The organism is Mesorhizobium sp. M0998, from assembly GCF_040318885.1.
Lineage (GTDB): Bacteria > Pseudomonadota > Alphaproteobacteria > Rhizobiales > Rhizobiaceae > Mesorhizobium.
The window spans coordinates 1-115343 of the sequence record NZ_JAMYND010000021.1 but is presented as its reverse complement, the minus strand read 5'-3'; the positions used below and the strand labels follow the sequence as shown (position 1 = coordinate 115343).

99 protein-coding genes, 2 tRNA genes, 1 other RNA gene and 1 pseudogene (1 of these 103 running past the window's edge) are annotated in these 115343 nt (G+C 63.7%); 50 read left to right on the top strand and 53 right to left on the bottom strand.

The window, feature by feature from the left end; all coding sequences use genetic code 11:
* From nikC to ffs, 9 genes are all read right to left on the bottom strand, one after another.
* Positions 1-573 carry the 5' portion of a nickel transporter permease gene (nikC, locus tag NKH59_RS20540; RefSeq protein WP_353022891.1) on the bottom strand. It extends 348 nt beyond the left edge of the window, so the window shows 573 of its 921 coding nt (coding positions 1-573); the start codon lies at positions 571-573; its stop codon lies beyond the left edge, outside the window.
* Between the two features lie 13 nt (positions 574-586).
* Complete coding sequence (locus NKH59_RS20535) at positions 587-1654, bottom strand: ABC transporter permease (RefSeq protein ID WP_352681264.1); 1068 nt, start codon at positions 1652-1654, stop codon at positions 587-589.
* Positions 1655-1685: 31 nt separating this feature from the next.
* A complete protein-coding gene (locus NKH59_RS20530) occupies positions 1686-3329 on the bottom strand; it encodes an ABC transporter substrate-binding protein (protein ID WP_352681266.1) in 1644 nt (547 codons plus the stop codon).
* 201 nt (positions 3330-3530) lie between these two features.
* Positions 3531-4808 carry a lytic murein transglycosylase gene (locus tag NKH59_RS20525; RefSeq protein WP_353022889.1) on the bottom strand — a complete coding sequence of 426 codons (1278 nt, stop codon included), beginning with the start codon at positions 4806-4808 and terminating at the stop codon, positions 3531-3533.
* Positions 4809-4946: 138 nt separating this feature from the next.
* Positions 4947-5552, bottom strand: a complete 606-nt coding sequence (gene recR, locus NKH59_RS20520) for a recombination mediator RecR (protein ID WP_023676872.1) — start codon at positions 5550-5552, stop codon at positions 4947-4949.
* Between the two features lie 241 nt (positions 5553-5793).
* Entirely contained in the window at positions 5794-6732 is a 939-nt protein-coding gene (locus tag NKH59_RS20515; protein WP_352470045.1) for a cell wall hydrolase, read from the bottom strand.
* A 289-nt stretch (positions 6733-7021) separates the two neighbouring features.
* Positions 7022-7345, bottom strand: coding sequence for a YbaB/EbfC family nucleoid-associated protein (locus NKH59_RS20510; protein WP_352470044.1), 324 nt, complete (start codon positions 7343-7345; stop codon positions 7022-7024).
* A 31-nt stretch (positions 7346-7376) separates the two neighbouring features.
* On the bottom strand, positions 7377-9215 hold the full coding sequence (locus NKH59_RS20505) for a DNA polymerase III subunit gamma/tau (protein WP_352681270.1): 1839 nt from the start codon (positions 9213-9215) through the stop codon (positions 7377-7379).
* A gap of 104 nt (positions 9216-9319) precedes the next feature.
* An RNA gene (ffs, locus tag NKH59_RS20500) (signal recognition particle sRNA small type) lies at positions 9320-9416 on the bottom strand.
* A gap of 359 nt (positions 9417-9775) precedes the next feature.
* Here ffs and NKH59_RS20495 point away from each other — a divergent pair.
* Genes NKH59_RS20495 through NKH59_RS20485 form a run of 3 tightly spaced genes read left to right on the top strand, consistent with a single transcriptional unit; the run spans position 9776 to position 11503 of the window.
* The gene (locus NKH59_RS20495) at positions 9776-10195 is read left to right on the top strand and encodes an HIT family protein (RefSeq protein ID WP_023676868.1); all 420 of its coding nucleotides are present in this window, start codon (positions 9776-9778) and stop codon (positions 10193-10195) included.
* A gap of 38 nt (positions 10196-10233) precedes the next feature.
* Positions 10234-11175, top strand: a complete 942-nt coding sequence (nudC, locus tag NKH59_RS20490; protein WP_352470042.1) for an NAD(+) diphosphatase — start codon at positions 10234-10236, stop codon at positions 11173-11175.
* A gap of 25 nt (positions 11176-11200) precedes the next feature.
* Positions 11201-11503 (top strand): Dabb family protein, encoded by a 303-nt coding sequence (locus NKH59_RS20485; protein WP_292662251.1) that lies wholly within the window; start codon positions 11201-11203, stop codon positions 11501-11503.
* 17 nt (positions 11504-11520) lie between these two features.
* Here NKH59_RS20485 and NKH59_RS20480 read toward each other — a convergent pair whose 3' ends face one another.
* The 7 genes from NKH59_RS20480 to NKH59_RS20450 form a co-directional block, all read right to left on the bottom strand.
* On the bottom strand, positions 11521-12462 hold the full coding sequence (locus tag NKH59_RS20480; RefSeq protein ID WP_353022887.1) for a 2-hydroxyacid dehydrogenase: 942 nt from the start codon (positions 12460-12462) through the stop codon (positions 11521-11523).
* 95 nt (positions 12463-12557) lie between these two features.
* Complete coding sequence (locus NKH59_RS20475) at positions 12558-14189, bottom strand: ABC transporter ATP-binding protein (protein ID WP_352770731.1); 1632 nt, start codon at positions 14187-14189, stop codon at positions 12558-12560.
* Positions 14186-15325, bottom strand: a complete 1140-nt coding sequence (locus tag NKH59_RS20470) for an ABC transporter permease (RefSeq protein ID WP_353022885.1) — start codon at positions 15323-15325, stop codon at positions 14186-14188. Before NKH59_RS20470 ends, NKH59_RS20475 begins: the two co-directional genes overlap by 4 nt.
* Entirely contained in the window at positions 15325-16419 is a 1095-nt protein-coding gene (locus tag NKH59_RS20465; protein ID WP_352448571.1) for a microcin C ABC transporter permease YejB, read from the bottom strand. Before NKH59_RS20465 ends, NKH59_RS20470 begins: the two co-directional genes overlap by 1 nt.
* A 279-nt stretch (positions 16420-16698) precedes the next feature.
* A complete protein-coding gene (locus NKH59_RS20460) occupies positions 16699-18567 on the bottom strand; it encodes an extracellular solute-binding protein (RefSeq protein ID WP_353022884.1) in 1869 nt (622 codons plus the stop codon).
* A complete protein-coding gene (locus NKH59_RS20455; RefSeq protein WP_352921844.1) occupies positions 18567-20450 on the bottom strand; it encodes an extracellular solute-binding protein in 1884 nt (627 codons plus the stop codon). The genes NKH59_RS20460 and NKH59_RS20455 overlap by 1 nt, the downstream gene beginning before the upstream one ends.
* Positions 20451-20623: 173 nt before the next feature.
* Positions 20624-21277, bottom strand: a complete 654-nt coding sequence (locus NKH59_RS20450; RefSeq protein ID WP_352540486.1) for a c-type cytochrome — start codon at positions 21275-21277, stop codon at positions 20624-20626.
* Positions 21278-21469: 192 nt separating this feature from the next.
* Between NKH59_RS20450 and NKH59_RS20445 the strand changes: the two genes are divergently transcribed.
* Both NKH59_RS20445 and NKH59_RS20440 read left to right on the top strand, forming a co-directional pair.
* Positions 21470-22198 carry a 3-deoxy-manno-octulosonate cytidylyltransferase gene (locus tag NKH59_RS20445; protein ID WP_352767098.1) on the top strand — a complete coding sequence of 243 codons (729 nt, stop codon included), beginning with the start codon at positions 21470-21472 and terminating at the stop codon, positions 22196-22198.
* A 33-nt stretch (positions 22199-22231) separates the two neighbouring features.
* On the top strand, positions 22232-23095 hold the full coding sequence (locus tag NKH59_RS20440; RefSeq protein WP_023717847.1) for a prephenate dehydratase: 864 nt from the start codon (positions 22232-22234) through the stop codon (positions 23093-23095).
* A gap of 7 nt (positions 23096-23102) precedes the next feature.
* Here the strand turns inward: NKH59_RS20440 and NKH59_RS20435 are convergent, their stop codons facing one another.
* Both NKH59_RS20435 and NKH59_RS20430 read right to left on the bottom strand, forming a co-directional pair.
* The gene (locus NKH59_RS20435; protein ID WP_352770717.1) at positions 23103-23459 is read right to left on the bottom strand and encodes a hypothetical protein; all 357 of its coding nucleotides are present in this window, start codon (positions 23457-23459) and stop codon (positions 23103-23105) included.
* 55 nt (positions 23460-23514) lie between these two features.
* On the bottom strand, positions 23515-24459 hold the full coding sequence (locus NKH59_RS20430; RefSeq protein WP_353022882.1) for a methyltransferase domain-containing protein: 945 nt from the start codon (positions 24457-24459) through the stop codon (positions 23515-23517).
* 107 nt (positions 24460-24566) lie between these two features.
* Here NKH59_RS20430 and NKH59_RS20425 point away from each other — a divergent pair, with 107 nt between their 5' ends.
* Both NKH59_RS20425 and NKH59_RS20420 read left to right on the top strand, forming a co-directional pair.
* Positions 24567-25577, top strand: a complete 1011-nt coding sequence (locus NKH59_RS20425; protein ID WP_353022880.1) for a ligase-associated DNA damage response exonuclease — start codon at positions 24567-24569, stop codon at positions 25575-25577.
* Between the two features lie 73 nt (positions 25578-25650).
* Positions 25651-27252, top strand: coding sequence for a cisplatin damage response ATP-dependent DNA ligase (locus NKH59_RS20420; protein ID WP_352540485.1), 1602 nt, complete (start codon positions 25651-25653; stop codon positions 27250-27252).
* A gap of 99 nt (positions 27253-27351) precedes the next feature.
* On the opposite strand, the gene NKH59_RS20415 is transcribed toward NKH59_RS20420, so the two are convergent.
* Complete coding sequence (locus tag NKH59_RS20415; RefSeq protein ID WP_353022878.1) at positions 27352-28503, bottom strand: hypothetical protein; 1152 nt, start codon at positions 28501-28503, stop codon at positions 27352-27354.
* A 341-nt stretch (positions 28504-28844) separates the two neighbouring features.
* Between NKH59_RS20415 and NKH59_RS20410 the strand changes: the two genes are divergently transcribed.
* Positions 28845-28920, top strand: a tRNA-Thr gene (locus NKH59_RS20410).
* Positions 28921-28955: 35 nt separating this feature from the next.
* On the opposite strand, the gene NKH59_RS20405 is transcribed toward NKH59_RS20410, so the two are convergent.
* From NKH59_RS20405 to NKH59_RS20395, 3 genes are all read right to left on the bottom strand, one after another.
* Positions 28956-29576 (bottom strand): LysE family translocator, encoded by a 621-nt coding sequence (locus NKH59_RS20405; RefSeq protein ID WP_352767109.1) that lies wholly within the window; start codon positions 29574-29576, stop codon positions 28956-28958.
* Positions 29577-29685: 109 nt separating this feature from the next.
* Positions 29686-30363, bottom strand: a complete 678-nt coding sequence (locus NKH59_RS20400) for a hypothetical protein (RefSeq protein ID WP_353022877.1) — start codon at positions 30361-30363, stop codon at positions 29686-29688.
* Between the two features lie 268 nt (positions 30364-30631).
* Positions 30632-33316 carry an ATP-binding protein gene (locus NKH59_RS20395; protein ID WP_353022875.1) on the bottom strand — a complete coding sequence of 895 codons (2685 nt, stop codon included), beginning with the start codon at positions 33314-33316 and terminating at the stop codon, positions 30632-30634.
* Positions 33317-33444: 128 nt separating this feature from the next.
* On the opposite strand from NKH59_RS20395, the gene NKH59_RS20390 reads away from it, so the two are divergent.
* On the top strand, positions 33445-33819 hold the full coding sequence (locus NKH59_RS20390) for a hypothetical protein (RefSeq protein WP_353011971.1): 375 nt from the start codon (positions 33445-33447) through the stop codon (positions 33817-33819).
* A 26-nt stretch (positions 33820-33845) separates the two neighbouring features.
* Here NKH59_RS20390 and NKH59_RS20385 read toward each other — a convergent pair whose 3' ends face one another.
* The 5 genes from NKH59_RS20385 to NKH59_RS20365 form a co-directional block, all read right to left on the bottom strand.
* Positions 33846-35435, bottom strand: coding sequence for an indolepyruvate oxidoreductase subunit beta family protein (locus NKH59_RS20385; protein WP_353022874.1), 1590 nt, complete (start codon positions 35433-35435; stop codon positions 33846-33848).
* Positions 35428-37581 carry a thiamine pyrophosphate-dependent enzyme gene (locus tag NKH59_RS20380; protein WP_353022872.1) on the bottom strand — a complete coding sequence of 718 codons (2154 nt, stop codon included), beginning with the start codon at positions 37579-37581 and terminating at the stop codon, positions 35428-35430. The genes NKH59_RS20385 and NKH59_RS20380 overlap by 8 nt, the downstream gene beginning before the upstream one ends.
* A gap of 42 nt (positions 37582-37623) precedes the next feature.
* Positions 37624-38103 carry a MarR family winged helix-turn-helix transcriptional regulator gene (locus NKH59_RS20375; RefSeq protein WP_353022871.1) on the bottom strand — a complete coding sequence of 160 codons (480 nt, stop codon included), beginning with the start codon at positions 38101-38103 and terminating at the stop codon, positions 37624-37626.
* Positions 38103-39674, bottom strand: coding sequence for a phytoene desaturase family protein (locus NKH59_RS20370; protein WP_352501691.1), 1572 nt, complete (start codon positions 39672-39674; stop codon positions 38103-38105). Before NKH59_RS20370 ends, NKH59_RS20375 begins: the two co-directional genes overlap by 1 nt.
* Before the next feature lie 131 nt (positions 39675-39805).
* On the bottom strand, positions 39806-40597 hold the full coding sequence (locus NKH59_RS20365) for a cyclase family protein (RefSeq protein WP_352540480.1): 792 nt from the start codon (positions 40595-40597) through the stop codon (positions 39806-39808).
* Between the two features lie 117 nt (positions 40598-40714).
* On the opposite strand from NKH59_RS20365, the gene NKH59_RS20360 reads away from it, so the two are divergent.
* From NKH59_RS20360 to NKH59_RS20285, 16 genes are all read left to right on the top strand, one after another.
* The gene (locus NKH59_RS20360) at positions 40715-42289 is read left to right on the top strand and encodes a phytoene desaturase family protein (RefSeq protein ID WP_353022869.1); all 1575 of its coding nucleotides are present in this window, start codon (positions 40715-40717) and stop codon (positions 42287-42289) included.
* A gap of 107 nt (positions 42290-42396) precedes the next feature.
* Positions 42397-43923 (top strand): ABC transporter substrate-binding protein, encoded by a 1527-nt coding sequence (locus tag NKH59_RS20355; RefSeq protein WP_353022868.1) that lies wholly within the window; start codon positions 42397-42399, stop codon positions 43921-43923.
* A 70-nt stretch (positions 43924-43993) separates the two neighbouring features.
* Positions 43994-45001 carry an ABC transporter permease gene (locus tag NKH59_RS20350; protein ID WP_352470014.1) on the top strand — a complete coding sequence of 336 codons (1008 nt, stop codon included), beginning with the start codon at positions 43994-43996 and terminating at the stop codon, positions 44999-45001.
* A complete protein-coding gene (locus NKH59_RS20345) occupies positions 44994-45842 on the top strand; it encodes an ABC transporter permease (RefSeq protein ID WP_352540476.1) in 849 nt (282 codons plus the stop codon). The genes NKH59_RS20350 and NKH59_RS20345 overlap by 8 nt, the downstream gene beginning before the upstream one ends.
* Positions 45839-46729: an ABC transporter ATP-binding protein gene (locus NKH59_RS20340; protein ID WP_353022867.1), complete on the top strand. Its 891-nt coding sequence runs from the start codon at positions 45839-45841 to the stop codon at positions 46727-46729. Before NKH59_RS20345 ends, NKH59_RS20340 begins: the two co-directional genes overlap by 4 nt.
* Entirely contained in the window at positions 46722-47552 is an 831-nt protein-coding gene (locus NKH59_RS20335) for an ATP-binding cassette domain-containing protein (RefSeq protein ID WP_353022865.1), read from the top strand. The genes NKH59_RS20340 and NKH59_RS20335 overlap by 8 nt, the downstream gene beginning before the upstream one ends.
* Before the next feature lie 80 nt (positions 47553-47632).
* Entirely contained in the window at positions 47633-48232 is a 600-nt protein-coding gene (locus tag NKH59_RS20330) for a VOC family protein (protein WP_353022863.1), read from the top strand.
* A 143-nt stretch (positions 48233-48375) separates the two neighbouring features.
* Entirely contained in the window at positions 48376-50670 is a 2295-nt protein-coding gene (locus tag NKH59_RS20325) for a bifunctional salicylyl-CoA 5-hydroxylase/oxidoreductase (protein ID WP_353022861.1), read from the top strand.
* Positions 50667-51440, top strand: a complete 774-nt coding sequence (locus tag NKH59_RS20320; RefSeq protein ID WP_353022859.1) for an SDR family NAD(P)-dependent oxidoreductase — start codon at positions 50667-50669, stop codon at positions 51438-51440. The genes NKH59_RS20325 and NKH59_RS20320 overlap by 4 nt, the downstream gene beginning before the upstream one ends.
* Entirely contained in the window at positions 51434-51904 is a 471-nt protein-coding gene (locus tag NKH59_RS20315) for a MarR family winged helix-turn-helix transcriptional regulator (RefSeq protein ID WP_023676834.1), read from the top strand. The genes NKH59_RS20320 and NKH59_RS20315 overlap by 7 nt, the downstream gene beginning before the upstream one ends.
* Positions 51901-52713 carry an enoyl-CoA hydratase family protein gene (locus NKH59_RS20310; protein WP_353022857.1) on the top strand — a complete coding sequence of 271 codons (813 nt, stop codon included), beginning with the start codon at positions 51901-51903 and terminating at the stop codon, positions 52711-52713. The genes NKH59_RS20315 and NKH59_RS20310 overlap by 4 nt, the downstream gene beginning before the upstream one ends.
* Before the next feature lie 218 nt (positions 52714-52931).
* Positions 52932-54080 (top strand): acyl-CoA dehydrogenase family protein, encoded by a 1149-nt coding sequence (locus NKH59_RS20305; protein WP_353022855.1) that lies wholly within the window; start codon positions 52932-52934, stop codon positions 54078-54080.
* A 71-nt stretch (positions 54081-54151) separates the two neighbouring features.
* The gene (locus NKH59_RS20300) at positions 54152-54547 is read left to right on the top strand and encodes a RidA family protein (protein WP_023676831.1); all 396 of its coding nucleotides are present in this window, start codon (positions 54152-54154) and stop codon (positions 54545-54547) included.
* A 178-nt stretch (positions 54548-54725) separates the two neighbouring features.
* A complete protein-coding gene (locus tag NKH59_RS20295) occupies positions 54726-55517 on the top strand; it encodes an ABC transporter substrate-binding protein (RefSeq protein WP_352448543.1) in 792 nt (263 codons plus the stop codon).
* Between the two features lie 108 nt (positions 55518-55625).
* Positions 55626-56300: an amino acid ABC transporter permease gene (locus NKH59_RS20290; RefSeq protein ID WP_353022853.1), complete on the top strand. Its 675-nt coding sequence runs from the start codon at positions 55626-55628 to the stop codon at positions 56298-56300.
* A gap of 29 nt (positions 56301-56329) precedes the next feature.
* A complete protein-coding gene (locus tag NKH59_RS20285) occupies positions 56330-57622 on the top strand; it encodes a cysteine desulfurase-like protein (protein ID WP_352540468.1) in 1293 nt (430 codons plus the stop codon).
* Here NKH59_RS20285 and NKH59_RS20280 read toward each other — a convergent pair.
* Positions 57553-58425, bottom strand: coding sequence for an NAD(P)H-dependent oxidoreductase (locus NKH59_RS20280; RefSeq protein WP_352540503.1), 873 nt, complete (start codon positions 58423-58425; stop codon positions 57553-57555). The two genes, NKH59_RS20285 and NKH59_RS20280, sit on opposite strands and share 70 nt — an antisense overlap.
* A gap of 93 nt (positions 58426-58518) precedes the next feature.
* On the opposite strand from NKH59_RS20280, the gene NKH59_RS20275 reads away from it, so the two are divergent.
* A complete protein-coding gene (locus NKH59_RS20275; protein WP_353022851.1) occupies positions 58519-59439 on the top strand; it encodes a LysR family transcriptional regulator in 921 nt (306 codons plus the stop codon).
* A gap of 22 nt (positions 59440-59461) precedes the next feature.
* On the opposite strand, the gene NKH59_RS20270 is transcribed toward NKH59_RS20275, so the two are convergent.
* The 6 genes from NKH59_RS20270 to NKH59_RS20245 form a co-directional block, all read right to left on the bottom strand.
* Positions 59462-60292 carry a dipeptide ABC transporter ATP-binding protein gene (locus NKH59_RS20270; RefSeq protein ID WP_353012018.1) on the bottom strand — a complete coding sequence of 277 codons (831 nt, stop codon included), beginning with the start codon at positions 60290-60292 and terminating at the stop codon, positions 59462-59464.
* Positions 60289-61164: an ABC transporter ATP-binding protein gene (locus NKH59_RS20265; protein WP_023676824.1), complete on the bottom strand. Its 876-nt coding sequence runs from the start codon at positions 61162-61164 to the stop codon at positions 60289-60291. The genes NKH59_RS20270 and NKH59_RS20265 overlap by 4 nt, the downstream gene beginning before the upstream one ends.
* A gap of 4 nt (positions 61165-61168) precedes the next feature.
* On the bottom strand, positions 61169-62086 hold the full coding sequence (locus NKH59_RS20260; protein WP_023676823.1) for an ABC transporter permease subunit: 918 nt from the start codon (positions 62084-62086) through the stop codon (positions 61169-61171).
* Position 62087: 1 nt separating this feature from the next.
* Entirely contained in the window at positions 62088-63095 is a 1008-nt protein-coding gene (locus NKH59_RS20255; RefSeq protein WP_023676822.1) for an ABC transporter permease subunit, read from the bottom strand.
* Positions 63096-63153: 58 nt separating this feature from the next.
* Positions 63154-64746, bottom strand: coding sequence for an ABC transporter substrate-binding protein (locus tag NKH59_RS20250; RefSeq protein ID WP_352448537.1), 1593 nt, complete (start codon positions 64744-64746; stop codon positions 63154-63156).
* Between the two features lie 94 nt (positions 64747-64840).
* The gene (locus NKH59_RS20245; protein ID WP_352836842.1) at positions 64841-65536 is read right to left on the bottom strand and encodes a hypothetical protein; all 696 of its coding nucleotides are present in this window, start codon (positions 65534-65536) and stop codon (positions 64841-64843) included.
* Positions 65537-65552: 16 nt separating this feature from the next.
* Here NKH59_RS20245 and NKH59_RS20240 point away from each other — a divergent pair, with 16 nt between their 5' ends.
* Together NKH59_RS20240 and NKH59_RS20235 are read left to right on the top strand one after the other, a co-directional pair.
* A complete protein-coding gene (locus NKH59_RS20240; RefSeq protein WP_353022849.1) occupies positions 65553-67184 on the top strand; it encodes a long-chain-fatty-acid--CoA ligase in 1632 nt (543 codons plus the stop codon).
* Between the two features lie 7 nt (positions 67185-67191).
* Positions 67192-67926: a class I SAM-dependent methyltransferase gene (locus tag NKH59_RS20235; RefSeq protein ID WP_353022847.1), complete on the top strand. Its 735-nt coding sequence runs from the start codon at positions 67192-67194 to the stop codon at positions 67924-67926.
* Here NKH59_RS20235 and NKH59_RS20230 read toward each other — a convergent pair.
* Together NKH59_RS20230 and pgi are read right to left on the bottom strand one after the other, a co-directional pair.
* Positions 67910-68632, bottom strand: coding sequence for an HAD family hydrolase (locus NKH59_RS20230; protein ID WP_352448533.1), 723 nt, complete (start codon positions 68630-68632; stop codon positions 67910-67912). The two genes, NKH59_RS20235 and NKH59_RS20230, sit on opposite strands and share 17 nt — an antisense overlap.
* 5 nt (positions 68633-68637) lie before the next feature.
* A complete protein-coding gene (gene pgi / locus NKH59_RS20225; protein WP_353022846.1) occupies positions 68638-70281 on the bottom strand; it encodes a glucose-6-phosphate isomerase in 1644 nt (547 codons plus the stop codon).
* 255 nt (positions 70282-70536) lie between these two features.
* Here pgi and pdxR point away from each other — a divergent pair, with 255 nt between their 5' ends.
* The 3 genes from pdxR to NKH59_RS20210 all read left to right on the top strand — a co-directional run bounded on the left by pdxR (position 70537) and on the right by NKH59_RS20210 (position 75157).
* Positions 70537-72030 carry a MocR-like pyridoxine biosynthesis transcription factor PdxR gene (gene pdxR, locus NKH59_RS20220; RefSeq protein WP_023676815.1) on the top strand — a complete coding sequence of 498 codons (1494 nt, stop codon included), beginning with the start codon at positions 70537-70539 and terminating at the stop codon, positions 72028-72030.
* Positions 72031-72222: 192 nt separating this feature from the next.
* Entirely contained in the window at positions 72223-73812 is a 1590-nt protein-coding gene (locus tag NKH59_RS20215) for a trimethylamine methyltransferase family protein (RefSeq protein ID WP_352540460.1), read from the top strand.
* Between the two features lie 115 nt (positions 73813-73927).
* A complete protein-coding gene (locus tag NKH59_RS20210) occupies positions 73928-75157 on the top strand; it encodes an aromatic ring-hydroxylating oxygenase subunit alpha (protein WP_352540459.1) in 1230 nt (409 codons plus the stop codon).
* 46 nt (positions 75158-75203) lie between these two features.
* On the opposite strand, the gene NKH59_RS20205 is transcribed toward NKH59_RS20210, so the two are convergent.
* From NKH59_RS20205 to NKH59_RS20185, 5 genes are all read right to left on the bottom strand, one after another.
* Positions 75204-75602, bottom strand: a complete 399-nt coding sequence (locus NKH59_RS20205) for a hypothetical protein (protein ID WP_352469996.1) — start codon at positions 75600-75602, stop codon at positions 75204-75206.
* A gap of 117 nt (positions 75603-75719) precedes the next feature.
* Entirely contained in the window at positions 75720-77108 is a 1389-nt protein-coding gene (chrA, locus tag NKH59_RS20200; protein ID WP_352813763.1) for a chromate efflux transporter, read from the bottom strand.
* On the bottom strand, positions 77105-77938 hold the full coding sequence (locus tag NKH59_RS20195) for a chromate resistance protein ChrB domain-containing protein (protein WP_353022843.1): 834 nt from the start codon (positions 77936-77938) through the stop codon (positions 77105-77107). Before NKH59_RS20195 ends, chrA begins: the two co-directional genes overlap by 4 nt.
* A 318-nt stretch (positions 77939-78256) precedes the next feature.
* On the bottom strand, positions 78257-80062 hold the full coding sequence (locus tag NKH59_RS20190; protein ID WP_352613838.1) for an IlvD/Edd family dehydratase: 1806 nt from the start codon (positions 80060-80062) through the stop codon (positions 78257-78259).
* Between the two features lie 237 nt (positions 80063-80299).
* Positions 80300-81484 (bottom strand): Mrp/NBP35 family ATP-binding protein, encoded by a 1185-nt coding sequence (locus NKH59_RS20185; protein WP_353022842.1) that lies wholly within the window; start codon positions 81482-81484, stop codon positions 80300-80302.
* 194 nt (positions 81485-81678) lie between these two features.
* Between NKH59_RS20185 and NKH59_RS20180 the strand changes: the two genes are divergently transcribed.
* Positions 81679-82056: a VOC family protein gene (locus tag NKH59_RS20180; RefSeq protein WP_352469991.1), complete on the top strand. Its 378-nt coding sequence runs from the start codon at positions 81679-81681 to the stop codon at positions 82054-82056.
* 41 nt (positions 82057-82097) lie between these two features.
* On the opposite strand, the gene NKH59_RS20175 is transcribed toward NKH59_RS20180, so the two are convergent.
* Positions 82098-83105 (bottom strand): inorganic phosphate transporter, encoded by a 1008-nt coding sequence (locus NKH59_RS20175; protein ID WP_352469990.1) that lies wholly within the window; start codon positions 83103-83105, stop codon positions 82098-82100.
* Positions 83105-83746: a DUF47 family protein gene (locus NKH59_RS20170; RefSeq protein ID WP_353022840.1), complete on the bottom strand. Its 642-nt coding sequence runs from the start codon at positions 83744-83746 to the stop codon at positions 83105-83107. The genes NKH59_RS20175 and NKH59_RS20170 overlap by 1 nt, the downstream gene beginning before the upstream one ends.
* A 192-nt stretch (positions 83747-83938) precedes the next feature.
* On the opposite strand from NKH59_RS20170, the gene NKH59_RS20165 reads away from it, so the two are divergent.
* The 9 genes from NKH59_RS20165 to NKH59_RS20125 all read left to right on the top strand — a co-directional run bounded on the left by NKH59_RS20165 (position 83939) and on the right by NKH59_RS20125 (position 93754).
* Complete coding sequence (locus NKH59_RS20165) at positions 83939-84838, top strand: LysR family transcriptional regulator (protein WP_352635838.1); 900 nt, start codon at positions 83939-83941, stop codon at positions 84836-84838.
* Between the two features lie 133 nt (positions 84839-84971).
* Entirely contained in the window at positions 84972-85451 is a 480-nt protein-coding gene (locus NKH59_RS20160) for a formate dehydrogenase subunit gamma (protein ID WP_353022838.1), read from the top strand.
* Complete coding sequence (locus tag NKH59_RS20155) at positions 85448-87004, top strand: formate dehydrogenase beta subunit (RefSeq protein ID WP_353022837.1); 1557 nt, start codon at positions 85448-85450, stop codon at positions 87002-87004. Before NKH59_RS20160 ends, NKH59_RS20155 begins: the two co-directional genes overlap by 4 nt.
* 12 nt (positions 87005-87016) lie before the next feature.
* Positions 87017-89929 carry a formate dehydrogenase subunit alpha gene (gene fdhF / locus NKH59_RS20150; protein ID WP_353022835.1) on the top strand — a complete coding sequence of 971 codons (2913 nt, stop codon included), beginning with the start codon at positions 87017-87019 and terminating at the stop codon, positions 89927-89929.
* A 3-nt stretch (positions 89930-89932) separates the two neighbouring features.
* Positions 89933-90763 (top strand): formate dehydrogenase accessory sulfurtransferase FdhD, encoded by an 831-nt coding sequence (gene fdhD / locus NKH59_RS20145; RefSeq protein WP_353022834.1) that lies wholly within the window; start codon positions 89933-89935, stop codon positions 90761-90763.
* Positions 90753-91061 carry a formate dehydrogenase subunit delta gene (locus NKH59_RS20140; RefSeq protein ID WP_352469984.1) on the top strand — a complete coding sequence of 103 codons (309 nt, stop codon included), beginning with the start codon at positions 90753-90755 and terminating at the stop codon, positions 91059-91061. The genes fdhD and NKH59_RS20140 overlap by 11 nt, the downstream gene beginning before the upstream one ends.
* 105 nt (positions 91062-91166) lie before the next feature.
* Positions 91167-92720, top strand: coding sequence for an alpha/beta fold hydrolase (locus NKH59_RS20135; RefSeq protein WP_352613831.1), 1554 nt, complete (start codon positions 91167-91169; stop codon positions 92718-92720).
* A gap of 111 nt (positions 92721-92831) precedes the next feature.
* Positions 92832-93305: a carboxymuconolactone decarboxylase family protein gene (locus tag NKH59_RS20130; protein ID WP_352448517.1), complete on the top strand. Its 474-nt coding sequence runs from the start codon at positions 92832-92834 to the stop codon at positions 93303-93305.
* 86 nt (positions 93306-93391) lie between these two features.
* Positions 93392-93754, top strand: coding sequence for a nuclear transport factor 2 family protein (locus NKH59_RS20125; RefSeq protein WP_352448516.1), 363 nt, complete (start codon positions 93392-93394; stop codon positions 93752-93754).
* A gap of 434 nt (positions 93755-94188) precedes the next feature.
* Here NKH59_RS20125 and NKH59_RS20120 read toward each other — a convergent pair whose 3' ends face one another.
* Positions 94189-94689: an MmcB family DNA repair protein gene (locus tag NKH59_RS20120; RefSeq protein ID WP_352818486.1), complete on the bottom strand. Its 501-nt coding sequence runs from the start codon at positions 94687-94689 to the stop codon at positions 94189-94191.
* Positions 94690-94903: 214 nt separating this feature from the next.
* On the opposite strand from NKH59_RS20120, the gene NKH59_RS20115 reads away from it, so the two are divergent.
* Positions 94904-95149, top strand: a complete 246-nt coding sequence (locus tag NKH59_RS20115) for a hypothetical protein (protein ID WP_352681357.1) — start codon at positions 94904-94906, stop codon at positions 95147-95149.
* Positions 95150-95754: 605 nt separating this feature from the next.
* Here NKH59_RS20115 and NKH59_RS20110 read toward each other — a convergent pair.
* A tRNA-Cys gene (locus NKH59_RS20110) sits at positions 95755-95828 on the bottom strand.
* Positions 95829-95992: 164 nt separating this feature from the next.
* Entirely contained in the window at positions 95993-96292 is a 300-nt protein-coding gene (locus NKH59_RS20105) for a DUF1330 domain-containing protein (RefSeq protein WP_352613829.1), read from the bottom strand.
* A 154-nt stretch (positions 96293-96446) separates the two neighbouring features.
* Here NKH59_RS20105 and NKH59_RS20100 point away from each other — a divergent pair, with 154 nt between their 5' ends.
* The 4 genes from NKH59_RS20100 (at position 96447) to NKH59_RS20085 (ending at position 98096) form a co-directional block, all read left to right on the top strand.
* Complete coding sequence (locus tag NKH59_RS20100) at positions 96447-96773, top strand: GYD domain-containing protein (RefSeq protein WP_023717906.1); 327 nt, start codon at positions 96447-96449, stop codon at positions 96771-96773.
* A gap of 112 nt (positions 96774-96885) precedes the next feature.
* Entirely contained in the window at positions 96886-97014 is a 129-nt protein-coding gene (locus NKH59_RS20095) for a hypothetical protein (protein WP_352506923.1), read from the top strand.
* Positions 97015-97140 (top strand): hypothetical protein, encoded by a 126-nt coding sequence (locus tag NKH59_RS20090; RefSeq protein ID WP_353022832.1) that lies wholly within the window; start codon positions 97015-97017, stop codon positions 97138-97140. It begins immediately after the preceding gene.
* Between the two features lie 338 nt (positions 97141-97478).
* Entirely contained in the window at positions 97479-98096 is a 618-nt protein-coding gene (locus tag NKH59_RS20085; RefSeq protein ID WP_353022830.1) for a L,D-transpeptidase, read from the top strand.
* 108 nt (positions 98097-98204) lie between these two features.
* On the opposite strand, the gene NKH59_RS20080 is transcribed toward NKH59_RS20085, so the two are convergent.
* From NKH59_RS20080 to NKH59_RS20060, 5 genes are all read right to left on the bottom strand, one after another.
* The gene (locus tag NKH59_RS20080) at positions 98205-98774 is read right to left on the bottom strand and encodes a NifU family protein (protein ID WP_023676386.1); all 570 of its coding nucleotides are present in this window, start codon (positions 98772-98774) and stop codon (positions 98205-98207) included.
* 275 nt (positions 98775-99049) lie between these two features.
* Positions 99050-99541, bottom strand: a complete 492-nt coding sequence (locus tag NKH59_RS20075) for a universal stress protein (protein ID WP_352469977.1) — start codon at positions 99539-99541, stop codon at positions 99050-99052.
* A gap of 185 nt (positions 99542-99726) precedes the next feature.
* A complete protein-coding gene (gene trpS, locus NKH59_RS20070; protein ID WP_352748948.1) occupies positions 99727-100803 on the bottom strand; it encodes a tryptophan--tRNA ligase in 1077 nt (358 codons plus the stop codon).
* A 281-nt stretch (positions 100804-101084) separates the two neighbouring features.
* Positions 101085-102683: a murein biosynthesis integral membrane protein MurJ gene (gene murJ / locus NKH59_RS20065; RefSeq protein ID WP_352767183.1), complete on the bottom strand. Its 1599-nt coding sequence runs from the start codon at positions 102681-102683 to the stop codon at positions 101085-101087.
* A gap of 46 nt (positions 102684-102729) precedes the next feature.
* On the bottom strand, positions 102730-105528 hold the full coding sequence (locus tag NKH59_RS20060) for a [protein-PII] uridylyltransferase (protein WP_352681365.1): 2799 nt from the start codon (positions 105526-105528) through the stop codon (positions 102730-102732).
* 228 nt (positions 105529-105756) lie between these two features.
* On the opposite strand from NKH59_RS20060, the gene NKH59_RS20055 reads away from it, so the two are divergent.
* From NKH59_RS20055 to NKH59_RS20045, 3 genes are all read left to right on the top strand, one after another.
* On the top strand, positions 105757-108261 hold the full coding sequence (locus NKH59_RS20055) for a heavy metal translocating P-type ATPase (RefSeq protein WP_353022828.1): 2505 nt from the start codon (positions 105757-105759) through the stop codon (positions 108259-108261).
* A gap of 43 nt (positions 108262-108304) precedes the next feature.
* Complete coding sequence (gene copM / locus NKH59_RS20050) at positions 108305-108691, top strand: CopM family metallochaperone (protein ID WP_352540444.1); 387 nt, start codon at positions 108305-108307, stop codon at positions 108689-108691.
* 109 nt (positions 108692-108800) lie between these two features.
* Positions 108801-109646, top strand: a complete 846-nt coding sequence (locus tag NKH59_RS20045; protein ID WP_353022827.1) for an aldo/keto reductase — start codon at positions 108801-108803, stop codon at positions 109644-109646.
* 232 nt (positions 109647-109878) lie between these two features.
* Here NKH59_RS20045 and mutS read toward each other — a convergent pair whose 3' ends face one another.
* Positions 109879-112569, bottom strand: coding sequence for a DNA mismatch repair protein MutS (gene mutS / locus NKH59_RS20040; RefSeq protein WP_353022895.1), 2691 nt, complete (start codon positions 112567-112569; stop codon positions 109879-109881).
* 203 nt (positions 112570-112772) lie between these two features.
* Here mutS and NKH59_RS20035 point away from each other — a divergent pair, with 203 nt between their 5' ends.
* Positions 112773-115052: an NADP-dependent malic enzyme gene (locus NKH59_RS20035; RefSeq protein WP_352898969.1), complete on the top strand. Its 2280-nt coding sequence runs from the start codon at positions 112773-112775 to the stop codon at positions 115050-115052.
* A 184-nt stretch (positions 115053-115236) separates the two neighbouring features.
* On the opposite strand, the pseudogene NKH59_RS20030 reads toward NKH59_RS20035, so the two are convergent.
* Positions 115237-115343: pseudogene (locus tag NKH59_RS20030) on the bottom strand (adenosine kinase); the annotation flags it as partial.

The window sequence follows — 115343 nt, the reverse complement described above, 5'->3', positions numbered from 1 at the left end:
CGTCAGCGTTTCGGCGCGGGCAATGCGGGCATAGGGCGGCCACGAGGTGATGGCGATGGCAAGCACGGCATTTTCGATGCCGGGGCCGAGCGCGGCGACAAAGGCCAGCGCCAGGATCAGCTTCGGAAAGGCGAGAAAGATGTCGGTGATGCGCATCAGGATCGCATCGGTCCAGCCGCCGGCATAGCCGGCGACGGTGCCGGCCAGCAAGCCGATGGGCGCGGCGATAATGGCAACCAGAATGACGACGTAGAGTGTCCAGCGCGAGCCGAAGATGATGCGCGAATAGATATCGCGGCCGAGATCGTCGGTGCCGAACCAGTGCGCCGCACTCGGCGCCAGCAGCCGCGAGCCCTTGAGGTCGCCGAACGTCGGCGAATAGGGCGCCAGCACATCGGCGAAGGCTGCGACCAACAACAAGGCGATGATGATGAGCAGGCCGGCAAACGCCAGCCGGTTGGCGGAAAAGCGCCGCCAGGCCACATAGGCGCGGCCGAGCCTCGCCTGCACGCGCGACGCCGGCCGCTCGCTGAGCAGCCAGTCGCGGCGGGTTTGAATCGCTTCCGTGCTCATCCTGCCTTGGTCCTCATCCTGCCTTGGTCCTTGGATCGAGCAGCCGGTAGAGCAGGTCGGAGAATAGATTGATGGCGATGAAGACCGAGCCGATGATGATCGTGCCGCCAAGCACGGCATTCATATCGGCGTTCTGCAGCGAGTTGGTGATGTAGAGGCCGATGCCCGGCCACGAAAACACTGTCTCGGTCAGCACCGAGCCTTCGAGCAGCCCGGCATAGGACAGAGCGATCACCGTGACCATCGGCACCGCGGCGTTGCGCAGCGCGTGACCCCAGATGATGCGCGTTTCCGACAGGCCCTTGGCGCGCGCTGCGACGATGTATTCCTGGGTGAGTTCGTTCAGCATGAACGAGCGCGTCATGCGGCTGATGTAGGCGAGCGAGAAATAGCCGAGTAGCGAGGCCGGCAGGATGATGTGGCGGAAGGCATCGGCAAATACGTCCCACTGCCGCTGCCAGAGCGCATCCAGCAGGTAAAAGCCGGTAATCGGCGTGAAGGTGTATTCGTAGACGACGTCGAGCCGGCCGGGAAAGGCGACCCATTGCAGCTTGGCGTAGAACAGCACCAGCGCCAGCAGCCCCAGCCAGAAGATCGGCACGGAATAGCCGACAAGGCCGATGATGCGCACGATCTGGTCGATGACGCTGCCGCGCCGCACGGCGGCCAGCACGCCAAGCGGCACGCCGATCACCGAACCGATCAATGTTCCTAACGTCGCCAGTTCGAGCGTCGCCGGAAAGGCGCGGCGGATATCGGTCATCACCGGATTGGTGGTCAGCACCGAGGTGCCGAAATCACCGTTCAGGGCATGCTTGACATAGATGTAGAACTGCTCGACCAGCGGCAGGTCGAGGCCCATCTCGCGGCGCGTTCGCTCGACGACGTTGGCCGGCGCCCGGTCGCCGAGCACCGCCAGCACCGGGTCGATTGGGATCACGCGGCCGATGAAGAAGGTCACCGCGAGCAGACCGAGATAAGTCGTTATCGCGATGACCAGGAACCGGGCGATCGATGAGGTCACGGCAACGGCGCGGGCGCCGCCGCGCCCTGCCGTCACTTCGCTTTCAACTACGCTCATACGGCGCGTCCGCCGGCGTCACTCCCCGGCATCACTCTTTCGAGACGGGGCCGACGAAGTTGGTGTCGAAGCTCGGGCCGAGCGCAAAACCCTTGAGGTTCTTGCGCAGGCCGGCCACTTCCAGCTGCTGGTGGATGATGACGAAGGGGCTGGTATCGAGGATCTTCTTCTCGAGATCCTGGTACATTGCGGCGCGCTTGGCCGCGTCCTTCTCGAGCAGGGCGGCTTCGGTCTGCTTGGTCAGGTCCGGAATGTCCCAGGCGTTGCGCCAGGCCAGCGTCTTGGTCTTGCCTTCATCCGAATTGTCCGGGTTGCTGGCAAAGGTCTGGGCATTGGAGTTCGGATCGAAATAATCCTGGCCCCACTGGCCGATATAGATGTCGTGGTTGCGGGCGCGGTATTTGGTCAGCGTCTGCTTGCCGTCGCCGGGGATGATCTCCAGCTTGATGCCGGCCTGTCCCAGCGTCTGCTGGATCGATTCCGCCATGCCCGTCGTCGGCTGCCCGGTACGCACGTCCATGGTGACGGTGAAGCCGTCGGCGAGGCCGGCCTTGGCGAGCAGTTCCTTGGCCTTGGCGACGTCGAGCTTGAACGGATTCTCGTCCAGCTCGCCAAGCACGCCTTTCGGCAGGAAGGTCTGATGGATCTCGCCGATGCCCTTGAGGATGGTCGAGCTCAAGGCGTCGTAGTCGACCAGATATTTGAACGCCTGGCGAACCTCGGGCTTGGCCAGGTTGGCGTTCTTCTGGTTGAGGCTGATGTAATAGACCGTGCCCTTCGGCGCGCTGGTGGTGGTGAGGTCGGCATTCTTGGCGATCGCATCGAGGTCGTTCGGTTCGAGATTGCGGGCAACGTCGATGTCGCCGGCCTCCAGCGCCAGGCGCTGGCCAGAGCTTTCCTTCATGTTGCGATAGATGACGCGGGCAAGCTTGGCCTTCTCGCCGTAGTAATTGTCGTTGCGCTCCAGCACGACGGCCTCGTTGGCGCGCCATTCGCGCAGTTTGAAGGCACCGGAGCCGGCATAGCCGGTCTTTAGCCAGGCATTGCCGAAATCATTGTCCCATTTGTAGTCGGCGCTCGGCGTGACCGCCGCGACATGCTCCTTGACCAGCTTGGCGTCGACGACCGAGGCGACCGTCGCCGACAGGCAGTTCAGCACGAAGCTCGGCGCATAGGCCTTGTCGACCGTGAACTGGAACGTGGTGTCATCAACGGCCTTGGCCTTCTCGGTGACGTTGCCGCCATCGATACCGAACTGGCCGATAATAAAGGCCGGGCTCTTGTCGAGCTTGATGGCGCGCTCGAACGAATAGGCGACGTCCGCCGCTGTGATCGGATTGCCGGAGGCGAATTTGAGGCCGGGCTTGAGCTTGAACGTGTAGGTCAGGCCGTCGTCGGAGACGCTCCAGCTTTCGGCGAGATCGCCCTTGACCTTGGATGTGTCGCTGAGGTCGAGGCGTACCAGAAGATCATAGGTGTTGCCGGTGACCTCTGCGGTCGACAATTCGAATGCTTCGCCCGGATCCATGGTGATGATGTCGTCGATGGCGAAACCCTCGACCAGCGTGTCGGCGGGCGTGACCGCGAAGGCAGGCGCACCGGCCAGAAGCAGCGCGGACATGGCCGCGCCCGCGAGCAAGAAGCGGGAGCGTAGAGCAAACTTTTCCATCATCATTTTAACTGTTCCCTGTTTTTATTGACCTGAGTTCCCGGCTCAGAGTTGTGGCATTTCTTGCCGCGTCGAACGGTGATCCCCGGACCGTTGTCTTGGCAATTTTTTGTGCGGTTCCGGTTCACCATATCCGGCGGTTTCGAGCGCGGCAACGAGCATTTGCAGAACGGTCGATTGGGCCAGACCGGCGGTGCGAAAATCCGGCTATTTCAGCGCGGTAACCAGGTCGGTGTCGGGAAAGCAGGTAGCGGAACGGCCGTTGCTGGCCTGCCATTTGCCGATCGAGCGGCGCGTCTTGAAGCCAGGCAGGCCGTCGGCGCTGCCGACATCGTAGCCCCTGGCTTCCAGCGCCCGCTGCAGGGCGGCGATGTCGGAGCGGTAGAGCCCGCCGACCGCGCCCCAATTGCCCGAGAAATTGCTGTCGCCATGGGCGATGCGATCGGCGCCATGGCCGATGAACAGGGCATAGAGATCGCTGGTGTTATACTGCTTCAGCACATAGAAATTGGGGGTGACGATGAAGGCCGGGCCGCTACGCCCGGCCGGCATCAAAAGAAAGCCCTCGGCTTTCAGTTCGCTCGCCGGGAACGGTTTACCCGACACACGCCTGATGCCCATATCAGCCCATTGGGAAATCTTCTTGCCCTGGTCCGGACCTTCGAGCGAGCACGAGACGCTGTCCGGCACAGTCACCTCGAAGCCCCAGCCGCGGCCCCTGACCCAGCCATAATGGACGAGATAATTGGCGATCGATGCCAGTATATCGGGCGTCGAATTCCAGATGTCGGTGCGGCCGTCGCCGTCGAAATCGACGGCATGCTTGAGGAACGATGTCGGCATGAACTGCGGCTGGCCAAGCGCGCCTGCCCAAGACGATTTCATCGCGCCGACCGGGGCAAGCCCGCGCTCGACGATCTCGAGCGCAGCCAAGAGCTCGGTGCGGAAGAATTCCTTCTTGGTCGACATGAACGCCTTGGTGCCCAGCACCTCGAAGGCGTCATAAGGCATCTTCGCCGCACCGAAGCCGCTCTCGCGGCCCCAGATCGCCAGCAGCACTTCGCCAGGCACGCCGTAGCGTTTCTCGATCGCGGCAAGAGTCCTGGCGTTGGTCGCCTCGCGGGTGCGGCCGCCGGCGGTCACCGCTCGGACTATCTTTTCAGCGAAATAGGCGCCCGGCGAACCGAATTCGGCCTGATGCTGCTTCTGCGGCGTCGTCGCCTTCTCGCCCGGCTTCACCAGGTCGGGCAGCTTCAGGTTCGGCTTGACGCCTTCGAAGGCGGCATCGAAGGTTTTCCTGGAGATGCCTTTGGCATTGGCTTCGGGCCAGAGGTCGTTGCTGAGCCAGGCGCGGAACTGGTCGTCGATCTTTGCGGCGGAGGCGGGGGTGGCGAGGATCAACCCAAGTAGGGCTGCTAGAAACGAGAGGCAGGCTAGTGTGCGAGCTCGGCGTTCTGTCGCGCCCCCCTCTGTCCTGCCGGACATCTCCCCCACTTGGGGGTGTTTGGACCGGAGACATCGCGAACAGGTGTGCGAGGACATCGCGAACAGTTTGGCGCGCTTTGGACAGAGGGGGGCGCGAAGGAACGCAGTCATCTCAAGAGCACCCTTCCCCCAACCTGCTCAAAACACTGTCCGCGACTTCAGTGCTGCGGCCAGCGTACCTTCGTCGAGATAATCGAGTTCGCCGCCGACCGGAACACCGTGCGCCAGGCGCGTCACCTTGATGTCGAAGCCGGAAAGCTGGTCGGTGAGGTAGTGCGCGGTGGTCTGGCCCTCGACAGTGGCGTTGACGGCGAGGATCACTTCCTTGACTTCGCCACCGGCGACGCGATCGACCAGCGAACGGATGTTTAGCTCATCAGGACCAATGCCGTCGAGCGGCGACAGCGTACCGCCGAGCACATGGTAACGCACGTTCATGGCTGTCGCCCGCTCCAGCGCCCAAAGGTCGGCCACGTCCTCGACGACGATGAGCGTAGTGGGGTCGCGGCGGGGGTCGGTGCAGATCATGCATGGATCCGAGGTATCGACATTGCCGCAGGTCGAGCAGATGCGCACCTTGTCGACCGCCTCGCCCATGGCGGCGGCGAGCGGCGCCAGCAGCTGTTCCTTCTTCTTGATGAGGTGGAGCGCGGCACGGCGTGCCGAACGCGGACCGAGCCCCGGCACCTTGGCCAGCAGCTGGATCAGGCGTTCGATCTCGGGACCGGCGATTCGCTTCGACATCGCACCGGTTTAGGATTTTTCCGCGCGCTTTGGAACAGTTGAGCGGCCAGGGGCTCCGCTCTTCCCTTCTCCCCTTGTGGGAGAAGGTGGATTGGCGCGCAGCGCCAAGACGGTTGAGGGGTGTTGGCCGGAGCGCCGTCGATGCCAAGCTGGAGCACCCCTCATCCGACCTCGCTCCGCGAGGCCACCTTCTCCCACAAGGGGAGAAGGGAAGGCCGACGTCGCGGCCAGTGCTGCCGCCTCAGTTTTCTTCCAGTGGCCGGGTCTGGCCGGCGATCATCGCGCCGATGGCGTCGGTGTTCTCGGGCGTCGCCTCGAACGACATTGTCGGCTCTGCCGGCGCGGCCTGGAAGGAGGTGACAGGCCGCTCGCTCGCGGTTCCGCCAAAACGGGCCGCATCCGGCTCCTGCATTGGTTCCTGCAGCGCCACAAGCATCGGCTTCTCCGCCGTCGCCTTCTCCGGGGTCGCCATTCCGGCGGTCACCCTTGTCTGCTTTGCCGGCAGCGATGCGGCGGCGGTAACATAGGTTGCCTTGGCAAATGTCGGCTTGACCTCGCGAGCCGGCTCCGCCGAGGCGACAAGTATGGCCTGAGCGGCAGGCGCTTGCGGCTTGGCCTGGGCCATGGCGACCACCGGTTCGTCCGGCAGCGGCTGCCAGTTGCGGCCGCGCTTTTCATAGAAGGCATTGCCGCCGGCGACCATGGTGTAGTGCATGTTCTTGTAGGGGAAGCGCAGGCCGGCGGTGTGGAAATACATGGTGTTCTTCAGCTTGGCTTTGCGCTCGCCCTTGAGCACCGCCTCGGCGGCTTCCTCGACGTCGGGCATCGCCTTCGAATTCATCGGCCGTGTCATGACGCCCGGCGCGAACTGCCCGCGCTCGCCGACGACCTGGCAGATGGTGTTGCCGTGATTGCCGGACCGCAGCCGGTTCATCACCACGGTGCCGACCGCAATCATGCCGTCACGGCTGGAGCGGTTGGACTCGAAGAACATCGCCCGCTCCAGGCATTCCTTCTCCTTCGGCGTGGAATTGTAGGAGCGCGAGCTCAGGAAACTCGGCGTAATGGCATCGGTCAGGCTGGACATGCCGTGCGAGGCGGTCTGACTGCAAGCGGCCAAAAACAGCGGCGAGATAACGACGCCGAGCCGCAACGGCGTCTTCCATCGGGTAGAGATCAACAGGTGTCCCCTCAATTCTGCTGCCAGCCCGCCCCTGGTTGCGGCAAGAATGAGACACTTTCAGGCAAAAAGATGGCTAAAGCGTTATTAAGTGTGGGGAGTTGCCCAATAGACACAGTTGGCGGTAGAGCGAGCACTGGGCCGCTGCACTCTTCGGCCACTGTAACGGCATACCGATTGACTAGCGCGTCGCGTTCGACCGGCCTCATGCGACGCGCTTTAGGTTCTTGTTTTGATGCATGTCGTTATCGCAAAACCGCTGCACTCTTTTGCGCGACATGCACTAGCCTTAGAACGGCAGTTTCATTCCCGGCGGGATCGGTAGGCCCGCGGTCAGCGCCCTGGTCTTCTCCTGCATGATCTGCTCGACCTTGGTCCTGGCGTCGTTGTGGGCAGCGAGAAGCAGGTCCTCGAGAATCTCGACCTCGTCTTCCTTGAACAGCGCCGGGTCGATCTTCAGCGACTTCATCTCGAATTTGCCGGTCAGCGTCACGCTGACCAGGCCGCCGCCGGCCTGCCCGGTGGCTTCCAGCGTGGCGATCTCATCCTGCATGGCCTGGAACTTGGCCTGCATTTCCTTTGCCTTGCCCATCATGCCGAGAAGGTCTTTCATCGCACTGTCCTTTGCAGCTGGTCCAGGTTGTTCAGGTTTCGTCGTCGTCGGCCGGCGGCTCGACCGGCACTTCGGCCTCGTCGGCTTCCGGCGCATCGGGAATGCGCACGTCGATGATCTTGGCACCGGGAAAGCGCGCCAGGATGGCGGCGACCGTCGGGTCGCTCTTGGCATCGAGGAAGGCGTTTTCGCGCTTTGTCGATTCCATCTCGGCCAAGGTCTGGCCGCCCTCGTCCTTCGACAGCGACACCAGCCAGTTGCGGCCGGTCCAGGCGCGCAGCTTGGCGGTCAAATCATTGAGCAACATCTTCGGCGCATCGTCGGTCAGGCTGACGTCGATACGACCGGGCTCGATGCGCACCAGGCGCACGCAACGCTTCACCAGCACCTTGAAGGCCATGTCGCGCTGGGCGTCGGCAAGGGCGACAATGTCGGCCAGCGATTTCACCGGCACCGGCGGCGCCTCGACCGCCGGCTCCGGCGGAGCAACGAAGTTGGTCGGCACGGGCTCGGCCTCGACCAGGCGCATCGTCTCGACCAGGCGCATTGTCTGGGCGCCGCCATTGGACGTCGGCATCCGCGCCTGCGCCACGGCGCCGGCACCACCGCCTGCAGGCGCATGGTTTGCGGGGCCGGGGCTTGCCGGCGTGCCATTCGCGCGCGGCGCGGCACCCGGCAGGGAAACGCCGTTCTCCAGCGATTTCAGCGCCTCGTCCAGCGTCGGCAGGTCGGCGGCATGGGCCAGCCGGATCAGCACCATCTCGGCGGCGCTGACCGGGCGGTTGGAGGTCTGCACCTCGGGAATACCTTTCAAGAGGATCTGCCACGTCCGCGACAGCACCTTGACCGACAGCGTGCTGGCGAAATCGGCGCCGCGCCGGCGCTCGTCCTCGGACAGCGAGGCGTCGTCGATGGCAGCCGGCACGAAACGCAGACGGGTGACCAGATGGTTGAACTCGGCAAGGTCGGTCAGCACCGCGGCAGGATCGGCGCCGGTATCGTACTGGGCACGGAATTCGGCAAGTGCGGCGGCGACGTCTCCCTTCATGACATGTTCGAACAGGTCGACGATGCGGGCACGGTCGGCAAGGCCGAGCATGGCACGCACCGCTTCGGCGCTGACCGCGCCGCCGCCATGGGCGATCGCCTGGTCGAGGATCGACTGCGCATCGCGCATCGAGCCTTCGGCCGCGCGCGCGATCATCGCCAGCCCATCGTCTTCGACTTCGATGCCCTCCAGACCGGCTATCCTGGCAAGGTCGGCCTTGATCATTGCCGCATCGATGCGCCTGAGGTCGAAACGCTGGCAGCGCGACAGGACGGTGATCGGCACCTTGCGGATTTCGGTGGTGGCGAAGATGAACTTGACGTGCGGCGGCGGCTCTTCCAGCGTCTTCAGCAGGCCGTTGAAGGCCTGGTTGGAAAGCATGTGCACTTCGTCGATGATGTAGACCTTGTAGCGCGCCGACACCGGGGCGTAGCGCACACGCTCGATGATGTCCCTGATGTCGTCGATGCCGGTATGCGAGGCGGCGTCCATCTCGATGACGTCGACATGCCGGCCCTCCATGATCGCCTGGCAATGCTCGCCGAGCACGGCAAGGTCGACGGACGGCTGGTCGACTGTCGATGTTTTGTAGTTCAGGGCCCGCGCGAGTATGCGCGCGGTCGTCGTCTTGCCGACGCCACGCACGCCGGTCAGCATCCAGGCCTGGGCGATGCGGCCGGTGGCAAAGGCATTGGTCAACGTGCGGACCATCGGCTCCTGGCCGATCAGTTCGGAGAAATTCGACGGTCGGTATTTGCGCGCCAGCACGCGGTAGGCGGCAGGCTTGTCCAATTTCCCGGCCTCGTTTCCGGCTTCGCTCATTCGCCCGTTAAGCTCCAAGGGCTGCCACTGGAGGCGGCCGATTCCTGCGCATAGTTTCGCCCGCACGGCTTGGCGCCGTCAATGTCGGGGCAAAAGGCGAAGAGGCGGGAGGCTGGAACAATGACCCGTTCCGGGCTCGTTAGGGCTGCTTCCTTCCGGACCTGACCCGGTTGGCGAGTGGACCGTCCACCACCAACCTCCCAGCCTCCATATCGGCAATCCGGCGATGAAATGCAAGTGCGGATGATAGGGGCCTTGAGCGACGGCGAAAGCTGAAACCAAAAACCCGCCTTGGCGGGCGGGTCGTTGGTGCGAATAATCACCATAGCGAGATTACTAGCATAGCTGCCGGCACAAAGCAAGAACAAAATGTGGCCGCGATCAAAATCGTCGACCTCGGCGGGGCAGCGCCAACCTGATGCAATTTGCCCGGGCCCTCACTTCTTGGCGCACAATCAGCGCCGCGACGGCCAATGTTGCTTGCTGCCCCTTGCGGCCCCTGGGAAGCCGCTCTAGCGTCGATGGAGTTCAAAAAACGTCAAAAAGTGAGGGAAACGCCGATGCTGCCGGGCCTCAAGGCCGGATTCACGCTTGACGCCCAGCTGGAAGCCGACAGCGAACAGCTGATGTGGCTCGGCCTGTGCGAATTGCGCGTCATGAACGACCGCCGCTGGCCATGGCTGCTGCTGGTGCCGCAGCGGCCGGGCATCGAGGAAATCCACGACATGACGCCGCTGGACCAGGCGATGCTGACCTTCGAGACCAACATGGTGGCGCTGGCGCTGAAGCGGGTGACCGGCTGCACCAAGATCAACACCGGCGCACTCGGCAACATCGTGCGCCAGCTGCATGTACACGTCATTGCGCGCTCGGAAGGCGATCCCGGCTGGCCCGGCCCGGTGTGGGGGCACGGCCTGCGCGAGCCCTATCAGCGCTCCGACCTTCGCAAGTTTGCGGAAAAGATCAAGGCAGCGCTATAAGCCTCTCCCGTGTCCACCTTGAACCTTCCCGAGTCTGCATGAGCTTTCGCCTGTTTGACGCGCCCTTGCGCGAGCCGAGCCAGTTCGTCGGCTTCGCCGGCAACATTATCGACCGGCAGTCCGAAAACCGCGCCGACGATTCCGTCGAAAAGGCACTCGCCGATCCCTCGGCGCGGCTTTTGCTGATGCGTGGCGGCCGGCTCTATCTGAAGCTTGCGCAAGGCGCATTCGACCCCTGGTTCGGCGTGGCCGAATGCCGGCCGCTCGAAGCATCGCTCGAAAACGGCGTCCTGCTCGGTTTTTCCGAAAGCGGCCCGGTGCTGGCGGTGCCGGCCGGGGTCGAGCCCGAGCAGCTTCCCGAGACGATCAAGGCGATCGACTATCGCTCGGTCTATATGCAGGGGCTGATCGACGAAGCGGCCGCCGGCGCGCTGGCGCAAGGGGCGGCGCTGCTCGCCTGGCATGCCAGCCATCGCTTCTGCAGCAAATGCGGCACCGAAGCCGAGATGCGGGCGGGCGGTTACAAGCGGCATTGTCTGGCCTGCGGTACGGAGCACTTTCCGCGCACCGACCCGGTGGCGATCATGCTGACGGCAACACGCGAAAAATGCCTGCTCGGCCGCGGCCGGCATTTCGGGCCCGGCATGTATTCGGCGCTCGCCGGTTTCATCGAGCCGGGCGAGACGATCGAGGCGGCGGTGCGCCGCGAAACGCTGGAGGAAGCCGGCATCAGGCTCGGCCGCGTCGTCTACCACGCCAGCCAGCCCTGGCCGTTCCCCTATTCGCTGATGATCGGCTGCTTCGGCGAACCGCTCAATGACGATATCCAGCCCGACCTCAACGAGCTGGAAGATTGCCGCTGGTTCTTTCGCGACGAGGTGCTGTCGATGCTGGCCAGGGAACATCCGGGCGGCCTGGTGACGCCGCCGAAAGGCGCGATCGCCTATAACCTCATCCGCGCCTGGGCCGACAGCGCGTGAGAGGAAGACATCGCAGGAGCAGAAAATGATCCGTCACACCGTCGTGTTCACGCTGAAACACCCGCCGCATTCGCTCGAGGAAAAACGGTTCCTCGCCGACGCCAAGAGGATTCTCACGGCGATAAAGGGCGTCACGCATTTCGAGCAGTTGCGGCAGGTCAGTCCCAAGAACGACTACCGCTTCGGCTTCTCGATGGAGTTTGCCGATCAGCGGGCCTATTCCGGCTATAACGACCATCCCGACCACGTCGCCTTCGTCCGCGACCGCTGGATCCCCGAGGTCGCGGCGTTTATGGAGATCGACTACGTGCCGCTCGGCTGGGGCTGAGACTGGAAAGCGGCGCTCTAATACCCGGCGTTGCGGTCTACCACATTTTCCAGCGGTTCGCCGCGCTCGAAGGCGTCCATCTGGCGCAGCATGATCGGCGCCAGGTGGACCGGATCGGAAGTTGCCGCCGCATGCGGCGTCACGAACACTTTCGGATGGCTCCATAGCGGGCTGGTCTTCGGCAACGGCTCGACCTCGAACACGTCGAGGCTGGCTTCCTTCAGCGTGCCGTCGTCCAGCGCGCGCAAAATGTCGGCGTCCTTCTGCAGCCTGCCGCGCCCGGCATTGATCAGCACCGAGCCGCCGAGGCCGTTGCGCTTGCGCAGCTCCTTCAGCACGCCGTGGTTGATGATACCGTGCGTCTGCGGCGTCAGCGGCAGCAGCACCACCAGGATATCGGTGGCGTTGAGGAACGGGATCAGGCCTGCCTCGCCCGCGTAAGTCGAGACACCTTGCATCGGCCGGTCGCTGCGCGACCAGCCATTGACGGGAAAGCCGAGCGACAACAACGCCGATGCCGCCGCGCGGCCAAGCGTGCCGAGCCCCATAATGCCGACCGAGATGTCGCTGGCCGGCCGCTGCTGCGGTTCATGCCAGATCTTCTTCTGCTGCTGGGCGCGGTAGAGCATGCCCTGGCGATGGTGGTCGAGCACCCGCCAGACGACGTATTCGGTCATGTACTGGGTCAGGTTGTCGGCCACCACCTTGACGACCGGTACGTCGGGCAAGGTGGGATCGGCGAAGATGTGGTCGACGCCGGCGCCGATCGAGAAGATGGCGCGCAGATTGGGCAGCGACGACAACAGGTTCGGCCGCTGTTTCCACACCACAGCATAGGTAATCGAGGGATCGCCGGCGCCGTTCGGCTCGAGCACCACCTCGCGCTCCGCCGACAGCAGTTCGCGCCAGCGCAGCGGATGAATACCGGTGAGGGCAAGCAGGATGCGGCCTTTTTCCATTGCGGATTGTTTTTCCCTTTTTACCAACAGCGTTCGCGTCCCGACGCGCAAGGCGCGGCTGCGTTTTGATTTTGTGCATGATCTCTGGCGAAAATCTACTCGCTGACGATGCCGACCGGCGCCGTTTCGATCTTGAAGGCGGCCGAGATCAACGCCTTTGTATAGTCGGTCCGCGGTTTGCCGAAAATCTGTTCGGAAGGACCGGCCTCGACGATCCTGCCGTTGCGCATGACGATGACTTCGTTGGCGAGCGCGCGGATGACCCTCAGATCGTGGCTGATGAAGAGGTAGGCGAGGTCGTGCTTGGCCTGCAGGCTGCGCAAGAGGTCGACGACCTGCGCCTGCACGCTCATGTCGAGCGCCGAGGTCGGCTCGTCCAGCATGACGAAACGCGGGTTGAGCACCATGGCGCGCGCGATGGCGACGCGCTGGCGCTGGCCGCCGGAGAATTCGTGCGGATAGCGGTTGCGCGTCGCCGGATCGAGGCCGACTTCCTTCAGCACGTCGACGACACGCTCGTCGCGCGCATCAGGCGACAGCTTCGGCTCATGGATCTTCAACCCTTCCTCGATGATCTCGGCGACCGACATGCGTGGACTGAGCGAACCGAACGGATCCTGGAAGACGATCTGCAACTCGCGCCGCAACGGCCGCATTTCGTTGAAGGACAGCTGATCGATGCCGCGTCCGTTGAACTGGATGGTCCCGGTCGACGAGATCATCCTGGCCAGTGCCAGGCCGAGCGTCGTCTTGCCTGAGCCGGATTCGCCGACGACGCCAAGCGTCTGACCGGCCCGCACGGTGACGTCGATGCCGTCGACCGCCTTCACATTGTCGACGGTGCGCCGGAAGAAGCCCTTCTTGATCGGAAACCAGACCTTGACGTCCTTGCCGACCATCACCGGCTTGGCGGCCTGGTTGGCCGCCGGCGGCTTGCCTTTCGGCTCGGCGGCAAGCAGATGCCGCGTGTAGGCGTGCTGCGGATTGGCGAATATCTCGTTGGTCGGGCCGGTCTCGACGATCTTGCCCTTGGTCATCACGCAGACCCGGTCGGCGATCTTCCTGACGATGCCGAGGTCGTGGGTGATGAACAGCATCGACATGTTCTTGCGGCTTTTCAGGCCGGCGAGCAGCTCGAGGATCTGCGCCTGGACGGTGACGTCGAGCGCCGTCGTCGGCTCGTCGGCGATCAAAAGTTCAGGCTCGTTGGCCAGCGACATGGCGATCATGACGCGCTGGCGCTGGCCGCCGGAAAGCTGGTGCGGATAGGCGTCAAGCCGCTTCTCCGGCTCGCGGATGCCGACCTCGTGCAGAAGTTCCAGCGTGCGCGCCTTGGCTTTGCGATCGCCCAGGCCCTGATGCAGCTTCAATACCTCGACGATCTGCTGCTCGATCGTGTGCAGCGGGTTGAGCGAAGTCATCGGCTCCTGGAAGATCATGGTGATCTTGTTGCCGCGCACGCGGCGCAGGTCTCTCTCGTCGGCGGCAAGCAGGTCGGCGCCGAGGAACAGTATCCTTCCCGACGGGTGGCTGGCGGTCGGATAGGGCAGCAGCTTCAGAACCGACAGCGCGGTGACCGACTTGCCGGAGCCGGATTCGCCGACCAGCGCCACCGTCTCGCCCTTGGCAAGGTCGAAGGAAATATGGTCGACGGCGATCGACTGGTCGCCGGCTTGCGTGAAGGCGACGCTGAGATCCTGGACCGAGAGCAGCGGGGTGTCGCTCATCTGAACGTCTTGCGCGGATCGAAGGCGTCGCGCGTGGCCTCGCCGACGAAGACCAGCAGCGACAGCATCAGCGAGATGACGACGAAGCCGGAAATGCCGAGCCAGGGCGCGTTGAGGTTGCGCTGTGCCTGCTTCAACAGCTCACCGAGCGAGGCGGAGCCGGGCGGCAGGCCGAAGCCGAGATAGTCGAGCGAGGTCAGCGTCGAGATCGAGCCGCTGAGCAGGAAGGGCAGGAAGGTCAGCGTCGCCACCATGGCGTTGGGCAGCAGATGCCGGAACATGATGGTGACGTTGGACACGCCGAGCGCGCGCGCCGCATTGACATATTCGAAGTTACGGGCGCGCAGGAACTCGGCCCGCACCACGCCGACCAGTGCCACCCAGGAGAACAGCAGCATCAATCCGAGCAGGATGAAGAAGCCGGGCGGCAGGATGGCGGCAACGATCAAGAGCAGATACAGCACCGGGATGGCCGACCAGATCTCGATGAAGCGCTGGAACAGAAGATCGGTCCAGCCGCCGAAATAGCCCTGCAAAGCGCCGGCCGCCACGCCGACCAGCGCCGAGCCGGCAGTCAGGATCAGCCCGAACAGCACCGAGATCCTGAAGCCGTAGATGACGCGCGCCAGCACGTCGCGGGCCTGGTCGTCGGTGCCCAGCCAGTTCCAGTTGCCGACGTTGCAATTGGGGTCTGCCTCGCCTTTCGGATACTGGTTGCAGCGCGTCTTCTTGTCGTAGAGCCAGGACGGCTTGGTCGGTGCTGCTTCGGGAATAGCGTTGTTGACAGTCTGGTAGGAGTAGCGCACCGGCGGCCAGACCATCCAGCCATTGGCGTTGATCTCGTCCTGGATGACCGGGTCGCGGTAGTCGGTGACCGCATAGAAGCCACCGAACTTCTCCTCGGGATAGGCGACCAGGACCGGGAACAGGACCTCGCCCTTGTAGGAGGCGATGATCGGCTTGTCGTTGGCGATCAGTTCGGAAACCAGCGACAGCACGAACAGGAACAGGAAAATCCACAACGACCAGTAGCCGCGCCGGTTGGACTTGAAGTTCTGCAGGCGCCGCTGGTTGAGCGGCGACAAAAAGGGCCGCGCGATCCGAGGCGGCGCCGTTTCGGCTGTCGCCTGCGCCATCAGACGTCTCTCCGCTCGAAGTCGATGCGCGGATCGACCCAGGTATAGATCAGATCGGACAGCAGGCCGACGAACAGGCCAAGCAGCGAGAAGATGTAGAGATTGGCGAAGACCACCGGATAGTCGCGCTGCACCACCGAGTTGAAACCAAGCAGGCCGAGGCCGTCGAGCGAAAAGATGTTCTCGATCAGCAGCGACCCGGTGAAGAATGCCGAGATGAAGGCACCGGGAAAACCGGCGATGACGATCAGCATGGCGTTGCGGAAGACGTGGCCATAAAGCACCTGCCGCTCCGACAGGCCCTTGGCGCGGGCTGTGACCACATATTGCTTGCGGATTTCCTCGAGGAAGGAATTCTTGGTCAAAAGCGTCGTCGTGGCGAAGGCCGACAGCACCAGCGCCGTCAGCGGCAGGGTCATGTGCCAGAAATAGTCGACGATCCGCTGCGGCCACGACAGCTGGTCCCAATTGTCGGAGGTGATGCCGCGCAGCGGAAACCAGTCCCAGAACGAGCCGCCGGCAAACAGCACCATCAGCAAAATGCCGAACAGGAACCCAGGAATGGCGTAGCCGACGATGACGACGCCGCTGGTCCAGACGTCGAAGGTGGAGCCGTCCTTGACCGCCTTGCGGATGCCGAGCGGGATCGAGATCAGATAGGACAAGAGCGTGATCCACAGCCCGATCGAGATCGACACCGGCATCTTTTCCAGGATCAGGTCGAGCACCGATATGTCGCGGAAATAGCTGTCGCCGAAATCGAAGCGGAGATAGTTCCACAGCATCATGCCGAAGCGCTCGAGCGGCGGCTTGTCGAAGCCGAACTGCTTCTCCAGCTTCTTGATGAATTCCGGATCGAGCCCTTGCGCGCCGCGGTATTTCGAGCCGACGTCGCCGGCGACATCGACATTGGCGCCGCCGGCATCACCCCCGCCGCCGCCGAGGCGATCGCTGCCGCCCTGGTTGGTCAGCCTGGCGATGACCTGCTCGACCGGCCCGCCTGGAGCAAACTGGATGACGGCAAATGACACCGCCATGATACCGAACAGGGTCGGGATCATCAAAAGGATGCGGCGCAATATGTAGGCGCCCATCAGGCTTTACCCTCCTTGAGGACGACCATTGTGTCTGAAGGTGCCCCTAAGGCAATCGCCCCAGGCCAATTGCCGAAGACGGTGCCGCCCTTCATTGTCCTGCCGGACATTTCTCCCCGTATAGTGACGGGGAGAAAGGGGCTGGCCGTAGTCTCGGCGCTTCTATTGCGACGCTTATGATCGGCGAAACCATCGATGAAAGCGCCCCTCTCCCCGTCGCTATACGGGGAGAGGATGCCGGCAGGCAGGTGAGGGGCGGCGCCAGCGCTCGCAAGAAATTCAGGCTTTGCCAATTTTTGCCGCCTTGTCTTTGTCGAACCACCACGACGTCTCGACCGGAAAGTCGTAATCCGGCTTTTGAGCGGGAAAGCCGAACATGTCCCAGAAGGCTGCCCGGTGATTCGCCAGATGATATGTTGGAATCCAGTCTAGCCGCGCGCGCAAGACCCGATCGAGCGCGTTGAGCGCCGTGACGAGTTCGATCCGGCTCTGCGCCTTGCCGGCTGCCTCGATCAGCGCGTCGATGGCTTTGCTTTCCGTACCCGGATAGTTGCGCATCCCCGGCGTTTTCGCCATCCGGGAAGCATAGAGGATCTCCAAACCATCGGCGGTTGGCGTCGCTCCGATCGACCATGCGAGCATGTTGAAGTCGAAGTCGAAATTGCTCTGCCGCGCTTCAAACTGCGCCGAATCGACCTGCCGGACCGAAGCGTCGATGCCGATCGCCTTCATATTCTCGGACCACGGAAGGAAGATGCGAACGAGGCCATCGTCCTCGGCCAGCATTTCCACCCGCAGCCGGTCGCCCTTGTCATTGACGACGAAATTGCCCGTTCGCTTCCAGCCGGCTTCGGCAAGCAGTCTCGAAGCCTCGCGCAGCAGCTTGCGGTCGTGGCCCGAACCGTCGGAGACGGGTTGCATCACCGGATCGCCGAAGGTCTCCGGCGGCAACTCGGCTCGAAACGGCTCCAGCAGTTTCAATTCCTGGGGTGAGGGTAGGCCCTTGGCCTTGTAGTCCGACCGCTCGAAGTTCGATTGCGAACGCTCGTAGGAGTCGAAAAACAGAACCCGCCTGGTCCATTCGAAGTCGAAGCAATAGGCGATTGCCTGTCTCACGCGAATGTCGCGGAACTGCGGACGGCGCTGATTGAGTGCGACAGCCTGCATGGATGGCGTTTTCTCGCCGGGAAATTCGCGTTTGACGACCCTGCCATCCTTCAGCGCTGGAAAGTCGTAGCCGGTCGCCCATACCCGCGCGGTGAACTCCTCGCGAAAATGCGTATCGCCTTTCTTGAACGCTTCAAAGGCTGCCTGGCGATCAAGGTAGAAATCGATACGGATACGGTCGAAATTATTAAGCCCGCGGTTGACGGCGAGATCGCGCCCCCAATAATCGGCGACGCGTTCATATTCGATGGTCTGCCCGGCCACGACCCGCCCCATTCGGTACGGCCCGGAACCGAGCGGTGGGGTCATCGTCGAGGCGTCGAAATCATTGGCCGTGTAGAAAACTTTGGACACGATCGGCATTACGACGATGGCGAGGATATTCTGCGCGGATTGCTGGCCGTTGAAGGTAAGGTTGACCGTAAGCGGATCGACTGCGACCGCATTCGTCATATGTCGCAGCGCTTGGGAAAGATTCGGGTGTCCCCGGTCTTTGTAGAGGTTCAAGGCGAAGGCAACGTCCTCAGCCGTCAGCGGCGAGCCGTCATGGAAGCGCGCTTGTGGCCGCAGGCTGAAGCGGAAGCCGTTGCGGTCCTGCGACAAGGTAACGGATTCGGCAAGCAGGCCATAGACCGAATCCGGCTCATCGACTGCCCTTGCCATCAAGGAATCGAAGCAGAGCTCGGTGCGCGGCGGCGAATCCCCTTTCAACACCAGCGAGTTCAGCGTGTTGAAAGTCAGGAAGCTCTGATTGAGGGTGGAGTTCGGCGGGGCGAAATTCATCCGGCCGCCCTTGGGAGCGTCCGGATTGACATAGTCGAAATGCGTGAAATCCGGCCCGTATTTGAGATCGCCAAAAGCCGACAACCCGTGCAGTTTCACGCCGGTCGGAATGGCGGCGAAAGCTCGGCCTGGCAGCAGTGCCGCAGCGGCGGCGGCACCGCCCAGGGCGAGGAAGTCGCGACGGGGTAGCGCCGTCATCAATTGCCACTCTTGTATTTGGCCGCCAGCGCCTTTTCCTTGACCGGATCGACCCACCAGGAATTCTGGTCGACGCCGCTATAGGCGGGCTGTTTTTCCGGCATGCCGAACTTGTTCCAGTAGGCCAGCCAGACCACGGCGCGGTAATATTGCGGCACGACATAGTAGTTCCACAGCAGCACCCGGTCGAGCGCATGGGTGGCGGCAACCAGATCGTCGCGGTCGGTGGCAAAGATGACGCGGTCGACCAGCGCATCGACGACCGGATTCTTGATGCCGGCGTAATTGCGCGACGCGGGCGTATCGGCAGCCTTGGAGCTCCAGAAGTCGCGCTGTTCGTTGCCGGGAGAGTCCGACTGGCCAAGTTGCCCTATGATGACGTCGTAATCGAAATGCTTGACGCGGTTGATGTACTGGGTCTGGTCGCTCAGGCGCAGTGTGGCGTCGACTCCGATTTTGCGCAGATTGGCGATATACGGGCTGGCGATGACCTGGTCGGTGTCGTTCCAGCCGAGGATTTCGAATTTGAACGGTTCGCCAGTCTTGGCATTGACCATCTTGCCGCCCTTGATCACCCAGCCCGCCTTGGCGAACAGATCGACCGCGGTCTTCAGATATTTGCGCTCCGCCTGCGGGGTGTCGTAGACCGGCAGCTTGAATTCCTGGGTGAAGACTTCAGGCGGCAGCTTGTCGCGGTACTGCTCGAGGATTTCCAGTTCCTTGCCTTGCGGCAGGCCGCTCGACGCCAGTTCAGTGCCCTGGAAATAGCTGCTGGTGCGGGTGTTGGAGCCGAAAAACAGGGTCCGGTTCATCGTCTCGAAGTCGAGCGGATACATCAGCGCGGCGCGTACCAGACGATCCTGGAACAGCGGGCGCCTGGTGTTGAGCATGAAGGCCTGCATCGGTTCGGGCGATGCGGTCTTGAATTCCTTCTTGATGACGTCGCCGGCCTTGACCGCCGGAAAATCATAGAATGTGTTCCAGCGCCTCGAACTATTTTCCTGCTTGATGTCTTCAAGGCCGCCCTTGGTAAAGGCCTGCCAGGCGGCATTGTCGTCGAGAAAGTAGCTGAAATGCTGCCTGTCGAAATTCTCGCGACCGATCTTTACCGGCAGTTTGGCGCCCCAGTAGTCGGGCACACGCTGCCAGACGATTTCCGAACCCGGCTTGAAGCTGGCGATCTTGTAGGCGGCCGACCCCAGCGGCGGCTCCAATGTCGATTTGGTGACGTCGCGTTTCTTGCCGTTAGCGTCGGTGCCTTCCCACCAGTGCTTGGGCAGCACAACGAGATCGCCGATGATCTTCGGCAGCTCCCGGTTGCCCCTCTGGCTGAAGTGGAATTCGACCTCGCGGTCGGACACCGCGACGGCGTCGGTGACGTTTTCGAAATAGCGGCTGTACATCGGGCTGTTGGCCTTCAGCACCTGGAACGACCAGATCACGTCCTCGGTGGTGATCGGCTGCCCGTCATGCCATTTGGCCCGCGGGTCGAGCCGGTAGGTCGCCGAGGAATAGTCGGCCGGATATTTGTAGGCATCGGCGATCAGCGGATGGCTGGTGCTGCCCTCGTCGGTCGCCTGCTCCATCAGCGTGTCGTAGAGCAGGCCGCCGCCGAAGGCCGCGAAGCCGGCGGCCGGCGAACCCTGCACGATGTAGGGATTGAAGCTGTCGAACGTGCCGAGCACCACCGAATTCAGCGTGCCACCCTTCGGCGCATCCGGATTGACGTAGTCGTAGTGCTGGAAATTGTCGCCGTATTTGGATTCGCCGATCAGCGACGAGGTCGTGCGCCATTCGTCCGCGAAGGCCGCCTGCAGGACGCCGGCAAAAGCAGCCACAAACAGCACTGATTTCAGAAGCGCCCGCGCTCGGCCAACCGTCATGCGTTCTCCTCTTCGCGATATAGCGCCGTCACCATAGCGTCTGGGCCCAATCTAGATCATTTGGCGGCGCTGAAAACCGCAACCGAGCGGCTTTGTCGTCGCATATGCATTTTTCCTAACGAAAAAGCCGGGCTGAACCCGGCTTTTTCAAGGATAATGTCATTACAGTTTTGTTATTTTGCGGGTGCCGCCGGGGCGGCTGGCGCCGCGCCTTCTGCCGGCTTGGCAGGGGCTGCACCTTCGGCCGGCTTGGCGGGGGCGTTTTCGGCCGAGGCGCCGGGCGCCGGCAGCGGCTTCGGATTGTCCGACAGCGTGCGCAGATAGGCGATGACGTTGGCGCGGTCCTCATCCTTCGGCAGGCCGGCGAAGCCCATCGCCGTGCCCTTCACGAACTTCTTCGGCGAGGTGATGAAGTGGTTGAGATTGTCGTAGGTCCACTTCTCGCTGCCGCCCTTGGAGAACTCCTTCATGCCGGCCGAATAGGCAAAGCCCTCATGCTCGGCGACCGGACGGTCGACGATGTCCCAGAGATCGGGCCCAACCTTGTTGGGGCCACCCTTTTCGCCGGAGTGGCAAGCCTGGCATTTCTTGAAGATGGCGGCGCCCGCTTCGGCGTTGGCAGTGGTCAGCAGCTCGGCGATCGGCTTCACGGCCGCGGCGGGAGCGGCCGGGCCGCCTTCGGCGGGCTCGGTCGCCTCGATGGCGAAGCCGGGCTTTTCCGGCGCCGGCGAGGCAAACAGCGCGTCGGATACGATGCCAACGGAAAAGACGATGAACACCGTGCCGAGAAAGCCGGCGAGCAGCTTGTTGACTTCGTTGGAATCCATACGCCCCAGGCTCCCTTTTCCGGCGGACCGATCCGTCCACTCCGTCCGTCGGTATCGTGAACCACCCTGCGAGGCGGTCAAATCGCGCGGAAACTAGGTCTTTTGCTCCGGCGTTGCAACACCTATAAGGGCGCTGCCAGTGAGACCTTTTGCCACTTTTGTCCCCCTCTTTTTCGAGCCCCTGCCCGCCTCATGTCCACGCTCATCCTGATCCCGGCCCGCATGGCCTCGACGCGCCTGCCGGGCAAGCCGCTGGCCGACATTGCCGGCACTCCGATGATCGTCCACGTCGCCCGCCGTGCTGCCGAGGCCGGGCTCGGCCGGGTCGTCGTCGCCACCGACACGCAAGGCGTTGCGGAGGCGGTGCGCGCGCATGGTTTCGAGGCGGTGATGACGCGGGCGGACCACGAAACCGGTTCCGACCGCATCTTCGAAGCGCTGACCATTCTCGACCCTGGCAACAGCGTCGAGACCATCGTCAATGTGCAGGGCGATCTGCCGACCATCGACCCCCTTGTTATCGGCGCCGCGCTGAAGCCTTTCGAGAACGCAGCGGTGGATATCGCCACGCTCTGCGTCGAGATCGTACGCGACGAGGAAAAGACCAATCCGAACGTCGTCAAGCTGGTCGGCTCGCCACTCTCGACGACGCGACTCAGGGCGCTCTATTTCACCCGCGCCACCGCCCCTTGGGGCGAAGGCCCGCTCTACCATCATATCGGCCTCTATGCCTATCGGCGCGCCGCACTCGAGCGCTTCGTTGCGCTGAGGCCGTCGCCGCTGGAGCGCCGCGAGCGGCTGGAGCAGTTGCGGGCGCTGGAGGCCGGCATGCGCATCGATGCGGAGATCGTGCAGTCGGTGCCGCTTGGCGTCGATACGCCGGACGATCTCGAACGCGCCAGGGCGCACCTTTCCAGCTAAGAAATTCTTCCCCCAATTCCCGAGACCCCGCGCATGCCTGAAAAGACCAACAAAATATCCTTCCAGGGCGAACCGGGCGCCAATTCCGACACCGCCTGCCGCAACATGTTCCCGTCAATGGAGCCGTTGCCGTGCCCGACCTTCGAGGACGCCTTCAACGCCGTCGAGACCGGCAAGGCCGATCTGGCGATGATCCCGATCGAGAACACCATTGCCGGCCGAGTCGCCGACATCCATCACCTCTTGCCGGAATCGAAGCTGCACATCATCGGCGAATACTTTCTGCCGATCCACTTCCAGCTGATGGTGCTGCCCGGCGTCAGGCGCGACGAGATCAGGACCGTGCACAGCCACATCCACGCGCTCGGCCAATGCCGCAAATACATCCGCAAGAACGGCTGGAAGGCGACGGTGGCCGGCGACACCGCGGGCGCCGCCAAGATGGTCGCCGCGATGAAGGACCGCACCATGGCCGCGCTGGCACCGGCGCTGGCCTCGACCCTCTACGGACTCGACATCATCGAGGAGAATGTCGAGGACACCGACAGCAACGTCACCCGCTTCGTCGTGCTGACCAAGAACAAGCAATGGGCTGAACGTCCCTCGGCCGACGCCAGGATGATGACGACCTTCATCTTCCGCGTCCGCAATGTGCCGGCGGCGCTCTACAAGGCGATGGGCGGCTTCGCCACCAACGGCATCAACATGACCAAGCTGGAAAGCTACCAGCTCGGCGCGTTTACGGCGACGCTGTTCTACGCCGACATAGAGGGCCATCCCGACGATCCGCTGGTGAAGCTGGCACTTGACGAGTTGCGCTTTTTCTCGCGCGAAATGCGCATCCTCGGCGTCTATCCCGCCAGCGCCTCGCGCGAGCAGTGGAAGGTGGCGGATTAAGATCCGGTCAGGTCAGGCCGAGCTTGTTCCGTTTGGCCGGCTTGCCGCATTCGCGCCGGCTGATCGACCGGTTCATGGCGTCGATCTTGCCGCTTGCCTGGTCGGCTTCGCGCTTGGCTTTCGAGCGCATGTCCGGCGTGAACGGGCCAAAGCCCGTCGCCGGGTTGGAGAAGGACGGCTTGGCGTCCACCGGCAGATGATATTGCTGCGCCAGGCCGTTTCGTTGCGCCAGCAATTGATCGCAGGGCACCTTGTCATATAGCAGCGAGGACTGGACGTTTTCGTCCTGCCGTTCGGACATCGAATTGCCGACGCAGCCGGCCATCGCCAGGCAAGATGCCAAGACCGTCATGTTCCAGCGCATGAACGTGCTCCTTGTCTTTCGCAGCTGCGGCTTCTCATGCGCAGCGGCAGAAGTCTTAGCCAGATTTTACGCTGCCGGAAAGCAAGCTTGCCACTACGGCCAGCCCTTCGACCGGTTCGCGGCGATCCTGCCGGATGATCGTTGCCTGCAGCGACAGGATCGAAAAGCCGTCGGCATCCAGAACCCGCTCTACATAGCCTTGCGAATGCGCGTAGCGGCGCGACGGCTGCAGGGCGAAGCCGGCGCTGTCAGACGATTCTCCGCCCGGGAGCGTCTCGACGGAGAACGCAAACAGACCGCCGCCGGCAAGCATTCCGGCAATCTTGTTCACCACCTTTTCGAGTGCGCCGACATAGATGAACACATCGGCCGCCGTCACCAGATCGGCTTTCGGGCCAGAATAGCAAAAATCCTGCAGGTCCGTCTTGATGAGCAGATCGTAGACGCCTTTGGCGCGCGCCTGCCTCAGCATGCCGGCCGAGATGTCGTAACCCTCCAGCCGGTCGGCGATCGGCCGCAGCTTTTGGCCCATGAGGCCGGTGCCGCAGCCGAGATCGAGCGCCAGCGAAAACTGGCCCGGCCGTGCTGCCCGGATGGCGCGGTCGAGGCATTCGGGCAGACGGTAGCCGAGCCTGTCGACCAGTTCACCCTCGAAACTCCCGGCATAGTGGTCGTACAGCGTCTCGACGAAGGCGCTGGGCGGCGCCTGGGCCGCCGCCACCCTGCCGATCAATTGCAGCTTGAGCACCGCGCCGAGCCTGTCCGCCGGGTCCAGCCGCAGCGCCGTCGTCCAGGCCTGCGCGGCACGATCGCGCGCGCCCGCCGCTTCCTGCATCTCGCCGAGGCGGAACCAGCCGGCTGGCCATTGCGGCGCCAGTTCGAGCGCGCCGAGCAGCAATTCCGCCGCTGCCGCATGATCGCCGGATGCATAAAGCATTTCGGCATAGTCGGCGCGGCGGTCGGCGGTCAAATCGCCGGACGAGGTCTGGAGCGGTTTCATGCGATCGGGTTCCGCCGGGTGTTTGCAGCCGGCTTGCGCTCTATGCTGGAGTCAGCAGTGACTTACAACAGGCTTCCCGCGCCGGAATTAGCGCCTATCTTGGGGCCATGCACGCCAGCGACCTGCTTCATCCCCGGCCGGAAGGGCTGTATTGCCCGCCCGGCGATTTCTTCATCGACCCGGTGCGGCCGGTCAACCGGGCGCTGATCACACATGGCCATTCCGACCATGCCCGCTCCGGCCACCGCTCGGTGATGGCGACGCAGCAGACGCTCGACATCATGGGGCTGCGCCACGGCGACAGTTTTGCCGGAACGACGCAAGCCGCCGTGCTCGGCGAGACGATTGCGCTTGGCGGTGTGGCCGTCAGCTTTCACCCGGCTGGCCATGTGCTTGGCTCGGCCCAGATCAAGGTCGCGCACCAGGGCACGTGCATCGTCGCGTCCGGCGACTATAAACGCCAGAAGGACGCGACCTGCGAGCCGTTCGAGCCGCTCAAATGCGACGTCTTCATCACCGAGGCGACGTTCGGCCTGCCGGTGTTTCGGCATCCGCCCGATACCGAAGAGATCGCCCGGTTGCTGAAATCGACCGAACAGTTTCCCGAGCGCACGCATCTGGTCGGCGCTTATGCGCTGGGCAAGGCGCAGCGCGTCATGCGGCTGCTGCGCGATGCCGGCTACGAAAAGCCGATCTACATCCACGGCGCGCTGGCCAAGCTCAGCGAATATTACCAGAGCCAGGGCATCGATCTCGGCACATTGGAACCGGCGACCGTCGAGACCGGCCAAAAAAGCGACTTTGCCGGCGCCATCGTCGTCGGCCCGCCATCCGCCTTCGCCGATCGCTGGGCGCGGCGTTTTCCCGATCCGATGTCGTGCTTCGCCTCAGGCTGGATGCGCATCCGCCAGCGCGCCAAGCAGGGCGGCGTCGAGCTGCCGCTGATCATCTCCGATCACTCCGACTGGGACGAGCTGACGGCGACGATCAAGGAGACCGGCGCCGAAGAAATCTGGGTAACGCATGGCCGCGAGGAGGCTCTGGTGCGCTGGTGCGAACTCGAAGGCATTGCCGCCAGGCCGCTGCATCTGGTTGGTTATGAGGACGAGGGCGATTGATGGTGTTTTTGGATCCAGCAATCGCCGGTACGGCGCTCTGCGGCAAGCCTTTCTCATTGGCGTCGCCCCTTCCATGAACCGCTTCGCCGAGCTTCTCGACCGGCTGGTGCTGACGCCGTCGCGCAACGGCAAGCTGACGCTGTTGACCGACTATTTCCGCAGCGTCGAGGATCCGGACCGCGGGCTGGCGCTGGCGGCCATTACTGGCGATCTGTCCATCGCCGCGGTCAAGCCGGCGATGCTGCGCACACTGGTGATCGAGCGCATGGATCCGGTGCTGTTCGGCTATTCCTACGACTATGTCGGCGACCTGGCCGAGACCGTGTCGCTGGTCTGGCCGCAAGCGCCGGTCGACGTTGCGAACCACGAGCCGACGCTGGCCGAGGTGGTGGCCAAGCTGCAGGCGGCGAGCCGTTCCGACGGGCCGCAGGTGCTGGCCCGGCTGCTCGACAGCGCCAGCACGTCGGCGCGCTTCGCCATCATAAAGCTGGTCACCGGCGGCCTGCGCATCGGCGTCTCGGCGCGGCTGGCCAAGCAGGCACTGGCCGATTTCGGCAAGGTCGATATCGCCGAGATCGAGGAACTCTGGCACGGGCTGACGCCGCCCTATATCGGGCTGTTCGCCTGGCTGGAGGGTAAAGCGGAAAAGCCCAGGAAAACGGCGCTGGCGCTGTTCAGGCCGGTGATGCTGTCGAATGCCGTCGGCGACGGCGACCTCGAAAGGCTCGACCCGGCCGACTACGCGGCCGAATGGAAATGGGACGGCATCCGCGTCCAGGCGGCTTGCGAAGGCGGCATTCGCCGGCTCTATTCGCGCACCGGTGACGACGTCTCCGGCGCCTTTCCGGATCTTGCCGAGGCGATGGATTTTTCAGGCGCCCTCGACGGCGAGCTTCTGGTCGGAGACCCCAGGCAGGCGACGGGCACGTTCTCGGACCTGCAGCAACGGCTGAACCGCAAGAGCGTGTCGCCCAAGATCCAGCAGCAATACCCCGCCTTCATGCGGTGCTACGATGCGCTGCAGATTGGTGACGAGGATTTGCGCGGACTTCCCTTCCGCGAACGGCGCGGCCGGCTCGAGGCCTTCGTCAGGACGCTCGATCCGAGCCGCTTCGATCTGTCGCCGCTGGTCGAATTCACCAACTGGCAGGCACTCGAGGAATTGCGCCGCAAGCCGCTGCATCCGGTCATCGAAGGCGTCATGCTGAAGCGCTGGGATTCGCCGTATGTGGCCGGTCGGCCGAAGGGCCCGTGGTTCAAATGGAAGCGCGATCCGCACACGGTCGACGCCGTGCTGATGTACGCCCAGCGCGGCCACGGCAAACGCTCGAGCTTCTATTCCGACTACACATTCGGCGTCTGGTCCGGGCCGGAAGGATCGGAGGAGCTAGTCCCGGTGGGAAAAGCCTATTTCGGCTTCACCGACGAGGAACTGAGGCAGATCGACAAATATGTCCGCGACAATACGATCGAGCGCTTTGGCCCGGTCCGCTCGGTGCGTGCCGACCGCAGGAACGGGCTGGTGCTTGAGGTAGCATTCGAAGGGCTCAACCGCTCGACGCGGCACAAATCCGGCGTCGCCATGCGCTTTCCGCGCATTTCGCGGCTGCGCTGGGACAAGCCGGCGGCCGAAGCCGACCGCATCGAGACGCTGCAGGCGCTGCTCGATAGTTAATGCATGTCGCGCAAAAAAGAGTGCAGCGGTTTTGCGGTAACGACATGCATCAAAACAAGAACCTGAAGCGCGTCGCATGAGGCCGGAACGCGACGTGCTTTAGGGAACGACAGAAACGCGGATCTCGTAGATGTCGACCGACTTGCCCTGCTTGTCGAAGTCGGAATTAATGGCGATGGTGCCGGCAGCGCCCGGACGCTTGTTGGGAAAGCGCACGTCGAACAGATATTCATTGCGCTCGCGACCGACGGCATAGCGCTTGCGGCCGCAGTCGCCGAGTTCGCCGAAATTGCAATCGACGGAAATCTGCGTCTCCTGGCCCTCCTCGGAGCGCGCGATGATGTCGAATGTGGCATGCTTGCCGGCTAGCTTTTCCAGCACGCCTTGTCCGACGTCGAAGCTGATGGCCGAGCCGGATGCCCCCGAGCGGATGCGCAGGAAGGAACCGCTTTCGTCCTGGATGACGTCGGCCTTGGCGTCCGACGGTGCATTGACCTGCGTCGGGTCACCCGGCGAAAAGACGTTGATCCAGTCGTGCGCCTGGTCCGCCTCGCCCTGCTTCGGCGGCGAAGCGGTGTCGTCCGGCGTGAAATCATCGCCGTCGACCGTTGGCGGCGCTTCCGGCGGCGCCGTGTCGAGCTCGGTCGCCGATTTGAAGACGCCGGTCTGGTTGGCGAAATAAAGGCCGATGCCGGCGGCTGCGAGCAGCGTCACACCGAAGAAGATCGCGGTCAAGGGCAGGCGCCGCCGCCTCGCCCGCCGGTCGTCGCGGTCGGGCGTCACTTCCGCGTCGTCGGTTTCGACGTCGGCTTCGGTCGGAACCGAGGCCCCCATGTCGATCACGGGCGCCTCGGGAACAGGCGCATCGGGCATGATGTCGGGAACGACCGGCAGGACGCGCGACCGGGGCGCATCGGATTCGGGCGGCTGCGCCGGACCGTCAACGACGACATCGGGCGACGGCGCGGCTTCAGCTTCGGCCGGGGGCTCCACCTCCGGTGCTGTCTTCAAACTGTCGGTCGGCGCGGCGACGTCGGCAACCGCCGGCAGGAATTCCGATTCGATTTCGGTGATCTTCGCCTGGACCGCCTTGCGCCGCTTGATGGCGACCTCCACCGTGACGTTTGGATTGGCCTGCAGGGCACGGTCGAGTGCCGCGAAAGCCGATCGATAGACCCGCTCGCGAAACGCCCGGTCGTCGGCATTGCCTTTCTCGAAGGCATTGCGGATCGCTTTTTCGATCGCGTCCAAGCGAATTCCCTCTGCAATTTCACTCACATTGCCATGATCGTTAGCCGCAGGCGACCAATCAATCAACAAGCGAGCGGCCGCATTCTGCCTTGCCGAGGGGCACAAAGCTCATTTCGGCGGTTTTCGGTAAAGGAATCAACATTTTTCGCTGATTTTCCCGCCACCGCCAACGTGGCGGACGGGACGGCATCACGCGGCCAACGGCAGATCCGCGCGGCGGCTGCCCTTGCGTCCGGCCGGAGGCGGCACCAATTGCCTCGTCCTGAAATCGCGACTGCCATCTTGAATTCGCGGCCGGTTGCGTCTATCACGCAGCCCATCTTGGAAGCTCGGCTTCCCGGGCCGCTTTAGCTCAGTTGGTAGAGCACATCATTCGTAATGATGGGGTCAGGTGTTCGAGTCACCTAAGCGGCACCAAATGGCCTATCCCGCGCGCCTGCTTCAACCAGCGCTCAGCCGAGTGGAAAAGCTGACGCCGCCGAGACGAGGGCGAGCATTGCCAGCACGATCCCCGCCGCCCGACAGATGACGCGATGATGCCGCACCGCGGCAGCGCGCACGAGCGGACGCGAAAGCGCTACGGCCAGGAATCCGTACCAGCCTATGTCGATGATGGCGACGATGGCCGCGACCATCAGCATCTCGTTCGAGGTCCGGATCGGCAGCATCAGCCCCATGAAGGCGACGGCGAAGAAAGTGGCGGTTTCAGGCGAGAGAATGCTGATGAGAAACCCTCCGGCAAACAATCCGGCCTGCCGAGGCGCTTCGCCGATGGCCGGCGGCGCCGTTCTGGCGATGCGCAGGGCCATCCAGCCAAGGACGGCCGCACCGGCGATCTTGACCGCCGGCACCGACAGCGACCCGGAAAGATGAACGGCGCCAAACGCCACCAGGACCGCCAGCACGGCGGTGCCGGCGCCGATCCCGGCCACCAGCGGGATCGTCCTGCCAAAGCCGTGCAAGGAGGCAAGGCTGCCGGTCGCGAGGCCAATAGGGCCTGGCGTGATCATGATCACCGTATATGCCGCCAGGAATTGCAGCATCGCCGTCGACAGAATAAGCGAACTTGACATGCCAGTCTCCCGTTTGCTGCGCCGGTTACAGATTAGAGAAGAATCACCGTCGCGCTCCCACTCCATATTTCTCACCATGCGACGCTAAAATGCTTAGATGTTTTCGGATTTACTTTCCAAATAGAAGAATATCCCCGCGTGCCCAAAGCAGGTAACAGACGAGAAGCGTCGCAGGCATTGCGAGAGCCTGGATCTGATCGGTGCGAGCGTCAGCAATGACGCGGGCGACTTCGGTCGCCGTGACGATGATTGCCGGAAAGCGGCTGAGCAGTACCGAAAGGCGGAAGAGCTCCGGCACTTTAAGGCCGAAGAGCACCACGCCATGCGCGCCGAGCCTGAAGGCGCTGCCGAACTTGCCCACGGCATGGAGCAACCCCGATGTCACGACCAGGATTGGATTGCCGACGAGCAGCAGACTTGACCCGAGCACCAATGACCCGGTGCCGGACAGAAAATCTGCGCGCTGTATTGCCGACGGGTCGAGATGTCCGTTGCTGAGGGCGCGATGATACTCCTCGCCGCTGCGCAAGAAGATGGCGCTCGCCACCAGCAGCGCCAGTGAGTTCCAGCCGCCGGCGAGGTCGTGGCCGAAAATTAGAGGCGCGGCGAAAGTGCTGCTCGCCTCGGTTAACGCCAGCCGAATCTGCATGAACATGGCCATGCCGAGGCCCAGCACATTGCCGGCAATATAACAGCCTCCGGGTCCTGAAAGCCGCACCGCGACCGCTTGTGCCAATCGTTGTCCTGGCCAGCGCCGCTGGGCATCCGCTTTTTCGCTTGCCGACATCGCCCCTGCTCCTGGTACGATCCGCCCCAGCGACGGACGCCGGCGGCGGCCCCCGTTCCGCCGCCGTTGCTCGCCTTCTCCCCCGGATCGTGAAGGCGTCGTGGTGTTGGGAGGTCCATCCACGCTGCGAGCAGAAGCCTACGCGGAGCGGCGGGCGTGCAAATCGGTACCGCCACCCATTTTTAGGCGGTCGATTTCCCAGTTTTCGCGGAAATTTTGCTGTGGGAACTGCCCAGAGCCTGTTCCATCTCGACAGAATCGGCTGGGATCATGATCCAGTCTGGTGCGATTCCAGCGGATGAGTGCCCGTCAACAGCCACGGCTCGCCTCGCAGGCGCAGGAGGATTTCCATGCGGTTTGCGGCATTGAGCTTGCCGAGCAGCGAGGAGACGTGATGCTCGATCGTGCGGGGCGAGCGCGACAAATGTCGCGCGACCTCCTTGTTGCTGATGCCCTGGGCGATCAGGGCGAGCACCTTCTGCTCGTGCCGTGTCAGGCCGAGCGGATGGCGGCGGGCTGCCGCATAGGGTCCGCGCTGCACCTTCGGCAGCAGGCCTGACAGGCCCTGACGCTGCGCAAGCTTGCGCGCGAGCGCCGCGGCCGCGGGCGCGTCGATCTGGTCGAGCATCGCCACGGCGCGAGCGAGCGCCGCCCCCGCATCCGCCCCACGAACCTGCATGAGGGAAAGCGCTGCCTCGTAGGGCAGCGACAAACGCGTCCACTCCGCCGCGGCGGCCTGCGGATCGCCGAGAAGCTCGGCGGACCAGGGCGAGGGAATCGGCGCCGATTGCGCCGGCAGCGACCCGGGCATTCCGCATCGACGCCACCAGACCGACAATTCGCCAAGGTCCCGGGGGCGGAAATTGTCGAGGTTCATAGCCGCCAGCTCGGTAAGCTGCGCGTGGCTGGCGCCGACATCCTCGGCAAGCCAGGCCGCCTCCGCCAGCGCCAGGCGAACCGGGACGATACGCTGCGGCTCGCCGGTCGTCTGGCCCTCCACAAGCGCGCGCTGCAAAAGGTCGACGCCGTCGGTCTCGCCCAGCCTTACGCGGACCGTGCCAAGCACGGTGAGCGCCGGCAAGTGCATCACCATCGGCAGGCGTTCCACATTCATGACGCCCTGAGCGATGGTTGCGGCCTCGCGAAACCGGCCCTGTTCCATGCAAAGCTGCGCCTGCCGGCCGAGCAGGTATTGCGCCGCCGAATCGAGGTCGTGCCTGGTGCAGAATGCGATGCCTTCGGCCAGCAGCCGCTCCGCCAGCTCGAAGTCCTTGGCCACCACCGCGCATTCCGCAAAGTTCGTATAGGCCCGCGCCGCATGGTCGTGGAGCCCGTGCTCGAGCGCCAGGGCAAGGCTTTCCTCCAGCCGCTCAACGCCGCCGGGGCGGTTGGCAAACATGAGCGCGGTTCCGACATTGTTGAGGGCGTGAACACGCGTCTCGACCTCGCCCAGCCGATCGGCCAGACTGATCGCGCGCTCGCCCCATTCGATCGCCTCATCGAAACGATAGTGCAGCATGTGGAGCTGCGAGCGCGTGCTGTAGGCCATTGCCACCTCGGGACCGGGCGGCAGGCTTTCCACCTCACGCACGGCCTGGTCCGCATATTCCTCCGCCTGCGGGCCTTCGCCGCGCCGCCAGTGCAGGCGCGACAGCCAGCGTAGATTAAGGCCTACCTTGTCGATCCGGCCCAGTTGCCGCCAGATAGCGATGGCGCGATGCCGGGCCTCGATGATGGCGTCATAGACAAGCAGCGCCAACCCGGCCTCGTACGCCCAGTCCTCATGGAGTTGCGCGGCCAGCTCCGGCGGGGCCTGGTCGACATATCTGAGTGCGGTCGCCAGATGCGAGGCCGCCTCCCGATGCGCCCCCAGACGCGCGGCCTGGCTGGCGGCGAGCGGCGCGAGTTCGAGCACGCGTTCGCCATTGTCGGCGCCGCCGGCGTGGTGCACGCGGCGCGAAAGCAGAGCGCTTGCCTGCGAGGCCGGAACTTCCGAGAGTGCCGCTTCGACCTTCGCATGGAGCGAGCGTTGCACAGAGGGGGAGAGCCGGTCGAGCGTCGCTTCCCTGGCAAGCTCGTGGCGAAATGTCAGCGCGCCCTGGTCGTCCCGCCGCAGCAATCCGCGCACGACACATCGATCGACGAGCGCTTCGGCCTCGGCCCCGAGAAGGGCCCGGATCAGCCACGGCTCAACGCTGCCCGGCATGATGCTCATGACCTCCAGGACGTCGCGTTCTCCAGGCGTCAGGCGCGACAGGCGCGACCACACCGCGTCGCGTATGGAATCGGGCACACGCGCCGATTCGGTCTCGCTGCTGGACAGGAGCTCGGTAACGAAGAAGGGATTGCCCTCGGTAATGCGATAAAGCCCATCGGCGGAGCGGCCGGCCTGTTCGGCCAGCATTGTCACCGCCTGGGGAGACAGCGGTCTAAGCGTCACGCGGCGTACGGAGGCGGCGGGAAGATCGCCGAGCACGTGGGTCAGCGGGTGATCGGCGTTCAAATCCTCTCTGCGCATGCTCAGCACCAGCATGGTGCGGAGCAGAGAGACGCGGCGCCCGAGATATCTTACGAGGTCGAGCGTCGCATTGTCCGCCCAATGCATGTCCTCGAAGATGAGCACGGTCGTGCCCTTGGCGCGCTGCAGCGCATTCAGCAATGCCGGGAAAAGCCGCTCCGGCGCAGCGGTCTCCTCAAGCAGCGCCGCCACGCGCGGGTCGAGCAAGTGGGCCATGTCCTGGAGAGGGCCCAATGGGCGTGGCGTGAAGAGCGCCTCGCACCAGCCCCACAGCACCCGGCAGTCCCGGTCGGCGTTTTCCGCGAATTCGCGCAGCAGAGAGGTCTTGCCCAGGCCCGCCTCGCCGTGCACCAGCACGGTCCCACCATGTCCGGCAGCAGCTCTCTCGGCCGCGGCCAACAAAGCTCCAAGTGGGTCCTCTCGCTCAAGCAGCATCAAGCCCGCGCCTCCAGAATATTGAAGGTACAACAGCAGGCAATGAGTGCAACACAGTCGTTTCACATGGCCGGGGATGTTTGGCAAATAGCCGCTCGGAACCGGGCGTCATTTGTCCTGGAGCAGATATGTTTGCTGCTGCCGTAGGCACGAAGGCCACAGAACAGGCAGACCGCCACGGCTGCAAGCCGTCGGCAAGACCTGGCGAAGCGGACAGGATAGCCTTCACTTCCTTGGTGACAGTGGCGAAAGAAACGCGTTCCATAGATCCAGCCCCAAGCCCATCTCATCGTCGGCTGTTCCGGCCTGACGTTCAACAGGGGAAGAAAATCATGGAAGAGGAAGACGACATCCTGAGCGACCTGAGCTATGTCGCCGAAAATTTCGACGATGTGGGAAAGGAAACGATCATTCTGGTGCTGGAAGCCGCGATCGCCGAGATCATCGGCCTCAGAATCACCGTGCAGACTGCCGCGTCGAAGGCGAAATGGGCGCCAGACTGAGTTGCAGCCGGGGTTGAACGAGCGCCTCACCTCACCGGATTGTCGCCCAGCGACGCCACAGTCTTCAGCGCGCCGTCGAGCATGTCACCCTTCTCGTCCTTCAGCGCCGCTTCGCGCAGGCGCCGGATCCAGTCTGCGGCGTCCGGGCGGCCCTTGAGCTGGTCGAGCGCCGACAGCACCCGGTCGAATTTCGACTGGGCGCGGGCGTGGGTGTCGCTGTAACCCTTGATCAGCCGGCGGCAGTTGAGGATCTCCGTACCAAGCGCGTAGTCCTGGCCGACTTGGCCCAGCGCCAGCGCATACCAGCGCTCGAGATGCGCGGTCTCGACCTTGTGGCGCAGCAGGCGGCGGCGCCAGCGGCGCAGGCCGCCGATGAACCACAAAGCGGCAAAGCCGGCGAAACTGTCGGTGCGGATGCGGCGGCCGCGATTGATGCGGCGGTCGAGAAAGGCGGCGAGCTTCGGCCGGTCCTCGATGTAGCTGCCGAGCCCGGCCGGCAGCGTGCCGCAGAATTCCTCGATGCGCGGGTGGAAATATTCGGTCACCTGCAGGACCGAGCCGTCCTTGACGCCGACCTCACGGCGTACTCGTCGGTCGCGGCTCGAGCGCGTCTTCAGGTCGGCGACGCGGATCATGTCGTCGTAGCACATGGCGTTGGCCAGATGCTTGGCGGCGGCGATCGACAGCGCGTAGGCGTGTTCGGCATCGTCCAGCGCGACTGCCTGGTCGAGCCTATCGAGATACTCGCCGCCATAAGCAACGTCCTGATAGTCGACGACTTTTTTCAGGCCGCGAAGCGCCATGTCGCGGACAGGAGCCGGCAAAGCATCGACCCCGGCGGCCAGCGATTGCCAGCCTTTTAACAGGCTTTCCGGGCCGCTGACTTCTGTCGCGGCGCCGGAGCCGGTTTCAGCGGCCGCCGGCCCTGCAGTCTTGTCGCCCGAAGGCGCACTCGTGATGCCGCGCGCCCGATCGTAGGCGGCGCCGAAGGCGGCGAGACTGGCTTTGACGCCGCGGCCGCCGGCACTGACCGCCTGCTCATAGCTTTCGCGACTGAACGGCAAGGCGTCGGAGCCGGCCAGCGCGCCGAGCAGGCTGGCCGAGATCATCGAGCCATTGTCGGCGGCGATCTTCTCCATATCGAAGGCGATGAAGCGCTTGGCCGCGGCTTCCGCCGTGGCATGCACCTTCGAGGACGAGGCGCGGCCATCGCCGGGCTCGATCTTCTCCGAGACCGCGGCGATGCGGTGCGACGAGGCGATCAGCGTGGTGCGCTCGGGCGTGACGAAGCCGCGGATGATGGCGCGGCCGGCTTCCATCAGTTCGGCGGCAATCAGGATGTCGACGTCGCCCTGCGACGGCGACAGCGCGAAGACCGGCTGGCGGCCAGTGTCGCGGCACATTTCGACATAATAGATGGTGGCGCCGGTGCGCTGGGCGACGCCGGCGACCGAGGTCGATTGCGCGACGTAGCCGTTGCGCTCGGCGACGTCGGTGATCCAGTCGGCCAGCACGCCACCGCCCTGGCCGCCGACAGCCAGCACGGCAAGCTTGATGACGCGCTCGTCGTCCGGCGCGCCGGCTTTCGAGCGCGATGAGGGAACGGCGTCAAGCATCGGCGAATGTCAGGCGCCGGTTTTCACGGCGCCGCTGCAAGAGATCGATCATGGCGCGACGCGCGGCTTCAAGGAAACGGTCCCAGCGGCTCGGATTGTGGACGACATCGGCGCGGTAGAAGGACGGGCAGAGCACCGCCGCATCGGCGACCTCGCCGCAATTGCCGCAACCGACGCAGCTTTGGTCGATATGCGCCACCGGATCGTCGCGCAACGGATCGTCGAGCGACTTCACCGAAAGCGACGGACAGCCGGACAGCCGCATGCAGGCATGGTCGCCGGTGCAGATATCTTCGTCGACACCGAATTTCGGCTTGACTATGCGCGTCCCGCCCTTGATCGCCTTGTCGACCAGCGGCTTTTCGCGGCGCTGCCGGTTGAGCATGCATTCGGACGACGCGACAATGACTTTCGGGCCCTTCTCGTCCGTCGTCAGCGCCTCGCGCAGCGTGTCTTGCATTCTGGTTACGTCGTAGGTGCGGTCGATGTGGCGCAGCCATTTGACGCCCATGCCCTTCACCGCCTCGGTGATCGGGTGCTTGGTCGACTTGGTCTTGTTGCCGGCGCGGGACGACAGGATGTCCTGCCCTCCGGTCGCGGCCGAATAGAAATTGTCGACGATGACGATGACGCCGTCATTCTTGTTGAACACGGCATTGCCGACCGAGGAGGTCAGGCCGTTGTGCCAGAAGCCGCCGTCGCCGACGAAGGAGATCGAGCGGCGCTTGGCATCGGGCGAATTGAACGCCGAAGCCGAGGCCGGCCCCAGCCCGTAGCCCATGGTAGTGGCACCTAGCTCGAAAGGCGGCATGATCGAGAACAGATGGCAGCCAATGTCGGAGGCGATGTGGTGCTTGCCCAGCTCCTGCTCGACCAGCTTGGTGGCGGCGAAGATCGGCCGCTCCGGGCAGCCGACGCAGAAGCCGGGCGGCCGGCCCGGGACGACGTTGATCAGGTCGGCGGTGTCGAGCCCGTCGCCGATCTTGTTCGGCGCGCGGACCTCGCTTGGCAGCAGATGCGGGATGGTGGCACGCAGGAACGATCCGATGCCGTCGAGCATCACCTGGCCGGTATATTCGCCGGCCATAGGCAGATGTTCCTTGCCGACGAGCCTGGTGCCGCGGCCGGCCTTGTGCAGCATCGCGGCAAAGGCCTGTTCGATGTAGTTGGGCTGGCCTTCCTCGACGACGAGAACGGCGTCCTTGCCTTCGCAGAAGGACAGGAACTCGTCGTCGACTAAGGGATAGACGGCGTTGAGCACATAGAGCGGCACGTCGGTGTCGCCATAAGTGTCGGCGAGGCCGAGCCGCTGCAGCGCCCGGATGACCGAATTGTACATGCCGCCCTGCATGACGATGCCGACCGAGCCATGCTCCGGGCCGAAAAACTCGTTGATCTTGTTGGCGCGGATGAAATCCACCGCCGCCGGCCAGCGTTTCTGCACCTTTTCCTTCTCGTGCAGGAAGGACGCGGGCGGCAGCACGATGCGGCCGGTGTCGCGGCGCGGCGCCTCGAGCGCATCGGCCACAGTCATTGCCGGGCGCTTGTTGTCCTTGGCGATGAAATGGCCGTGGACATGGCAGCAGCGAATACGGACCTGCAGCATGACCGGCGTGTTGGAAACCTCGGACAGCTCGAAGCCGTCCTCCACCGCCTTGACGATCGACGGCAGGTTCGGTCGCGGGTCGAGCAGCCAGACCTGGCTCTTCATGGCAAAGGCGTGGCTGCGCTCCTGCATGATCGAGGAGCCTTCGCCGTAATCCTCGCCGACGATAATCAATGCACCGCCGGTGACGCCGCCGGAAGCGAGATTGGCGAGCGCGTCGGAGGCGACATTGGTGCCGACCGTCGACTTGAAGGTCGCCGCGCCGCGGATAGGATAATGCACGGATGCCGCAAGCATAGCGGTGGCGGTCGCCTCCGAGGCGCTCGCCTCGAAATGCACGCCGAGCTCGCCCAGGATATCCTGCGCGTCGGCCAGCACGTCCATCAAATGGCTGATCGGCGCGCCCTGATAGCCGCCGACATAGCCTACGCCGCATTGCAGCAGCGCCTTGGTGATGGCGAGAATGCCTTCGCCGGAAAACTCCTCGCCGGCGCCGAGCCTGAGCTTTTCGACTTCCTTGGCAAAAGACCGTTCGGCCATTTTGGGCTCCTTCCGTTACCGCCCCGATGGCGGCGCGTAAGATCAGATGTCGTGCTTGCGAATGTTCTTCAGCATCTTCTGCAATGTCGCGATCAGCGCCGCGTATTCGGCATCCTCGACATCGTCGAACATTGCCTCGAAAGCGTCGTGCATGGCCGGCCAGGCGCGCGCGAACTCGGCGCGGCCATCGTCGGTCAGGAACACATGGCGGATACGGCTGTCGGTGACCCCCTGCTCGCGCCGCACAAACCCTTGCCCCTCCAGCGTGTCGAGCGTGCGGCTCAAGGTCGACTGCTCGATGACGGTATAGACCGAGAGATCGTTGACGGTGACGCCATCGGTGACCGACAACACGGCCAGCGTACGCACCTGCGGAATGGTCAAGCCCTGCTTGCGGAAATTGTCACGCAAGGTGGCGTTGTAGCGGCCCATGATGCGGTTCATCAGATAGGGCGCGAATTGCTGCAGGCCGATCTGGCCCAAAGTCGAGATGCGCTGGCGCTTTTCAACCTTCTGTTCCATCACAGCCTCCCCGCCAGGAGAAAGCCGGAGCCGCCGCCCAAGCCAGCACCCGGATGGGTCGAGGCACCGATGTGGTAGAGACCCCTGACCCCGGTGGCGTGATTGCGGCTCGTCTTGAACGGCCGCCACAGAAACGACTGGTCGATAGCCGAGGAACCGCCATAGGGGTCGCCGCCGACCAGATTGATGTTCATCGCTTCCAGGTCGGCCGGCGAACAGGCGCGGCGTGCGATGACGCTGTCCTTGAACCCATCGATATGGCTGGCAAGGATCGCTTCGGCGCGGTCGGCATAGGCTTCGCGCAGCGCCTCGGTCCAGCGACCGTCTGCCGGTGTTTGCAGTTTGCCGGCGGCATCGCCCTTGATATGCCGTGGCGCCTCGGGCAGTTGCAGCCACAGGACCGCCTTGCCGTCCGGGCAGCGCGATGGGTCGAGCGCGTGCGGCTGGCCGATGCACATGGTCGGCACCTCCGGCAGCATGCCGCGCACGGCTTCGTTGCAGGCCTTCGAGACGCCGTCGAGCCCCGGCGTCAGATGCAGCAGCGCGACCTTGTCCAGGCCCTCGCCGCGCCATGCCGGCGGCTTGTCCAAGGCATAGTGGATCTGGAAATTGCCCTTGCCGTAGCGGTATTTTTGCGCTGCCTCGACGTCTGCTTTCGGCGCCGCGTCGCCGAGCAGCCGCTCGTAGAGCTGGGTCGGCGTGACCGAGCAGATGACGCTCTTGTTCACGTTGATCGTTTCGCCCGAAGCCAGCCGCACGCCGGCGGCGCGGCCTCCGCTTTGGACAATAGCCGCGACGTCGGCGCCGGTGCGGATTTCGCCGCCACGTTCCCTGATCAGGGCCTCGAAGGCGGCCAGCAGATTCCTGGCACCGCCCTTGACGATCGGCGCGCCGGCCGCCTCAAGCGCGAAGGCGATGACCTTGGCGATCTGGCCGGAGAACGCGTCCTCAGGCCCGAGGCCGGCATGCAGCACCCAGGGCGCCCACAGCGCGCGCATGGTTTCCGACTGATAGGTGCTTTCCAGCCAACCGCGCGCCGGCACCAGCGCGCTGCCGAGAAAGGCGGCAAGGCCACGCGGGCCGCGCCGCCAGGCTTCACCCGCCAGCAGCCTGGCCGTCGGGTAGGACCACAGGCTGCCACCGAGCAGTCCGAACAGCAGACCGGCGTTGCGCTCGATCTCGCCGACATCGTTTGCGTGCCGGTCGCCGTCGCCCGCGGCAAGCGCATTGATCGCCGCTACATTGGCGATACGGTCGGTGCGCAGGACGGCATGGCTGCCGTCCGGGCGCAGCACACCGGTCGGCGTGGAGCTGTTGCAAAACTCCAGGCCGTGCCGCGCCAGATCCTTGCCCAGCGCCGCATAGGCCGGCGAGGTGATGAACAGGACAAAGGTCGTCGCCATCACGTCGTGGATGAAGCCGGGCGCGGTGATTTCTTCGGTGCGCATGCAGCCGCCGATGCGGTCGTTGCGCTCGAGCACCAGCACCTTCGCCCCCTTGCCGCCAAGCATCGCCGAGCAGACCAGCGCGTTGATGCCGCTGCCGACGACGATGTGATCGGGAGCGCTCATCGATGCGTGCTCCTAGCAGAGATTGGCGCTCTACGGCGCCGTAGAGCCGCAGCTTTGCAAGGCTGCCGCTCCCACTCCGTCACCACAGTGCCACTTCCGCACATGATCTTCTCCCGAAGACCGCAGCCACCCTATTGCCTTGGCACCAACGCCAACGCGCGGATCGGGCTGCCGGTGCCGTGCTCGATCTTGAGCGGCGCCGCGATCAGGATCGCGCCTTTCGGCGGCAGCCGGTCGAGGTTGCAAAGGCTGGCGAGACCGTAGCGGTTAGCCTTGTGCATCAGGCTATGCGCCGGGAACGGCGGCTCCATTCCCCCTGCTTTTCCAGCATCCGTGCCGATCGTCTCGCTGCCCCAGCCCTTGATGTCCTTGCTAATCAGATACTGGATGGCTTCGGCGGTCGGGCCAGGCGTGTGCGGTCCGGTCTCATTGGCGTTGAGGAACTCGGCTTCCGAGCCGTTGCGCTTATACCAGTCGGTGCGCATCACCACCCACTCGCCGGGGTTGATAGCGCCATGTTCGGCTTCCCATGCCTTGATGTGATCGACGGTGAGCAGGAAATCGTGATCGGCTGCCGCTTGCTTGGAACAGTCGATGACGTTGACGGGTCCGACGAAGTTCTGCGCCGGAATGGTGTCGGTGGCGCCGTCCGGATAATCCTTGCCGGTGATCCAGTGGTTGGGCGCGTCGAAATGCGTGCCCGAATGCTCCCCGAGCTTGAGCCAGTTCCACGCCCACCACGGACCGTTCTTGTCATAGGCGGAGATGGCGTGGATCTCGATCTTCGGCGTGTCGACCGCCAGTTCCGGCGGCAGCTTGATCAGCGGTGTGTCGGGCCCGAGCGGCGCCGTCAGGTCGACCACCTGAATGGCGCCTGAAAGCAGCTGGCCGGCGACTTCGCCTAAAAGTTGTTGTGTGTCCATGGTCTCTGTTCCCTCTTTCTCGATGGTGCTGAAGGCTCTCGCGGCCCTTAATATCCTACTAGACGAAAACATATGCATCTGCAATTATCTTTAAGCATAAAGGAAATGGGACGGGGCGTGAGCGAGTTCGACGCCATATTTGTCGGGGCAGGCCACAACAGTCTGGCATGCGCCGCGCATCTGGCGCTCAAAGGCTGGAAAACCGCAGTTTTCGAGCGTAATGCAACGATCGGCGGCGCCGTTCAGACGCGCGAATTGACGCTTCCGGGCTTCCGGCACGATTTTGGCGCGATGAATCTCAGCCTGTTCGCCGGCTCGGCCTTTCACAAGAAATATGCAAATGAATTGAAAACCCACGGGCTGGAATTCGTGCCGGTGGCCGACTGTTTTGCCAGCGCCTTCCCCGACGGTCGCTGGTTCGGCGTCAGCAGCGACCTGGAAGTGACCGCCTCGCGCATGGCCGCTTTTTCCGACGCCGACGCACAGACATGGCGCCGTCTGGTTGCGGCATTCCCGGCGGAGGCCGAGCATCTGTTCCGGGTGCTGGGCTCGCCGATGAGCGGCCGTGCGCTCGCCGGCACCGCCTGGAACCTCTGGCGCAAGAAGGGTTTTGCCGGCGCGCTCGATACAGGTCGGTTGCTGCTTTCGTCACCCCGCGCCTGGCTCGAGGATACTTTCGAGTCACCGCATGTCAGGGCGACGCTGGCCACCTGGGGCATGCATCTCGATTTCGCGCCTGACATCGCCGGCGGCGCGGTGTTCCCTTACCTCGAATCCATGGCCAACCAGTGCTTCGGCATGGTGCTCGGCAGAGGCGGCGCCGACACGATTATCCGCGCTTTGTCGGGCATGCTCACGGCCGCCGGCGGCAAGATCGTCACTGGGGCTGATGTCGCCGAGATCACGGTTTCGGCCGGCAAAGCGACCGGCGTGCGGCTCACTTCCGGCGAGACCCACACCGCCACCAAGGCCGTCATCGCCGGTGTCGCGCCCAAGGCGCTGACCGGGAAACTGTTGCCTAACGGATCCGGCGACACCGGCTTCGACACGGCCGTGAAAAAATTCCGCCACGCGCCGGGGACGTTGATGATCCATCTGGCGCTCGACGACCTGCCGGACTGGCGCGCCGGTGCCGAGCTTCGGCAGTTCGCCTATGTGCATCTGTCGCCGTCGCTCGATGCCATGTCCCGGACCTATCAGCAGGCGATGTCAGGGGTGCTGCCGGACGAACCGGTGCTGGTCGTCGGCCAGCCGACGGCCGTCGATCCCTCGCGCGCGCCGGACGGCAAGCACGTACTTTGGGTGCAGGTGCGCATGCTGCCAGCCGAGATTGCAGGCGATGCGGCGGGCACGATCGCGGTGGCTCACTGGGACGAGGCTAGGGAGCACTACGCCGAGCGCGTCCTCGACATTATCGAGCGCTATGCGCCCGGCCTTCGTCGGAAGATCCTCGGCCGCGCCGTGTTCTCGCCCATCGACCTCGAACGCGAGAACCCGAACCTTGTCGGCGGCGACCAGATCTGCGGCAGCCATCATCTGGCGCAGAATTTCCTGTTCCGGCCGGCGCGCGGTTACGCTGGCTGGAACACGCCGGTCGGCAATCTGCACCTGACCGGGGCGGCAACATGGCCCGGCGCCGGCACCGGGGCGGCGTCGGGCTTCATGCTCGCGCAACAACTTGGCGGGAGGTAGGCTCCATTTTTCATCTAGGGTGAAGGAGGACAAGGCGCGGTTGCCCAAGGAGCCTGAACCCACCGATTGACAACGACACCGCGCATAAAAGCAACAGGGGAACGACCATGACAATCAACAGACGAGAATTGCTCGGATATGGCGCGGCCGCACTTGGCGCCACGTCGCTCGGCCTGCCGCAAATCGCCAAGGCTGCCGGCGAACTGACCATCGCCTACAATGTCAATTTGCCGTCCTGGGATCCGACCACCGGGCCTTCGGCGGTCAACCCGACCATCCAGGGTCTCTACCAGTCGGTGTTCGACCAGTTCATCCCGCAGAAGCCGGATCTTTCTTTCGCGCCCGGCCTGCTCACCGAATGGGGCTGGAACGAGGGTCGCAGCAAGATCATGATGACGGTGCGCGAGGGCGTCACCTGGCATGACGGCTCGCCATTCACGGCCGAAGACGTGGTCTGGTCGCTGCAGCGGGCGGGCGATGAAAAGACCGGCAACCCGATCCAGTTCGTCTGGAAGAACGTCAACAACTTCAAGATCGACGGCAACAAGATCACCGGCGACGTCGTGCAATTCGACCCGGTGTATTTCAAGTGGATGTCGTTCCTGACCGGCTACATCATGCCGAAGGCCTATTACGAAAAGGTCGGCGCCGAGGGTTTTGAGAAAGCCCCGATCGGCACCGGGCCCTATATGGTCGACAAATTCGAGCGCAACGCCTTCCTGCGGCTCAAGGCCAACCCGAACTACTGGGGCAGCAAGCCGGCCTTCGAGAACGTAACCATCAAGTTCGTTACCGATGCGGCGAGCCGCGTCGCCGAGATCGAGTCCGGTTCCTCGCAGGTGACGCTGGAAATCCCCTATGAGGAGTATGACCGCCTGATCGCCAAGGATGGACTTGCCGGCTCATGCAAGAACGTTTCCGACATCGGCATGATCTTCTTCAACGACATCGACGTGATGCTGGACAAGAACGTGCGCCAGGCGGCGGTGATGGCGGTCGACAAAAAGCTTTTGGTCGACCGGCTGCTGCGCGGTTACGGCCAGCCCATCGATACGCTGGAGACGCCGGAATACGCGGCCTACGATGCGTCGATCAAGGTGGAGCACAATCCGGACAAGGCCAAGGAACTGCTGGCCGCCTCCGGCTATTCGCCGGAAAAGCCGGTCAAGTTCACGATACAGACGACGAAGGGCTTCAAGCCCAAGGATTACGAGATGATCCAGGCGATCGTCGGCATGTGGCGCAAGGTCGGCATCGAGGCGACGATCGAGGTCTACGAGATCGCCAAGCACTACGAGCTGCGCGCCGCCGACAAGCTGGCGCCGGCGGCCTTCTACAATTGGGGCAATGCCATCGGCGATCCCACCACGTCGACCGGCTTTGCCATGTATGGCCCGAGCCCGCATTCGGTGTGGGACAGCCAGGACCTGATCGACATGATCAACCCGCTATGGGGCGAGAAGGACGAGGCCAAGCGCATTGCCGGCTGGAAGGCCGTCGACAAATATATCGCCGAACAGGCCTATGTGCTGCCGCTGATCCAGTATGCGCAGCCGATCGTGCATGCCAAGGGCGTCAATGTGGTGCAGCATGTGTCCGGCGCGCTGTTGCCGGCGCTGATGAGCCCGGCCTGAGATCAGCCCAGGACTAACGCGCGCCGTCTGCAACCACGGCGCGCCTTTTCCGCCAGGCATACAGGCGACCATGCTGCTGCAAAGATTCCTGATCCGTCTTCTGACCATGGCGATCACGCTGTTCGGCGTGGCGATCGTCGTCTTCATCGTCATCCGTGTCGCGCCGGGCGACCCGATCGCGATGATGCTGCCGCCCGGCGCGACCGATGCCGACATCGCTCGGCTGCGCGCGCTTTACGGGCTGGACAAGACCATCGTCCAGCAATTCTTCATCTGGCTGGCCGGTGTCGTCAGGGGCGATTTCGGCACGTCGATCTCACTGCGGCAGGACGTGCTTGGGCTGGTCTTCAATCGCCTCCCGGCGACGCTGGAACTCGCCATCGTCGCGCTTGTAATGGCACTGGCGATCGGCGGCACGACGGCGATCCTCGGCGCGCGCGAACGCGGCACCGCGGTCGAAGCCGGCATCGACATTGCCAGCGGTGCGGCACTCTCGATTCCCGATTTCCTATGGGGCCTGGTGCTGATCCTTCTGTTTGGCGTGCTGGTGCCTATCTTCGACATTTCTGGCCGGGTGTCGCCGCAGCTCGACCTGCCCTTCGCCACGCAATTCTATCTGTTCGAAAGCATCGTACGGCTGCGCTTTGACCTGACCAGGGACCTGCTGGCACACATGCTGATGCCGGCGATTGCGCTGGCGCTGCCACTGGCCGCGATCATCTCGCAGCTGCTGAAACAGTCGCTGAAGGAAGTGCTCGACCTCGACTACGTCGTGCTGGCGCGGGTAAAGGGCTTTTCGGAAACGCAGGTCATCCTGCGCGAGGCGCTGAAGAACGCGGCCCTGCCGACGCTGACGCTGGTCGGCGTGCAGTTCACCTTCCTCATCGGCGGCACGGTCATCGTCGAACGACTGTTTTCCTATGAAGGTCTCGGCAACATGGCGATCGATGCCGTCATCAACCGCGACCTGCCGCTGATCCAGGGCATCGTGCTGGTGTTCGCGCTGCTGTTCGTGCTGATCAACCTTGCCGTCGACATGATGTACGCCCTGCTCAATCCGAGGCTGCGCCATGGATGAGGCCCGCATTTCGAGACATGGCTCGCGGGCACGCCTGTGGCTGGCCGGCGGCTGGCTGCTGATTGCGCTGCTGGCCGCGATTTTTGCGCCGTTGGTCGCACCGCAGGACCCGCTGGCGCAGGATTTGATGCTGGAGCGGCTGCCGCCTTTCTGGATTGATGGCGCCGAGCCCGGCTACTGGCTCGGCACCGACAGCCTCGGCCGCGATCTTCTGTCACGGCTGATCTTCGGTGCCCGTATCGCCTTCATCGTCGCCTTCGCGGCAGCTTTTGCCGCCTGCCTGGTCGGCTCGACGCTCGGCCTGATCGCCGGCTATTTCGGCGGCTGGGCCGACCGCATCATCTCACGTATCGTCGATGTCTGGATGGCGTTTCCGCCGGTGCTGTTTGCCATCCTTCTGGTCGCCGTGCTCGGCACCGGCTTGAGCTCGGTTATCATTGCCATTGCCGTCATCGACTGGACGCGCTTCTGCCGGGTGATCCGCGCCGAGACGATGGGCCAGTCGCGCATGGACTATGTCGAGAACGCCCGCATCGCAGGCTACGGCCGCATCGGCATCATGCTGCGCGAAGTGCTGCCCAATGTGGTGCCGTCGATCGTCGCGCTGCTGTCGCTGGAGATGGGCATTGCCGTCATCGTCGAGGCGATCCTGTCCTTCGTCAATCTGTCGATCTCGACCGACGACCCGACCTGGGGCGGCATCATCGCCGAGGGTCGCCTGTCGATCCATCAGGCCTGGTGGGTGCTGGTGTTCCCGCTGGTGACGCTGATCCTGACGGTGCTGTCGTTCAGCCAGTTTGGCGAGGGCCTCAGGGCACGTTTCGATCCGGTGCTGCGATGAACGCGCTGGCGAAACCCTGCCTCGACATCCGCAGCCTTAGCGCGGTGCTGCCTAATGGCTTGCGCGTGCTGCGCTCGGTGTCGTTCGCCGTCGAGCCCGGCGAGGTGCGCGCGCTGGTCGGCGAGAGCGGCGCCGGCAAGACGATGATCGGCAAGGCGGTGCTCGGCGTGCTGCCGCCGAGCGTGCGCATTGTCGAAGGCGACATGCTGCTTGAGGGCGAAGACCTCGGCAAGCTGCAGCCCAAGGCGCGGCGCACGCTGATCGGCGCGCGCACCGCGCTGATCCCGCAGGATCCGCTGACCGCGCTCAACCCGTCACGGCGAATCGGCCCGCAGATGACCGACCGGCTGGTGCGCATCCTCGGCTGGAGCGGTGAGAAGGCCGATACACGCATTCGCCAATTGCTGGACGAGGTGCAGATCCGCGACCCCGAGCGTGTCCTCAAATGCTATCCGCACGAGCTGTCCGGCGGCATGCGCCAGCGCGTGCTGATCGCCGCGGCGTTTGCGGCCGAACCAAGGCTGATCGTCGCCGACGAGCCGACTACGGCGCTCGACGTGACCGTGCAGAAGCAGATCCTGCGGCTGATCGCGCAGCTGCAGCGCGAGCACGGCACGGCGATCCTGTTCGTCACCCATGATCTCGGCGTCGTCGCCAAGATCAGCCAGAAAGTTTCGGTGCTCTATGCCGGCAAGGTGGTGGAGGAGGCCGAGACGGCTGCTCTCTTCGCTGCCCCGCAGCACCCCTACACGCGAGCTCTGATGGCCGCGACGCCACACTACACCGACCCCTTCGCCTCGCTGAAGCCGGTGGACGAGGCGGTGCTGGCCGGGCTTGCTTCGGAGATCGCCGCCGCCGACCAGGCCTGGAGTCGGCCGCATGGCTGAGCCGCTGTTTTCCGTGCGCGGGTTGAAGGTTGCGTTGCCCGATATGACGCGCAAGCCGCTGATTGGCCGGGCGCCGCTGGCCGAGATCCTGAAAGGGCTGGATTTCGACCTGCCAAGGGGATCGGTGACCGGCATCGTCGGCGAATCCGGCTCCGGCAAATCGACGCTTGGCCGCGCGTTGGTGCGGCTTCTGGAGCCGAGCGCCGGCAAGGTCATCTTCGACGGCCGCGACATCACACATCTGCCTGAGGCCGAGCTCCGGCCGCTGCGCCGCAATCTGCAGATGATCTTCCAGGATCCGATGTCGTCGCTCAACCCGCGCCGCACCATCTTCAGCATCATCGCAGCACCGCTCAAGCAGAACGGGCTTGGCGACAACCTCAGGGATCGTGTCGCGGAGGCGCTTCAGCGCGTCGGCCTGCCGCAAGGCTTCGCCAGCCGCTATCGTCATGAATTGTCGGGCGGCCAGCGCCAGCGCGGCGGCATTGCCCGCGCGCTGGCGCTGTCGCCGAAATTCGTGCTGGCCGACGAAATCGTCTCAGGCCTCGATGTGTCGACGCAGGCACAGATCCTGACGCTGCTGGAAAAACTCGCCGCCGGAATGGGCCTGACCGTTGCCTTCATCAGCCATGACCTGTCGGTGATCCGGCGGCTCTGCCGGCAAGTGATCGTCATGCGCGAAGGCGCGATCGTCGAAGCCAGCGCGACCGACGCTTTGTTCGAGCAGCCGCAGCAGGGCTACACGCGCGATCTGCTCGCCGCCATTCCGCTGCCCGAGATCGATGATGCCTGGCTACTTCCCGCCGCAAAGGCGCCGGCATGAAACACAATCCTATTCGCACGCTAAAGAGGGGGCCTCAGGCGTGCACCCGGCAAAATGTCCCGCGATGGAGGATGACTGACATGAAGAATGCAATCCGCTACGCAGTGCTCACCGCCACCGTGCTGGGAGGCATCGGCACGGCTTACGCCAGTTCCATTCCCGGCATGCGTGGCCACGACCACACCGGCGTCACCGTCCCCGACATGGAGCAGGCGGTCGATTTCTTCACCGAGGTGGTTGGCTGCAAGAAGGCGATGTCGTTCGGCCCGTTCGCCGACGACAAGGGCACATTCATGCAGGATCTGCTGGGCGTCGATCCCAAGGCGGTGATCGAGGAGATCATCCTGGTCCGCTGCGGACACGGGTCGAACATCGAGCTGTTCAAATACACCGCGCCGGACCAGAAGGACCTGACGCCTCGCAACAGCGACATAGGCGGCTTCCATATCGCCTTCTATGTCGACGACATCGCCGCCGCAAAAGCTTATCTTGACGGCAAGGGCGTCAAGACGCGGATGGGGCCGCTGCCGGTTTCCGAAGGCCCGGCCGCCGGCCAGACCATCCTCTACTTCCAGGCGCCCTGGGGCTTGCAGTTGGAAGCGATCAGCTATCCCAATGGCATGGCCTATGAAAAAGATGCGGAGACGGTGCTGTGGAGCCCGAAGAACCCGGAAAAATAGCCCGGGGCGTCCCTGGCCTGCGCAAGCCGACTGCCGGCAAGCTGGGTTTCTGGGGCGGATTGTTTCAATCCTGAAACTTCAAGCTTGAATTAATCCGTCCCAGGCATAAACTCGACAAACAGAAGCGAAGAGGAGATCGCACGATGAAAGTTGCGGTTCTCGGCGGCGGACCAGCCGGGCTCTACTTTGCCATCTCGCTGAAGCTCAGGGATGCCGCGCATGAGGTCACGGTGTTCGAGCGCAACCGTGCCGATGATACGTTTGGCTGGGGCGTCGTGCTGTCGGCCGAAACGCTGGAGAACCTGACCAAAAACGACCCGGTCAGCGCCGTCTGGATCCGCAAGCATTTCGCCTATTGGGACGATATCGCCGTCATCCATGACGGCGTGCGCACGGTCTCGACCGGTCACGGCTTTTGCGGCATTGGCCGCAAGCGGCTGCTCACGTTGCTGCAGCGGCGGGCGCGCGAACTCGGCGTCAAGCTGGTCTTCGAAACCGACATCGCCGATCCCAAGCCATATATGGAGACGCACGAGCTGGTTGTCGCCGCCGACGGGTTGAACTCGAAAGCGCGGGGCGCCTTCGTCGACGTGTTCAAGCCCGATATCGACATTCGTAGATGCAAGTTCGTCTGGCTCGGCACCCACCAGAAATTCGACGACGCCTTCACCTTCATCTTCGAAAAGACCGAGCATGGCTGGGTGTGGGCGCATGCCTACCAGTTCGACAGCGATACCGCGACCTTCATCGTCGAATGCAGCGAGCAGACCTGGCAGCGCTTCGGCTTCGGCGCGATGTCGCAGCAGGAATCGATTGCCGTCTGCGAGCGCATCTTTGCCCGTCATCTCGGCGGCCACGCGCTGATGACCAACGCCAATCATATCCGCGGCTCGGCGTGGATCAATTTCCCGCGCGTCTTGTGCGAACGCTGGTCCTACAAGAACCTGGCGCTGATGGGCGACGCGGCGGCGAGCGCGCATTTCTCGATCGGTTCCGGCACCAAGCTGGCGCTGGAAAGCGCGGTGGCGCTGGCCGACTATGTCGAGTCCGAGCCAGACCTCGAGGCCGCCTTTAGCAAATATGAGGACGCCCGCCGCACCGAAGTGCTGAAGCTGCAGTCGGCGGCGCGCAATTCGCTCGAATGGTTCGAGGAGGTCGAGCGCTATCTCGGCCTCGATCCGGTGCAGTTCAACTATTCGCTGCTGACGCGTTCGCAACGCATCAGTCACGAGAATTTACGGCTGCGCGATGCCGAATGGCTGGCCGGCGCCGAGGAGTGGTTCCAGCGCCAGGCCGGCGCCGGGGGCAACAATCTGCGTCGCGCGCCGATGTTCGCGCCGTTCCGGCTGCGCGGCATGGGGCTGCAGAACCGCGTCGTCGTCTCACCGATGGCGCAGTACAAAGCGGTCGACGGCTGTCCGACCGATTGGCATTTCGCCCATTACGCCGAACGGGCCAAGGGCGGCGCCGGTCTCCTCTACATCGAGATGACGTGCGTCAGCGCGGAGGGCCGCATCACGCCTGGCTGCCCCGGTTTCTATGCGCCCGAGCATGAGGTCGCCTGGAAGCGGCTGGTCGAGTTCGTCCATGCCGAAACCGAGGCCAAGATCTGCGCCCAGATCGGCCATTCCGGTGCAAAGGGGTCGACCAGGCTCGGCTGGCAGGGAACCGACGTGCCGCTGCCCTCAGGCAATTGGCCCGTCATGGCAGCATCTTCCGTGCCGTGGTCGCGGGAAAACCAGGTGCCGAAGGCGATGGACCGCGCCGACATGGATATGGTGCGCGACCAGTTTGTCGCTTCGGCCGAGATGGCGGCGCGCTGCGGCTTCGACATGCTCGAAATCCACGCCGCGCACGGCTATCTCCTGTCCTCATTCATCACGCCCTTGACCAACCGGCGCACCGACTCCTATGGCGGCTCGCTGGAAAACCGCATGCGCTACCCCTTGGAAATCTTTCATGCGGTGCGCGCCGCGTGGCCGGCCGAGAAGCCGATCTCGATGCGCATCTCCGCCAATGACTGGCTGGGCATCGAAGGCGTGACGCCGGCCGATGCCGTAGAGATCGCGCGGCTGCTGCATGAGGCCGGCGTAGACATCTGCGACGTATCGGCCGGCCAGACGTCGGCCGTGGCAAGACCGGTCTATGGCCGCATGTTCCAGACGCCGTTTTCCGATCGCATCCGCAACGAGGTCGGCATGGCGACGATGGCGGTCGGCAATATCTATGAGCCGGACCACGTCAACTCGATCCTGATGGCGGGCCGTGCCGATCTCGTCGCGCTGGCTAGGCCGCATCTTGCCGATCCCTACTGGACGCTGCACGCGGCCGTCACGCTTGGCGATCGCGGCGTCAAATGGCCGGATCCCTATCTGCCCGGCCGCGACCAGCTCTACCGGGTGGCCGAACGCGAAGCGGCAGCGGGGTTGAAAGTATGAGTGCCGCGGTGACGATTTCGCGGCGTCATGCGCTGGTCACCGGCGGCGGCTCCGGCGTCGGCCGCGCGATCGCGCTGGCGCTGGCCGGCGCGGGCGTTAACGTGACCATCTGCGGCCGGCGCGTGGAGCCGCTTGCCGAGGTCGCCGCGGAGAACAAGTCCATCTTCGCCATTGCCGCCGACGTCACCGACGAGACGTCGATGGCGTCGCTCTACGAGGCCGCGGAAGCGGCACGCGGAGCGTTCGACATCGTCGTTGCCAATGCCGGCATGTCCGGCAGTGCCCCGGCGCAGCGGACCTCGCTGGCAGACTGGCAGCGCACGCTCGACGTCAACTTGACCGGTGCGTTCCTGACGGTGAAGCCGGCGTTGGCCGGCATGGCAGTGCGCAAGACTGGCCGTATCATCTTCGTCGCTTCCACCGCCGGACTGAAAGGCTATCCCTATGTCGCAGCTTACGTTGCCGCCAAGCATGGCGTCGTCGGCCTGATGCGGGCACTCGCCGTCGAGACCGCCAAGTCCGGCATAACAGTGAATGCCGTGTGCCCAGGGTTTGTCGAAACCGAGATGCTGGAGAGCACCGTCCAACGCATCGTCCAAACGACCGGCCGTTCGTCCGAGCAGGCACGGACGAGCCTAGCCGCGACCAACCCGCAAGGCCGCTTCATCCAGCCGGAAGAAATTGCGGCCGCGGTACTTTATCTGTGTGGCGACGCCGCCCGGTCGATTACCGGACAGACGATTTCGATCTCCGGAGGTGAGACATGGTAGCCGGTCCCCTGCCCGCCCCGTCCGGACCCGGCAAGGACCGCCTGCGGCTGTGGATACGCCTGCTGCGCGCCTCGCGCACCATCGAGGCCGAGCTGCGCGAACGACTGCGGCAAGAGTTCAACACAACGCTGCCGCGCTTCGACGTGATGGCCGCGCTCTACCGCGCGCCGGAGGGCATGCTGATGAGCGATCTTTCGCGCTTCCTGCTGGTGTCCAACGGCAATGTCACCGGCATCATCGACCGGCTGGTCTCGGAAGGGTTGGTGATGCGGGCCCGACGCAATGGCGACCGCCGCACCTCGATGGTGCGGCTGACGGAAGAGGGATCGAAGATTTTCGCCGTGATCGCCGCCGCGCATGAGAAATGGGTCGGCGAGTTGCTGGGCAATGTGAGCGAGGATGAGGCGCGCCGGCTGACCGGCATGCTGACCTCCTTCCGCAGCAATTGGGAGGGACGGGAATGACGAAGCTGGCCGGCCGCAAGCCGAAGCATTTCCACTGGCAGGTCGAAGGCAAGATCGCAAAGATCCGGCTCGATCGACCGGAGCGCAAGAACCCGCTGACTTTCGACAGTTATGCCGAATTGCGCGACATATTTCGCGACCTTGTCTACGCCGATGATGTCGATGCTGTGGTGGTCCTGCCCAATGGCGGCAATTTCTGCTCGGGCGGCGATGTCCACGAAATCATCGGCCCACTGGTCAAGATGGACATGAAGGCGCTGCTCGCCTTCACCCGCATGACGGGCGATTTCGTCAAGGCGATGCTGAATTGCGCCAAGCCGATTATTGCGGCGGTCGATGGCGTGGCGGTCGGCGCCGGCGCGATAATCGCCATGGCCTCCGATATCCGCATCGCCACGCCCCAGGCCAAGACAGCATTCCTGTTCACCCGCGTCGGCCTTGCCGGCTGCGACATGGGGGCCTGCGCGATCCTGCCGCGCATCATTGGCCAGGGCCGCGCCGCCGAGCTGCTCTATACCGGCCGCACGATGAGTGCCGAGGAAGGCGAGCGCTGGGGCTTCTACAACCGGCTGGTCGATACCGCAACGCTTGAGGCCGACGCGCTCGACATGGCCGCGCGCATCGTTTCCGGCCCGACCTTCGCCCATGGCATGACCAAGACGCAGCTGAACCAGGAATGGTCGATGGGTCTCGACCAGGCGATCGAAGCGGAAGCGCAGGCGCAGGCGATCTGCATGCAGACCCGCGATTTCGAGCGGGCGTACACGGCTTTCGTGGCCAAGGAGAAGCCGGTGTTCGAGGGAAATTGAGATGATCGCTTCCACGCTGGCGGGACAGCACCCCCCTCTGGCCTGCCGGCCATCTCCCCCTCAAGGGGGGAGATTGGATATCAGGCCCGCTTTCGCCAATCTCCAACATCGCAGGGAGAGCCGTGGCAGCGAAGCCGCCAATCTCCCCCCTAGAGATGTCCAGCAGGACAGAGGGGGGCGCCGTGGAGCGCCAGGGCCGGAGAATTGTGGAGGCAGCAATGCCTGACCGTTCCTTCCTCTCCTGGCCGTTCTTCGAGGATCGCCACCGCGATCTGGCGGAGCGGCTGGAGGCATGGTGCGCCAAGAACCTGCCGGTCGCGCATCACGATGTCGACGCGGCCTGCCGCGAGCTGGTGGCCAAGCTCGGCCAGGACGGCTGGCTGAAGCCGACGGCGCTCGACACCGAAAACCCCTCGCCGCTCGACGTGCGCACGCTCTGCCTCACGCGCGAGACGCTGGCCCGGCATGATGGGCTGGCCGATTTCGCCTTCGCGATGCAAGGGCTCGGCACCGGCGCGCTCAGCCTGTTCGGCTCGCCCGACCAGCAGAGCTGGCTGGCGAAGACACGGGCCGGCAAGGCGATTTCGGCTTTCGCGCTGTCGGAGCCGCGCTCGGGCTCGGACGTCGCCAATATGGAAATGACGGCCATGCGTGACGGCGACAGCTATCTCCTATCCGGCGAAAAGACCTGGATCTCCAACGGCGGTATCGCTGACTTTTATGTTGTCTTTGCCCGCACCGGCGAAGCGCCCGGCGCCAAGGGGCTTTCCGCCTTTGTCGTGCCTTCCGAAACCGAGGGGCTGATCGTTGCCGAGCGGCTGGAGGTGATCGCGCCGCACCCGCTCGCCCGGCTGTCCTTCGACAATGCACGCATTCCAGCCTCGGCGCTGATCGGCAAACCCGGTGACGGTTTTCGCATCGCGATGTCCGTGCTCGACGTGTTCCGTTCGACCGTCGGCGCAGCGGCGCTCGGCTTTGCCCGGCGCGCGCTGGACGAAAGCATCACAAGAGTGGCCGAGCGCAGGCTGTTCGGTGCGCCGATGGCCGAGCTGCAGATGGTGCAGGGCCACATCGCCGACATGGCGCTGGATGTCGATGCCGCCGCGTTGCTGGTCTATCGTGCCGCCTGGACCAAGGACATGGGCGCGGCTCGGGTTACCCGCGAAGCCGCCATGGCCAAGCTGTTCGCTACCGACAAAGCGCAGGAGGTGATCGACAGGGCTGTGCAGCTGCATGGCGGCGACGGCGTCCGCAAGGGCCATATCGTCGAAAGCCTGTATCGCGAGATCCGGGCGCTGCGCATCTACGAGGGAGCGTCCGATGTGCAGAAGGTGGTGATTGCACGGCAAGTGATGGGAGCGGCCTGAGACGGGAGTTTGCGTCAAATTATTGTCTTCGAGTTTTGAGCGACCGGATTTGAGCATTGGGAGGTTTTGACATGCACACCATCCTGCAGCCGGAAGGCTGGGCGAAACCCGTCGGCTACGCCAATGGCGTCGCCGCGCGTGGGCAGCTTGTCTTCGTCGGCGGGCAGGTCGGCTGGAACGGACAGGGCCGCTTCGAGACCGATGATCTTGTCGGCCAGGTGCGGCAGACGCTGGCCAATATTGTTGCTGTGCTCGCCGAGGCCGACGCCAAGCCGGAACATATCACCTCGATGACCTGGTACTTTACCGACAAGGCGGAATATTTGGCCAATCTCAAGGGGATCGGCGAGGTCTATCGCGAGGTGATCGGCCGGCATTTCCCGGCGATGGCCGCCATGCAGGTGATGGCGCTGGTCGAGGATCGCGCCAAGGTTGAGATCCAGGCCACGGCGGTTATTCCGGAGTGACGGCAACACGTGGCAATTTTTTAAGCTTAAAACTTTCGCCTTGAAAAGCGCGGTACTTTGGATAGCATCCAATGTCTTGCGACTGCCGTGCCGGGAGGGCTTTCCGGCAGTCCCGTCACTTGGCGCATCAAAACCGTGCGGGGCCAAACCCGTCCGATCATAACCAGAGGGAACGAGAATGAACTTCACCCGTCGCAACCTGCTGCTTCTTGCTGCCGCCATCGGCATCGCCGGCGGCCCGGCCTACGCCGAAGGCACGCTGAATGTCGGTGCCTATCCGACCAATCCGCCTTTTGAATACAAGAACGAGAGCGGCACGTTCGAGGGTTTCGAAGTCGACATCATCAATGAGGCGGCAAAGCGTATCGGCATGACCACTGATATCGCCGATCTCGGTTTCCAGGCGCTGTTCGCCGCCACCACCTCGAAGCGCATCGACGTCGCCATCTCGTCGATCACCATCACGCCGGAGCGGCTGAAGTCTCAGTCGTTCACGCAGCCCTACTATGATTCCGACATGGGCATCGCCGCGAAGGCCGACAGCCCGATCAAGGCCGAGGCCGACCTCAAGGGCAAGATCGTCGGCGTGCTGTCCGGCTCGACCGGCGAAGCCTGGGTCAAGGCCCACCAGGAAGCGGACGGGTTCAGTGACGTCAAGGGCTACGACACGCAGCAGAATTTGCTGCTCGATCTCAGCTCAGGCCGCGTCGATGCGGCGGTCAGCGATATTCCGGGCCTGGAATATTCTTTCACCAGGATGAAGGATCTCGCCGTAAAAGAGCGCATCAAGACCGGCGAGCAGTACGGTCTGATGATGACCAAGGACCACCCGCTGCTCGGCAAGCTGAACGACGCGCTGACCGCGATGAAGAAGGACGGCACGCTGGCCGCGATCCACAAGAAGTGGTTCGGCAGCGACGCACCTGCTGATTCCTCGACCGTCAAGGAAATTCCTATGCCGAAGGCCTGAGCGGCAGTTCACGCTTAAATATCGTGCCGGCTTCGATGCCGGCACGATTTCGGATTTCGGGCTCGGGCTCGAGCGTCGCGGGACGCCAAACGTTTCGGAAATGCTGCGATGTCGCTGCTGGACACCTTCTTCAACGCCGACGTCATGGTCTCCAGCCTGCCGGCGCTGTTGCGCGGCTTCCTGAACACCCTGCTGCTCGGAATCATGAGCATCGGCATCGGTATTCCCGTCGGCCTCGCGATCAGCCTGGTGCGGCTCTATGCGTCAAAGCCGCTTCGGCTGCTGGCTGTCGGCTACATTGACATTTTCCGGGCGATGCCGGTGCTGGTCGTGCTGATCCTGATCTACTATGCGCTGCCGTTCCTCGGCATTCGCCTGTCATCGTGGACGTCCGCGGTGATGGCCTTCGCCATCATCATGGCGGCCTATTCGGCCGAGGTGTTCCGCTCCGGTATAGAGAGCATTCCGCGCGGCCAGTTCGAGGCGGCGCAGGCGCTCGGCCTGCCGTTCTTGCTGACCTTGCGCAAGGTAGTGCTGCCGCAGGCGATCCGCGTCGTCATTCCGCCAATGACCAGCAATTGCGTTTCGATGTTCAAGGATACTTCGCTCGCTTCCACCGTGGCGCTGCCCGAACTGCTGAAAGAAGCGACCAACGCGCAATCGCTCTATGCCAATCCTTCACCGCTGATCGGCGCGGCGCTGGTCTATCTCATCTTTCTCTGGCCGATGGTCCGTCTCGTCAGCCTCCTTGAACGCCGCTTTCAAACCGAAAAGACCCGCTAATCTGTCAGCGCACTTCGCAGGAGACGACCTTGAACCAGCATCAGATTTCGAAAACCGGCGATGCCGCAGCTTTCCCGGTCGAGACGATCCGCGCCATGTTTCCCGCCTTGCAGCAAGCCGGGGACTTCGTCTTCATGGACAATGCAGCCGGCGCGCAGATCCCGCAAAGCGTGCTCGATGCGGTCACCAACCATTTGGTCGCGCATAATGTGCAGCGCGGCGGCCGCTATGGCCGCAGCGTCACCGTCGACCAAGCCGTCGCCGGCGCTCGCGAAAGCGTGGCCTTGCTGATCAACGCCACCAACCCGGCGGAGATCTGTTTCGGCATGAACGCCACTTCGTTCATCCGCCTGGTCAGCCTCGGCATCGGCCAGATGCTTTCCGAGCGCCCAAACGGGGAGCGTGACGAGATCGTCATCACCGACATGGATCACGACGCCAATATCGCGACGTGGCTGGCGCTGGCGCCCGCCGGCGCCAAGTTCAAATGGTGGCGGATGCGCGACGACGGCAATCTGCATGTCGACGATTTGCGCCCGCTGGTCTCAGAGCGCACCCGGCTCGTCGCCTGCACGGTCACGGCGCATTCGATCGGCTCGATTGTCGACGTTGCCTCCGTGGCTGCGATTGCGCATGCGGCAGGCGCCGAAGTGTTCCTCGACTGCGTGCATTACGGGCCGCACGGGCTGATCGATGTGCAGGCCTGGGATTGCGACTATCTCGTCTGCTCCGGCTACAAGAATTTCTCGCCGCATATGGGCTTCCTGTGGGGCCGCTTCGAAACACTGAAGCGCTTGCCGACCTTCCGCGAGGATTTCATCCCCGACGAGCCGCCCCACAAAATCGAAGCCGGCACGTTCATCTACGAGAACGTCTCCGGCATGGATGCCGCGGTGCGTTACCTCGAATCGATCGGCCGCAATTTCTTGTCCGAGAATAACCGGTCGCGCCGCGACAACATCGTCGCCGGCATGAATGCAATCCGCGACTACGAACAGGTGCTGGCGCGCGAAATGCTGGCGGTGCTCAAGGATTGCGGCGCGACGATCTACGGCGTGGCCGAAGAGGCACGCCTCAGCGAGCGCGTGCCGACCTTCTGCTTCAATGTCGGCACGCTATCGCCGCAGAGGATCGTCGAGGAAATGGCCGAGATGCAGATCGGCATTCGCGACGGCCACATGTATGCGCCGCGTCTGATGAAGCGGCTCAACCTCGGCATGGACAGCGGCGCCGTGCGCGCCTCGCTGGTGCATTACAATACGATCGAGGAAGTCCGGCGCTTCGGCGAGGCGCTGCGCACCATCATCGCCCGGCTGTCCTGATCGGAGTGGGCGGCGGCGCCGGCGCGATCCTCGTGAAGCGCAAAGGCGGTCGCACCCGGGTTCTCCAAGCCGGGGCGCAATTGCATGCTTGGGATCAAGTAATCGCCGCCATTCTGCTGCCGATAACGAATGGGCCGGATTGTCTCGAGCGTTCGCATCCTTTCGCGCAGTCGCTCCGCGACAGGCTCGAAATCCGCCTCCCCGAAACGGTCCACCCTGTAAACCACGAACGGCGGAAGCACGTCGTAGCCCGGATAGTATAGAATCCCGTGATTGATCGGGAACAGCAGGTCGTCGATCGGGCCGTTGACGCCGCGGGCGGAGTAATGCTCTTCCCAGCCGCCTGCGGTCACGATCAGCATTGCGCGCTTGCCGGCGAGCGTTCCCTCACCAAAGCGGTCACCCCACCGCTTGTCGCTGTGCTCGCCAACGCCATAGGCGAAGCCGTAGGCGTACACGCGATCGACCCAGCCCTTGAGGATCGCCGGCATGGCGTACCACCACAGCGGGAACTGGAGGATCAGGGTGTCGGCCCATAGCAGCTTGTCGATCTCGGCTTTGACGTCATCGGTCAGAGTGTTGGTCGCAAAAGCCTTTTTGGAGGCGCCGGCCGGCAGGAAGCGTGCTTCGGGCGGCCACGACGGAAAGTCGGCACGGTCCACCTCGGCTTTCCACCCATCGGCGTAGAGGTCAGACACCCGCACCTCGTGGCCCTGGGCCTCGAGTTCCCTGATGGCGACGTCACGCAGCGCGCCGTTGAGCGAACGCGGTTCAGGATGAGCAAAAACAAGCAGGACTTTCATGGGTCTACTCCGAAGAAGGACGATAGACACCAAAGGTAGCGAGCCGCGGGCTGATCCACTACATGTAGGAAATGTATAAGATAATGCCGAATAATGGATAGATCGGACGTCACTCTCGAGCGCATGCGCACCTTCGTTCGCGTCGCCGAGCGCGGCAGCCTCTCGGCGGTGGCGCGCGAGCTCGGAGTTGGGCAGTCGACGGTCACACGGCATTTGCGAGAACTCGAGGAGGCCGTCGGAGTGCCCTTGCTCAGCAGGACCACCCGGCGCGTCACGATGACCGATGAAGGCAGCCGTTACTATGGCGACAGCGTCCAGATCCTGCGCCTCGTTGAGCAGGCCGGCGATGAGGCGCGGGGCACGCGCGGCGCGTCGGCCGGCACGATCCGGATATCCTGCACGGCGGCGCTCGGGGTCTTGCACGTCAGCCGGCTGATCTTCGCCTTTCAGGACCGCTATCCCGATATCGGCATCGATCTCAGCCTCACCGACGAGCGCATCGATCTTGTGCGGGAGGGCGTCGACATTGCGCTTCGCCTGGGTCCGCTCACCGACAGCTCAATGAAACTGCGGGCGCTCGGGCAATCCCGGCGTCTGCTGGTGGCGGCGCCGGCCTATCTGGCGGCGCGGGGCAGACCGGCTGTCCCGCAGGATCTGCCTGGCCATGAAGGCATCCGGATGTCGAACATCGCAGGAAGCGACACACTCGCCCTGCAGGGGCCGGTCGGCAAACGCTTTGCGGTGCCCTTTGGCGGTCGATTTCGCGTCGACCATGGGCTTGCCGCGCGCGAAGCCATTGTCGCCGGGCGCGGTATCGCACCCGCCCACCATTGGCTTGTCGACGATCTCCTGGCGGCCGGCCGGCTGGAAGTGGTCCTGCCGGGCTATTTTCCGCCTCCCGTCCCGCTGAGCATGCTGATCGTTCCGGAGCGTGCGGGCATTGCCCGGGTGCGGCTGCTGGTCGACTTTCTCGCCGAGCAGATCTCCGGCATTCCGGGGATCGAGAAGCGGTAGCCGGCCGGCAAACCTCGCCGGATCAGGCGGCCTTCTTTTTCGCCAACCTTGCCTTGATGCTGGCAACGTCGGCACGCGGCGTCGCCGCGAATAGCGTCCTGGTGTAGCTGTGCTTGGGGTCGGCGAAGACCTCGTCGCGCGAGCCGTATTCGACCGCCTCGCCGAAATACATTACCATCACGTCGTCGGCGATGTAGCGTACCACCGACAGGTCGTGGCTGATGAAAACATAGGTCAGCTGAAACTCGTCCTGCAGGTCGGCGAGCAGGTTCAGCACCTGCGCCTGCACCGAAAGATCAAGTGCCGAGACCGGCTCGTCCAGCACCAGAAGGCTGGGGTTGAGCATCAGCGCGCGGGCGATGGCGATCCGCTGGCGCTGGCCGCCCGAAAACATATGCGGGTAGCGATTAAAGTGCTCGGGGCCGAGACCGACCTTCTTTAGCATCTTCATGGCAAGATCGCGCCGCTCGTCGGCCGTGCTGTCGGTGTTGATGAGCAGCGGCTCGGCAAGCACGTCGCCGATCTTCTGGCGTGGATTGAGCGAACCATAAGGGTTTTGGAAGACGATCTGGACCTTGCGGCGCATTTCCTTCGACAGGCCGTTCCTGCCGATGTCTACCCTCTTGCCGTCGATGAAAAGCTCGCCGGAGGTCGCCGGGTCGATCAGGGTGATGATGCGGGCGAGTGTTGACTTGCCGCAGCCGCTCTCGCCGACGATGGCCAGCGTCTTGCCCTTGTCGACGCTGAACGAAACACCCTTGACGGCATGAACCGTACGGGAGGGGCGGAAAAGCCCGCCACCGACATGATAGTCGCGCACGATGTTCTTGCCTTCGACTACCGTCACGCTCATGAGGCGGTTCCTCCTGCGGACCGGGCTGCGACTACAGATGGGGCCGGCTCGAACAGCATGTCGGAAACAGTAGGCAATCGGTCGCCGACGGCGTTTTCCGGCAGCGCCGACAGGAGCGCGCGCGTGTAGTTGCTCTTGGGGGACTCGAACAGCGACAGCACGTCGGCCTCTTCCATCTTGCGGCCCTTGTACTGGACGATGACACGGTCGGCGGTCTCGGCAACCACCCCCATATTGTGGGTGATCATGATCAGGCCCATGCCATATTTGGCCTGCAGGCCGACCAGCAGATCGAGGATCTGCTTCTGGATGGTGACGTCGAGCGCCGTGGTTGGCTCGTCGGCGATCAAAAGCTTGGGATTGCAGGCGATGGCGATGGCGATCATGACGCGCTGACACTGACCACCCGACATTTGGTGCGGGAAGGAGCCCAGCCGTTCCTCGGGGTCGGCGATGCCGACCAACTTCATCAATTCGATGGCACGCGCCCGGCGCTGGGCGCGGTCCATGCCCATATGGAAGCGCAGCACCTCCTCGATCTGGAAGCCGACGGTGAAGCACGGGTTGAGGCTGGCGACCGGCTCCTGGAAGATCATCGAAATGTCCTTGCCGACGATCTTGCGCCGCTCGGATGGGCCGAGCTTGAGCAGGTCGATGCCGTCGAAGGCCATGCGGTCGGCCCTCACCGTCGCGGTGTTGGGCAAAAGCCCCATCACCGCCAGCATCGCCACCGACTTGCCCGAACCGGATTCGCCGACGATCGCCAGCACCTCGCGCGGTTCGACCGACAGGTCGATGCCTTGTACCGCCATGAATGGTCCAGCGGCGGTGTCGAAGGAAACGGTCAGGTTCTTGATCTCGAGAAGAGGCATTGGATTATGACCTCTTCAGCTTGGGATCGAAGGCATCGCGCAAGCCATCGCCGATCAGATTGATGGCCAGCACAGTGATCAGGATAGCAAGGCCGGGGAAGGTCACCACCCAAGGCGCGCGCAGGATGAACTCGCGCGCCGAGGCGAGCATCGTGCCCCATTCCGGCGTCGGCGGCTGCGCACCGACACCGAGGAAGCCGAGCGCCGCAGCCTCGAGAATAGCATTGGAGAAGGACAACGTCGCCTGCACGATCAGCGGTGCCAGGCAGTTCGGCAGGATCGTCCTCACCATCAAGCGAAGATGACCGGCACCAGCCACCTTGGCGGAGATGACATATTCGCGGTTCTTTTCGGCCATCACGGCGGCGCGGGTGAGGCGCGCAAAATGCGGCTGCAGCACCAGCGCGATCGCCAGCATGGCATTGAACAGGCCGGGGCCAAGGATCGCCACCAGCACCAGCGCCAGAAGCAGCGACGGGAAGGCCAGGATGATATCCATGATGCGCATGATCAGCGTGTCGACCCAGCCGCGGAAATAGCCGGCGAGCACGCCAAGCACGATGCCGCTGGTGAGCGAGAAGACGACGACCACCAGGCCGATGAACAGCGAGAAACGCGCCCCGAAGATCAGCCGCGAAAGCATGTCGCGGCCGACCGCGTCGGTGCCGAGCAGGAACATCGATTTGCCGCCTTCCTGCCAGGCAGGGGGTGCCAGCAGCGCATCGCGAAACTGCTCGTCGGGCGAATGTGGGGCGACGAACGGCGCAAAGATCGCCACCAGCACCAGCGCCGAAAACACGACAAGGCCGATGACCGCGCCGGTGTTCATCGAGAAGTAGTGCCAGAACTCGGCGAAAGCGCGTTGCCTGCCGCCTGTCGGGATGGAGGCGGCGGTAGCTTCGGCGGCGGATTCGTCGGTCATCTCACTGCACCCGGATGCGCGGATTGATGACGGCGTAGAGCACGTCGACGATCAGGTTCACCGCCATGACGATCAGCGCGATGATCAGCAATCCGCTCTGGACGACGACATAGTCGCGCTTGCCGATGGCATCGATCATCCATTTGCCGATGCCCGGCCAGGAAAAAATGGTCTCAGTCAGAATGGCGCCCGCCATCAAGGTGCCGACCTGCAGTCCAATGGTGGTGACTACCGGGATCAGCGCGTTGCGAAAAGCGTGCAGACCGATGACGCGGCGCGGCGCCAGGCCCTTGGCGCGCGCGGTGCGGACATAGTCCTCGCCCAGCACCTCGAGCATCGCCGAGCGCGTCTGGCGCGCTATGACGGCAAGCGGGATCGTCGCCAGCACGATCGACGGCAGGATCAAATGGCTGACGGCAGATTTGAAAGCGCCGCTCCTGCCGGAGATCAGGCTGTCGATGAGCATGAACCCGGTCGTCGGCCTGAAGAAATACTGCAGGCCGATGCGGCCGGAAACCGGCGTCCAGCCGAGATAGCCGGAGAAGAAGATAATGAGCAGCAACCCCCACCAGAAGATCGGCATCGAATATCCGGTCAGCGCGACACCCATCGTAGCCTGGTCGAACCACGAGCCGCGCTTGACCGCGGCGAAGATACCGGCAGGAATGCCGAGCAGGACGGCGATGATCAACGCCACTGTCGCCAGTTCCAGCGTGGCTGGAAACAGCGCCTGGAATTCGCCGAGCACTGGCCGCTTGGTGGCAATAGATATGCCGAAATCGCCGGTCAGGACCCTGCCGATATATTCCAGGTATTGGATGACATAGGGCCGGTTGTAGCCGAACTGCTCGATGAGCTGGGCGTAGCGCTCGGGGCTGACGCCGCGCTCGCCCGCCAGGGCCAGGATAGGATCGCCGGGCAGAAGCCGGACGAAAGCAAACGCCGCCAGCGATATGCCGAACACGGTCGGGATGATCAAAGCGAGCTTGTGGAGGAGATAACGGAGCATCTTGCTTCATAGAACGGCGGCGCGGGAAGTCCAGCGCCGCCGTTCAATTTCTCAGGACTTATTCGGTGACGTCGACGCCGTCAAACCGATGAATGCCGAGCGGGTCCATAACGAAGCCCGACACCTTCTTGTTCATCGGCATGAAGACCTTGGAGTGGGCGATGGTCAGCCACGGAGCCTCACGCTTGAACACCACCTGAGCTTCCTCGTAGATCTTGGTGCGCTCGGCGACGTCCGTCGTCGCCTTGCCTTTTTTCAGCAGGGCTTCGAATTCCTGGTTGCACCAGATCGCATAATTGGACTGGCCGATGGCATCGCAACCGAGCAGGAAAAAGAAGTTGTCCGGATCGCCATTGTCACCGGTCCAGCCCAGTTGGAAGGCGCCGTCGCGATCCTTAGCCTTGCCGCGCTGGCGATACTCGGTCCATTCGTAACTGACGATCTCCGCCTTGACGCCGACGGCGGCATAGTCGGCCTGGATCAACTCGGCGACGCGCTGGGCGTTCGGGTTGTAGGGGCGGCTGACCGGCATAGCCCAGATCTTCATCGACAGATCCTTGACGCCTGCATCGGCCAGCATCTTCTTGGCCGCCTCCGGATCATAGGGATCGTCCTTGATGTCCTTGTTATAGGACCACATGGTCGGCGGGATCGGGTTGATGGCCGGCGCGCCGGCGCCCTGATAGACCGCGTCGATGATCGCCTTCTTGTTTACCGCCATGTTGAGGGCCTTGCGGACCTCGACCTTGTCGAAGGGCGGCTGCGTCGTGTTGTAAGCCATGTAGCCGATGTTCAGGCCTTCCTGCTCGTCGACCTTGAGGTTCGCGTCAGCCTGCAGTCCGGCAATGTCGGCCGGCGCCGGGTATGACATGATATCGCACTCGCCCGCCTTCAGCTTCTGCGCGCGTACGGCCGGATCGGGCGTGATGGCGAAGATCAGATCGTCGATCTTCTGTCGCCCGCCATAGTAGCCGTCCCATGCTGCATAGCGCACGACCGCATCGACCTGATAGTCGACGAACTGGAACGGACCAGTGCCGACCGGCTTCTGGGTGAACTGCTGCCTGGTGCCGGCCTTGTCGAGTTGGTCGGCATATTCCTTGGAGACGATCGAGGCGAAATCCATGCCGAGGTCCGGCAGGAACGCGACTTCAGGCTTGTTCAGCACGAATTTCACCGTCAGGTCGTCGACCTTGACGATTTCCTTCAGGAGATCGGGAAAGCCCATGCCGGTGAAATATTCCCAGCCGGTGCCTTCCAGATAGCTGTACCACGGGCTTTCTTTCTTCCACTGGCGTTCGAAGGAAAAGATCACGTCGTCGGCGTTGAGGTCGCGCGTCGGCGTGAAATAATCGGTCGTCTGGAATTTCACACCCGGGCGAAGCTTGAAGGTGTATTCGAGACCGTCGTCGGAAACCGTCCAGCTCTCGGCCAGGCCGGGCGAGATGGTGGTCTTGCCATGCTCGAACTCGACCAGGCGCGAATAGATGGTGCGCGACGAGGCGTCGAAGTCGTTGCCGCCGCTCCATGGCGACGGGTCGAAGCCGGCCGGCGAAGCCTCCGAGCAATAGACCAGTTGTTTTGCATTGGCCATGCCGCCGAGGACGCTTGCAGCCAGCAACGCGGCTGCAAAAGTCAGTTTCTTTTTCATTGAGCACTCCCTGATGTTCTTCCAAGCCCCTCTATCAGGCTCGCGAAGGCCGCATATAAGCACCGTTTTTCTAGCTTTGGAACTGCTTGTTTGCCTAACCCACGGGAAGCAGAAAAAAATTCCGGCACGCGGCAAATTGTGGAAAAAACGAGCCGAATCCGCAGATCACGACATTATTAGCGACTTCAATTTTTTGTTGATCGGCGATGCCGCCAATTGTGGGAATCGAGCCGTTCGGTTCAAGAGATGCGCATCCGAAAACCGGTCGCGGCCGAGAGGTTTGACGGCAAGTCTTACCGCACTCCAGGTGGCGAGGCTTGCACGGCCGTCGCTTGTGGCAATACATAGATAGGTGGGCAGCGTGCCGGATTTTCCCACGTTCCGGACATTGCGGCAAGCGTGGGATATCGTTGTGATCAGGGCGGTGGTGGCGCGCAAGCATGCCGAAACAATAAGAACGATTGAGGGAGCGACAGGTGGCAAAACCGGCAAAGACAACCAACGCGGCGAAAGCAAAGGCCGAGGCAACATCGAAAGCAGTCAAGTCAAAAGCGGCGGCCGCCAAGCCGACGGCCACCGCGAAGGCAAGCGCGAAGCCGGCGGCGAAGACCACGGCTGGAGCGGCTGCTAAACCGGCAACCGGCAAGACGGCGCCTGCTGCAAAGTCTGCCGCCAAGCCGGCGGCGAAGGCAGTGCCGACAGCGCCACGACTGCCGGCAGGTCCGGCCAAGAGATTACCAAAGGCGATCACGTCGCTGGCCGCCGGCCTGCCGGAAAAACCGTGGCTCAAGAGTTATCCAAAGATCGTGCCGGCCGAGATCGGCGCCCTGCCCTCCAGCTCGATCGGCGACTTTCTCGTCACCGTGTGCAAGCAGTTTGCAAGCCGGCCGGCCTTCGTCTGCATGGGCAAATCGATCACCTATGCCGACCTCGAGCGACAGTCGGCCGCCTTCGGCGCCTATCTGCAATCAACGGGGCTGCAGAAGGGCGCGCGCGTCGCGCTGATGATGCCGAATGTGCTGCAATATCCGGTGGCGATGATGGCAGTGCTTCGCGCCGGCTATGTCGTGGTAAACATCAATCCGCTCTACACGCCGCGCGAGCTGGAGCACCAGCTCAAGGATTCCGGCGCTCAAGCCATTGTCATCCTCGAAAATTTTGCCTGCACCCTGCAAGCGGTGATCGCCAGGACCGCGGTCAAGCATGTCGTGGTTGCCTCGATGGGCGACATGCTCGGCGGGCTCAAGGGAACGATCGTCAACTTCGTTGTGCGCCGCGTCAAGAAGATGGTGCCGGCATGGTCGCTGCCCGGCCATGTCAAGTTCAACGCCGCGCTGAAGGCGGGCACCGGCAAGGCCTTCAGGCCCGCAAGGGTCGCGGCCGACGACATCGCCTTCCTGCAATACACGGGCGGCACGACCGGCATCTCCAAGGGCGCGATGCTTTTGCACAGCAACATTTTGGCGAACGTCGCGCAGAACGCGCTGTGGGCCGAAGACGCTTTTACCGTCAAGCCGAAGCCGGCGCATCTGAACTTCCTCTGCGCGCTGCCGCTCTATCACATTTTTGCGCTGACGGCGAACGTGCTGGTAGGCATGCAGCAAGGCGCGCAGAATGTCCTCATCCCCAATCCGCGCGACATTCCCGGCTTCGTCAAGGAGCTGCAGAAATACCCGATCCACATCTTTCCGGGCCTCAACACGCTGTTCAATGCGCTGCTCAATAATGAGGATTTTCGCAAGCTCGATTTCAAGCCGCTGATCCTGACGCTGGGTGGCGGCATGCCGGTGCAGAGGGCCATCGCCGAACGCTGGAAGGTGCTGACCGGCTGCCCGATCAGCGAGGCCTACGGGCTCACCGAGACCTCGCCGGGAGCAACGATCAACAAATTCAGCGACGGCGTTTACACCGGCACGATCGGCCTGCCGCTGCCCTCGACCGAGATCGCGATCCGCGACGACGACGGCAACAATTTGCCGCTCGGCGAAGTCGGCGAAATCTGCATCCGCGGACCGCAGGTGATGGCCGGCTACTGGAACCGGCCGGACGAGACCGCCAAGGTGATGACCGAGGACGGCTTCTTCAAATCGGGCGACATGGGCTTCATGGACGAGCTTGGCTACACCAAGATCGTCGACCGCAAGAAGGACATGATCCTGGTTTCCGGCTTCAACGTCTATCCGAACGAACTCGAGGAAGTGGTGGCGCAGCATCCAGGCGTACTCGAAGTTGCCGCGATCGGCGTGCCGGACGAGCATTCGGGTGAAGTGCCGAAGCTGTTCGTCGTCAAGAAGGACCCGGCACTGACCGCCGACATGCTGACGGCTTATTGCCGTGAGAACCTGACCGGCTACAAGCGTCCCAGGTATATTGAGTTCCGCACCGAGCTGCCGAAGACACCGGTCGGCAAGATCCTGCGCCGGGCGTTGCGGGGCTAGGCGCAGCTTGAGCGATTGCATCGCCGGCGCCAACGCCGTGAGCATAGGTTCGCGCCCGGACCCGGCACAGTTCATCCGGGCGAACATGCGGATCGCCCCCGTGCCCGCGCTTCCCGAAATTCGGCTTTACACCGCCCATCCGGGAAGCGGGCTCAGGCGGCTTCTCGAATGGAACCAACATGCGACCGAAGAAGACGGACCTGAACCGGAGCCACCGTACTGGGCCTATGTCTGGGCCGGCGGCGCGGTGCTCGCCCGCTACATATTCGACCGGCCGGAGACCGTGGCCGGCCGTCGCGTGCTCGACCTCGGCGCCGGTTCGGGTCTCGTCGGCATTGCAGCGGCAAAAGCCGGGGCAAGCGCGGTCGTCGCGGCCGAGATCGATCGCAACAGTGTGGTTGCGCTCGGCCTCAACGCGACTGCGAACGGCGTCGCTATCATGATCATTGGCGAAGACATCACCAGCGGTCCGCCGCCACCGGTGGATGTCGTGGTGGTCGGCGACCTGTTCTACGCCAATGATCTCGCCGGCCGGGTCGTCCCCTTCCTCGACCGCTGCCTTGCAGCCGGCATCGCCGTGCTGATCGGCGATCCGGGCCGCGCCTATCTGCCCCGCTCGCGGCTTCGCCTGCTGGCCGAATACGAGGTGCCGGATGTCGGCGAAGGCAGGAATGCGGCGATGAAACCGAGCGGCGTGTTCTCGTTCGGACTAGCTAGCTGCGAGTCTAGACTGTCTCGCTGACCCGCGCCGAAAGAAAATCAGGCAGGTCGGCCACCGAATCCAGAATGACGTCGGCTATCTGGGACAGCGATTCACGTGTGCCGGTGCCGGACAGCACGCCGACCGCCAGACCGCAGCCGCCCGCCCGCGCCATTTCAAGATCGTGACGGTTGTCGCCGACCATGGCGATTGCCGAGGGCCTGAGCCCCGTCAGATCAGAGAAGGCAAGGATCGTATCCGGCGCCGGTTTTGGATTGGCCACCGCGTCGTAACCATAGGCGGCGTCGAAAAGCTGCGCGACGCCCAGCGTGACCAGGGTCTTTTCCGCGCCGCTGGTCGAGTCGTTGGTGGCGACACCAAGCCGGTAGGATTTTCTGTGAAGCAGGCCAAGCGTCTCGACCACGCCCGGCAGCGCCACCGCCATTGCCGATCCTTGCGCCGAGGTGATGGCGTTGAAGCGGGCGACGGCAAGCATCTGGTCCTCGTCGGACAGCCGTGGAAACCACAGCTCGACGACGTCCATGTTGGTGCCGGAGGCAAAAATCGAATCCGGCTTGAAGCGCTTGGTGGCGAAGTCGAAGCCCGCCGCCGCAAGCAGCCTGTCTGCTTTCCAGCGATCGCCTTCGGCCGCATCCATCGCCATGAAGTCGGCGATGCCCAGCCATGTCGCGTTGAAATCTACGAGCGTGCCGTCCTTGTCGAACAATATTCCCTTGATGTCCGCCAAGCTTTTCACTCCGGGCCGCGCAAGCGGTGGATGTATTCCACCAGTCCAGCAGTCGAGGCATCCCGCTTTGCGGCGTTCTCCTTGCCTTCAACGACGGGCAGCAGCCCGGTCGCCAGTTCCTTGCCGAGCTCGACACCCCACTGGTCGAAGGAGTTGATGTTGAACAGCGTGCCTTCGACGAAGACGCGGTGTTCGTAAAGCGCAATCAGCCGTCCGAACGTGTGGGGGTCGAGTTTCCTGTAGAGGATCGTCACTGAGGGGCGGTCGCCGGAGAAGACGCGGTGCGGAGCAATCCTGTCGACATCGGCCGGCTTCATGCCTTTCGCCAGCATCTGCGCTCGGGCTTCCTCAAGCGTGCGGCCCTTCATGAAGGCTTCCGACTGCGCCAGGCAATTGGCAAGCAGAAGGTCGTGGTGATGCTTCAGTTCCGGCTCGTGGCCGACGGCAGCGGCGAGGAATTCGACCGGAATGAAATCGGTGCCCTGATGCAGAAGTTGGAAGAAGGCATGCTGGCCATTGGTGCCGGGCTCGCCCCAGACCAGCGGGCCGGTCGGCGTCGTTACAGCGCCGCCGTCCAGGGTGACGCTCTTGCCGTTCGATTCCATGTCGAGCTGCTGCAGATAGGCCGGCAGCCTGGACAGACGCTGATCGTAGGGGATGACGGCGCGAGCGGGGTATTTGCAGATCACGCGGTGCCACCAGCCAATCAGCCCCATCAGCGCCGGCAGGTTCTTCGCCAGCGGGGCGGTGCGGAAATGCTCGTCCATCTCATGGGCGCCGTCGAGAAAGGCGCGAAAATCCTTCGGGCCGATGGCGATCATCACCGGCAGACCGATCGCACCCCAGACGGAATAGCGCCCGCCGACCCAGTCCCAGAAGCCGAAGACGCGATCGGGCGCGATGCCGAATTTGGCGACCAGGTCGAGCGCCGTCGAGACGGCGGCGAAATGCTTGCCGACCGCTTCCTTGCCGAGCGCCTTCTCGACCCATCTGCGCGCGGTTTCGGCATTGGTCATCGTCTCGACCGTGGTGAAGGTCTTGGAGGCGATGATGAACAGGGTGGTTTCGGCGGAAAGACCCTTCAGCGTGTCGTGGATATGGGCACCGTCGATATTGGATACGTAATGCGCGCGCGGCCCGTCATGATAGGGCGCCAGCGCCAGCGTCGCCATGGCCGGGCCGAGATCGGAGCCGCCGATGCCGATGTTGACGATGTCGGTGATCTTCTTGCCGGTCGCGCCGGCCGCCTTGCCGGAACGCACCGCGTCGGCGAAGGCACCCATCGCGTCGAGTACGGCAAGGACTTCCGCCTTCACGTCCTGGCCGTCGAGCACGATGCCCTTGCCGGTCAGGTTGCGCAGCGCCGTGTGCAGCACGGCGCGGCCTTCAGTGACGTTGATCTTCTTGCCGGCAAACATCGCGTCGCGCCGGCCTTCGAGGTCAGCGGCCTCAGCCAGTTTCTCCAGCAACTCCATAGTCCGCGCATCGACCGCGCATTTCGACCAGTCGAGCAGCAGGTCGCCCTCACTGGCGGAGAATTTCTCGAAGCGCTGCGGATCGGCAGCGAAAGCCTCGCGCATCGAGCCCGATTTGGCCGCACGGTGATCGCGCAATGCGTCGAGCTGCTTTTGAAAGGACGATTGATCCACTGCTTCGCTCCGGTCTCTTGAGATGCATCTTATCAGGCCGGATGTTTCCGGCGCGTGTCGTCGCGGCAAACTATCGGGTCGAATCCCATCTGTTTCAATGCGCAGCGATGCCGCAGCGCAGCGTGGGCCGGCTCAAAGGATCACTGGCATAAATCCCAGCGATCAGAAAAATTGATTGGCGCAACACCTTGTGCCACCGGTACATTCGACTGGTCCAGCCATGTGAAAAAAGCTGGCCATCGAGGAACATCTCCCATGCCACAGCGAAACGACACGGCCATTTGGTCCGGCCTGTTCCGGATTTCGGCGGAATCCGGTCAGACCCTGCAGGCGCAGATCCGCCAGGCGATCGTCGCCGCCATCCTCGACCGGCAGATCGCGGCTTCCATGCCGCTTCCGTCCTGCCGGATTCTTGCCGAAAAACTCGGCGTGGCGCGCGGCACCGTGGTGCTGGCCTTCCAGCAGCTGGTCGACCAGGGCTTCCTGGTGGCGCGCGAGCGCCGCGGCCATTTCGTCAATCCCGAAGTGCTGGCGACGCCGGCCAAGCCGCACCAGAAGGCGCCCGACCAGGCCAACGAGATCGACTGGAAGGCGCGTCGGCAGATCGCGGCGAGCGACATGCCGCCGCCGGCCAAGCACGACAACTGGATCAAGTCGTCATACCCCTTCGTCTATGGCCAATTCGACCCGGCGCTGTTCCCGACCGCCGAATGGCGCGAGTGCAACCGCATGGCGTTGGCGGTGCTCGAAATCCGCAACTGGGCATCCGACATGGTCGACCGCGACGATCCGCTCCTGATCGAGCAGATCCAGGCACGGCTGCTGCCGCGACGCGGCATCTTCGCCAATCCGGACGAGATCATCGTGACGTTGGGCGCGCAGAACGCGCTTTACATGCTGGCGACGCTGTTGATGACCAAGGGCTCCAAGGTGGCGATGGAGGACCCGGGCTATCCCGATGCACGTTCGATCTTCCGGCTGGCCGGCGCCGAGATCCAGCCGGTTCCGGTCGACCACTCCGGCATCGTAACCTCGGCCATTCCCAATGATTCCGGCTTCGTCTTCGTCACGCCCAGCCACCATTGCCCGACCATGGTGCCGCTGTCGGCGGAGCGGCGGCAGGAGCTTTTGGCGCGCGCCAACCGGCACAACCAGATCATCATCGAGGACGGATATGACAGCCAGCTCCTGGACGAGGCGCCGCAGCAGGCGCTGAAGAGCCTCGATCGCTCCGGCCGCGTCGTCTATGTCGGCTCGATGTCGAAGACGCTGGCTCCCGGCCTGAGGCTTGGCTACATCGTCGCCTCGGCCGGGCTGATCTCCGAGCTTCGGGCGCTACGCCGCTTCATGCTGCGCCATCCGCCGGCGAACAACCAGCGCGCCGTGGCGCTCTTCCTGTCGCTCGGCCATCACGAGGCGCTGGTGCGGCGGCTGTCGAGCGCCTTCGACGAGAGGCGCAAGCGTCTGGTCCATGCGATTTCCGCCTTCCTACCGGAGTGGCGCTCGACCGATTCGGCCGGCGGCACGTCCCTCTGGCTCGAGGGGCCGCGCGGCACCGATTCGCGCGGGCTGGCGGAGGCCGCGGCCTCGCGCAGCGTCATCATCGAGCCTGGCGACCGCTTCTTCGACCGCACCGAAAAGCCATCGCGTTTCATGCGCTTGGGCATTTCCTCGATCGCGTTGCAGCACATCGAACCCGGCATCCGCGAACTGGCGACGGCAGCTGGACGCAGGCCGGCAGCGGCCTGATCTCCCTTCCCCGACCGGAGCCTGGCGCATGTGGTGCGGCTCCGGTTCTTTAGCTCCTTGGCATATTCGACGGGACCGGCTGGCACATAGGCTGTGCCAATGCCGGCGGCATAGTCGCTGTGTAGAGGGACGAAGCAGGCCGATGGTGGACCAACCGCCGCGAGTTCCTGCCGATGAAGGTGGAGTGCTTCCATGCCAGTGGCTGTCGAACAGCAGGACACGCCGGCGAACCGTCGTCCACAGCGCTCCGGTCTTCGCGAAACAGGACATGCCATGCGATCAGCTCCTCTGATGGAGGACACCGGACCACGACACCAGGCCATCGAGAGCGGCAGCTACGGGCCGCTGCGCGGGGATGACTGCGAGCGCATCCACGAGGGCGTGCTGACGCTCCTGGAGACGGTGGGTTTCGCCAATGCCATCCCTTCCTGCATAAAGGTGCTGACCAAGGCGGGGGCGGTCCATGGCGACGACGACCGTGTGCGCTTTCCGCGCGCGCTAGTGCTCGACACCATCAAGCGGGCGGCACGACATTTCACACTTCATGGCCAGGACGCCAGGCACGACATGGTGGTCCAGGGCAAGCGCGTGCACTACGGCACGGCAGGTATCGCCGTGCACCTGGTGGATCTGGAGAAGCGCGAGTACCGCGAATCCAAGCTGCAGGACATTTATGATGCTGCCCGCATCGTCGATGGGCTGGACAACATCCATTTCTTCCAGCGGCCGATGGTGGCGCGCGACATCGCCGATCCGCTCGAGATGGATTTCAACACGCTCTATGCCTGTGTGATGGGGACATCGAAGCACGTCGGAACATCCTTCACCGTGCGTGAGAACGTGAAGCCGGCGCTTGAAATGCTGTACGCCATCGCCGGCGGCGAGGAGAATTTCCGCGCCCGGCCATTCGTTTCTAACTCTAACTCATTCGTCGTGCCGCCGATGAAGTTCGCCGAGGATGCCTGCGGCGTGCTCGAGGCTTGCGTTGAAGGCGGCATCCCGATCCTGCTGCTCTCGACCGGCCAGTCCGGCACCACAGCACCTGCGGCGATGGCCGGCGCCGTCGTGCAAGCGGTGGCCGAAGTACTGGCCGGCCTGGTCTATGTCAATGCGCTCAAGCCGGGCCATCCGGCGATCTTCGGCGCCTGGCCGTTCATGTCGGACCTGCGTACCGGCGCCATGGCCGGCGGGTCGGCCGAGCAGTCGGTGGCAACGGCGGCCTGCGCCCAGATGGCGCAATTCTACGATCTGCCCGGCGGCTCGGCCGCTGGCATGACGGATTCGAAACTGCCCGACATTCAATCCGGCTACGAAAAGGGCATCACCAATGTGATGGCCGGCCTCTCCGGCCTCAACCTCGTCTACGAGGCGGCCGGCATGCATGCCTCGCTGCTCGGCTTCTGCCTGGAGAGCCTGGTCATCGACAACGACATGCTCGGTCATTGCCTGGGCTGCGCACGTGGCATCGACGTGACTGACGAGGCCCTGTCGATCGACAGCATCACCGAGGTCTGCCTCAAAGGCCCAGGCCACTATCTCGACAGCGAACAAACGCTCAAGCTGATGCAGACCGATCATCTCTATCCCGCCTTCGCCGATCGTTCCTCACCGAAGGAATGGAACGAAAAAGGCCGACCTGATATATTGCTGCGGGCGATCACCGAGAAGAAACGCATTCTTGCCGAACGATTTCCGCGCCACGTGCCAAAACAGGTCGACGACAGATTGCGTGCCCGCTTCGGCAGCCTGATCCACCTGCCGCGCACGTATATGGGCGGCTGACCGGAGACGAGTTCGTGCAGCCATACAGCCACCACCCAGAGCCAATTCCGGACGGAAAACCGCTTCACAGTTTTCCTGGAATTGCCCCAGGACCAACCATCGGGCAGAACGACAAATGAGTGCGCATCCTATCCTGCAAGCCCACACCGACGGCGACGCGATCGATCGGCTGGTGGCGTCTCACCGGCCCGGCCACGGCCTGGTGCGTGCCTTCTATCATGACCCGGCGATCTTCGAGCGTGACATGGAACGTGTCTTTCGCCGCCACTGGCATTGCCTGGCCCATGCCAGCGTTATCCCGAACCCCGGCGATTTCGAGCTGTTCAAATTGGGCGATGAGGCGGTCATCCTGACGCGCGGCATGGACGGCACCGTGCATGCCATGCTCAATGTCTGCCGCCACCGCGGCGCCGAGGTCTGCACCAAGGAGAAGGGCAACGCGAAGATGTTCGTGTGTCCCTACCACGCCTGGACCTATTCCAATGACGGGTCGTTGCGCGCTGCCCGCCTGATGCCGAAGGATTTCGACCGCACGGCGCACGGGCTGAAGAAGCTTCATGTCCGCGTTGCCTCCGGGCTGGTTTTCATTTCCTTCGCGGAGACGCCGCTCGATTTCGATCCAATCGAACAGTCGCTGCGCACAAGCTGCGGCCAGTATGGCTGGGGCGACGCCAAGGTGGCGTATCGCCAGTCCTATCCGCTCGACGCCAACTGGAAGCTCGCCGTCGAGAACTATGTCGAATGCTACCATTGCGGGCCGGCGCATCCGGAATATTCGCAGACGCATGCGCTGGAAAAGCCGGCCGAGATGATCGAGCAGCTCAACGCGGCGATGGAGCAGCGCACCTGCGCGCTCGGCATCGAGATCGGCAGCGCCAACCGCTGGCAGAACTCGGCGGCCGGTCAGGAAGCAATCCATACCTTCCGCTATGCGCTCTATGATGGCGTTTCGAGCGGCAGCCAGGATGGCTCGCCGGTGGCCCCGCTGATGGGCCGCTTCACCGACTATGACGGTGGCGTCACCTCCATCCATCTCGGCGGCACGACCTTCCTCGTGTGCTATCCCGATCACGGCATGATCTACCGCTTCATCCCGAAAACCGCGGGCACCTGCGAGATGGAGCTGATCTGGCTGGTGCGCGGCGACGCGGTCGAGGGCCAGGACTACGATCTCGAGAAGCTGACCTGGCTGTGGAAGGTCACCACCCAAGAGGACAAGAAGATCATCGAGCACACAGCGCGTGGCGTGCGCTCGCACTATTTCGTGCCGGGGCCGATCGCGCCGATGGAATACAACGAACTGCGCTACATCGGCTGGTATCTTGAGGAGATCAGCCGGGCTTGATCGACTCGGCTGCCGCGGGGGGATCCGGCAGATCTTGCCTGTCGCGTCATTCCGCGCTGAGCCCGTATCGGTCGACGACTTCGGCGTTGATCAGCTTGGCATGCAGCGTCATCAGCACGATCTGTGCGTCGAAGCTGTCGCCGGCCTCAAGTGCCGCCTCGATGCGGCGCTCGGCTTCCAGCGTCCGTTGATGGCCATTGGCTTGCTCGAAGGTTTCGGGACCCGCGATGCAATAGCTGCACAATTGTGCCACCGACGCATAGATGCCCGGCGGCGGCTCGTCGGGCCAGTGATCCTTCATCAGATTGACGATCGTGAGTTTTACCCCCTCCGGCACAAGGGCGGGATGCAGATCGGCGCCGCGCAATGCATCGTCGAGCTGCCTCAAGTCGCCCGAGCGACCGAACATTCCAAGGAAGCCGAGGGAAGAACGCCGTTGCGCCATAATGGTCCAACCGTTCCCAACCAGTTAGGTGGTTCACAAGCGGAATACAAAAGCAGCGGCATCCAAAGCGTCGCGTTTAAGTAGATTCAGGCGATGCGCTTCAAGTCCTTGCAGGCATCAGCTACTTACCGCCAGCAACAAGACACCGGCCAGCGCCGATCCGGCAAGCGTCGGCAGCATACCGATCTTCAGCTTCAGAATGGCGATCATCGAGGCACAGGAAAGCAGCGCCGCGCGCCAGTCTATCGATGAAAGCACCGGCACGTCCATTCCAAGCCCGACATTGCGCACTTCGCCGAAGATGACGTGCAAGCCGAACCATAGAGCGAGATTCATGATGACGCCGACGACGGCGGCGGTGATCGCACCGAGCGCCGCCGACAGCGCCTTGTTGCCGCGCAGCGCTTCGATGTAAGGCGCGCCAAGGAATATCCATAGGAAACATGGGGTAAACGTCGCCCACAGCGTGAACAGCCCGCCAAACAGTCCGGCAACCAGCGGCGCCAGCAAGCCCGGCTGGCGGAACGCGGCAACGAAGCCGACGAACTGCAAGACCAGGATGAGCGGACCCGGCGTGGTTTCGGCAAGTCCAAGGCCGTCGACCATTTCACCGGGTGCCAGCCAGCCGAAGTACTCGACCGCTGCCTGCGCGACATAGGCAAGGGCTGCGTAGGCGCCGCCGAAGGTGACGACCGCCATGACACTGAAGAAGCCACCGATTTGCGTCCAAACGCTGGCAGGGCCAGTGAAAGCCCAGACCAGCAGAACAGGCCCCAGCCAGATCGGCAGCCAGATCGCCAAAGTGCGCGGCGCGTGCCATCGTGTCGGCCTGACGTGGGTCAGTTCGCCGCGCTCGAACATCAGATCGACCACGCCCTTTATGTCGGGAACATCGCCCTTGCCATGCGAGGCGCCGGAAAAAAATGCCGGCGCACTACGGTTGCCGATCCAGCCTGCCAGCCCGGCAAGCAGCACGATCAGCGGAAACGGCACGTTCAACGCGTAGATGGCGATGAAGGCAGCGAGTGCGATCGACACCATGACCGGGTTTTTCAGCGCGCGTTTGCCGATCCGGATCACCGCCTCGATGACAATGGCGAGCACGGTCGCCTTGACCCCGAAAAACAGCGCCGAGACGAGTGGTACATCGCCATAGAGCGCATAAAGGCTGCTCAGGACGAGCATGACAAGCGCGCCCGGCACGACGAAGAGAATGCCGGCAACAAGGCCGCCGGCCGTTTTGTGCAGCAACCAGCCGATATAGATGGCGAGTTGCTGGGCCTCAGGGCCAGGCAGCAGCATGCAGTAGTTCAACGCATGCAGAAAGCGCTGTTCGCCGATCCAGCGCCGTTCCTCGACCAGTTCCTTGTGCATGAGCGCGATCTGCCCGGCCGGGCCGCCAAAGCTGAGCACGCCGATTTTTGCCCAGACCTTCACGGCCTGCCGGAAGCTCGGCACAGCGGGCTCCTGAATCTCCGCCGGCTTTTTCGATAGGACGGCGCTCACGATGGCTTGCCCGCGCTGACTGTGCCGGCGGCCGGCCAGTTATGCGTCTCCTCGGTGGCATCGCGGCACCAGCGGAAGAACATATCATAGAGCAGCATGCCGGCCTCGAGCTGCTCCAGATCGTTGCGAAACATCCGTGACAGGCCAAGCGAGGCGGCCAGGAACCCGGCCGCCTGTGGAACAAGATCGAGGCTCGCAGTATCGGCGGCGCGTATGATCGTGGCCAAGCGATCGAGTGCTTCGGATTTAAGCCCGAACTCCTCGATCATGGTGTCGAAGGTGCAGCGTTCGCCGCGATGGCTCCAGAACACGTTCTCAATGTCGAAAGACACGGCCTGAAAGCGATCGGCGACGGCCGACACTTCGGCCGGCTCGACGAAGAGAAAGACCGCGTGAGGATCGATGAAGCGCCGAATCAGCCAGGGGCAGGCGATGCGGTCGACCTTCGGGCGCGTACGCGTCACCCAAACGGTGCGGCCCTTGGCATCGCGGGGCGGTATCTTGCGGGCGTCAACGAGAAGCCCCTTGGCGTCGCGCCAGTCTTCAAACCCGCCGTCGAGCGATTCGGCGGCAATGCCCTCGTGGCGCAGCCATGCGGCCACGCCTTGCGAGAGCTTTTTTCCCTGTTGGCAGACGACTGTCACTTGCCAGCCGGCGAAGTCGGCAGCCCAGTTCGAGACAGTCCTGAAATCACGCCGATCCGACCCCGGCAGCAGTCGCGGGTCGGCGTTGTAGTCATCGTCGATGCGGACATCGATGATCGCGGGTGCACCCGGCAGACCAATCAGACGGGATAGTTGCGGTACGGTGATGATTGTTGTCGACGGCATGGCGTCCACCTCCTGGAAAGAGAAGCTTGGACGCGAACATTGGGCTGACGCCTCACGGGGTCGTCGCGATTAACCCCTTGCGATGATCGTGGATTTGTCGCGCTCGCTTGTCAAGCATTGCCGTTCTCGCGGGAGCAATCGCTGTTGACAAATGACCGCGTCCAACCCTGTGCCGGGCATTTCTGCCCATTAGCGGCAGGCTATCGCAGGTGGAAAGCCGAGGCTTTCGCTCTGCGATGTGACCCCACCCCTACCCCTCCTGGCGCTGACCTCGGCAAATTGCCTGCACCGGCGGCTGGCTCATGCGACGGACCCTGGTCAGTGATTGTCCCTCGGCACCCCGCTTGTATGAGCCACATCCTGGTATTTTACCGCCGGCTTCAGCACCATGCCTTCGGAAAACTGGTCGACCATGCCGCGCTGGATCTCCTGCCACGGCGTCTGGTGCTTGGGATAGTGATAGCCGCCATTGTTCTGCAGTTCGGTGCGCCGCCGCGTGATCTCGTCGTCGCTGACGAGGATATCGGCGGTGCCCTTGCGCAGATCGACGCGGACGCGGTCACCGGTCTTCAGCAGCGCCAGCCCGCCGCCGATGGCGGCTTCCGGCGAGGCGTTGAGGATCGAGGGCGAACCCGACGTGCCCGACTGGCGGCCGTCGCCGATACAGGCCAGCGCGTGGATGCCCTTTTTGATCAGATAGGCCGGCGGCTGCATGTTGACGACTTCGGCGCCGCCCGGATAGCCGATCGGGCCGGCGCCGCGCATGAACAGGATGGTGTGCTCGTCGATGCCTTGTGCCGGATCGTCGATGCGGGCGTGGTAATCCTCGGGCCCGTCGAACACCATGGCGTTGCCCTCGAAGGCTTCGGGGTCCTTCGGGTTCGACAGATAGCGCTCGCGGAACTCGGGCGAGATGCCGCTGGTCTTCATGATCGCCGAATCGAACAGATTGCCCTTGAGATTGATGAAGCCGGCATTGGCTTTCAGCGGCTCGGCAACCGTGCGGATGACGTCGAGGTTCTCGTTGACGGCGCCCCTGCAATTGTCACCGATGGTCTTGCCATTAGCTGTCATGGCTTCCGGATAGGGCAGCAGGCCGCCCTTCATCAGTTCGGCGACCACGGCCGGCACGCCGCCGGCATGGTGATAGTCCTCGCCGAGATATTCGCCCGTCGGCTGCAGATTGACGATGAGCGGTATGTTGAGGCCGACCTTCTGCCAATCGTCATTGTCGAGCGGCACGCCGAGATGGCGGGCGATGGCGTTGAGGTGGATCGGCGCGTTGGTCGAGCCGCCGATCGCCGAGTTGACGACGATGGCGTTCTCGAAGGCCTTACGGGTCATAATGTCGGACGGCTTCAGATCCTCATGCACCATGTCGACGATGCGCTTTCCGGTCTCGTAGGCGATCTGGCCGCGCTCGCGATAGGGGGCGGGGATAGCGGCCGAGCCCGGCAATTGCATGCCGAGCGCCTCGGCCAGCGAATTCATCGTGGTGGCGGTACCCATCGTGTTGCAATAGCCGGTCGACGGCGCCGAGGAGGCAACGATATCCATGAACTCGTCATAGCCAATCTCGCCGGCCGACAGGCGCTGGCGCGATTCCCAAACGATGGTGCCGGAGCCGGTGCGCTTGCCCTTGTGCCAGCCGTTGAGCATCGGGCCGACCGAAAGCGCGATAGCCGGAATGTTGACGGTGGCCGCGGCCATCAGCATGGCTGGCGTCGTCTTGTCGCAGCCGATGGTGAGCACTACGCCGTCGAGCGGATAGCCGTAGAGCACCTCTACCAGGCTGAGATAGGCAAGGTTGCGGTCAAGTGCAGCAGTCGGCCGCTTGCCGGTCTCCTGGATCGGGTGGCAAGGGAACTCGAAAGGGATGCCACCCATCGAGACGATGCCTTCGCGCACGCGCTTGGCCAGTTCGATGTGATGGCGGTTGCAGGGCGACAGGTCCGAGCCGGTCTGGGCGATGCCGATCAGCGGCTTGCCGGACATCAGTTCGGCCCGCGTCAGCCCGTAATTCAGGTAGCGCTCCAGATAGAGTGCCGTCATGCCCGGATTGTCGGGATTGTCGAACCACTCCTGCGAGCGAAATTTCTTCTTGTGGGTGGGGGCGCCTGCCATCGTGGTCTCCGTATTTGTATGACAAATCGATATGACAACGCGCGGGAGCAGGCAAGGGGCACGCGCCATCCGAATCCGCTCTTTGGTACGAAAGACATACATCTGCCTCCGCGCCAGGCGGGATCGTGGTTTGTCAGCCCGCTATCCCGGAGAGTTGGAGCGCGTCGCCGCGGACCCTACCTGACCCTTCCGGCCACCCTCCCCCTCAAGGGGCCCACTTGGGGAGGCACATCCGCATCACTCGAACACGATGCTCGGCACTGCAGCCTCGGCCGCGCCGCGCTCTTCATTGACGCGGTCCCAGACCTTGGCGGCGATGTCGCGATAGATTTTCGCCTCAGCGCCATCCGGCTTGGAGATCACCACCGGCGTGCCGGCATCGGAGCTTTCGCGGATGCCCATCTCGAGCGGCACTTCGCCAAGGAAGGTGACGCCGAGACGCTCGGCCTCGCGGCGGGCGCCGCCATGGCCGAAGATGTCGTAGCGTTTTCCCGTATCGGGGGCGAGAAAATAGCTCATGTTTTCGACGATACCCAATAGCGGCACGTCGACCTTTCTGAACATGTTGAGGCCTTTGCGCGCATCGATCAGGGCCAGGTCCTGTGGCGTCGAGACGATGACGGCGCCGGCCAGCGGCACCTGTTGGGCCATGGTCAGCTGGGCGTCACCGGTGCCGGGCGGCATGTCGACGACGAGCACATCAAGCGGTCCCCATTCGACCTCGCGCAGCATCTGCGTCAATGCCGACATCACCATCGGCCCGCGCCAGATCATCGGCGTCTCCTCATCGACGAGGAAGCCCATCGACATGACCTTGAGGCCATAATTCTGCATCGGCTTCAGGATCTTGCCGTCGACGGTCTGCGGCCTGCCACGAATGTTGAGCAGACGCGGCATGGAAGGGCCATAAATGTCGGCATCGAGCACCCCGACCCGCAGCCCGTTGGCGGCAAGCCCAAGGGCGATATTGACGGCGGTGGTCGACTTGCCGACGCCGCCCTTGCCGGAAGCGACGGCGATGATCGCTTCGATGCCGGGTACGCCGCGCTTGCCCTGGCTGTGCGAGGCGGGCGCCTGCGGCGTGGGACGCGCAGGTGCGGCCGGCGGAGCGGGCCTCTGAGCCGGTCTTTGCGGAACCGGCGCCTCCATGCCGCCGCCCTTCTTTTCCGCCGTCAGCGCGACCACGGCGCCGGCAACACCGGGGATCGCCTTGACGACACGTTCGGCCGCCGCACGCAGCGGTTCCATCTCCTGGGCACGGGCAGCGGGAACGGTTATCGAAAAGAACACCTTGGCATCGGCAATGAAAATCTCGGAAACCAGGCCGAGGTCGACGATATTGCCGGTGAAATCCGGCCCATTGACCGTCTTCAGGCGCTCGATAACGATTTCCTTGGTCACGTTTTCATTGGCGGCGGGCATGAGTTTTTCCTCTACTTTTCCGCTCCAGATAATGCAGTTCCGGAACAGAACCAAGCGATGGACCACCAATTGCAGCGGCGTATCGGGGAGGCAGCGAGCATATGACGGCATTTCCAGTGGGAGCAGCCGTCGCCAAATCGTCAGCGCAGCCTATTTCATGAGCATGGAATGACAGCCAGGGAAGGAGACGAATCATGCTCGCAAACAGCAACGCGACGGCCAATCTCGCCGTGAAGGACCTGGCCAAGGCCAGGGCATTCTACGAAGGGGTCCTTGGCCTGAAAGAGGTGCACAATGAAGGTGGCGAACTGATCGTCTATAAAAGCGGCGACACCAGCATCAACGTCTACCGTTCGAACTTCGCTGGGACCAACAAGGCGACGGCTGTGACATGGACGGTCGGCGACGAACTCGGCAAGATCGTTGAGGCATTGAAATCGAAGGGCGTGACCTTCGAGCATTACGACATGCCCGGGCTGACGCTTGAGGGTGACATCCATGTCGGTCACGGCATGAAGGTCGCATGGTTCAGGGATCCGGACGGCAACATCCTGAATCTTGTGGACCGGTAGTCGCCGTGCCAGAGGCGGCTCCAGGCGCCATGATGCTCACATCACCTTGCCAGACCGACCGCGAAGTAGGTGAGAGCCGCGATCGCCGCGGTTGCCGGCAAGGTGACGATCCATGCGACCACGATGTTGCCGGCAATGCCCCAGCGAACGGCGGAGACGCGGCGGGCGGCGCCGACGCCGATGATAGCGCCGGTGATCGTGTGCGTGGTCGATACCGGAATACCGAGCCAGGTGGCGGCGAACAGGGTGATCGCTCCGCCGGTCTCGGCGCAGAAACCCTGCATCGGGTTCAGCCGGGTGATCTTCGAGCCCATGGTGTGGACGATGCGCCAGCCGCCGAGCAACGTGCCCAGCGCCAGCGCCGACTGACAGGTGATGACGACCCACAGCGGCACGTAAAAATTCGCGCCGAGCATGCCTTGCGAATAGAGCAGCACGGCGATGATGCCCATGGTCTTCTGCGCGTCGTTGCCGCCATGGCCGAGCGAATAGAGCGAGGCGGAAAAGAACTGCATGACGCGGAATGTGCTGTCGACGGCGAACGGCGTCTGCCGCACGAACAGCCACGAGACCGCAAGGATCAAGACAAGCGCCAGCAGAAAGCCTGCCGCCGGCGACAGCACGATGGCCGCCGTCGTCTTGCCCAACCCGGCCCAGACGATGGCACCAGTGCCTGCCTTGGCAACGCCGGCGCCGACCAAACCGCCGATCAGAGCGTGCGAGCTACTGGACGGGATTCCGACGAGCCAGGTGACGACATTCCAGACGATGGCGCCGACAAGTGCTGCGAAGATTACTGCCGGCGTGACGATGCTGGCGTCGATGATGCCGGTTCCGAGCGTCTCCGCTACGTGGAGACCGAAGAACATGAAGGCGATGAAATTGAAGAAGGCTGCCCAGAACACCGCATAATGCGGCCGCAGCACCCGGGTGGAGACGATGGTGGCGATGGAGTTGGCGGCATCGTGCAGGCCGTTGAGGAAATCGAAGAACAGCGCGACGACGACAAGGCCGACCAGCACGGGAAAGGCTATTGCGGCTTCTGACACTATACGTTCTCGATGACGATGCCGCTGATTTCGTTGGCGACGTCCTCGAAGCGATCGACCACCTTTTCCAGCTGGCCGTAAATCTCGCTGCCGATCAGATAGGCCATCGGATCGCTGCGGCCGTGCCGCTTGAACAGGTCCTTCAGGCCCTGCTCGTGCAGGTCGTCGGCCCGGCCTTCGGCGCGCATGACCTCCTCGGCGATGGCGTTGAGGCGCACCGTATGCGCCCCGACCTTGCCGAGCAGCGGGATCGCCTCGGCCACCAACTTGGCGGCCTCGACGATGACGCCCCCCATTTCCTGCATCAGCGGGTCGAATTCCTTCTTTTCGAACAGCTTTACCGTCTTGACGGTTTTGTGCATCATATCGATGGCATCATCCATCGACTGGATCAGGTCCTTGATGTCGCCGCGGTCGAAGGGCGTAATGAAGGAGCGGCGCACGGCCAGCAGCACTTCCGCGGTGATCTGATCGGCTTCGCCCTCGAGATCGATGATCGTCTGACACCAGCGGTCGATGTCGTTGCCCTGCAAAAGCCGCTGCAGTGCCTCGGCGCCACCGACCACGGTGCGGGAATGCCGCTCGAACAGGTCGAAGAAGCGATCTTCGCGCGGCAAAAGCTTGCGGAACCAGCCCAGCATGTTCGGTCTCCCGTCGTGTCCAGTCCACGACCCCGTCTCATTCACATAGCGCCGCATTCCATCGCGGGAAACAGTAAGCCGGCTGAAAGATGTGGATGCGGACGATTTACACACGCGGCTTGCGGCCGAAGGCGATTTCCCCGACCTTGCGCGCTACAATCGGACACAGCGTCCGTGACAGGCTCCGACGGCATGATCGACAAGCTGGAATTCTTCATAGCACTTGCCAGGGAAGAACATTTCGGCCGGGCGGCGGAGGTGTGCGGCGTCACCCAACCGACGCTTTCGGCCGGCATCAAGCAGCTGGAGGGTCAGCTCGGCGTGATGCTGGTGCTGCGCGGCTCGCGCTTCCAGGGGCTGACGCCGGAAGGCAAGCAGGTGTTGGTGTGGGCGCGCCGCATCGTCGGCGACAGCAGGACCATGCGCGAGGAGATGCGGGCGGCGCGCCACGGCCTGTCGGGGCGCATCCGCATCGCCGCGATCCCGACGGCGCTGGCCATGGTGGCGCGACTGACGACGCCGTTTCGGGCAAAGCATCCCGGCGTCACCTTCTCGGTGCTGTCGCGCACCTCGATCGAGGTGCTATCGCTGCTCGGCAATTTCGACATCGACGCCGGCATCACCTATCTCGACAACGAGCCGCTCGGACGCGTCACTAGCGTGCCGCTCTATGACGAGCGCTATCAGCTGATCACCGCGGTCGGGAACCCCTATTTCGACCGCGACAAAGTGACATGGGCGGAACTCAGCCAGCTGCCGCTCTGCCTGCTGACGCCGGACATGCAGAACCGCCGCATCATCGACCAGCATCTGGCCGAAGCCGGCGTGCAGGTGCGGCCGACATTGGAATCCAACTCGATGATCGTGCTGTTTTCGCATATCCGCACCGGCAAATGGTCGTCGATCATGCCGCTTAACCTCTCGGAAACCTTCGGTTTTTCCGAGCCGATCCGGGCGATCCCGATCGTCGAGCCGGATGCCAGCCACACGGTCGGGCTGGTGGCGGCGCGGCGCGAACCGCACACGCCGCTGGTCTCGGCGCTGTTGGACGAGGCAATGGCGCTGGCTGACGATTTCCACGGCCGCCGTTAGGATAGACAATGCTGGTGAACGCGATCGATCGAAGATTTCTATCGAGCAACGGATCGGCTTTATTGATTTAGCGGGTTTCCTCTGATTTCCTAAGCACTTAGCGGAAGACCGCCACGACCAGGGAGGGCGCTGCATGACGATGCAGCCTGCAAGTACCGAGATCGCATCGCGCACCGCGGCGATCATCCACGAGCTGAAAGGCCTCGAAGGCCCGCTGTTGCCGATCCTGCACGGCATACAGGAAGAGTTCGGCTATGTGCCGCAGGACGCACTGCCGATGATCGCCGAGGTGCTGAACATCTCCAGGGCCGAGGTTCATGGCGTCGTCACCTTCTATCACGATTACCGCAGCCAGCCCGCCGGCCGCCATGTGCTGAAGCTCTGCCAGGCGGAAGCCTGCCAGTCGATGGGCTCGGATGCGATTGCCGCCAAGCTCAAATCATTGCTGGGCATCGGTTTCCACGAGACAACCCGCGACGGTTCGGTGACACTGGAGCCGGTCTATTGCCTCGGCCTTTGCGCCTGCTCGCCGTCGGCAATGCTGGACGGGGAGGTGATCGGGCGGCTCGACGACGAAAAGCTCAACGAGATCGTTGCCGAGGTGCGCTCATGATCCCGCGTATCTATATTCCCGGCGATTCCGGCGCGCTGGCGCTCGGTGCGGAAAAGGTTGCCAAGGCGGTTCGTGCGGAATTGGCCGAGCGCGGCATCGAGGCCAAGATCGTGCGCAACGGCTCGCGCGGCGCCTATTTCCTCGAGCCTATGGTCGAGGTTGCGACAGCCACTGGCCGCGTCGCCTACGGGCCGGTGAAGCCATCCGACGTCAAAAGCCTGTTCGACTGCGGCTTCCTCACCGGGGGCCACCACAGGCGCTGGCTGGGCGCACCGGACAAGATCCCGTTCCTTGCCAGGCAGACGCGGCTGACCTTTGCGCGCTGCGGCGTCACCGATCCGCTGTCGCTCGATCACTATAAGGCGCATGGCGGGCTGAAGGGCCTGCAGAATGCAGTGGCGATGACGCCGGCCGAGGTCGTCAAGCAGGTGACCGAGTCCGGGCTGCGCGGTCGTGGCGGCGCCGGCTTCCCGACCGGCATCAAATGGAAAACTGTGCTCGATACGTCGGCCGACCGCAAATACATCGTCTGCAATGCCGATGAAGGCGATTCCGGCACGTTCGCCGACCGCATGATCATGGAAGGCGACCCCTTCGTGCTGATCGAAGGCATGGCGATCGCCGGCATCGCCACCGGCGCGACCAAGGGCTTCATCTATATCCGCTCCGAATATCCGCATGCGGTGGCGGTGATGCAGAAGGCCGTCGAGATCGCCCGCAAGGCCGGCGTGCTCGGCGTCAATGTGCTCGGCTCGGCCAATTCATTCGACATGGAAGTGCGGGTCGGCGCCGGCGCCTATGTCTGCGGCGAGGAGACCGCGCTGCTCGACAGCCTCGAAGGCAAGCGCGGGCAGGTGCGGGCCAAGCCGCCGCTGCCGGCGCACAAGGGCCTGTTCGGCAAGCCGACGGTGATCAACAACGTCATCTCGCTGGCCTCGGTGCCGGTGATCATGGATAAGGGCGCTGCCTTCTACAAGGATTTCGGCATGGGCCGTTCACGCGGCACCATCCCGATCCAGATTGCCGGCAACGTCAAGTATCCCGGTCTCTACGAGGCGGCGTTCGGCATGACGCTGGGCGAGATCGTCGACGATATCGGCGGCGGCACGGCGACGGGACGCCCGGTCAAAGCGGTGCAGGTGGGTGGCCCGCTCGGCGCCTACTTCCCGCGCGCGCTGTTCGACACGCCGTTCGACTACGAAGCGTTTGCCGCCAAGGACGGGCTGATCGGCCATGCCGGCATCGTCGTTTTCGACGACAGCGCCGACATGCTGAAGCAGGCACGCTTTGCCATGGAATTCTGCGCCATCGAGAGCTGCGGCAAGTGCACGCCGTGCCGCATCGGCTCGACTCGCGGTGTCGAGGTGCTGGACAGGCTCGCCCAGAACGTCGAACCGGAAAAGCAGATCGCGCTGGTCACCGACCTTTGCAACACAATGAAGTTCGGCTCGCTTTGCGCTCTCGGCGGCTTCACCCCATATCCAGTGATGAGTGCACTCAACCATTTCCCGGACGACTTTCGGCCGACGCCGGTCGCCGAAGCAGCGGAATAGGAGCGGACAGCCATGAACGCGGCATTCGACATCAAATCGCTGGTCCAGGAAATCGACTACGGCACACCTGCCTCTGAAGCCGAGCAGCAAGTGACGCTGACGGTCGACGGCAAGTCGATAACAGTGCCGGCGGGGACCTCGATCATGCGCGCATCGATGGAAGCCGGCGTCGAAATCCCGAAACTCTGCGCCACCGACATGCTGGACTCGTTCGGCTCCTGCCGGGTCTGCCTCGTCGAGATCGACGGGCGCGGCGGCACGCCGGCTTCATGCACTACGCCGGTCGGCGAAGGCATGGTCGTGCATACGCAGACCGATCGGCTGAACGCCATTCGCCGCGGCGTGATGGAACTCTACGTCTCCGACCACCCGGCGGCGTGGGGCGAGAAGGCTGGCACCGGCGCCAGCGAGTTCGACAAGGTCGTCACGACGGTCGGCCTGACCGAGAACCGCTATGGCGTGGACGGCCGCAACCACGTGAAGCAGGAAAACGGCGTGGCGCCCGGCCATGGCTCGCTGACCATCGATTACATCGCCCGCGATGAATCGAACCCGTATTTCACCTACGATCCGACGCAGTGCATCGTCTGCTCGCGCTGCGTGCGCGCCTGTGAGGAGGTGCAGGGCACGTTCGCGCTGACCATCGAGGGCCACGGCTTCGAATCCAGGGTCTCGGCCGGCATGCACGAGGCGTTCGTCGATTCCGAGTGCGTCTCTTGCGGGGCCTGCGTGCAGGCCTGCCCGACCGATGCGCTGAGGGAGAAGACCGTGCTGGCGAAAGGCCTGCCCGAGCGCTCGACCGTCACCACCTGCGCCTATTGCGGCGTCGGCTGCTCGTTCAAGGCCGAGGTCAAGGGCGACGAGGTCATTCGTATGATGCCCTACAAGGCAGGCAAGGCCAACCACGGCCACTCCTGCGTCAAGGGCCGCTTCGCCTATGGCTATGCGACGCACAAGGACCGGATCCTGAAACCGATGATCCGCGAAAAGGTCAGCGATCCGTGGCGCGAAGTGTCGTGGGAAGAGGCGCTCACCCATACGGCGAATGAGTTCCGCCGCATCCAGTACCAGTACGGCCGCACCTCGATCGGCGGCATCACCTCGTCGCGCTGCACCAACGAGGAGACCTACCTCGTCCAGAAGCTGGTCCGGCAGGGCTTCCGCAACAACAATGTCGATACCTGCGCCCGTGTCTGCCATTCGCCGACCGGCTATGGTCTCGGCCAGACCTTCGGCACCTCCGCCGGTACGCAGGATTTCGATTCGATCGAGCAGACAGACGTGATCCTGCTGATCGGCGCCAATCCGACCGATGCGCATCCGGTGTTCGCCTCGCGCATGAAGAAGCGCATGCGCCAGGGCGCCAAGCTGATCGTGCTCGATCCGCGCCGCACCGACATCGTGCGCTCGGCCCATGTCGAAGCGCAGTTCCATCTGCCGCTGAAGCCGGGCACCAACGTCGCCATGCTGACCGCACTTGCCCATGTCATCGTCACCGAGGGCCTGTTCGACGAGGCCTTCATCCGCGAGCGCTGCGACTGGGACGAGTTCCAGGACTGGGCCTCGTTCGTGGCGCTGCCGGAAAACAGCCCGGAAGTGGTCGGCGAGCTTGCAAATGTCGATCCCGACGACATACGCGGCGCGGCGCGGCTCTATGCTCGCGGCGGCAACGGCGCGATCTATTACGGCCTCGGCGTGACCGAGCACAGCCAGGGCTCGACCACCGTCATCGCCATTGCCAACCTCGCCATGGCGACCGGCAATATCGGCCGGCCGGGCGTCGGCGTGAACCCGCTGCGCGGCCAGAACAATGTGCAGGGCTCCTGCGACATGGGCTCGTTCCCGCACGAGCTTCCCGGCTATCGCCACATTTCAGGCGACGCGGTGCGCGCCATCTATGAGAGCCTGTGGGGCGTCAAGCTCGACGACGAGCCCGGCCTGCGCATCCCCAATATGCTGGACGCCGCCGTCGACGGCTCGTTCAAGGGGCTCTATGTGCAGGGCGAGGACATCCTGCAGTCGGACCCCGACACCAAGCATGTCGCCGCCGGTCTCGCCGCGATGGAATGCGTCGTCGTGCACGACCTCTTCCTCAACGAGACGGCCAACTACGCGCATGTGTTCCTGCCCGGCTCGACGTTCCTCGAGAAGGACGGCACCTTCACCAATGCCGAGCGCCGCATCAACATGGTGCGCAAGGTGATGGAGCCGAAATGCGGCTATGCCGACTGGGAAGCGACGCAGGAGCTCGCCAAGGCGCTCGGCCTCGGCTGGAACTACACGCATCCGTCCCAGATCATGGACGAGATCGCCAAGACAACACCAAGTTTCGCCGGCGTTTCCTTCGACCTTCTCGACCGGGTGGGCTCGGTGCAGTGGCCCTGCAACGAGAAGTCGCCGGAAGGCACGCCGATCATGCATATCGGCGGCTTCGTGCGCGGCAAGGGCAAGTTCATCCGCACCGAATACGTCGCGACCGACGAAAGGACCGGACCGCGCTTCCCGCTGCTGCTGACCACCGGCCGCATCCTGTCGCAATACAATGTCGGCGCGCAGACCCGGCGCACCGACAACGTGGTCTGGCATAGCGAGGACCGGCTGGAGATCCATCCGCACGATGCCGAAAATCGCGGCCTGCGCGATGGCGACTGGGTGCGGCTGACCAGCCGCTCGGGCGAGACGACGCTGCGCGCGCTGATCACCGAGCGGGTGTCGCCGGGCGTCGTCTATACGACCTTCCACCATCCCGACACCCAGGCTAACGTCATCACCACCGACTTCTCCGACTGGGCGACCAACTGCCCGGAATACAAGGTGACCGCGGTGCAGGTGGGTGCATCCAACGGCCCGTCGGAATGGCAGCGCGACTATGACGAGCAGGCAAAGCAAAGCCGCCGCATCGCGAAGTTGGAAGCGGCGGAGTAGTCCTTGACCGCGCGCCGCAAAGCCATTGCGCAGATCAGCCGCCTGGCGCGCCGCGCCGGCGGCACTGCGGCCGCCAACCGCATGGTGCCGGAAGAGACGCCGGTGGCGTTCTCCTTTGCCGGCACCACGCATGCGGTGATGATGGCAAGCCCGGCTGATTTCGAGGATTTCGCGCTCGGCTTCTCGCTGACCGAAGGCATCATTGCCTCGCCGGACGAAATCGAAGCGATCGAGGTCGAGGATCACGGCGCCGGCATCGATATCCAGATCCGGCTGAAGGACCAGGCCAACACCCGCTTCGAAGCGCGTCGCAGACGCCTGGCCGGCCCGGTCGGCTGCGGGCTGTGCGGCATCGAATCGATCGAGGAGGCGATGCGCTCGGTAAACCCGGTCGGTGCGTCGCAACTTACACTTCAGGCCGATGACATCGTCCGCTCGGTCAAGCTTTTGTCGAAGCTGCAGCCGCTGCACGCCGAGACCGGTGCCGTCCACGCCGCCGGTTTTTACCTTCCCGGCAAGGGCATCGTCATGGCGCGCGAGGATGTCGGCCGCCATAACGCGCTGGACAAGCTGGCTGGCGCGCTGGCCAAAGCCGGTATCGACGGCAGGTCGGGGGCCGTCGTCGTCACGTCGCGCGTTTCGGTCGAGATGGTGCAGAAGACCGCGGCGATCGGCTCGGCCGTCATCATTGCCGTCTCGGCGCCGACCGCACTTGCCATCCGCACCGCGAACGATTCCGGCATGACGCTGGTGGCGCTGGTGCGCGGCGACGATTTCGATATTTTCACCCATCCTGACCGCGTGGTTTCCGGAGTTGCCAAGCATGTCGCATGACGAGGGCCACCTCATGAGCACCAGCGAAAAGCTGGTTCGCATGGCCAACCAGATTGCCGCCTTTTTCCACTCAAAGCCGCGCGAGCAAGGCATTGCCGGCGTCGCCGAGCACATCAACAAATTCTGGGAGCCGAGGATGCGCCGGCAATTGTTCGAGATGCTGGACAGCGGTGGCGAGGGGTTCAACGAGCTTGTCGTCGCGGCCGCGCCACACATCAAGCGGCCGGGCGCGCCGGAGGGCGCAGGTTTTAGCGTCGGCGGAGCGAACACCGAGACTGCCGCCGCGTCACAGAAGTAGGCGCCGCGGGCCCACATTCACACTCTCTGAAGTTTCATCTGCCGCAGGCCGCGCGCCTCTGCTATGATCCGGCGATAAGAAATCGTCGGGTCGGGCGGACAACTCGTGAGGCCGATCGAAACTCGATACGCGCTCAGTGGCGACGTGCGGATCGCCTATCAGGTGGTCGGCCAGGGATCGCTCGATCTCGTCTTCGTGCCGGGTTTCATTTCCAATCTCGACCTGCACTGGGAAGACGAGGGCTACACCCGGCTGTTGAAGCGGCTTTCCGCGTTCTCACGGCTGATCCTGTTCGACAAGCGCGGCACCGGTCTGTCCGACCGCGTCGATGTCCACCACCTGCCCAGCCTCGAAACCCGCATGGACGATGTACGCGCGGTGATGGATGCGACCGGCAGCGGCCGCGCCGCCTTGCTCGGCGCTTCGGAAGGCGCGCCGATGGCAATGCTGTTCGCCGCCACCTACCCGGAGCGGACGCGGGCGCTGGCGCTTTATGGCGGCTATGCGCATTTCCACAAATGGGTGATGCCGCCGGAACGCCTTGAGGCGTTCATCGCGACGGCGGAGACCGCATGGGGCACCGGCGCCACCCTGCCGCATTTCGCGCCCGGCCGCGTCGACGATCCGCGTTTCGCCACATGGTGGGCGCGCTTCGAGCGGCTGTCGGCGAGCCCGACCGCGGCAATCGCCCTGGCCCGCATGAATGCGGCTATCGACGTGCGCGGCGTGCTGGCGGCGATCAGCGCACCGACGCTGCTTATCCATCGCCGCAACGATGCGCGCGTCGACCCGGAGGCCAGCCGCTTCCTGGCAAGGAAGATCCCGAATGCGCGGCTGGTCGAGGTGGCCGGGCGCGACCACCCGATCTGGACCGGCGATGTCGACCGGGTGGCCGATCTGATCGAGGAATTCCTGACCGGAGCGCGCGCCGTTGCCGAGGCCGAGCGCGTGCTGGCTGCACTGCTGGTCACCCGGATCTACGACACGGCGCGGCTTGGCGACCGTATGTGGAGCGAGCGCAGCCGACGTTTTCAGGAAACATGGCGCCTGCTGGTCGGGCGCCATGGCGGCCGCCCGGCCGGCACGCATGGCGAGCTGATGATGGCGCGCTTCGACGGCCCGGCGCGGGCCGTACGCTGCGCGGCGGCGCTGCGCGATGCGGCGCAGGAGATCGGCGTCGCCAGCGCGCAGGGCGTGCATGTCGGCGAGGTCGAGTTGCGTGGGCCGCCGACGGGGTTGACGGCGCGCGTGACGATGCAGCTTGCCGCGCATGCCGGGCGCGGCGACATCCTCGCTTCGCGGCTGGTCGCCGACCTCGCCGCCGGTTCAGGGCTTCATTTCAATGACGCCGGGCGCATCGCGCTTGACGAGCTGGATGAACCGCTGGCGCTGGTGCAGGCGACCTCGGAACAGCATCTGGAGCCGGCCTGCCGGCCGAAGGCCAAAGCTGCCGAGCCGGCCGCACTGACGGCGCGCGAAAGCGAGGTGGTGAACCTCATCGCCGATGGCAAGAGCAATGCCGCGATCGCCGCCGAACTCGAGCTGAGCGAACACACCGTCAAGCGCCACGTCGCCAATATTCTGCTCAAGCTGGACCTGCCGTCGCGGGCGGCGGCGGCGGCGTTCTCGGCGCGGCACGCTGGCCCGCACGGGCCATAGGAGCCATGGCGCTTTCGGGCGAAGCGGCCGGGCATGCGTAAGCGCTATCACTTCGTCCCATGCAGGCCAGGCGGATGTCGCCGGGAAAGGCGCTGCAAAGGGAGGAATAAAATGCTGAAGTCGACACTCAAATCACTGGTGCTGGCGGCAGGCGTCGGCGCGCTGTTGGCGATCGTTCCTGCCAAGGCCGAAGACGCCTCGGCGACGGCTGCCTACAAGGACATCCAGGCAACGCTCGGCTCGGTACCGGACATGTTCAAGACGCTGCCGGACGTCGCCGTTGCCGGCGCCTGGGCCGAGATCAAGGGCGTGCAGCTCAACCCGAACACCGCGCTCGACGGCAAGACCAAGGAATTGATGGGCCTCGCCGTCGCCTCGCAGATCCCCTGCCAGTACTGCATCTATTTCCACACGCAGGCGGCCAAGCTCAATGGCGCCAGCGACGAGGAGATCAAGGAGGCGGTGGCGATGGCGGCGATCGTGCGCCACTGGTCGACGATGCTCAACGGCAGCCAGGTCGATCTCGCCACTTTCAAGAAACAGTCCGACGAGGTGTTCGCGGCCGTCAAGGCGAAGTCGCAGTGAAGAAGCCACTGCCCGGCGGCGAGCGCCGGGCAGTGCATGATCAAGCAACCACCCGATCCGAGAAGACGGGCCCATGGAGGAATAAAATGCTGACCAAGACACAGACGATAGACGGCGCTGCGATCAAGAAGGCGATTGAGGGCCGTGATGGAAAATTGCTGGCGAGCTTCTATGCCGACGACGCATTGGTGCGGGTGATCGACCGCAACAACCCGCCGAGCAAGCCGCGCGAAATCCGCGGGCGCGCTGCGATCACCACGTTCTGGGACGACATCTGCAGCCGGGCGATGACCCACAAGGTCGACACCACCATTGCCGACGGCAACAACCTCGCCTTCACCCAGGCCTGCTCCTATCCGGACGGGACCAAGGTATTCTGCGCGGCGATGCTGGAGCTGAAGAACGGCCAGATCGCACGGCAGACGGTCGTGCAGGCCTGGGACGAATGAGGCGGCGATGTTCAGTGCCAGATGGCAGATCGACGCCAAATTCGGGCACAAGCAGACCGTGCTCGAACTGTTAAAGAATGGGAACGCGAGATCGGCTCGCTGGTCGGTGTCGACGACCTCAAGTTCCAGATCATGACCGGATCGATCGGCGCGCGCGAAGCGACGGTCGAGTCACATCACCAGGTCGAAAGCCTCGCCAGTTGGAGGCGTTCTTCGCCAGGATCGACAAGATCGACGCGCACGCCAAATGGGGCAAGGAGATGGAGCCTTACGTGGTGTCGGGCACCAGCCTGTGGAATATCTACCGCATCGTGGAATAGCGGTTCTCATCCTCGCTTCCGCAGGGCTATCGCATTTGGGAAGATGCCCCCTCACCCGCGCAGCGGCCCGACGAGGGGCAGCACGACGTCTGAAATCACGACGAGCGCACCCCCCTACTCGCTCTCGCCGTCCAGCGCCGGCACCGACACGCCGGCAAGCTCGGCCGCGAGCAGCCGCGACGCACCGGCGCGTGCGATCCGCAGCATCAGCGCCTTGCGCGTCGCCGCCGCCATGCGATGCTCGGGCGCATCGCGCAAGATCTCGGCGCCATAGCCGTCGGAGAGAATGAAGCCGCATTCCTGCGGAAAGATTTCGGAAGGCACGCCGGGATGGGTGGCGAAGAAGAAGCGGTCGGAATGCAGCCGGTAGTCCGGCCATTTGCGGTCGACCCTGAAATCCTCGATCGAGGATTTGATCTCGATGATCCAGATGTCGCCGTGGCGGGTCAGCGCGACGAGGTCGGCGCGGCGGCCGGTGGCCAGCGACAGTTCTGGCAAGACATGCGCGCCCATCTGCCTGAGCAGCCGCTGCACGCCGCGCCGGACCAGCATGGCGCGCTCCGACTGGCGGCCGTCGATGAGCGGGTTGAGAGGTAGAGGTGAAATGATCGGCATGGCGACCACCATGCCAGATTTTGTTCACGGTTTGAACCGGTTTTTGCGGGCGATTACGCACTTTACAAACACGGCGATGTGCCTGATACCTTGAATCCACAGTAGGAATCCGGGTTATGGGTGTCCTTTTCGAGCCACACTTCCACAACGAAGAAGCTGCTTTCGAACGACTGGAGACGGGCAAGAAGGCCCGTTAGGCAATGGCTAAGTCACAATGAGCGTCGTGAGCGGTGTGGTGCTTTGTACGTCTTCTGCTGAAGATCGATCGAGCCCGAACGGCCTGCCCATTCTCTTCGAGAGCATACAGGAATGGCTGGCAGAGCGCGCCCCCTTCCAACAACTTAACAGCGTCGAGGATAGCTTTGGCGGCAGCAAGCACCCGCAAATGTTTGTAGCCGGTGGTGGCAATGCAATTCCTACGGGTGAGGGGAGCTATGTTTTCGCGAGGCGTCGCCGTTGATCTAATATTCACCGCTGCAGGCCCGATAGTGGTCGCAGCGTAATCAAAAAAGGTGGCGAAGCATGGTTACTGAGAATGCAAGTTTGACGGTCGAGCAGACTAGGCTCAATAGGATGCTCATGCGGGGCATCGTATTTTCCGTCGTTTGGCTTGCCGGTTTCGGGTCTTCTTATGCGCTTTGCCAGGGGCTTCTGGCGCGACGGATGATAAAAATGAATCCCATGCTTCGGGGAAATGGCCGCGCCTGGTGGTGCATCATTGTGGGAGGGCTTGGGGCCGCAGCCTTATGTGCGATAGTTGGCGCCGGCATTTTCAACGCCATGACACAACCCTAGGTCAAACATCGCCTGCCGATCCGGTGTTGGGTCCATATTGATATGGAGGTCCCGTTCAATGAGCGCATAGATGCGTTTGGTCTCACCCTGCGCGCCCTGCCTATGAGGGCGGTACTGCGGACGAAGATCGTGCGGACTTTTCCGGCGATTATCTGTTCGACGAACCCAAAGACGAACAGGAATATGGTCCTCGACCGGCCGGCATCAACATTTTAGGATGCGTCTATAATTGATTACAGCGGAACAAATCAGCGCCGGGTGTTGCGCGGCTGGAGGTCTGAGTGGGAATTGAACCCACTACGTCGGTTTTGCAGACCGATGCGTCACCGTCCCGCCCTCAGACCTCGGTGCCTCTATGCCCAATCCATCAGCGCAGTCAACCCGTCGATGCCAGGATACCCAGCCGTCGCCGAAGCACGCTTGTCGCAAGCCGTCCGCCGCCCGGCATATCCTCCAAAATCGGGCAGTCGGGCCTGTCCTCGCCGTGACATGCGTAGATATTCGACTTTTAACTAACCGGCATCATGCCCTCCAGGGCAATGATCCTGGTCTTTGCGCAGCGTTCGCGGATGGCTTTGAGACGGCCGTATTCTGGAGAGTCGTACCATGCCAGGAGGGAGGCCATGTCCGGGAATTCGACAATGACGAGGCGATGAGGTTCCCAATCGCCCTCCAGAACTTTGGTGGCTCCGCCGCGAGCGATGTACCTTCCCCCGTAGCGGGCTTCGGTTGCCGGCACGTCCCGGCGGTATTCCTCGAAAACGGCGGCGTCGGTTACGTCTACATCAGCAATGAGATATGCGGCCATTGACCTTACTCCCCTTGGGAAAAGGCAATTGAAACAGGTCTATTAGCGGCCCCGCAACTAAGCCAGCGGTACTACGCCTCGGAAACGACTCGCGTTCTCCCGGATTGGGGCGCTTAACTGTCTTGGTGGGGGCAGCTCTGGGAGGAGACGAACCATGCCGATGTATCTCACGCGATTCAGCTACAGGCCCGAAACCTGGGCGCGCTTGATGGATAATCCCGAGGACAGACGCGAGGCTGCCCGTTCCTACATTGAATCAGTCGGCGGAAAGCTGCACGGGTTCTGGTATGCCTTCGGAGAGTACGATGGCTGGAACCTGTGGGAGGCGCCGGACAACGTGTCCATGGCCTCTGTCATGCTGGCCATCGGTGCGGGAGGCGCGCTCAGCTCGTACGAGACCACCGTCCTGTTAAGTGTCGAAGAGACGATGGACGCGCTTGGCAAAGCGAAGTCGATCCGGTACCGCCCGCCGGGATCGTGACCGCCGCCCGCGCTTTGCGGAGTGTCGAAGGCTGGGGAACGCTTGCTCTCGGACGGCGCACGTTGCAGCTTGCGCTTTCAATGTCTGCCACGGATTTTAGGAGGAGCATTAGATGACGGAAGATGACGACCGGAAATCGGCGACGCCGGAGGAAATCCGCTCGGCCATCGGAGGCTGGGCGGTGCTTGGGGCAATTATCGTTGCCGTGTTTGGTGCGGCCTACGTCATGATCGATAGTTGAATGGCCAACGATCCTGGTCGCCCCGATGGATTGCCTGAAAAGATCGGCACGGTCCTTGGTGCATTGGTGGTGATCGGCACGTTCGGGCTTCTGGCTAGGACCGTGCTTCGCGGCGTCCTTTATTGAACCCGGGCCCGTCTGGACTTTCCCCTGCGGCGGCCGCGTCTCAGGCCGATCTCCTCGTAGCAACGGATGGTCTTGGCCGCAGGCCAGAGCGCCGGGCAGCGTCGCCGACTTCATGGGTGATTTCTTCGTCTCCTGGTCCTTGTTCCCGGCCCATTGATTTTGCAACATAATCCTGCGGGGGCTGTTGCCGAAATGCCATAGTCGCGGGTTTACCAGCACGCAAGTCCAAGGATATAGGCATCGCCCGCTTGGCAAGCAAAGCAAATGCCAGCATGAATGAAGATGAAAAAAGCGGCCGACTCGAGCCGCTGTTGTTTGGGCAGGCATCGGACCTTTTCATGCGCATGAAGTCACTTGCAATCGTCGCGGCCCTGGCGCTGTCGACGGCTGTCGCCGGTTGCAGCACCATCGGCTCGCAGATCTTCACCAACAACTACGGCGCGGTGACCGACGCCGGCTATCACCTGCCGCGCGTTCCGATCGAAAAGGTGCCGTTCAAATACCGCCGGCAGATCGTCGACTACGACACCAGGGAAAAGCCGGGCACCATTATCGTCGATACGCAGAACAAGTTCCTCTATTTCGTCATGGGCGACGGCGAAGCGATGCGCTACGGCATCGGCGTCGGCCGTGAGGGTTTCGAATGGCACGGCACCGCCCATATCGCGCTGAAGCGCGAATGGCCGACCTGGACACCGCCTTCGCAGATGATCAAGCGCCAGCCGGAGTTGGCCAAGTTTGCCGGTGGCATGGAGCCGGGGTTGAAGAACCCGCTCGGCGCGCGCGCTATGTACCTGTTCAACAAGGGTGGCGACATGGGTTATCGCCTGCATGGCAGCCCGGAATGGAATTCGATCGGCAAGGCGATGTCGTCGGGCTGCATCCGGCTGATAAACCAGGACATTATCGACCTCTACGACCGCACCTCGGTCGGCGCCAAGGTCATTGTGATATAAAACCCTTATACGCGGACCGTCTAGGCAACAACACAGACGTCGCAAACAGAAAACCGGGCACTTTGGCCCGGTTTTTTGTTGTATCGATGTTGACGATGGAACGTCGCGTCAGGAGACCTGTTCGACATGCTGCACTTCCGGCACAAAGTGCCGGAGCAGGTTCTGGATGCCGTGCTTCAGCGTCGCGGTCGACGACGGGCAGCCGGCGCAGGCGCCCTTCATGTGCAGGAACACGGTGCCGTTCTCGAAGCCGCGGAAGGTGATGTCGCCGCCGTCCTGGGCCACCGCCGGGCGCACCCGGGTGTCGAGCAGCTCCTTGATGGTGACGACCAGCTCCTCGTCGGCCTTGTCGTAGAATTCGCCGGTCTGGCTGGTCTCGGCGGCGGGGCCGGCCTTGGCCATCACCGGGGCGCCGGACATGAAATGCTCCATGATGGCGCCGAGGATAGCCGGCTTCAGATGCTGCCAGTCGGGGCCGTCCTTGGTCACGGTGATGAAATCATAGCCGAAGAAGACGCCGGTGACGCCGGGGATTTCGAACAGCCGGCCGGCGAGCGGCGAAGCCGTCGCGGCGCTATCGGCATCGCGGAAATCGGCGGTGCCTTCTTGCAGCACTTCCTTGCCGGGCAGGAATTTCAGCGTCGCCGGGTTTGGCGTCGACTCGGTCTGGATGAACATGGCCGTCTCCGTGCCCGTTGGGGCAGCTAGTTTGGAATAATTCTAATTAGGCTTTATCCGCCCGACATTCAAGGGAAAGGCATCGCCGGCGGTAGCGGCAGGCGGAATGTTTTGCTAGTTCGCTGAAACGATTGGAGATGTGTTGAGATTCAGGTCAGGCCGAGCCGAAAATGGTGGTTTCCGAGAACCGGAGCGGAGCGTACTTTGGTACGTGAGCACCGGAAGCGCAGGAAGCCGCCATTTGCAGGCCGGCCTCACCTGAATATCAGCACATCTCAGGCGAGGCTGTCGATCTCCTCGTCCGACAGGTTCTGCGGCACCACCGTGACCGGGATAGGAAAGGCGGCGCCCTTGCCGGCGACCGCGCCGACCAGCGGCCCAGGCCCTTCCTTGCCGGCGCCTGCCGCCAGCACCAGAATGGCGATGTCCTGGTCTTCCTCGATCAGCTTGTGGATCTCTTCGGTCGGCTTGCCTTCGCGCACCACCAGTTCCGGCTCGATGCCGAGCTTCTGGCGCACCTTGTTGGCGTAGCTGTCGAGTGCGGCGCGCGCCGTGGCGTTCGCCTCCTCGCGCATGATCTTCTCGACGCCCAGCCAGTGCTGGAAATCATCCGGCTCGATGACATAGAGCAGCACCAGCACGCCGCCCGTGCTTTGCGCCCGCTTCGAGGCGTAGGCGACGGCGCGCTCGCATTCGGGCGTGTCGTCGATGATCGCCAGGAACTTGCGGCGATGACCGGCTTCGCGGCTGAGGCGTTTGGAGACCATATTCACCCTGTTCGATGGTTTCGGCCGCAATCTGCCACCGCCACAGCCCGCCCGCAAGCGACCGGCGGCTGTGGCAATGCTGGTGCAGCTTAAAGCGCGTCGCGTTCGACCAGCGACGCGCTTCAGGTTCTTGTTTTATGCATGTCGTTATCGCAAAACCGCTGCACACTTTTGCGCGACTTGCATTAGCCTTGCAGCAGCCCGATAATGTCGCGCACGGTCTTCATGGTCGCTTCGGCCAATGTGCCGGCACGCTCGCCGCCATCGCGCAGCACCGCGTCGACATAGGCGCGGTCGCCGGAGATGCGGCGCATCTCTTCGGCGATCGGCGCCAGCTTTTCCACCGCAAGGTCGGCCAGCGCCGGCTTGAACACCGAAAACTGCTGGCCGCCATATTCCTTCAGCACCGCCTCTTTCGAGATTTCGGCGAGGCCGGCATAGATGCCGACGAGGTTTTCCGCTTCCGGCCGGCCGGCAAGCCCGTCCAGTTCGCCGGGCAAAGCCTCCGGGTCGGTCTTGGCCTTGCGGATCTTCTTCGAGATGGCGTCGGCATCGTCGGTCAGGTTGATGCGCGACAGGTCCGACGGATCGGATTTCGACATCTTCTTCGAACCGTCGCGCAGCGACATGATGCGCGCTGCCGGGCCGCCGATGACCGGCTCGGTCAGCGGGAAATAGCCGTTTACCGTCTCCTCACCGACCTGCATCTCGACGCCGACGCCAAGCGCGGCGATGCGGTCCGAAAAGTCGTTGTTGAATTTCTGCGCGATGTCGCGGGTCAGCTCCAGATGCTGCTTCTGGTCGTCGCCGACCGGCACATGGGTGGCGCGGTAGACCAGGATGTCGGCGGCCATCAGGGAGGGATAGGCGAGCAGGCCGAGCGAGGCGTTCTCGCGGTCCTTGCCCGCCTTGTCCTTGAATTGCGTCATGCGGTTCATCCAACCGATGCGCGCCACGCAGTTGAAGATCCAGGCAAGCTCGGCGTGCTGCATCACCCGCGACTGGTTGAAGACGATGTGCTTGGTCGGGTCGATGCCGGAGGCGAGAAACGCCGCGGTGATCGACCGCGTCTGGTCCTGCAGATCCTCATGGACGAGCTGTGCGGTCAGCGAATGCAGATCGACGACGCAATAGATACAGTCGGAGGTGTCCTGCAGGGCGACGAATTTCTTGATGGCGCCGAGATAATTGCCGAGATGCAGATTGCCGGTTGGCTGGACGCCGGAAAAAACGAGCGGTTTGAAGGGGGGCTGATCGGTCATGGTGTTTCCCTGGCTTGTGGAGGGCCGTTTCGCGCGCGGCGAAAGTCTTGCGACGGCGCGCTTATGGACGAGAGCGAGGAGACGATCAAGAGGGGCGTTGGCCAGGGCGCGCAGGCTTTGACGTCGGCCGAACAGAAGGCTGTTTGAGGGATGGCGCCGACCAGAAACAAAAACCCGCCTCGGTGGGCGGGTCGTTGGAGCCAATTAGCACCATATCAACATTAATAGCATAGCTGCCGGCACAAAGCAAGAACAAAATTGGCGCTGATGAATTTTCCCCCTCACGGATCCGGAGATTGCTCCTTGACCGGCTGGGAGCCCTTGCGCCCGATATTGCGGCGGATCATGCCGAAATCGGCACCGCCGGTGGCGAAGGCGGTGACGAAGTAAAGCAGCGCCCCGCCGGCGACGAGCGCTAGCAGCGTTACGGCCTTGATCACCAGCGGCGAGCCGGAGGCGAGCCTTGCGGCGAACCAGTGCTCGGCAAAATAGAGCGCCGCCGCCATCACCGCCGCCGACAGCACCAGCCGCGGGATGCGTTTCATGAGCGGCACGTCGCGGCCCCAATGGCCGCGCCGGATCAGCACGGCGAGCAGCATCGCCGCATTGACCCAGCCGGCGACAGCGGAGGCAACGGCAATGCCGGGCGCGCCCATCGTCGGAAACAGCGTCAGCGCCGTCGTAATGTTAACCGCCACCGAGATGGCGGCGAAAATCATCGGCGTGCGCGTGTCCTCGCGGGCGAAATAGCCTGGGGTGAACGCCTTGATCAGCACGAAGGCCGGCAGGCCGAGCCCGAAGATCGCCAGGATTGCCGCGACCGTCGGCGTCGAATTGTTGGCGGCAAAGGCGCCGCGCTCATAGACCAGCCGCACGATCGGCTCGGACATGACCAGCAGCGCGGCCGCCGCCGGCAAGGTCATGAAAAGGGTAAACTCGACCGAGCGGTTCTGCAGATTGGCGGCCTCGACCAGATTGCCCGATTTCAGCGCCCGCGACAGTTCCGGCAACAGCACGATGGCGACAGCGACGCCGACGACGCCCAGCGGCAGCTGGTAGACGCGGTCGGCATAGGCCAGCGACGACACCGCACTGTCCTGCGCCGATGCGATCGCCGTGCCGATCAGCTGGTTGATCTGGGTGATGCCGCCGGTGATCGCCGCCGGCAGCGCCAGGATCAGCAGCCGCTTGACGTTCGGCGTCATCTTCGGCCGCCGGAAGCCGATCGAAATGCCGGCATGGCGCACCGCCGCCCAGACGATCGCCAGCTGCACCAGGCCGGCCGCCAGCACGCCCCAAGCCAGGCCGAAACCAACGGTGCGGGCGTCCGAACCCTTGTACCAGGCATAGGCAAGCACGGCGATAAGGATGACGTTGAGGAACACCGGCGCCACCGCAGCGGCGAAATAGCGGCGCAGCGAATTCAGCATGCCGGCCATCATGGCGCCGAGCGACATGCAGATCAGGTAGGGGAACATGACGGTCGCCAGCGCCACCGTCGTCTCGAATTTTCCCGGCGTGTCGGCAAAGCCCGGCGCCACCAGATAGCGCACGATCAGCGGCATCGCCAGTTCCATGGCGATGGTCAGCGCCAGAAGCGCCGTGAACAAGACGCCGAACACCTCTTCGGAAAAGCGCTTGGCGCCGTCGGTGCCGTGCGTCTCGATCTCCTTGGCGAACAGCGGCACGAAGGCGGCATTGAAGGCGCCTTCGGCGAACAGCCGGCGAAAGGTGTTGGGAAACTGGAAGGCGGCGTTGAAGGCGTCGGCGATCGGCCCGGTGCCGAGTGCGGCAGCCATCAGCATCTCGCGGCCGAAACCGAGGGCGCGGCTCATCAGCGTGCCGGAAGCGACCGTGGCGAATTTCTTGACAAGGCTCATGCGCTTGAAGACTGCCTGTGCGATTGGGGCAAATGGAAGGTAACAGTCACTCGGCGGCCGTTTTGGTCTTGCCGCGCTCGGACGCCGTGCCCTCGAGCACCGCGATCAGCCTGTTGCGGATGGTCGCCGTACGCGACGGGCTGTCGATCTTCTGGCCGGTGAGATCGGTGACGTAGAACGTGTCGATGACTTTTTCGCCGAAGGTGGTGATGTGGGCCGAGGCGATGTCGAGCGACAGGTCCGATAACATGCCGGTGATCTCCGACAGAAGGCCCGGCCTGTCCAGCCCCTCGACCTCGATCACCGAGAAACGGTTCGACAGGGTGTTGCGGATCTCGGCGCGTGGCGGAATACGGAAAACCTTGGCGCCGCGCCGCGGCTTGGTCCGCTTCTCGATCATTTCGGGTAGCCAGCTCTTGCCCGACAGCACGTCCTCGATCAGCCGGCCGACGCGCTCGGCACGGCGGCGCTCGTCCTCGTCGCGGTCGAACTCCCTCGAGATCAGGATGGTGTCGAGCGCGCGGCCGTCCGAGGTGGTGAATATCTGCGCGTCGACGATGTTGCCGCCGGCCGCGGCACAGGCGCCGGCAATCACCGAGAGCAGGCGCGGATGGTCCTGCGCCAGCACGGTGATCTCGGTCACCGCCTCGAACTGGTGGGTTTTGACCATGGTGGCGAGCTTCTTGCCGGCGTGATCGGCCTCGCGGATGAATTCGGCATGGCGGAGCTGGTCGGGAAGATCGACCGCCAGCAGATAGTTCTCGTAGTGCTGGCCGACATAACGCTTGCGGGCCTTTTCCGGCCAGTCGGCAAGCGCCTCGGCCAGTTGTTCGCGCGCCGCCGCCGTCCGTTTGGCGCGCGACACCTCCGAAAACCCGCCGGTCAACAAAAGCTCGGTCTCGTAGTAGAGCGTACGCAGCAACTGGCCCTTCCAGCCGTTCCAGACCCCAGGCCCGACGCCGCGGATATCGCAGACGGTAAGCACAAGCAGCATCTTCAGCCGTTCGACCGACTGCACGATGGCGGCAAAATCCTCGATCGTCTTGCGGTCGTTGAGATCGCGGGTCTGCGCCGTCATCGACATGACGAGGTGGTTCTCGACCAGCCAGGCAACCGTTTCGGTGTCGGCCGGCGACAGCCCCATATGCGGGCAGATGCGCCGGGCGATCCTGGCGCCGGCTTGCGAATGGTCCTCCGGCCTGCCCTTGGCGATGTCGTGCAGCAGCACGGCGACATAGAGCGCCTCGCGGCTCTTCTTCAGCCCCGGCATCAGCGAGTGGGCGAGTGGATGGACCTTTTCGCCGTCGCCGCGCTCGATCTCGGCCAGTACGCCGATGCAGCGGATCAAATGCTCGTCCACGGTGTAGTGGTGGTACATCGAGAACTGCATCATGGCGACGATCTTGCCGAAGTCCGGGATCAGCTTGGCAAGCAGTCCGGCCTCGTTCATGCGCCGCAGATTGAGCTCGGCGTTGCGGTCCGAGGTCAAGATATCGAGGAACAGCCGGTTGGCCTCCTCGTCGCGCCTGAGCGCCTTGCCGACGAGGCCGAGAGAGCGGGTCAAAAGCTTCAGCGCATCGGGGTGAAATTCCAGGCCATGCTTGTCGGCAAACCAGAACAGCCTGAGCAGGTTGACCGGATCGCGCTCGAACACCTCGTCGTCGGCAATGTTGATGCGGTGGTTGTCGACGATGAAATCGGCCGTGCCGGCGAGCTTACGCTTGCGGCGCGAAAAGGTCAGAAAGATGCGGTTGAAGCCCGGCACATGCTTGGCCTGCTCTTCTTCCAGCGCGGCGCAGAAAATGCGGGTCAGGTCGCCGACATCCTTGGCGACGAGGAAGTAGTGCTTCATGAAGCGTTCGACCGCCGACAGGCCGGGATGGGTGGTGTAGCCCAGCCGCTCGGCAATGTCGCGCTGGATGTCGAAATGCAGCCGCTCCTCGGCCTTGCCGGTGAGGAAATGCATGTGGCAGCGCACCGCCCATAGGAAATCCTCGGCCTTCTGGAATTCCCTGTATTCGGCGTCGGTGAAGACGCCCTTGTCGACCAGTTCCTCGCCGGTGCGCACGCGGTAGAAATATTTGGCGATCCAGAACAGCGTCTGCAGGTCGCGCAGGCCGCCCTTGCCGTCCTTGACGTTGGGTTCGACCAGGTAACGGCTCTCGCCGGCCTTGGCGTGGCGCTCGTCGCGTTCGGCGAGCTTGGCCTGGACATATTCGGGGCCGGTGGTGCGCACCACCTCGTGGTCGAAGCGCTGCAAAAGCTCGTCATAGAGCTTTTGCTCGCCCCACAGGAAGCGCGCCTCCAGGATCGAGGTGCGGATGGTGATGTCGGTGCGCGACAGCCTGAGGCACTCGTCGATGTTGCGGGTGGCGTGGCCGACCTTCAGCCCGAGGTCCCACAGCATGTAGAGCATGTATTCGACGATCTGCTCGCCCCAGGGCGTCTGCTTGTAGGGCAGCAGGAACAGCAGGTCGATGTCGGACCCGGGCGCCAGCGTGCCGCGGCCATAGCCGCCGACGGCCACGACCGCCATGCGCTCGGCCGATGACGGGTTTTTGACGCGATAGACATGGGTGGCGGCGAAATCGTAGAGCGCGCGGATGATCTCATCCATCAGATGCGACAGCCGGGCGGCGCAGGCGGTGCCGCTGCCATCGTCCATCAGCATGCGTTCGGCGACCGTGCGGCCGTCGGCGAGCCGGCTTTTGAGAAGCTTGAGGACGCCGCTGCGCGCCGCCTTGCCGGAGCCGTCGCCTGCCGTGGCCGCGGTCAGTTCGGTCATCTCGCGGCGCAAGGCTTCGCCGTCGATCAGTTCCTCGAGCTTCAGGGATATTCTTGCCATAAATGCCGTTCGGCCTCGCCGTTTCGGCGGCGTCTATAGCGCGTTTTCGCGGCGCTGGGTATGGGGCGGACGGACGCGTTCTCCGCAGCCGTGGAACGGCACGATCGTCTCATGCCCGCGGCCGGTGCAGTTTGGGGCCTGGCCACGAAAAATCGAAATCGGCCCTTGACCTTCCAGTTACTGGAAGCACTACCTCCGCCGCAACATCGAAATACAGGGGCTTTCGGCATGACGCATTCCGATCACCATCATCACGCCCATGGCAACTGCTGCTCGGCAAAAGGCGCCCCCTCTGCTGCGGACGCCGTCGTCCGCGATCCGGTCTGCGGCATGAACGTCGATCCGGCTGCCGGCAAGCCGACCGCCGAGCATGACGGCCGTCGCTATCATTTCTGCAGCGAGAGCTGCCGCGCGAAATTCGTCGCCGAGCCGGAAAAATACCTGACCGCAACCGATCCCGTCTGCGGCATGAGCGTCGATCGCGCCACGGCCAAGCACTTTTTGCGGCACGAGGGCCGAGGCTTCTATTTCTGCTCGGCCGCTTGCCAGGCGAAGTTCGAAGCTGAGCCGGCAAAATATCTCGGCGACAGGCCGGCGCCGCAGCCGATGCCCAAGGGCACGCAATACACCTGCCCGATGCATCCCGAAATCATCCGCGACAAGCCCGGCTCCTGCCCGATCTGCGGCATGGCGCTGGAACCGATGGGCGTGCCGACCGGCGACGAGGGGCCTAACCCGGAACTGGTCGACTTCACCAGGCGCTTTTGGGTGAGCGCGGCGCTGTCCGTGCCGTTGCTGGTCATCGCCATGGCACCGATGCTCGGCCTGACGTTTCAGGCCTTCATCGACGACCGCGCGAAGGTCTGGCTGGAGCTGGCGCTGGCCAGCCCGGTGGTGCTGTGGGCGGCATTCCCGTTCTTCCACCGCGGCTGGGATTCGATCCTCAACCGCAGCCCCAATATGTGGACGCTGATTTCGCTCGGCGTCGGTGCCGCCTACCTCTACAGTGTCGTCGCCACGCTGTTTCCGGGCCTCTTTCCGCACCAGTTCCGCGGCCATGACGGCACCGTGCCGGTCTATTTCGAGGCGGCGGCGGTGATCGTCGCGCTGGTGTTCCTCGGCCAGGTGCTGGAATTGCGCGCCCGCGAGAAAACCGGCTCGGCGATCCGCGCGCTGCTCGACCTGGCGCCGAAGACGGCGCGGCAGATCGGCGCGGACGGTTCCGAAAACGACGTGCCGCTCGAAACCGTCAAGGCCGGCGACCGCTTGCGCATCCGCCCAGGCGATGCCGTGCCGGTCGACGGCATTGTGCTCGAAGGGCGCTCTTCCATCGACGAATCGATGATCACAGGCGAGCCGCTGCCGGTCGAAAAGACCGAAGGCGACAACCTCACCGGCGGCACGCTCAACAAGAACGGCTCGCTGATCATGCGCGCCGACAAAGTCGGCGCCGAGACGACGCTGGCGCGGATCGTCGAGCTTGTCGCCAAGGCGCAGCGTTCGCGCGCGCCGATCCAGGGGCTGGCCGACCGCGTCTCGTTCTACTTCGTCCCGGCCGTCGTGCTGGTCGCCATCATTGCATTCGTCGCCTGGGCTATCCTTGGCCCTGAGCCGAGCCTGGTCTTTGCCATCGTCTCGGCGGTCTCGGTGCTGATCATCGCCTGCCCCTGTGCGCTCGGGCTTGCCACGCCAATGTCGATCATGACCGCCACCGGGCGCGGCGCGCATGCCGGCGTGCTGATCAAGGAAGCGGCGGCGCTCGAGCGCTTTGCCTCGGTCGATACGCTGATCGTCGACAAGACGGGAACGCTGACCGAAGGCCGGCCGCGACTGACCGATGTCGTTGCCGTCGAAGGCATGGCGCAAGACGAGCTGCTGGCGCTCGCCGCCGGGCTGGAAAAGGGCTCGGAGCATCCGCTGGCCGAGGCGATCGTCGAAGGCGCCCGCGAACGCGGCGTGAATATTCCCGATGCCGGCGGTTTCGAGGCCGTCACTGGCAAAGGCGTTTCCGGCACGGTTTCGGGACAGAAGGTGGCGCTCGGAAATGCTGCGATGATGGCCGATCTCGGCATCGACAGCACATCGGTCCAGGCCAGCGCCGAGGCGCTGCAGGCCGACGGCAAGACCGCGATGTTCGTTGCTGTCGGCAACCGGCTCGCCGGCCTCGTCGCCGTTGCCGACCCGATCAAGGCGACCACCGCCGAGGCGATCAAGGCGCTGCATGACAGCGGGCTGAAGATCGTCATGGCGACCGGCGACAACGAGCGCACCGCCAAGGCCATCGCAGCCAAGCTCGGCATCGACGCGGTGCGTGCCGGACTTTTGCCCGAACAGAAGAACGCGCTGGTCGAGGAATTGCGCGCCGGCGGTGCCGGCGTTGCCATGGCCGGCGACGGGGTCAACGATGCGCCAGCACTGGCCGCTGCCGATGTCGGCATCGCTATGGGCACCGGCGCCGATGTTGCGGTCGAAAGTGCGGGAATTACGCTGGTCAAGGGCGATCTCAACGGCATCGTCAGGGCGAGGACGCTGGCCCGCGCGACGATCCGCAACATCCGCCAGAACCTGTTTTTTGCTTTCCTCTACAATGTGCTCGGCGTGCCGGTTGCTGCCGGCGTGCTTTATCCGCTCACCGGCACGCTGCTGTCGCCGATGATTGCGGCGGCGGCGATGAGCCTGTCTTCGGTTTCGGTGATCGCCAACGCATTGCGGCTCAGGACGTTGAAACTCTGAGTAAAACTTCCAGATAGACCCTGTTCAAAAAAGGAGACGACGAATGACCTTGGCCAAGAAGATCGTGCTGTTGATGATGGCGGCGGGAATGCTGCTTGCCGTTTTCCTCGAAAGCGTTCCGGCACAAGCCGAGGAGATGAAGCACGACATGGGCGCAATGGGCGCGCAGAGTCCCTCGACCGAGGGCTACAAGGCGGCGATGGACAAGATGCACGCCGACATGATGGCGATCGAATATTCCGGCAATGCCGACGTCGATTTCGCCCGCGGCATGATCCCGCATCACCAGGCGGCCATCGACATGGCCAAGATCGAGCTCGCCAATGGCAAGGATCCGGAAATCCGCAAGCTGGCGGAAGCAGTGATCGCCGCGCAGCAAGCGGAGATCAAGCAGATGCAGGACTGGCTCGCCGCCCATCCGGTGAAGTAGGCGTCACGCTGTCGGGGAATCCGGGCGAGAGGCTTCACCTGGATTTCTGCTTCACCTGGATTTCCCTTGGCGGCTATGGTGCTATCCGGGCCTCGGACTGGAGCATGCCATGCCGTCGACGATAAGAACGACCACCCTGCCCTGCGGCGAAGCCGTGCCGGTGCTCGGCCAGGGCACCTGGAATATGGGCGAAGACGGCCGCCGCCGTGGCGACGAGGCCAATGCCCTGAAGCTCGGGCTGGATCTCGGCATGACGCTGATCGACACCGCCGAAATGTATGCCAGCGGCGGTGCCGAGGAGGTGGTGGCGGAGGCCCTCGCCGGTCGCCGCGACGAGGTTTTCCTGGTCTCCAAAGTGCTGCCGTCCAATGCCTCGCGCGCCGGCGTGAAACGGGCATGCGAGAACAGCCTGAAACACCTGCGCACCGACCGCATCGATCTCTATCTCTTGCATTGGCCGGGCAGCGTTCCTTTGATGGAAACGGTAGAGGCGTTCGAAGCGTTGAAGGCGGCCGGCAAGATCCGCCATTGGGGCGTCAGCAATTTCGATACCGACGAGATGGAAGAGCTGGTTCGGTTGCCGGCCGGCGGCAACGTCCAGACCAACCAGGTGCTCTACAATCTGTCGCAGCGCTGCGTCGAGTTCGACCTCGCCCCGTGGAGCCGGCAACGCGGCATGCCGCTGATGGCCTATTCGCCGGTCGATCAGGGGGTATTGGCACGCAACGCCAGGTTAGATGCCATCGCCGCTCGCCACGGTGCGACACCGGCGCAGATCGCGCTTGCCTGGGTGATGGCGCAGGACGGGGTGATTGCCATTCCGAAGGCCAGTCGCCCGGAGCATATCCAGCAGAATGTCGCGGCGTTGGACATCGCGCTCAAGAGCGAAGATTTTGCCGAAATTGACCGCGCCTTCCCACCGCCGAGGCGGAAGTCGGGCCTGGCGATGATTTGAGGGTTCGCGCAGTACAAGGTTGCGATCCTTCGCGCCCCCTCTGTCCTGCCGGACATTTCCCCCACGAGTGGGGAGATTGGACGTCGCATCGGCTTTCGCCAACTTCAAACGAAGAAAAGACGCTGCCAGCGAAGCTGCCACCCCCCAAGTGGTCCCCAAGTGGGGAGATGTCCGGCAGGACAGAGGGGGGCGCGAAGGAATGCCGACAGACGGCGGGCTCACCCAGCGACGGCTACTGCCCCACCATCCCCTTCAGCCGGTACAGCGCCTCCAACGCCTCCCTTGGCGTCATCTCGTCGGGATTGATCTCCGCTAGCGCCAAACCCAGCCCGTCACTCTTCGCCGGCTTCGACGCTTCCCGCTGCGCCGCCACGGAAAACAGCGGCAGGTCGTCGACCAGGCGGTTGGCCTTGCCCGAAACCTCGCCGGCTTCGAGCTGGTGCAGCACTTCCTTGGCCCGGCCGACCACCGCTTCCGGCAGGCCGGCCAGCCGCGCTACCTGGACGCCGTAGGAACGGTCGGCCGCACCCTTGCCGACCTCGTGCAGGAAGACCACGTCGCCCTCCCATTCCTTGACCCGCATGGTGACGTTGGAGAGCCGCGGCAGTTTTCCGGCCAGCGCCGTCATCTCGTGGAAATGCGTGGCGAAGATCGCCCGGCAGCGGTTTTTCTCGTGCAGATATTCGACCGCCGCCCATGCGATCGACAGGCCGTCGAAAGTGGCGGTGCCGCGGCCGATCTCGTCGAGGATGACCAGTGCGCGTTCGCCTGCCTGGTTGAGGATCGCCGCCGTCTCGACCATCTCGACCATGAAGGTGGAGCGGCCGCGCGCCAGATCGTCGGAGGCGCCGACCCGCGAAAACAGCCGGTCGACGACGCCGATATGGGCTGATGCCGCCGGCACGAAGGAGCCGGTCTGGGCGAGGATGGCGATCAGCGCGTTTTGCCTGAGGAAGGTCGATTTGCCGCCCATATTGGGGCCGGTCAGCAGCCAGATCGCGCCGGCCTTGGCATCGCCTTGCGGCGACAGATCGCAATCATTGGCGACGAACGGGCCTTCGCCGGAACGCCGCAGCGCCTGTTCGACCACCGGATGACGTCCGCCCGCAATCTCGAAGGCAAGGCTCGCATCGACCAGCGGCCGGCACCAGGCCTCGCTCTCGGAAAGCAAGGCAAGTGCGGCCGAAACGTCGAGCACGGCGAGCGCTTCGGCGCCGGCGCGGATCCTGTCGGCCTGGCCGACGACTTCCGCCGTCAGCGCCTCGAAAGCGGCAAGCTCGATCGCCAGCGCCCGGTCGGCGGCATTTGCGATCTTCGATTCCAGCTCGGCGAGCTCCGTGGTGGTGAAGCGCATGGCGTTGGCCATGGTCTGGCGATGGATGAAGCGCGCCTTGGCGCCGTCGCTGCCGGTCATCAGCGCATGGTGGTTAGCGGTGACCTCGATATAGTAGCCGAGCACATTGTTGTGCCTGATCTTCAGCGAGCGGATGCCGGTCTCGTCGATCAGCGAACGCTCCAGCCCGGCGATCACCTTTCGCGACTCGTCGCGCAGTGCCCGCATCTCGTCGAGTTCGGCATGGTAGCCGGAACGGACAAAGCCGCCGTCGCGCCTGAGCAACGGCAGCTCGTCGCTGAGCGCCTGCGCCAGATGCGTCGCCAGTTCATTCGGCAGCGCCTTGATAGCTCCCAACGCCGCGGCCAGTTCGCCCGGCAAGGCGGTTTGGCCGAACAGTTCGGCGATGGCGCCGGCCGCTTCGAAACCGGCGCGCAGCGCGCCGAGGTCGCGCGGGCCGCCGCGGTTGAGCGCCAGCCTGGACAGCGCGCGCGGCATATCGGCGACGCTCTTCAGGCTTGCCCGCACCGCCTGGCAAAGGCGCGTCTCGGAGCGGAAGAACGACACCGAGTCCAGCCTTGCAGCGATTGCCGCCGGATCGGTGAGCGGCGCCATCAGCCGGTCGGCGAGCAGCCTTGCACCGCCGCCGGTCACCGTGCGGTCGATCGCCTTGAACAGCGACCCGTCGCGGCTGCCGGACAGCGTGCGCAGCAGCTCCAGATTGGCGCGCGTCGCCGGGTCGATGAACAGCGTCGAGCCCTGCTCCTCGCGCTGCGGCCGCGACAGCGGCGGACGCTCGGCTTTCTGCGTCTTCTCGACATAGGCGATGACGCCTGAGATCGCCGACAGCTCGGCGCGCGAAAACGTGCCGAAACTATCCGGCGTTGCCACCTCGAAGAAGCGGGCGATGCGGCCGGCGGCCGAAGCCGAATCGAACAGCGACGGCGGCTGCGGGCTGGCGACGCGGCCGAGCACGTCGAAGACCGGTTTCAGCTCCGGGTCGTAAAACACCGGTTCGGCGACGATCAGCTCGCGCGGATCGACGCGGAAGACATCGGCGAGCAGCCGGTCGGCAGTTGTCTCGGCGACGCGGAAGACGCCGGTCGAGATCTCGATCCAGGCTAGGGCGAAACTTCCTTGGTTCCCTGTCGCGCTGCCGCGCTCCCCGCCTCTTGTATCGCTGCTGCCGCCCTTGACCCGTCCCAGCGCCATCAGGAAACTCGATTCCGACGGCGCCAGCAGTTTGTCCTCGGTGATGGTGCCTGGGGTGACCAGCCGCACCACATCACGGCGCACCACCGATTTGCCGCCGCGCTTCTTCGCCTCGGCCGGATCCTCGATCTGCTCGCAGACGGCGACGCGGAACCCCTGGCCGATCAGCTTCTGCAGATAATCGTCGGCGGCATGCACCGGTACGCCGCACATCGGGATGTCGAGCCCCTGGTGCCTGCCGCGCTTGGTCAGCACGATGCCGAGCGCCCGGCTTGCCTTCTCGGCATCGTCGAAGAACAGCTCGTAGAAATCGCCCATGCGGTAGAACAGCAGCGAATCCGGATTCGCCGCCTTGATCTCGATATACTGCTCCATCATCGGCGTCGCCGGCGCGAAGGCCGGCGTGGCGTTGTCGCTTCGAATGGGCGTCTCGTCGTTCAAGAAGCTGCTTCCAAAATTTTGCAAGCCATGCTTGGCGGTTTACAGCGGCGAAGTGTAGCCTTAATCCCGAACCTTCCACAAAAGAAAGCATGCGCACCCATCTCAAGCGGTGCCGTACGGGCGAGGAAACCAAAAGTACCATGGCCAAGAAAACCGAAAGCAACGGGCCCTCCGTCAGCGCCCAGGAGGCATTGGAATTCCATGCCATGGGCCGCCCCGGTAAGCTGGAGATCGTAGCCACAAAACCAATGGCGACGCAGCGCGATCTCAGCCTTGCCTATTCGCCGGGCGTCGCCGTGCCGGTTCTCGCCATCGCCGAGGACCCGAGCCGCGCCTTCGACTACACGGTTCGCGGCAACATGGTCGCGGTCATCTCCAACGGCACCGCCATCCTCGGCCTCGGCAATCTCGGCGCGCTGGCCTCGAAGCCGGTGATGGAAGGCAAGGCGGTGCTGTTCAAGCGCTTCGCCGATGTCGATTCCATCGACCTCGAGGTCGACACCGAGGATGCCGACGAATTCATCAACTGCGTGCGTTTCCTTGGACCCTCCTTCGGCGGCATCAACCTCGAGGACATCAAGGCACCGGAATGCTTCATCATCGAGCAGCGGCTGCGCGAGCTGATGGACATCCCGGTCTTCCATGACGACCAGCACGGCACCGCCATCATCTCGGCCGCCGGCCTGATCAACGCGCTGGAAATCACCGGCCGCGACATGAAGACCACGAAAATGGTCTGCAACGGCGCCGGTGCTGCCGGCATCGCCTGCATCGAATTGATGAAGGCGATGGGCTTTGCGTCCGAAAATATCATTCTCTGCGACACCAAGGGCGTCGTCTTCCAGGGCCGCACCGAAGGCATGAACCAGTGGAAATCGGCGCACGCCGTGAAAACCGGCGCGCGCTCGCTGGCCGAGGCGCTGGACGGCGCCGACGTGTTCCTCGGCCTCTCGGCCAAAGGCACGCTGACCACCAGGATGGTGCAGTCGATGGCCAAAAACCCGATCATCTTCGCCATGGCCAATCCCGACCCCGAGATCACGCCGGAGGAGGTCGCCGAGATCCGCACCGACGCCATCATGGCGACCGGCCGCTCGGATTACCCGAACCAGGTCAACAACGTGCTTGGCTTCCCCTACATCTTCCGCGGCGCGCTCGATGTGCGGGCGACCACCATCAACGACGACATGAAGATCGCCGCGGCTAAAGCGCTCGCCGAACTGGCGCGCCAGGACGTGCCCGACGACGTCGCCGCCGCCTACCAGGGCATGCGGCCGAAATTCGGCCCCAACTACATCATCCCGGTGCCGTTCGACCCGCGCCTGATCTCGGCCATTCCGATTGCGGTGGCCAAAGCGGCGATGGACTCCGGCGTCGCGCGCAAGCCGATCCTTGATCTCGACCGCTACGCGCAGGAGCTTTCCGCGCGCCGCGACCCGATCGCCTCGACGCTGCAGCGCATCTACGACCGCGTCCGCCGCCAGCCCAAGCGCATCGTCTTTGCCGAGGGCGAGGAGGAGCAGGTGATGCGCGCCGCCGTCTCCTATGTGAACCAGCGGCTCGGCACCGCCATCCTGCTCGGCCGCGACGACATCATCAAGGAAAACGCCAGGAACGCCGGCATCGATCTCGGCAAGCAAGGCATCGAGATCATCAATGCGCGGCTGTCGCGGCGCAACTCGGTCTACACCGACTATCTCTACGAGCGCATGCAGCGCAAAGGCTTTCTGTTCCGCGACTGCCAGCGGCTGATCAACAACGACCGCAACCATTTCGCCGCCTGCATGGTGGCGCTGGGCGATGCCGACGGCATTGTCACCGGCGTTACCCGTAACTATTCGACGGCGCTCGACGACATCCGCCGCGTCATTGACGCAAGGCCTGGCCATTGCGTCATCGGCGTGTCGATCGTGCTGGCGCGCGGTCGCACCGTCCTCGTTGCCGACACCGCGGTGCATGACATGCCGGATGCCGTCGAGATCGCCGACATCGCCGAGGAGGCCGCCGGTTTCGCCCGCCGCATGGGCTACGAGCCGAGGCTCGCCATGCTCGCCTATTCAACCTTCGGCCATCCGCAGGGCGAGCGCTCCGAGCGCGTCCAGGAAGCGGTGCGCATCCTCGACAAGCGCCGCGTCGATTTCGAGTATGACGGCGAGATGGCCGCCGACGTGGCGCTCAACGCCCGCGCCATGGCGCAGTACCCGTTCATCAGGCTGACCGGCCCGGCCAATGTGCTGATCATGCCGGCCTTCCACTCGGCCTCGATCTCGACCAAGATGCTGCAGGAGCTCGGCGGCTCGACCGTCATCGGCCCGCTGCTGGTCGGCCTGAACAAGCCGGTTCAGATCGTCTCGCTCAATGCCAAGGATTCGGACATCGTCAACATGGCAGCGATTGCGGCGTATAGCGCGGGAGCTTGACGAGCGGGGGCAGCAGCAGCGCCTCTCCCTTCTCCCCCTGGGGGAGAAGGTGGCCGAGCGAAGCTCGGTCGGATGAGGGGTGTTCCAGCTTGGCACCGGCAGCACTCCGTCCAGCACCCCTCAACCGTCTCGGCGCTGCGCGCCGATCCACCTTCTCCCACAGGGGGAGAAGGAAGAGGTGCCGCTACAGAAGCCCCGCCTGCTCGGCCTCTCGGCGCAGATTTTGCCGTGGCCTTGGGCCGATTTGCTGGATGACCAGCCCGGCTGCCAGCGAGCCGAGATCGCCGCAAT

Bases quoted from the DNA above. Each gene is read 5' to 3' on its own strand.
- NKH59_RS20535 (WP_352681264.1), bottom strand. From the start codon at position 1,654: ATGAGCGTAGTTGAAAGCGAAGTGACGGCAGGGCGCGGCGGCGCCCGC.
- NKH59_RS20530 (WP_352681266.1), bottom strand. From the start codon at position 3,329: ATGATGATGGAAAAGTTTGCTCTACGCTCCCGCTTCTTGCTCGCGGGC.
- NKH59_RS20525 (WP_353022889.1), bottom strand. From the start codon at position 4,808: ATGTCCGGCAGGACAGAGGGGGGCGCGACAGAACGCCGAGCTCGCACA.
- recR (WP_023676872.1), bottom strand. From the start codon at position 5,552: ATGTCGAAGCGAATCGCCGGTCCCGAGATCGAACGCCTGATCCAGCTG.
- NKH59_RS20510 (WP_352470044.1), bottom strand. From the start codon at position 7,345: ATGAAAGACCTTCTCGGCATGATGGGCAAGGCAAAGGAAATGCAGGCC.
- NKH59_RS20505 (WP_352681270.1), bottom strand. From the start codon at position 9,215: ATGAGCGAAGCCGGAAACGAGGCCGGGAAATTGGACAAGCCTGCCGCC.
- NKH59_RS20495 (WP_023676868.1), top strand. From the start codon at position 9,776: ATGCTGCCGGGCCTCAAGGCCGGATTCACGCTTGACGCCCAGCTGGAA.
- nudC (WP_352470042.1), top strand. From the start codon at position 10,234: ATGAGCTTTCGCCTGTTTGACGCGCCCTTGCGCGAGCCGAGCCAGTTC.
- NKH59_RS20485 (WP_292662251.1), top strand. From the start codon at position 11,201: ATGATCCGTCACACCGTCGTGTTCACGCTGAAACACCCGCCGCATTCG.
- NKH59_RS20480 (WP_353022887.1), bottom strand. From the start codon at position 12,462: ATGGAAAAAGGCCGCATCCTGCTTGCCCTCACCGGTATTCATCCGCTG.
- NKH59_RS20475 (WP_352770731.1), bottom strand. From the start codon at position 14,189: ATGAGCGACACCCCGCTGCTCTCGGTCCAGGATCTCAGCGTCGCCTTC.
- NKH59_RS20470 (WP_353022885.1), bottom strand. From the start codon at position 15,325: ATGGCGCAGGCGACAGCCGAAACGGCGCCGCCTCGGATCGCGCGGCCC.
- NKH59_RS20465 (WP_352448571.1), bottom strand. From the start codon at position 16,419: ATGGGCGCCTACATATTGCGCCGCATCCTTTTGATGATCCCGACCCTG.
- NKH59_RS20460 (WP_353022884.1), bottom strand. From the start codon at position 18,567: ATGACGGCGCTACCCCGTCGCGACTTCCTCGCCCTGGGCGGTGCCGCC.
- NKH59_RS20455 (WP_352921844.1), bottom strand. From the start codon at position 20,450: ATGACGGTTGGCCGAGCGCGGGCGCTTCTGAAATCAGTGCTGTTTGTG.
- NKH59_RS20450 (WP_352540486.1), bottom strand. From the start codon at position 21,277: ATGGATTCCAACGAAGTCAACAAGCTGCTCGCCGGCTTTCTCGGCACG.
- NKH59_RS20445 (WP_352767098.1), top strand. From the start codon at position 21,470: ATGTCCACGCTCATCCTGATCCCGGCCCGCATGGCCTCGACGCGCCTG.
- NKH59_RS20440 (WP_023717847.1), top strand. From the start codon at position 22,232: ATGCCTGAAAAGACCAACAAAATATCCTTCCAGGGCGAACCGGGCGCC.
- NKH59_RS20435 (WP_352770717.1), bottom strand. From the start codon at position 23,459: ATGCGCTGGAACATGACGGTCTTGGCATCTTGCCTGGCGATGGCCGGC.
- NKH59_RS20430 (WP_353022882.1), bottom strand. From the start codon at position 24,459: ATGAAACCGCTCCAGACCTCGTCCGGCGATTTGACCGCCGACCGCCGC.
- NKH59_RS20425 (WP_353022880.1), top strand. From the start codon at position 24,567: ATGCACGCCAGCGACCTGCTTCATCCCCGGCCGGAAGGGCTGTATTGC.
- NKH59_RS20420 (WP_352540485.1), top strand. From the start codon at position 25,651: ATGAACCGCTTCGCCGAGCTTCTCGACCGGCTGGTGCTGACGCCGTCG.
- NKH59_RS20405 (WP_352767109.1), bottom strand. From the start codon at position 29,576: ATGTCAAGTTCGCTTATTCTGTCGACGGCGATGCTGCAATTCCTGGCG.
- NKH59_RS20400 (WP_353022877.1), bottom strand. From the start codon at position 30,363: ATGTCGGCAAGCGAAAAAGCGGATGCCCAGCGGCGCTGGCCAGGACAA.
- NKH59_RS20395 (WP_353022875.1), bottom strand. From the start codon at position 33,316: ATGCTGCTTGAGCGAGAGGACCCACTTGGAGCTTTGTTGGCCGCGGCC.
- NKH59_RS20390 (WP_353011971.1), top strand. From the start codon at position 33,445: ATGTTTGCTGCTGCCGTAGGCACGAAGGCCACAGAACAGGCAGACCGC.
- NKH59_RS20385 (WP_353022874.1), bottom strand. From the start codon at position 35,435: ATGCTTGACGCCGTTCCCTCATCGCGCTCGAAAGCCGGCGCGCCGGAC.
- NKH59_RS20380 (WP_353022872.1), bottom strand. From the start codon at position 37,581: ATGGCCGAACGGTCTTTTGCCAAGGAAGTCGAAAAGCTCAGGCTCGGC.
- NKH59_RS20375 (WP_353022871.1), bottom strand. From the start codon at position 38,103: ATGGAACAGAAGGTTGAAAAGCGCCAGCGCATCTCGACTTTGGGCCAG.
- NKH59_RS20370 (WP_352501691.1), bottom strand. From the start codon at position 39,674: ATGAGCGCTCCCGATCACATCGTCGTCGGCAGCGGCATCAACGCGCTG.
- NKH59_RS20365 (WP_352540480.1), bottom strand. From the start codon at position 40,597: ATGGACACACAACAACTTTTAGGCGAAGTCGCCGGCCAGCTGCTTTCA.
- NKH59_RS20355 (WP_353022868.1), top strand. From the start codon at position 42,397: ATGACAATCAACAGACGAGAATTGCTCGGATATGGCGCGGCCGCACTT.
- NKH59_RS20350 (WP_352470014.1), top strand. From the start codon at position 43,994: ATGCTGCTGCAAAGATTCCTGATCCGTCTTCTGACCATGGCGATCACG.
- NKH59_RS20345 (WP_352540476.1), top strand. From the start codon at position 44,994: ATGGATGAGGCCCGCATTTCGAGACATGGCTCGCGGGCACGCCTGTGG.
- NKH59_RS20340 (WP_353022867.1), top strand. From the start codon at position 45,839: ATGAACGCGCTGGCGAAACCCTGCCTCGACATCCGCAGCCTTAGCGCG.
- NKH59_RS20335 (WP_353022865.1), top strand. From the start codon at position 46,722: ATGGCTGAGCCGCTGTTTTCCGTGCGCGGGTTGAAGGTTGCGTTGCCC.
- NKH59_RS20330 (WP_353022863.1), top strand. From the start codon at position 47,633: ATGAAGAATGCAATCCGCTACGCAGTGCTCACCGCCACCGTGCTGGGA.
- NKH59_RS20325 (WP_353022861.1), top strand. From the start codon at position 48,376: ATGAAAGTTGCGGTTCTCGGCGGCGGACCAGCCGGGCTCTACTTTGCC.
- NKH59_RS20320 (WP_353022859.1), top strand. From the start codon at position 50,667: ATGAGTGCCGCGGTGACGATTTCGCGGCGTCATGCGCTGGTCACCGGC.
- NKH59_RS20315 (WP_023676834.1), top strand. From the start codon at position 51,434: ATGGTAGCCGGTCCCCTGCCCGCCCCGTCCGGACCCGGCAAGGACCGC.
- NKH59_RS20310 (WP_353022857.1), top strand. From the start codon at position 51,901: ATGACGAAGCTGGCCGGCCGCAAGCCGAAGCATTTCCACTGGCAGGTC.
- NKH59_RS20305 (WP_353022855.1), top strand. From the start codon at position 52,932: ATGCCTGACCGTTCCTTCCTCTCCTGGCCGTTCTTCGAGGATCGCCAC.
- NKH59_RS20300 (WP_023676831.1), top strand. From the start codon at position 54,152: ATGCACACCATCCTGCAGCCGGAAGGCTGGGCGAAACCCGTCGGCTAC.
- NKH59_RS20295 (WP_352448543.1), top strand. From the start codon at position 54,726: ATGAACTTCACCCGTCGCAACCTGCTGCTTCTTGCTGCCGCCATCGGC.
- NKH59_RS20290 (WP_353022853.1), top strand. From the start codon at position 55,626: ATGTCGCTGCTGGACACCTTCTTCAACGCCGACGTCATGGTCTCCAGC.
- NKH59_RS20280 (WP_352540503.1), bottom strand. From the start codon at position 58,425: ATGAAAGTCCTGCTTGTTTTTGCTCATCCTGAACCGCGTTCGCTCAAC.
- NKH59_RS20275 (WP_353022851.1), top strand. From the start codon at position 58,519: ATGGATAGATCGGACGTCACTCTCGAGCGCATGCGCACCTTCGTTCGC.
- NKH59_RS20270 (WP_353012018.1), bottom strand. From the start codon at position 60,292: ATGAGCGTGACGGTAGTCGAAGGCAAGAACATCGTGCGCGACTATCAT.
- NKH59_RS20265 (WP_023676824.1), bottom strand. From the start codon at position 61,164: ATGCCTCTTCTCGAGATCAAGAACCTGACCGTTTCCTTCGACACCGCC.
- NKH59_RS20260 (WP_023676823.1), bottom strand. From the start codon at position 62,086: ATGACCGACGAATCCGCCGCCGAAGCTACCGCCGCCTCCATCCCGACA.
- NKH59_RS20255 (WP_023676822.1), bottom strand. From the start codon at position 63,095: ATGCTCCGTTATCTCCTCCACAAGCTCGCTTTGATCATCCCGACCGTG.
- NKH59_RS20250 (WP_352448537.1), bottom strand. From the start codon at position 64,746: ATGAAAAAGAAACTGACTTTTGCAGCCGCGTTGCTGGCTGCAAGCGTC.
- pdxR (WP_023676815.1), top strand. From the start codon at position 70,537: ATGCCACAGCGAAACGACACGGCCATTTGGTCCGGCCTGTTCCGGATT.
- NKH59_RS20215 (WP_352540460.1), top strand. From the start codon at position 72,223: ATGCCAGTGGCTGTCGAACAGCAGGACACGCCGGCGAACCGTCGTCCA.
- NKH59_RS20210 (WP_352540459.1), top strand. From the start codon at position 73,928: ATGAGTGCGCATCCTATCCTGCAAGCCCACACCGACGGCGACGCGATC.
- NKH59_RS20205 (WP_352469996.1), bottom strand. From the start codon at position 75,602: ATGGCGCAACGGCGTTCTTCCCTCGGCTTCCTTGGAATGTTCGGTCGC.
- NKH59_RS20195 (WP_353022843.1), bottom strand. From the start codon at position 77,938: ATGCCGTCGACAACAATCATCACCGTACCGCAACTATCCCGTCTGATT.
- NKH59_RS20190 (WP_352613838.1), bottom strand. From the start codon at position 80,062: ATGGCAGGCGCCCCCACCCACAAGAAGAAATTTCGCTCGCAGGAGTGG.
- NKH59_RS20185 (WP_353022842.1), bottom strand. From the start codon at position 81,484: ATGCCCGCCGCCAATGAAAACGTGACCAAGGAAATCGTTATCGAGCGC.
- NKH59_RS20180 (WP_352469991.1), top strand. From the start codon at position 81,679: ATGCTCGCAAACAGCAACGCGACGGCCAATCTCGCCGTGAAGGACCTG.
- NKH59_RS20170 (WP_353022840.1), bottom strand. From the start codon at position 83,746: ATGCTGGGCTGGTTCCGCAAGCTTTTGCCGCGCGAAGATCGCTTCTTC.
- NKH59_RS20165 (WP_352635838.1), top strand. From the start codon at position 83,939: ATGATCGACAAGCTGGAATTCTTCATAGCACTTGCCAGGGAAGAACAT.
- NKH59_RS20160 (WP_353022838.1), top strand. From the start codon at position 84,972: ATGACGATGCAGCCTGCAAGTACCGAGATCGCATCGCGCACCGCGGCG.
- NKH59_RS20155 (WP_353022837.1), top strand. From the start codon at position 85,448: ATGATCCCGCGTATCTATATTCCCGGCGATTCCGGCGCGCTGGCGCTC.
- fdhF (WP_353022835.1), top strand. From the start codon at position 87,017: ATGAACGCGGCATTCGACATCAAATCGCTGGTCCAGGAAATCGACTAC.
- NKH59_RS20140 (WP_352469984.1), top strand. From the start codon at position 90,753: ATGTCGCATGACGAGGGCCACCTCATGAGCACCAGCGAAAAGCTGGTT.
- NKH59_RS20130 (WP_352448517.1), top strand. From the start codon at position 92,832: ATGCTGAAGTCGACACTCAAATCACTGGTGCTGGCGGCAGGCGTCGGC.
- NKH59_RS20125 (WP_352448516.1), top strand. From the start codon at position 93,392: ATGCTGACCAAGACACAGACGATAGACGGCGCTGCGATCAAGAAGGCG.
- NKH59_RS20120 (WP_352818486.1), bottom strand. From the start codon at position 94,689: ATGCCGATCATTTCACCTCTACCTCTCAACCCGCTCATCGACGGCCGC.
- NKH59_RS20115 (WP_352681357.1), top strand. From the start codon at position 94,904: ATGAGCGTCGTGAGCGGTGTGGTGCTTTGTACGTCTTCTGCTGAAGAT.
- NKH59_RS20105 (WP_352613829.1), bottom strand. From the start codon at position 96,292: ATGGCCGCATATCTCATTGCTGATGTAGACGTAACCGACGCCGCCGTT.
- NKH59_RS20100 (WP_023717906.1), top strand. From the start codon at position 96,447: ATGCCGATGTATCTCACGCGATTCAGCTACAGGCCCGAAACCTGGGCG.
- NKH59_RS20095 (WP_352506923.1), top strand. From the start codon at position 96,886: ATGACGGAAGATGACGACCGGAAATCGGCGACGCCGGAGGAAATCCGC.
- NKH59_RS20090 (WP_353022832.1), top strand. From the start codon at position 97,015: ATGGCCAACGATCCTGGTCGCCCCGATGGATTGCCTGAAAAGATCGGC.
- NKH59_RS20085 (WP_353022830.1), top strand. From the start codon at position 97,479: ATGCGCATGAAGTCACTTGCAATCGTCGCGGCCCTGGCGCTGTCGACG.
- NKH59_RS20080 (WP_023676386.1), bottom strand. From the start codon at position 98,774: ATGTTCATCCAGACCGAGTCGACGCCAAACCCGGCGACGCTGAAATTC.
- NKH59_RS20075 (WP_352469977.1), bottom strand. From the start codon at position 99,541: ATGGTCTCCAAACGCCTCAGCCGCGAAGCCGGTCATCGCCGCAAGTTC.
- trpS (WP_352748948.1), bottom strand. From the start codon at position 100,803: ATGACCGATCAGCCCCCCTTCAAACCGCTCGTTTTTTCCGGCGTCCAG.
- murJ (WP_352767183.1), bottom strand. From the start codon at position 102,683: ATGAGCCTTGTCAAGAAATTCGCCACGGTCGCTTCCGGCACGCTGATG.
- NKH59_RS20060 (WP_352681365.1), bottom strand. From the start codon at position 105,528: ATGGCAAGAATATCCCTGAAGCTCGAGGAACTGATCGACGGCGAAGCC.
- NKH59_RS20055 (WP_353022828.1), top strand. From the start codon at position 105,757: ATGACGCATTCCGATCACCATCATCACGCCCATGGCAACTGCTGCTCG.
- copM (WP_352540444.1), top strand. From the start codon at position 108,305: ATGACCTTGGCCAAGAAGATCGTGCTGTTGATGATGGCGGCGGGAATG.
- NKH59_RS20045 (WP_353022827.1), top strand. From the start codon at position 108,801: ATGCCGTCGACGATAAGAACGACCACCCTGCCCTGCGGCGAAGCCGTG.
- mutS (WP_353022895.1), bottom strand. From the start codon at position 112,569: ATGATGGAGCAGTATATCGAGATCAAGGCGGCGAATCCGGATTCGCTG.
- NKH59_RS20035 (WP_352898969.1), top strand. From the start codon at position 112,773: ATGGCCAAGAAAACCGAAAGCAACGGGCCCTCCGTCAGCGCCCAGGAG.